This window comes from Alkalihalophilus pseudofirmus, assembly GCF_029094545.1.
Taxonomy (GTDB): Bacteria; Bacillota; Bacilli; order Bacillales; family Bacillaceae_D; genus Alkalihalophilus; species Alkalihalophilus pseudofirmus.
The window spans coordinates 1,037,470-1,152,812 of the sequence record NZ_CP117835.1; the positions used below are offsets into that span (position 1 = coordinate 1,037,470).

125 protein-coding genes, 1 pseudogene and 1 riboswitch (2 of these 127 only partly in view) are annotated in these 115,343 nt (G+C 40.4%); of the genes and pseudogenes, 99 read left to right on the forward strand and 27 right to left on the reverse strand.

What is annotated here, in order from left to right:
* Positions 1-361, reverse strand: the beginning of a protein-coding gene (locus tag PQ478_RS05310) for an alkaline phosphatase (RefSeq protein WP_289236081.1). It extends 971 nt beyond the left edge of the window; only the first 361 of its 1,332 coding nucleotides appear in the window; the start codon lies at positions 359-361; its stop codon lies beyond the left edge, outside the window.
* Between the two features lie 267 nt (positions 362-628).
* Here PQ478_RS05310 and PQ478_RS05315 point away from each other — a divergent pair, with 267 nt between their 5' ends.
* Positions 629-1,072 (forward strand): pyridoxamine 5'-phosphate oxidase family protein, encoded by a 444-nt coding sequence (locus tag PQ478_RS05315; RefSeq protein WP_289236082.1) that lies wholly within the window; start codon positions 629-631, stop codon positions 1,070-1,072.
* Positions 1,073-1,273: 201 nt separating this feature from the next.
* On the opposite strand, the gene PQ478_RS05320 is transcribed toward PQ478_RS05315, so the two are convergent.
* From PQ478_RS05320 to PQ478_RS05390, 15 genes are all read right to left on the reverse strand, one after another.
* Positions 1,274-2,230 (reverse strand): ABC transporter substrate-binding protein, encoded by a 957-nt coding sequence (locus PQ478_RS05320; protein ID WP_289236083.1) that lies wholly within the window; start codon positions 2,228-2,230, stop codon positions 1,274-1,276.
* Between the two features lie 2 nt (positions 2,231-2,232).
* A complete protein-coding gene (locus PQ478_RS05325) occupies positions 2,233-2,973 on the reverse strand; it encodes an ABC transporter permease (RefSeq protein ID WP_289236084.1) in 741 nt (246 codons plus the stop codon).
* Entirely contained in the window at positions 2,970-3,710 is a 741-nt protein-coding gene (locus PQ478_RS05330) for an ABC transporter ATP-binding protein (protein ID WP_289236085.1), read from the reverse strand. Before PQ478_RS05330 ends, PQ478_RS05325 begins: the two co-directional genes overlap by 4 nt.
* Complete coding sequence (gene tenA, locus PQ478_RS05335; protein WP_075683622.1) at positions 3,700-4,377, reverse strand: thiaminase II; 678 nt, start codon at positions 4,375-4,377, stop codon at positions 3,700-3,702. The genes PQ478_RS05330 and tenA overlap by 11 nt, the downstream gene beginning before the upstream one ends.
* Before the next feature lie 37 nt (positions 4,378-4,414).
* Complete coding sequence (locus PQ478_RS05340; RefSeq protein ID WP_289236086.1) at positions 4,415-5,689, reverse strand: acetylornithine deacetylase; 1,275 nt, start codon at positions 5,687-5,689, stop codon at positions 4,415-4,417.
* A 126-nt stretch (positions 5,690-5,815) separates the two neighbouring features.
* Positions 5,816-5,916: riboswitch (TPP riboswitch) on the reverse strand.
* A 154-nt stretch (positions 5,917-6,070) separates the two neighbouring features.
* The gene (locus tag PQ478_RS05345) at positions 6,071-6,343 is read right to left on the reverse strand and encodes an HU family DNA-binding protein (RefSeq protein WP_012958047.1); all 273 of its coding nucleotides are present in this window, start codon (positions 6,341-6,343) and stop codon (positions 6,071-6,073) included.
* A gap of 293 nt (positions 6,344-6,636) precedes the next feature.
* Complete coding sequence (gene pssA / locus PQ478_RS05350; protein ID WP_075683624.1) at positions 6,637-7,176, reverse strand: CDP-diacylglycerol--serine O-phosphatidyltransferase; 540 nt, start codon at positions 7,174-7,176, stop codon at positions 6,637-6,639.
* A gap of 281 nt (positions 7,177-7,457) precedes the next feature.
* The gene (locus PQ478_RS05355; protein WP_289236087.1) at positions 7,458-7,919 is read right to left on the reverse strand and encodes a small multi-drug export protein; all 462 of its coding nucleotides are present in this window, start codon (positions 7,917-7,919) and stop codon (positions 7,458-7,460) included.
* Positions 7,920-8,071: 152 nt separating this feature from the next.
* On the reverse strand, positions 8,072-8,431 hold the full coding sequence (mnhG, locus tag PQ478_RS05360) for a monovalent cation/H(+) antiporter subunit G (protein WP_012958050.1): 360 nt from the start codon (positions 8,429-8,431) through the stop codon (positions 8,072-8,074).
* Positions 8,418-8,693, reverse strand: a complete 276-nt coding sequence (locus PQ478_RS05365) for a Na(+)/H(+) antiporter subunit F1 (protein WP_012958051.1) — start codon at positions 8,691-8,693, stop codon at positions 8,418-8,420. The genes mnhG and PQ478_RS05365 overlap by 14 nt, the downstream gene beginning before the upstream one ends.
* 1 nt (position 8,694) lies before the next feature.
* Entirely contained in the window at positions 8,695-9,171 is a 477-nt protein-coding gene (locus PQ478_RS05370) for a Na+/H+ antiporter subunit E (RefSeq protein ID WP_075683626.1), read from the reverse strand.
* A 6-nt stretch (positions 9,172-9,177) separates the two neighbouring features.
* On the reverse strand, positions 9,178-10,659 hold the full coding sequence (locus PQ478_RS05375) for a Na+/H+ antiporter subunit D (RefSeq protein ID WP_075683627.1): 1,482 nt from the start codon (positions 10,657-10,659) through the stop codon (positions 9,178-9,180).
* On the reverse strand, positions 10,652-10,990 hold the full coding sequence (locus tag PQ478_RS05380) for a Na(+)/H(+) antiporter subunit C (protein WP_075683628.1): 339 nt from the start codon (positions 10,988-10,990) through the stop codon (positions 10,652-10,654). Before PQ478_RS05380 ends, PQ478_RS05375 begins: the two co-directional genes overlap by 8 nt.
* On the reverse strand, positions 10,990-11,424 hold the full coding sequence (locus PQ478_RS05385; RefSeq protein ID WP_022626769.1) for a Na(+)/H(+) antiporter subunit B: 435 nt from the start codon (positions 11,422-11,424) through the stop codon (positions 10,990-10,992). Before PQ478_RS05385 ends, PQ478_RS05380 begins: the two co-directional genes overlap by 1 nt.
* Positions 11,421-13,838: a Na+/H+ antiporter subunit A gene (locus PQ478_RS05390; RefSeq protein ID WP_075683629.1), complete on the reverse strand. Its 2,418-nt coding sequence runs from the start codon at positions 13,836-13,838 to the stop codon at positions 11,421-11,423. The genes PQ478_RS05385 and PQ478_RS05390 overlap by 4 nt, the downstream gene beginning before the upstream one ends.
* Before the next feature lie 336 nt (positions 13,839-14,174).
* Between PQ478_RS05390 and PQ478_RS05395 the strand changes: the two genes are divergently transcribed.
* Positions 14,175-14,411, forward strand: coding sequence for a hypothetical protein (locus PQ478_RS05395; protein ID WP_075683630.1), 237 nt, complete (start codon positions 14,175-14,177; stop codon positions 14,409-14,411).
* A 102-nt stretch (positions 14,412-14,513) separates the two neighbouring features.
* Here the strand turns inward: PQ478_RS05395 and PQ478_RS05400 are convergent, their stop codons facing one another.
* Positions 14,514-14,654, reverse strand: coding sequence for a sporulation histidine kinase inhibitor Sda (locus PQ478_RS05400; RefSeq protein WP_022626772.1), 141 nt, complete (start codon positions 14,652-14,654; stop codon positions 14,514-14,516).
* A 538-nt stretch (positions 14,655-15,192) separates the two neighbouring features.
* Here PQ478_RS05400 and PQ478_RS05405 point away from each other — a divergent pair.
* Genes PQ478_RS05405 through PQ478_RS05445 form a run of 9 tightly spaced genes read left to right on the forward strand, consistent with a single transcriptional unit; the run spans position 15,193 to position 21,110 of the window.
* Positions 15,193-15,708: a YqeG family HAD IIIA-type phosphatase gene (locus PQ478_RS05405; RefSeq protein ID WP_022626773.1), complete on the forward strand. Its 516-nt coding sequence runs from the start codon at positions 15,193-15,195 to the stop codon at positions 15,706-15,708.
* A gap of 2 nt (positions 15,709-15,710) precedes the next feature.
* On the forward strand, positions 15,711-16,823 hold the full coding sequence (gene yqeH, locus PQ478_RS05410; protein WP_289236088.1) for a ribosome biogenesis GTPase YqeH: 1,113 nt from the start codon (positions 15,711-15,713) through the stop codon (positions 16,821-16,823).
* 22 nt (positions 16,824-16,845) lie between these two features.
* Complete coding sequence (aroE, locus tag PQ478_RS05415; protein ID WP_289236089.1) at positions 16,846-17,682, forward strand: shikimate dehydrogenase; 837 nt, start codon at positions 16,846-16,848, stop codon at positions 17,680-17,682.
* A gap of 6 nt (positions 17,683-17,688) precedes the next feature.
* On the forward strand, positions 17,689-17,979 hold the full coding sequence (gene yhbY, locus PQ478_RS05420) for a ribosome assembly RNA-binding protein YhbY (protein WP_022626776.1): 291 nt from the start codon (positions 17,689-17,691) through the stop codon (positions 17,977-17,979).
* 25 nt (positions 17,980-18,004) lie between these two features.
* Positions 18,005-18,592 carry a nicotinate-nucleotide adenylyltransferase gene (locus tag PQ478_RS05425; RefSeq protein WP_290428915.1) on the forward strand — a complete coding sequence of 196 codons (588 nt, stop codon included), beginning with the start codon at positions 18,005-18,007 and terminating at the stop codon, positions 18,590-18,592.
* On the forward strand, positions 18,570-19,145 hold the full coding sequence (yqeK, locus tag PQ478_RS05430) for a bis(5'-nucleosyl)-tetraphosphatase (symmetrical) YqeK (protein WP_075683634.1): 576 nt from the start codon (positions 18,570-18,572) through the stop codon (positions 19,143-19,145). The genes PQ478_RS05425 and yqeK overlap by 23 nt, the downstream gene beginning before the upstream one ends.
* The gene (rsfS, locus tag PQ478_RS05435) at positions 19,142-19,495 is read left to right on the forward strand and encodes a ribosome silencing factor (RefSeq protein WP_022626779.1); all 354 of its coding nucleotides are present in this window, start codon (positions 19,142-19,144) and stop codon (positions 19,493-19,495) included. Before yqeK ends, rsfS begins: the two co-directional genes overlap by 4 nt.
* On the forward strand, positions 19,495-20,361 hold the full coding sequence (locus tag PQ478_RS05440; RefSeq protein WP_075683635.1) for a CvfB family protein: 867 nt from the start codon (positions 19,495-19,497) through the stop codon (positions 20,359-20,361). Before rsfS ends, PQ478_RS05440 begins: the two co-directional genes overlap by 1 nt.
* Positions 20,358-21,110: a class I SAM-dependent DNA methyltransferase gene (locus tag PQ478_RS05445; RefSeq protein WP_289236090.1), complete on the forward strand. Its 753-nt coding sequence runs from the start codon at positions 20,358-20,360 to the stop codon at positions 21,108-21,110. The genes PQ478_RS05440 and PQ478_RS05445 overlap by 4 nt, the downstream gene beginning before the upstream one ends.
* Positions 21,111-21,160: 50 nt before the next feature.
* On the opposite strand, the gene comER is transcribed toward PQ478_RS05445, so the two are convergent.
* Complete coding sequence (comER, locus tag PQ478_RS05450; RefSeq protein WP_289236091.1) at positions 21,161-21,997, reverse strand: late competence protein ComER; 837 nt, start codon at positions 21,995-21,997, stop codon at positions 21,161-21,163.
* Between the two features lie 87 nt (positions 21,998-22,084).
* The gene (locus PQ478_RS05455) at positions 22,085-22,342 is read right to left on the reverse strand and encodes a YpbS family protein (RefSeq protein ID WP_289236092.1); all 258 of its coding nucleotides are present in this window, start codon (positions 22,340-22,342) and stop codon (positions 22,085-22,087) included.
* 42 nt (positions 22,343-22,384) lie between these two features.
* Between PQ478_RS05455 and PQ478_RS05460 the strand changes: the two genes are divergently transcribed.
* The 3 genes from PQ478_RS05460 to PQ478_RS05470 all read left to right on the forward strand — a co-directional run bounded on the left by PQ478_RS05460 (position 22,385) and on the right by PQ478_RS05470 (position 25,978).
* On the forward strand, positions 22,385-23,005 hold the full coding sequence (locus PQ478_RS05460) for a helix-hairpin-helix domain-containing protein (RefSeq protein ID WP_289236093.1): 621 nt from the start codon (positions 22,385-22,387) through the stop codon (positions 23,003-23,005).
* 66 nt (positions 23,006-23,071) lie between these two features.
* Positions 23,072-23,641 carry a ComE operon protein 2 gene (locus tag PQ478_RS05465; RefSeq protein WP_022626784.1) on the forward strand — a complete coding sequence of 190 codons (570 nt, stop codon included), beginning with the start codon at positions 23,072-23,074 and terminating at the stop codon, positions 23,639-23,641.
* 9 nt (positions 23,642-23,650) lie between these two features.
* On the forward strand, positions 23,651-25,978 hold the full coding sequence (locus tag PQ478_RS05470) for a DNA internalization-related competence protein ComEC/Rec2 (protein ID WP_289236094.1): 2,328 nt from the start codon (positions 23,651-23,653) through the stop codon (positions 25,976-25,978).
* Between the two features lie 59 nt (positions 25,979-26,037).
* Here PQ478_RS05470 and PQ478_RS05475 read toward each other — a convergent pair whose 3' ends face one another.
* Complete coding sequence (locus PQ478_RS05475; protein ID WP_012958073.1) at positions 26,038-26,175, reverse strand: YqzM family protein; 138 nt, start codon at positions 26,173-26,175, stop codon at positions 26,038-26,040.
* Between the two features lie 482 nt (positions 26,176-26,657).
* Between PQ478_RS05475 and holA the strand changes: the two genes are divergently transcribed.
* Positions 26,658-27,683: a DNA polymerase III subunit delta gene (gene holA / locus PQ478_RS05480; RefSeq protein ID WP_289236095.1), complete on the forward strand. Its 1,026-nt coding sequence runs from the start codon at positions 26,658-26,660 to the stop codon at positions 27,681-27,683.
* Between the two features lie 46 nt (positions 27,684-27,729).
* On the opposite strand, the gene rpsT is transcribed toward holA, so the two are convergent.
* Positions 27,730-27,996 carry a 30S ribosomal protein S20 gene (gene rpsT / locus PQ478_RS05485; protein WP_012958075.1) on the reverse strand — a complete coding sequence of 89 codons (267 nt, stop codon included), beginning with the start codon at positions 27,994-27,996 and terminating at the stop codon, positions 27,730-27,732.
* A 229-nt stretch (positions 27,997-28,225) separates the two neighbouring features.
* Here rpsT and gpr point away from each other — a divergent pair, with 229 nt between their 5' ends.
* From gpr to PQ478_RS05500, 3 genes are all read left to right on the forward strand, one after another.
* Positions 28,226-29,350, forward strand: coding sequence for a GPR endopeptidase (gene gpr / locus PQ478_RS05490; RefSeq protein ID WP_075683639.1), 1,125 nt, complete (start codon positions 28,226-28,228; stop codon positions 29,348-29,350).
* A gap of 164 nt (positions 29,351-29,514) precedes the next feature.
* Positions 29,515-30,786, forward strand: a complete 1,272-nt coding sequence (locus tag PQ478_RS05495; RefSeq protein WP_289236096.1) for a stage II sporulation protein P — start codon at positions 29,515-29,517, stop codon at positions 30,784-30,786.
* Positions 30,783-31,154 (forward strand): DUF3679 domain-containing protein, encoded by a 372-nt coding sequence (locus PQ478_RS05500; RefSeq protein WP_139314728.1) that lies wholly within the window; start codon positions 30,783-30,785, stop codon positions 31,152-31,154. Before PQ478_RS05495 ends, PQ478_RS05500 begins: the two co-directional genes overlap by 4 nt.
* 6 nt (positions 31,155-31,160) lie before the next feature.
* On the opposite strand, the gene PQ478_RS05505 is transcribed toward PQ478_RS05500, so the two are convergent.
* Complete coding sequence (locus PQ478_RS05505; protein ID WP_012958079.1) at positions 31,161-31,337, reverse strand: hypothetical protein; 177 nt, start codon at positions 31,335-31,337, stop codon at positions 31,161-31,163.
* Between the two features lie 235 nt (positions 31,338-31,572).
* On the opposite strand from PQ478_RS05505, the gene lepA reads away from it, so the two are divergent.
* The 31 genes and pseudogenes from lepA (at position 31,573) to PQ478_RS05660 (ending at position 62,152) form a co-directional block, all read left to right on the forward strand.
* Positions 31,573-33,393 carry a translation elongation factor 4 gene (gene lepA, locus PQ478_RS05510; protein ID WP_289236097.1) on the forward strand — a complete coding sequence of 607 codons (1,821 nt, stop codon included), beginning with the start codon at positions 31,573-31,575 and terminating at the stop codon, positions 33,391-33,393.
* Positions 33,394-33,447: 54 nt separating this feature from the next.
* Complete coding sequence (hemW, locus tag PQ478_RS05515; RefSeq protein ID WP_289236098.1) at positions 33,448-34,593, forward strand: radical SAM family heme chaperone HemW; 1,146 nt, start codon at positions 33,448-33,450, stop codon at positions 34,591-34,593.
* 125 nt (positions 34,594-34,718) lie between these two features.
* Complete coding sequence (gene hrcA / locus PQ478_RS05520) at positions 34,719-35,750, forward strand: heat-inducible transcriptional repressor HrcA (RefSeq protein ID WP_289236099.1); 1,032 nt, start codon at positions 34,719-34,721, stop codon at positions 35,748-35,750.
* 140 nt (positions 35,751-35,890) lie between these two features.
* Complete coding sequence (grpE, locus tag PQ478_RS05525; protein WP_012958084.1) at positions 35,891-36,457, forward strand: nucleotide exchange factor GrpE; 567 nt, start codon at positions 35,891-35,893, stop codon at positions 36,455-36,457.
* Between the two features lie 52 nt (positions 36,458-36,509).
* Positions 36,510-38,342: a molecular chaperone DnaK gene (dnaK, locus tag PQ478_RS05530; RefSeq protein WP_022626795.1), complete on the forward strand. Its 1,833-nt coding sequence runs from the start codon at positions 36,510-36,512 to the stop codon at positions 38,340-38,342.
* A 174-nt stretch (positions 38,343-38,516) separates the two neighbouring features.
* Positions 38,517-39,632, forward strand: a complete 1,116-nt coding sequence (dnaJ, locus tag PQ478_RS05535; RefSeq protein ID WP_289236100.1) for a molecular chaperone DnaJ — start codon at positions 38,517-38,519, stop codon at positions 39,630-39,632.
* Between the two features lie 129 nt (positions 39,633-39,761).
* Complete coding sequence (gene prmA, locus PQ478_RS05540; RefSeq protein ID WP_012958087.1) at positions 39,762-40,694, forward strand: 50S ribosomal protein L11 methyltransferase; 933 nt, start codon at positions 39,762-39,764, stop codon at positions 40,692-40,694.
* A gap of 28 nt (positions 40,695-40,722) precedes the next feature.
* The gene (locus PQ478_RS05545; protein WP_289236101.1) at positions 40,723-41,475 is read left to right on the forward strand and encodes a 16S rRNA (uracil(1498)-N(3))-methyltransferase; all 753 of its coding nucleotides are present in this window, start codon (positions 40,723-40,725) and stop codon (positions 41,473-41,475) included.
* A 5-nt stretch (positions 41,476-41,480) separates the two neighbouring features.
* The gene (gene mtaB, locus PQ478_RS05550; RefSeq protein WP_289236102.1) at positions 41,481-42,830 is read left to right on the forward strand and encodes a tRNA (N(6)-L-threonylcarbamoyladenosine(37)-C(2))-methylthiotransferase MtaB; all 1,350 of its coding nucleotides are present in this window, start codon (positions 41,481-41,483) and stop codon (positions 42,828-42,830) included.
* Positions 42,831-43,310: 480 nt separating this feature from the next.
* Positions 43,311-43,985, forward strand: coding sequence for a deoxyribose-phosphate aldolase (gene deoC / locus PQ478_RS05555; protein ID WP_289236103.1), 675 nt, complete (start codon positions 43,311-43,313; stop codon positions 43,983-43,985).
* 181 nt (positions 43,986-44,166) lie between these two features.
* Entirely contained in the window at positions 44,167-44,895 is a 729-nt protein-coding gene (locus PQ478_RS05560; protein ID WP_289236104.1) for a TspO/MBR family protein, read from the forward strand.
* A gap of 225 nt (positions 44,896-45,120) precedes the next feature.
* Positions 45,121-46,095 carry a DMT family transporter gene (locus tag PQ478_RS05565; protein WP_289236105.1) on the forward strand — a complete coding sequence of 325 codons (975 nt, stop codon included), beginning with the start codon at positions 45,121-45,123 and terminating at the stop codon, positions 46,093-46,095.
* A gap of 77 nt (positions 46,096-46,172) precedes the next feature.
* Positions 46,173-46,850, forward strand: coding sequence for a hypothetical protein (locus PQ478_RS05570; protein WP_289236106.1), 678 nt, complete (start codon positions 46,173-46,175; stop codon positions 46,848-46,850).
* 1 nt (position 46,851) lies between these two features.
* Positions 46,852-47,367, forward strand: a complete 516-nt coding sequence (locus tag PQ478_RS05575; protein WP_075683649.1) for a redoxin domain-containing protein — start codon at positions 46,852-46,854, stop codon at positions 47,365-47,367.
* A 96-nt stretch (positions 47,368-47,463) separates the two neighbouring features.
* Positions 47,464-47,724 carry a metal-sensitive transcriptional regulator gene (locus tag PQ478_RS05580; RefSeq protein ID WP_012958095.1) on the forward strand — a complete coding sequence of 87 codons (261 nt, stop codon included), beginning with the start codon at positions 47,464-47,466 and terminating at the stop codon, positions 47,722-47,724.
* A 216-nt stretch (positions 47,725-47,940) separates the two neighbouring features.
* Positions 47,941-49,423: pseudogene (locus tag PQ478_RS05585) on the forward strand (spore germination protein).
* A 48-nt stretch (positions 49,424-49,471) separates the two neighbouring features.
* Positions 49,472-50,674 carry a Ger(x)C family spore germination protein gene (locus tag PQ478_RS05590; RefSeq protein ID WP_289236107.1) on the forward strand — a complete coding sequence of 401 codons (1,203 nt, stop codon included), beginning with the start codon at positions 49,472-49,474 and terminating at the stop codon, positions 50,672-50,674.
* Between the two features lie 234 nt (positions 50,675-50,908).
* Complete coding sequence (locus tag PQ478_RS05595; RefSeq protein ID WP_289236108.1) at positions 50,909-52,018, forward strand: GerAB/ArcD/ProY family transporter; 1,110 nt, start codon at positions 50,909-50,911, stop codon at positions 52,016-52,018.
* Positions 52,019-52,239: 221 nt separating this feature from the next.
* The gene (locus tag PQ478_RS05600) at positions 52,240-52,941 is read left to right on the forward strand and encodes an MgtC/SapB family protein (RefSeq protein WP_289236109.1); all 702 of its coding nucleotides are present in this window, start codon (positions 52,240-52,242) and stop codon (positions 52,939-52,941) included.
* A 166-nt stretch (positions 52,942-53,107) separates the two neighbouring features.
* Positions 53,108-53,368, forward strand: a complete 261-nt coding sequence (locus tag PQ478_RS05605) for a metal-sensitive transcriptional regulator (RefSeq protein ID WP_012958104.1) — start codon at positions 53,108-53,110, stop codon at positions 53,366-53,368.
* 116 nt (positions 53,369-53,484) lie between these two features.
* Complete coding sequence (locus tag PQ478_RS05610; protein ID WP_289236110.1) at positions 53,485-54,051, forward strand: sulfurtransferase TusA family protein; 567 nt, start codon at positions 53,485-53,487, stop codon at positions 54,049-54,051.
* 65 nt (positions 54,052-54,116) lie between these two features.
* Positions 54,117-55,247: an MBL fold metallo-hydrolase gene (locus PQ478_RS05615; RefSeq protein ID WP_022626807.1), complete on the forward strand. Its 1,131-nt coding sequence runs from the start codon at positions 54,117-54,119 to the stop codon at positions 55,245-55,247.
* 89 nt (positions 55,248-55,336) lie between these two features.
* Positions 55,337-55,564 (forward strand): sulfurtransferase TusA family protein, encoded by a 228-nt coding sequence (locus PQ478_RS05620; protein ID WP_012958107.1) that lies wholly within the window; start codon positions 55,337-55,339, stop codon positions 55,562-55,564.
* Between the two features lie 72 nt (positions 55,565-55,636).
* Complete coding sequence (locus tag PQ478_RS05625) at positions 55,637-57,304, forward strand: SulP family inorganic anion transporter (protein ID WP_289236111.1); 1,668 nt, start codon at positions 55,637-55,639, stop codon at positions 57,302-57,304.
* 17 nt (positions 57,305-57,321) lie between these two features.
* A complete protein-coding gene (locus PQ478_RS05630; protein WP_012958109.1) occupies positions 57,322-57,867 on the forward strand; it encodes a carbonic anhydrase in 546 nt (181 codons plus the stop codon).
* 90 nt (positions 57,868-57,957) lie between these two features.
* Positions 57,958-58,434 carry a DsrE/DsrF/DrsH-like family protein gene (locus tag PQ478_RS05635; RefSeq protein WP_012958110.1) on the forward strand — a complete coding sequence of 159 codons (477 nt, stop codon included), beginning with the start codon at positions 57,958-57,960 and terminating at the stop codon, positions 58,432-58,434.
* A gap of 24 nt (positions 58,435-58,458) precedes the next feature.
* Complete coding sequence (locus PQ478_RS05640; RefSeq protein WP_012958111.1) at positions 58,459-58,839, forward strand: rhodanese-like domain-containing protein; 381 nt, start codon at positions 58,459-58,461, stop codon at positions 58,837-58,839.
* 126 nt (positions 58,840-58,965) lie between these two features.
* A complete protein-coding gene (locus tag PQ478_RS05645; RefSeq protein WP_289236112.1) occupies positions 58,966-59,952 on the forward strand; it encodes an LLM class flavin-dependent oxidoreductase in 987 nt (328 codons plus the stop codon).
* A gap of 146 nt (positions 59,953-60,098) precedes the next feature.
* A complete protein-coding gene (locus PQ478_RS05650; RefSeq protein WP_289236113.1) occupies positions 60,099-60,434 on the forward strand; it encodes a YrdB family protein in 336 nt (111 codons plus the stop codon).
* Positions 60,435-60,604: 170 nt separating this feature from the next.
* The gene (locus PQ478_RS05655) at positions 60,605-60,946 is read left to right on the forward strand and encodes a zinc ribbon domain-containing protein YjdM (protein ID WP_289236114.1); all 342 of its coding nucleotides are present in this window, start codon (positions 60,605-60,607) and stop codon (positions 60,944-60,946) included.
* A 123-nt stretch (positions 60,947-61,069) separates the two neighbouring features.
* Entirely contained in the window at positions 61,070-62,152 is a 1,083-nt protein-coding gene (locus PQ478_RS05660; RefSeq protein ID WP_289236939.1) for an NAD(P)H-dependent flavin oxidoreductase, read from the forward strand.
* Positions 62,153-62,308: 156 nt separating this feature from the next.
* Here PQ478_RS05660 and PQ478_RS05665 read toward each other — a convergent pair whose 3' ends face one another.
* A complete protein-coding gene (locus PQ478_RS05665; RefSeq protein ID WP_327870253.1) occupies positions 62,309-63,259 on the reverse strand; it encodes a Na/Pi symporter in 951 nt (316 codons plus the stop codon).
* A gap of 213 nt (positions 63,260-63,472) precedes the next feature.
* On the opposite strand from PQ478_RS05665, the gene PQ478_RS05670 reads away from it, so the two are divergent.
* From PQ478_RS05670 to PQ478_RS05890, 45 genes are all read left to right on the forward strand, one after another.
* The gene (locus tag PQ478_RS05670) at positions 63,473-64,708 is read left to right on the forward strand and encodes an acyl-CoA dehydrogenase (protein ID WP_289236116.1); all 1,236 of its coding nucleotides are present in this window, start codon (positions 63,473-63,475) and stop codon (positions 64,706-64,708) included.
* 3 nt (positions 64,709-64,711) lie between these two features.
* Complete coding sequence (locus PQ478_RS05675) at positions 64,712-66,355, forward strand: long-chain-fatty-acid--CoA ligase (protein WP_289236117.1); 1,644 nt, start codon at positions 64,712-64,714, stop codon at positions 66,353-66,355.
* A gap of 746 nt (positions 66,356-67,101) precedes the next feature.
* The gene (locus PQ478_RS05680) at positions 67,102-67,875 is read left to right on the forward strand and encodes an SDR family oxidoreductase (protein ID WP_012958122.1); all 774 of its coding nucleotides are present in this window, start codon (positions 67,102-67,104) and stop codon (positions 67,873-67,875) included.
* A 12-nt stretch (positions 67,876-67,887) separates the two neighbouring features.
* The gene (locus tag PQ478_RS05685; RefSeq protein WP_289236118.1) at positions 67,888-68,628 is read left to right on the forward strand and encodes an SDR family NAD(P)-dependent oxidoreductase; all 741 of its coding nucleotides are present in this window, start codon (positions 67,888-67,890) and stop codon (positions 68,626-68,628) included.
* Between the two features lie 139 nt (positions 68,629-68,767).
* On the forward strand, positions 68,768-69,334 hold the full coding sequence (locus PQ478_RS05690) for a TetR/AcrR family transcriptional regulator (RefSeq protein WP_289236119.1): 567 nt from the start codon (positions 68,768-68,770) through the stop codon (positions 69,332-69,334).
* 67 nt (positions 69,335-69,401) lie between these two features.
* On the forward strand, positions 69,402-70,286 hold the full coding sequence (locus tag PQ478_RS05695; RefSeq protein ID WP_289236120.1) for a 3-hydroxyacyl-CoA dehydrogenase family protein: 885 nt from the start codon (positions 69,402-69,404) through the stop codon (positions 70,284-70,286).
* Complete coding sequence (locus PQ478_RS05700; RefSeq protein WP_289236121.1) at positions 70,286-71,065, forward strand: enoyl-CoA hydratase; 780 nt, start codon at positions 70,286-70,288, stop codon at positions 71,063-71,065. Before PQ478_RS05695 ends, PQ478_RS05700 begins: the two co-directional genes overlap by 1 nt.
* A gap of 12 nt (positions 71,066-71,077) precedes the next feature.
* A complete protein-coding gene (locus PQ478_RS05705) occupies positions 71,078-72,136 on the forward strand; it encodes a phosphotransferase family protein (RefSeq protein WP_289236122.1) in 1,059 nt (352 codons plus the stop codon).
* Between the two features lie 29 nt (positions 72,137-72,165).
* The gene (locus PQ478_RS05710) at positions 72,166-72,921 is read left to right on the forward strand and encodes a 2-phosphosulfolactate phosphatase (protein WP_289236123.1); all 756 of its coding nucleotides are present in this window, start codon (positions 72,166-72,168) and stop codon (positions 72,919-72,921) included.
* The gene (locus PQ478_RS05715; protein WP_289236124.1) at positions 72,902-74,665 is read left to right on the forward strand and encodes an acyl-CoA dehydrogenase FadE; all 1,764 of its coding nucleotides are present in this window, start codon (positions 72,902-72,904) and stop codon (positions 74,663-74,665) included. Before PQ478_RS05710 ends, PQ478_RS05715 begins: the two co-directional genes overlap by 20 nt.
* A gap of 25 nt (positions 74,666-74,690) precedes the next feature.
* Entirely contained in the window at positions 74,691-75,455 is a 765-nt protein-coding gene (locus PQ478_RS05720; RefSeq protein WP_075683675.1) for an SDR family NAD(P)-dependent oxidoreductase, read from the forward strand.
* Between the two features lie 16 nt (positions 75,456-75,471).
* Positions 75,472-76,278: an enoyl-CoA hydratase/isomerase family protein gene (locus PQ478_RS05725; RefSeq protein WP_289236125.1), complete on the forward strand. Its 807-nt coding sequence runs from the start codon at positions 75,472-75,474 to the stop codon at positions 76,276-76,278.
* Positions 76,279-76,291: 13 nt separating this feature from the next.
* Entirely contained in the window at positions 76,292-77,275 is a 984-nt protein-coding gene (locus PQ478_RS05730) for a quinone oxidoreductase family protein (RefSeq protein WP_075683677.1), read from the forward strand.
* A gap of 139 nt (positions 77,276-77,414) precedes the next feature.
* Positions 77,415-78,278 (forward strand): branched-chain amino acid ABC transporter permease, encoded by an 864-nt coding sequence (locus PQ478_RS05735; RefSeq protein ID WP_012958133.1) that lies wholly within the window; start codon positions 77,415-77,417, stop codon positions 78,276-78,278.
* Positions 78,279-78,285: 7 nt separating this feature from the next.
* Positions 78,286-79,281 carry a branched-chain amino acid ABC transporter permease gene (locus PQ478_RS05740; RefSeq protein WP_238457437.1) on the forward strand — a complete coding sequence of 332 codons (996 nt, stop codon included), beginning with the start codon at positions 78,286-78,288 and terminating at the stop codon, positions 79,279-79,281.
* The gene (locus PQ478_RS05745; protein WP_289236126.1) at positions 79,265-80,035 is read left to right on the forward strand and encodes an ABC transporter ATP-binding protein; all 771 of its coding nucleotides are present in this window, start codon (positions 79,265-79,267) and stop codon (positions 80,033-80,035) included. Before PQ478_RS05740 ends, PQ478_RS05745 begins: the two co-directional genes overlap by 17 nt.
* Entirely contained in the window at positions 80,022-80,729 is a 708-nt protein-coding gene (locus PQ478_RS05750; protein WP_075683680.1) for an ABC transporter ATP-binding protein, read from the forward strand. Before PQ478_RS05745 ends, PQ478_RS05750 begins: the two co-directional genes overlap by 14 nt.
* A 37-nt stretch (positions 80,730-80,766) precedes the next feature.
* Entirely contained in the window at positions 80,767-81,975 is a 1,209-nt protein-coding gene (locus PQ478_RS05755; RefSeq protein WP_289236127.1) for an ABC transporter substrate-binding protein, read from the forward strand.
* Positions 81,976-82,216: 241 nt separating this feature from the next.
* Complete coding sequence (gene rpsU / locus PQ478_RS05760) at positions 82,217-82,390, forward strand: 30S ribosomal protein S21 (protein WP_003323311.1); 174 nt, start codon at positions 82,217-82,219, stop codon at positions 82,388-82,390.
* 21 nt (positions 82,391-82,411) lie between these two features.
* Complete coding sequence (locus PQ478_RS05765; RefSeq protein ID WP_012958138.1) at positions 82,412-82,855, forward strand: GatB/YqeY domain-containing protein; 444 nt, start codon at positions 82,412-82,414, stop codon at positions 82,853-82,855.
* Positions 82,856-83,035: 180 nt separating this feature from the next.
* Positions 83,036-84,376, forward strand: coding sequence for an NfeD family protein (locus PQ478_RS05770; RefSeq protein WP_289236128.1), 1,341 nt, complete (start codon positions 83,036-83,038; stop codon positions 84,374-84,376).
* An 18-nt stretch (positions 84,377-84,394) separates the two neighbouring features.
* The gene (gene floA / locus PQ478_RS05775; protein WP_012958140.1) at positions 84,395-85,399 is read left to right on the forward strand and encodes a flotillin-like protein FloA; all 1,005 of its coding nucleotides are present in this window, start codon (positions 84,395-84,397) and stop codon (positions 85,397-85,399) included.
* A 37-nt stretch (positions 85,400-85,436) separates the two neighbouring features.
* Positions 85,437-86,003, forward strand: a complete 567-nt coding sequence (locus tag PQ478_RS05780; protein WP_289236129.1) for a YqfB family membrane protein — start codon at positions 85,437-85,439, stop codon at positions 86,001-86,003.
* Positions 86,004-86,126: 123 nt separating this feature from the next.
* A complete protein-coding gene (gene yqfC, locus PQ478_RS05785) occupies positions 86,127-86,411 on the forward strand; it encodes a sporulation protein YqfC (protein ID WP_012958142.1) in 285 nt (94 codons plus the stop codon).
* A gap of 37 nt (positions 86,412-86,448) precedes the next feature.
* Positions 86,449-87,636 (forward strand): sporulation protein YqfD, encoded by a 1,188-nt coding sequence (gene yqfD, locus PQ478_RS05790; RefSeq protein WP_289236130.1) that lies wholly within the window; start codon positions 86,449-86,451, stop codon positions 87,634-87,636.
* A complete protein-coding gene (locus PQ478_RS05795; protein WP_041822273.1) occupies positions 87,636-88,610 on the forward strand; it encodes a PhoH family protein in 975 nt (324 codons plus the stop codon). The genes yqfD and PQ478_RS05795 overlap by 1 nt, the downstream gene beginning before the upstream one ends.
* A 142-nt stretch (positions 88,611-88,752) precedes the next feature.
* Positions 88,753-90,921 (forward strand): HD family phosphohydrolase, encoded by a 2,169-nt coding sequence (locus tag PQ478_RS05800; RefSeq protein WP_289236131.1) that lies wholly within the window; start codon positions 88,753-88,755, stop codon positions 90,919-90,921.
* Positions 90,918-91,388, forward strand: coding sequence for an rRNA maturation RNase YbeY (gene ybeY, locus PQ478_RS05805; RefSeq protein WP_075683686.1), 471 nt, complete (start codon positions 90,918-90,920; stop codon positions 91,386-91,388). Before PQ478_RS05800 ends, ybeY begins: the two co-directional genes overlap by 4 nt.
* Positions 91,372-91,761 (forward strand): diacylglycerol kinase family protein, encoded by a 390-nt coding sequence (locus PQ478_RS05810; protein ID WP_012958147.1) that lies wholly within the window; start codon positions 91,372-91,374, stop codon positions 91,759-91,761. Before ybeY ends, PQ478_RS05810 begins: the two co-directional genes overlap by 17 nt.
* A 62-nt stretch (positions 91,762-91,823) precedes the next feature.
* Positions 91,824-92,558, forward strand: coding sequence for a DUF502 domain-containing protein (locus tag PQ478_RS05815; protein ID WP_289236132.1), 735 nt, complete (start codon positions 91,824-91,826; stop codon positions 92,556-92,558).
* A gap of 14 nt (positions 92,559-92,572) precedes the next feature.
* Complete coding sequence (locus PQ478_RS05820) at positions 92,573-92,971, forward strand: cytidine deaminase (protein WP_012958149.1); 399 nt, start codon at positions 92,573-92,575, stop codon at positions 92,969-92,971.
* Complete coding sequence (gene era / locus PQ478_RS05825) at positions 92,964-93,875, forward strand: GTPase Era (protein WP_012958150.1); 912 nt, start codon at positions 92,964-92,966, stop codon at positions 93,873-93,875. The genes PQ478_RS05820 and era overlap by 8 nt, the downstream gene beginning before the upstream one ends.
* Positions 93,876-94,291: 416 nt before the next feature.
* The gene (locus PQ478_RS05830; RefSeq protein WP_012958151.1) at positions 94,292-94,438 is read left to right on the forward strand and encodes a YqzL family protein; all 147 of its coding nucleotides are present in this window, start codon (positions 94,292-94,294) and stop codon (positions 94,436-94,438) included.
* A gap of 41 nt (positions 94,439-94,479) precedes the next feature.
* Entirely contained in the window at positions 94,480-95,238 is a 759-nt protein-coding gene (gene recO, locus PQ478_RS05835) for a DNA repair protein RecO (protein ID WP_289236133.1), read from the forward strand.
* Positions 95,239-95,576: 338 nt separating this feature from the next.
* On the forward strand, positions 95,577-96,464 hold the full coding sequence (gene glyQ, locus PQ478_RS05840; protein ID WP_012958153.1) for a glycine--tRNA ligase subunit alpha: 888 nt from the start codon (positions 95,577-95,579) through the stop codon (positions 96,462-96,464).
* Positions 96,457-98,538, forward strand: a complete 2,082-nt coding sequence (gene glyS, locus PQ478_RS05845; protein WP_289236134.1) for a glycine--tRNA ligase subunit beta — start codon at positions 96,457-96,459, stop codon at positions 98,536-98,538. Before glyQ ends, glyS begins: the two co-directional genes overlap by 8 nt.
* 105 nt (positions 98,539-98,643) lie before the next feature.
* Positions 98,644-99,288 carry a transcriptional regulator CcpN gene (ccpN, locus tag PQ478_RS05850; protein WP_022626847.1) on the forward strand — a complete coding sequence of 215 codons (645 nt, stop codon included), beginning with the start codon at positions 98,644-98,646 and terminating at the stop codon, positions 99,286-99,288.
* Between the two features lie 26 nt (positions 99,289-99,314).
* Positions 99,315-100,130 carry a pyruvate, water dikinase regulatory protein gene (locus PQ478_RS05855; protein ID WP_012958156.1) on the forward strand — a complete coding sequence of 272 codons (816 nt, stop codon included), beginning with the start codon at positions 99,315-99,317 and terminating at the stop codon, positions 100,128-100,130.
* Between the two features lie 351 nt (positions 100,131-100,481).
* Positions 100,482-100,943, forward strand: coding sequence for a YaiI/YqxD family protein (locus tag PQ478_RS05860; protein WP_289236135.1), 462 nt, complete (start codon positions 100,482-100,484; stop codon positions 100,941-100,943).
* A 57-nt stretch (positions 100,944-101,000) separates the two neighbouring features.
* Positions 101,001-102,794 (forward strand): DNA primase, encoded by a 1,794-nt coding sequence (dnaG, locus tag PQ478_RS05865; protein WP_289236136.1) that lies wholly within the window; start codon positions 101,001-101,003, stop codon positions 102,792-102,794.
* A gap of 57 nt (positions 102,795-102,851) precedes the next feature.
* Complete coding sequence (gene rpoD, locus PQ478_RS05870; RefSeq protein ID WP_012958159.1) at positions 102,852-103,970, forward strand: RNA polymerase sigma factor RpoD; 1,119 nt, start codon at positions 102,852-102,854, stop codon at positions 103,968-103,970.
* A 75-nt stretch (positions 103,971-104,045) separates the two neighbouring features.
* Positions 104,046-104,585 carry a hypothetical protein gene (locus PQ478_RS05875; RefSeq protein ID WP_289236137.1) on the forward strand — a complete coding sequence of 180 codons (540 nt, stop codon included), beginning with the start codon at positions 104,046-104,048 and terminating at the stop codon, positions 104,583-104,585.
* A gap of 132 nt (positions 104,586-104,717) precedes the next feature.
* Positions 104,718-105,089, forward strand: coding sequence for a cytochrome c550 (cccA, locus tag PQ478_RS05880; RefSeq protein ID WP_012958161.1), 372 nt, complete (start codon positions 104,718-104,720; stop codon positions 105,087-105,089).
* Positions 105,090-105,218: 129 nt separating this feature from the next.
* Positions 105,219-105,929: a tRNA (adenine(22)-N(1))-methyltransferase gene (locus tag PQ478_RS05885; protein WP_289236138.1), complete on the forward strand. Its 711-nt coding sequence runs from the start codon at positions 105,219-105,221 to the stop codon at positions 105,927-105,929.
* Entirely contained in the window at positions 105,926-107,047 is a 1,122-nt protein-coding gene (locus PQ478_RS05890) for a Nif3-like dinuclear metal center hexameric protein (RefSeq protein WP_289236139.1), read from the forward strand. The genes PQ478_RS05885 and PQ478_RS05890 overlap by 4 nt, the downstream gene beginning before the upstream one ends.
* Positions 107,048-107,108: 61 nt before the next feature.
* Here the strand turns inward: PQ478_RS05890 and PQ478_RS05895 are convergent, their stop codons facing one another.
* The 3 genes from PQ478_RS05895 to vrrA all read right to left on the reverse strand — a co-directional run bounded on the left by PQ478_RS05895 (position 107,109) and on the right by vrrA (position 109,372).
* Positions 107,109-108,053, reverse strand: a complete 945-nt coding sequence (locus PQ478_RS05895; RefSeq protein ID WP_289236140.1) for a 4-hydroxy-3-methylbut-2-enyl diphosphate reductase — start codon at positions 108,051-108,053, stop codon at positions 107,109-107,111.
* 105 nt (positions 108,054-108,158) lie between these two features.
* Entirely contained in the window at positions 108,159-108,647 is a 489-nt protein-coding gene (locus PQ478_RS05900) for a CarD family transcriptional regulator (protein ID WP_012958165.1), read from the reverse strand.
* A gap of 104 nt (positions 108,648-108,751) precedes the next feature.
* Positions 108,752-109,372, reverse strand: a complete 621-nt coding sequence (vrrA, locus tag PQ478_RS05905) for a VrrA/YqfQ family protein (RefSeq protein WP_289236141.1) — start codon at positions 109,370-109,372, stop codon at positions 108,752-108,754.
* 272 nt (positions 109,373-109,644) lie between these two features.
* Here vrrA and PQ478_RS05910 point away from each other — a divergent pair, with 272 nt between their 5' ends.
* Together PQ478_RS05910 and PQ478_RS05915 are read left to right on the forward strand one after the other, a co-directional pair.
* The gene (locus PQ478_RS05910) at positions 109,645-111,009 is read left to right on the forward strand and encodes a DEAD/DEAH box helicase (protein WP_289236142.1); all 1,365 of its coding nucleotides are present in this window, start codon (positions 109,645-109,647) and stop codon (positions 111,007-111,009) included.
* A gap of 15 nt (positions 111,010-111,024) precedes the next feature.
* Positions 111,025-111,918 (forward strand): deoxyribonuclease IV, encoded by an 894-nt coding sequence (locus PQ478_RS05915; protein WP_289236143.1) that lies wholly within the window; start codon positions 111,025-111,027, stop codon positions 111,916-111,918.
* A 131-nt stretch (positions 111,919-112,049) separates the two neighbouring features.
* Here the strand turns inward: PQ478_RS05915 and PQ478_RS05920 are convergent, their stop codons facing one another.
* Entirely contained in the window at positions 112,050-112,313 is a 264-nt protein-coding gene (locus PQ478_RS05920) for a DUF2624 domain-containing protein (RefSeq protein ID WP_012958169.1), read from the reverse strand.
* Positions 112,314-112,568: 255 nt separating this feature from the next.
* Between PQ478_RS05920 and PQ478_RS05925 the strand changes: the two genes are divergently transcribed.
* From PQ478_RS05925 to PQ478_RS05935, 3 genes are all read left to right on the forward strand, one after another.
* The gene (locus PQ478_RS05925) at positions 112,569-113,705 is read left to right on the forward strand and encodes a two-component system sensor histidine kinase NtrB (protein ID WP_075683699.1); all 1,137 of its coding nucleotides are present in this window, start codon (positions 112,569-112,571) and stop codon (positions 113,703-113,705) included.
* A 219-nt stretch (positions 113,706-113,924) separates the two neighbouring features.
* The gene (locus PQ478_RS05930; protein ID WP_075683700.1) at positions 113,925-114,680 is read left to right on the forward strand and encodes a metal ABC transporter ATP-binding protein; all 756 of its coding nucleotides are present in this window, start codon (positions 113,925-113,927) and stop codon (positions 114,678-114,680) included.
* Positions 114,677-115,343, forward strand: partial view of a metal ABC transporter permease gene (locus PQ478_RS05935; RefSeq protein ID WP_289236144.1) — the 5' portion only. The gene runs 212 nt beyond the window's last position; the window shows 667 of its 879 coding nt (coding positions 1-667); its start codon is at positions 114,677-114,679; its stop codon lies off the right edge, out of view. Before PQ478_RS05930 ends, PQ478_RS05935 begins: the two co-directional genes overlap by 4 nt.

Consider the following 115,343-nt stretch of genomic DNA (forward strand, 5'->3'; position numbering starts at 1 on the left):
CTTCTAAAACTGTCTCAAGAATTTCACCCTCAGGAGAAACACTAACCATACCATTATTTGTCTTAGAGCCCGTTGCCATGGCGGTTCCTGCTGCTGCGGAATCAGTTACCCAGTTATCGGCGGAGTTTGTTTTCATCATTCCTACTAACATCGAATCTAAGACTGTGTCTTCTCCTTTGTAAATTCGATAATTCGTCGCATAACTAGCAGAATAACCATCTGGAATCATGAAGATGACGTTTTCTACTTTGGCATTTGAGTGGGAGGGAGGTCCTGCGTTAACATGTTGCACGTAACTAACCCCTGAAACGACCATTGCTGTGCACAAAGCGGTAGCGGCAAATCTTTTAAACATTTTCATTCTTGTTTCCTCCTATGTATAACTAGTTTTGCTTACAAATAGTAGTTTACATAGATTTTATTTAGGTAGAATAAAGAGGAGTCTAATGATTGGTAAAGATTGCTACAGTTAAATGACAGAAAATAGGGGGTTTTTACCTGGTGTGACTTTGTTCATATCTAATCTGCAACTAAGAGAGCAGGAATATATAGTGAAAGGTAGAAGGGGTAGGGATAAATGTGTTGAAATGAAATTAAGAATCATAGAAGCAGAAAGGTTGATTAAATAGTGAAAATCATACGTGATCGCGGAGAAGTCGATATGGAACAGCTGCTCAAGAAGTCTTTATTTGCCCATTTGGCTACAGTAGAAGAGAACGTCCCGAGAGATTCACCTGTTTGGTTTTTATGGGAAGAAGGGAAGCTGTGGATTATAGGAGATGTAAACACCGATAGTTTCCCGAGGAGAATAGAGGCGGAACCTCAATGTGCGGTAGGCATAGTGGAATATGATCAAAGGACTGGGAAGGTTATACATATTGGCTTTAGAGGAGTAGGGGAGGTTGTGTCTTTTGACCAAGCCAGAGCAAATCGCCTGTTAGCGCGTTACTTAGGAGCAGACCAAGATAAATGGGATCCACGTTTTAGGTCATTTGGCAAAACAGCCATCCTCATCTCTATCACACCCGAGACGGTCGTAGTGAGGGATCAATCATATAAAGTTTTAGAATAGATTTTGTATCTATGAAACGCATTTTGAACTTAGGCGGTAAGTGGTGGTCAATTGTATGTTTTCAAAACATTTATGAGTCTGTTGGCAAGAGAATTGCTCGGTTTCATCACTTCATTTCATCAGTTGAAGGCATTATTGCATCTATCATTTAACTAACTCGGCCAAAAAAAGAGCTGCCCCAATAGGACAGCTCTTTGATAACTATTCTTTAGTTTCTTCTAACCAATTTTCAATCTGCTCCCAATGCTCTTTGCTTTGTGTTCCGAAAGGTTCTTCTTCTGTTTCCATTTTACTTAAAAGGATATCTAAACTTTCTTTTTCGACTGTTTCAATTAAAGGAAAGTTAGCTTCTTCTTGGTTGTCTAAGAGGATATTAAGGCTCGCCTCAGGCTCATCTCTCATTTGTTCATAGCCTTTTACAGCCGCACGCCAAAAAGCATCTACGGTTTCTTGCCGCTCGTTCATCAGCTTTTCATTCGTGATTAATACAAGCTCATAATAAGAAGGAACACCGTAGTCTGTCGGGTTAAAATAGTTTATATCATAACCCTCATGCTTTAACACTGGATATTCGTGATTAATATATGCTCCGATGATCGCATCAGCACGTTCTGTCATAATGGCTGGACCTAATTCAAATCCGATATCGATCATTTTAACTTTAGAGAAGTCTCCTCCGTCATTTTCAACCATCGTTTTTAGCAGCTGTTCATTTAATGGAATACCAGGGTAACCCACTGTTTTCCCTTCTAAGTCACGAGGGCTTGAGAAGTTCTGGTCCGCTAAAAACATTACGTGATTAAGAGGGCTTCGTACAATGGGAGCCACCGCTTCAATAGGCAAGTCTTGATGCTTGGCTGTAATAATATCTGGCTGATAACTTAAGGCAAAGTCAAGTTCTCCTGCTGCCGTTAAGTTAATAGGGTCAGTAGGGTTGGCAGGGAAAATGATGTTTACGTTTAATCCTTCTTCTTCAAAATAGCCATTTTCTATTGCGGTATACAGGAAGGTATGAACAGCATTAGGATACCAATCTAGCATAATGTCTACATCTTCTAAGGAATCAGTAGAATCAGCAGACGTTTCTGTGACCTCTCCGCCACAAGCAGCTAGAACTAAAAGGTAAAGCATGAGCGAAAATAAGTATAATTTTTTCATCGTTAAGTCCTCCAACGTAATAGGTATCGTTCAAGAATAGTGATAAGTAAAAATCCAATGATTCCAATAAGCGCAAGCCATGCGATTGGAGCAAATACGCCAGCCCCGTCAAATTGAGTCATCATTCGTCTGCTGAAATAGCCGAGACCAGCTTCTGCGCCTAACCACTCCCCGATCGCTGCTCCTACGACACTGAGCGGTACAGCGACTTTCATTCCTGATAAGAAAGAAGGCAGGCTATGGGGAACATATAATTTCATAAACGTTGCAAACGGGCTGGCATTCATTGTTTGAAATAATTCTTTTAATTCCTTTGGAGTTGACTTCAAACCATCATACATGTTGACCGTAATCGGAAAAAAGGTAATAAGAACAGTGACGACCACTTTACTCCAAACGGAATAGCCAAACCAAAGCACAAAGATCGGTGCTAGTGCAATGATAGGTATGGTTTGTGAAATAACAAGAAGCGGGTAAAGAGCCCTCTCAATAACCGGGCAGCGATGCATACATATAGCGACTGTTACTCCTAAAATAGTGGAGATAACAAGCCCTGTAATCACCACCTCGAGTGTTGCAGGGAGGTGGGTAAAGAATAAAGTTGAATGAAGCGAGATTAATTTATCTGTGATAGCTAATGGTCCTGGCATCAAGTAAGGTTTATCAATAAATCCAGCTAAGATCTCCCAGCTAATCAATAGCCCGAGCAAGAGCAGGCCGGGAGCTGTATAGTTTTTAATCATATTGAATCAACTCCACTAAACAGCTGCCTCATAATCTGTTGTTTAATTGGAGCCAGTGTTTCAAGATTTGCTCTAGGATGAGGTTCTTCTATTGACAGTTCTAAATAAGTACTCATAGGACTGCTAGAGAAGACTAGGATTCGATCACTTACTCTTAAGGCTTCATCCATATCGTGAGTAATTAATATGACAGTTAAATTCAAGTCACTGCAGACCTTTTGCAGCCAATCCTGCATATGGAGCCTGGTCATGGCATCTAAGGCGCTGAAGGGCTCATCTAATAGTAAGAGCTTAGAACCCCGAATCATCGCTCTTAGAAAGGATGCACGCTGCCTCATTCCGCCTGAAAGTTCTCTAGGATATTGATGCTGGGTACCTTCTAATCCAAACTGAACAAAATAAGGTTCGGCGATTGTTTTTGCTTCTTTTTTATTCACGCCTTTTAACTCGAGCGGGAGGGTAACATTTTCTAGAACCGTACGCCACTCTAAAAGAAGGTCTTTTTGCGGCATATAGCCCATAGCGCTACTGTTGTTATGAAAAAGAGCTTCTCCGTGCTGAGGCTGTTCTAGGCCCATGAGTAAACGGAAGATAGTGCTTTTACCCGCTCCGCTCGGTGCAATGAGAGAGAGAAATTCTCCCTCATAAACTTCTGCATTTAAACGTTCAATCGTTGGCCGCTGAGCCGTTTTATAAGTGAATGTTATATCGCGTAGTTCGAGCAGCTTAGCGGACATGAGAAGGCCAAGACTCCTCTTTATAAGACATATCCCAAAACATATATTCAAAGCGGCTTGTGTTAAGAAAAATCTCTTCAAGACGGGCTAATTCACTCTCAGGGAGTCCAAGAGCTAATTCATCAAGCAGGTTAATCAGCCAATCAGCGATTTCGCCAAATTCTTCAGATTGATACATCGTAATCCACTCACCATAAAATTCATGTTCCATGGCTCCTGGTATTTCTGCGAGCTTCTTTCCAATCTCATAATAGCTCCAAGCACAAGGGAGAATGGCAGTCACTAGATCAATTAAAGAGCCTCGCTCAGAAACACTTAACATATAACTGCTGTAGGCTAATGTCATCGGTGCAGCTTGGGTAGCTTCTAACTCTTCAGCCGAGATCCCAAGTCTCTCTGCATATTGCCTGTGAAGGTCCATCTCAATGTTTAATGTGGCGTCAAGCATTTTGGCAAATAGGGCCATATTTTTAAGTGAAGTTGCTTTCATACTTGCAAGCGCAAATAGTCTGGCGTAATCAATTAGGTAGACATAATCTTGTTTCATAAAAAACTTAAATTTCTCAATATCAAGTGTCCCGTCCCCGATTCCTTTTACAAACGGATGGTTGTGACTAGCCTCCCAAATGGGTAGGGAATTTTGATGTAAACGTGCTGAAAATGACATGTACAAGTCCTCCTTTTTATTGTACGTTTTATAAACGCTATTGACTTTCTTTATAACACCATTCATAGATGAACGTTAAAATCGTTTTCGTATAATCAAGAAGCTGATCAATGGATAGTTCTTCATTTACAGCATGGGCATGGATTAACTCGCCAGGACCATAGATGACGGTTGGAATACCAGCATCTCCAAGCCACCCTCCGTCTGTCACTGTAGAAGACATTCCGACTTTTGTTTTAACACCAAACGTTTTATGATGAGTGGATTCTAAAAGCTTCAACCCATCCCACTCCAAATCTATTGGAAGGGCAGGGAAGATTTCACCCCGGTCTTCAATCATTGAAGTACCGCCCCAACGGAAAATAGGAGGGTGTTCTTTTAACCAAGGGTCACCAGCTGCAACGGCAAGTAAATGTTCTTCAATCTCACGGGTGACCTCTTGATACGTTTCATCAGGATAATAGTGCACTGTAATCCAAAGCGAGCATTCATCAGCTATAAATGCCGCATGACGGCCGCCCTCAATCACAGCTGGGTTGATTGTATTCATACCGCTTGGGAAACCAGGGTATGACTTTGTGATGGCCCAATGACGCTCAAGCTCGCTAAGACCTTGAATTAACTTAGTCATTTTTTCAATTGCACTCGCACCATAGAGTCCGCCGCCAGCATGAATCATATTGCGTCTCAGTCCGTCATGGAACGTTTTTGGGCTTTTCACGGTTACCCAGCCTGTAATGACTCCGCCTTGCCCGTGAATCTCGCAATTACTCGTATCAGCTACAATCGCAAAATCTGCACGGTAGCCCCGGTCGCAGCATTCTTTTGTACCAGCTTCACCGACTTCTTCACCAATGACCGATTCAATCGTCAGATCACCTGGAAGTTCTATACCTGCTTCATGGAGAAGTTTTGCTGCAAACAGGCAGGCAGCCAGACCGCCTTTCATGTCTGCCGTTCCGCGTCCGTACACCTTTCGTCCTTCTTTAGTCAATTTAAAAGGGGGGTAGGTCCAGTTTTCGTCTTTGGAAACGGAAGCTACATCTACATGTCCGTTTAAGAGTAAACTGCGGTGGTGAGCAGAAGCTGTCCCTTTTTTAACAGCTACGACATTTGGGTCATTAGGGTAAACATCCCACATATCAATATCAAAGCCCGCATCGGCAAGGTAGTGAGCGATAAAGTCCTGTGCTTCTTTCGTATTTCTAGCTGGGGGGCTTTCCGTTTGATATTCTACTAGCTGCTGCAACAGGCAGATTAGTTCTTCTTCTCTTTCCTCAACACGTTCAATAAGTTCTGCAATAGATTTCATGTTCTCACTCCTTTAAAGCAAATAAAAAACCACTTCTATAAAAGAAGTGGCTGATAGACGTCATATGTACAGGAAAACCTTGCTGTATGCAATCTCGCTGAACACAGCTGGAGTTACAACTGAGAATAGACGCTCTCACCACTTCCCTCCGCTAGTATTATCTAGATCAGGTAATAGGGTTAAGGCTTGCACCTTTCTCAGCAATAATTGCACCCCTAGTGGTCTGGCTATTTAATTATGTTATTTAAATATGAATCTGAAAATATGATTCTGAAACTACTTTCAAATTATCATACTTTTTTTAAGGTTACAATATTAAATGTGTTATAACTCTTTGAAAAAAGCGAAGAGGAGTACTCTTCGCTTTTACTTTTGACGTTATTAGTTTACAGCGTCTTTTAATTGTTTACCTGGCTTAAATGCTGGGTTCTTTGTTGCTGGGATTTCAATTTCTTGGCCAGTTTGCGGGTTACGGCCTTTACGTGCAGAACGCTCACGTACTTCAAAGCTTCCGAAACCTACTAGCTGAACTTTACCACCTTCAACAAGTGCGTTAGTGATGCTGTCAAATACAGCGTCTACTGCTTTAGAAGCATCTTTCTTAGAAAGGTCTGCCTGCTCTGATACTGAATTAATTAGATCTGTTTTGTTCATGAAAAAAACTCCCTTTCATACCTTGTTTTGAAAAACGATAGATAAACTCTTATAGAATGTGAATCTATCTTCGTTTGTTCGATTGGATTTAATAGCTGTCCCAACAAGCTAAAATAACCTGCAACTCAAATTTACTCATTAAACCCCAGTGGTGTCAAGACTTTGGGGGTAAATTCAAGCATTTAAAGTCAATTTTTCCACTCTTTTTGACATTTCGACAGCAAAAAAGCGTAGATTCCCTAATTTTGATACGAAAAAAGCTCAAGCAGTCGCTTTGAGCTTTATCCTTTATTCTACATCTTACGCACTTTAAATGAGCTGACCATAAGCAAGGCAAGGATCATCGTAATGAACATAAAACTATATGCTTCTAGAAATGGAACTAATAGAGATGAAAATGTTAAGATACATCCTGCAGCTGTGATAGGAAGGCCAACAAAGAAGCCATGACTTTCCGTTACATTAAAGCGAGCTAAACGTATCGCTCCGCAAATAATAAAGATAATCGCGAAAATGGCCCCGACTGAGCCGAATTCATGTAAAACAGCTTGATGAATCAATAAAGCTGGTGCGACTCCAAAAGAGACAATATCACTCAGTGAGTCTAGTTGTTTTCCAAATTCAGACGTAGATTGAAAGCGTCTTGCTGCTGCTCCGTCAAGTCGGTCACATACCGCTGCAATTGTAATAAATAACAATCCCATTCTAAGTTCGTTTTGCAGAACGAAGATGATTGAGAGAGCACCTAATCCAAGGTTCATAAGTGTTAATATATTTGCAATTTGACCTTTCATTTTCTTCACCGTCTGATCGAGATGTTCTAAAAGGAACATTCACTTCACTCCTTAACGTTAGCTAAACAAATGCTCCTAACGTCCTTTATAAATTAATATCATAACACACTCGAGCCGTTTTCACTAGAGAACGAAGTCGATAAAACAGCACTATTTTTGTCATAATATGGGGATTCCTTGATAATAAGACCTTTAAGTCGATTAACTGTCAAGTTAGCAAAACAGAAAATGAAGTCCTAGTAAAGGGGGGAAGGAGCGTACGTAATCATCCTAACAAAAGCCTTCATGAATTGTACATGAAGGCTTCTAATCGAGTATCCCTAACTAGTGAACCAGGCAAATCCATAATAGGTGCCGATAGCAAAAATAAGAATCCAAGCAATTAAGCTTATGGTCATCCACCAAGTAGCAGCTTGTTTTTTTGCCCCAAGTGCGAGCGCCATAAGGATCGTTAAATGAGTGCCTAGAATGAGCGGTCCTCCAACGGAAAGGCCGGGAAGACCATAACGGTTCCAGACTCGCTTAGCGCGCTCCTGACGCTTTGTAGGAGGCTTTTCTTCGATTCCTGTCTCCTCACGTCTGCGTGCTCTCCATGCCTCGAATTTTTCATAGAAAATAACGACAAGTAAAACAGTCAGCATGTTACCGACAAACCCAACAATTGATACGAGCACTGGATTTAATCCTCGAATAATTCCGATCGGTATAACGACGATCGCTTCAAGCCATGGCGTAGCCGCCGCTAGAAATACTAATATATACTCCCATAATGATTGAAACATTAAAACCTCCGAGTGATCCTCTTAATAATAGAGCAAGTGTATCATCTGCTCATAAACAAAGCCACTAAAAAAATACCGCTTGATAAGAGAGGGGGCTGTCCCAAGGCCATTTTATGACCTTAAGGGACAGCCCCCTCATTCCTATTGAAAGCTTAGTTGCTTCCTTTCATTTTCTTCTCATACATCTTCTTTAGGTCATCTTGAGTACTCTTTTCCCATAAAGGCACGCCTACACGATAAGCAGAACGGCCCATCATCATTCCGGCTACAGGAGCAGTTAGGAAAACGAATAAAATCGTTAATAACAGCTTTCCGACAAATTCACCGTGAACGAGGAAGAAGAATAAGAACGTTGCGAGCATAATCGAGATTACACCAAGTGTTGCACTCTTTGTCGCAGCGTGGAGACGGCCGTACACATCAGGGAAACGAATAATCCCGATCGAACCTAACAGGCTAAGAAAGCCGCCAATGAGAACAAAGATACTAATAATAATCTCAACCGCGGTCAAAGACAACACCCCTTTCAATAAATTTAGAAAGCGCAATCGACCCGATAAAGGCAAGAATACTAATGACAAGAACAACTTCTGAGTATGCCAAAGTTTCCTGAAGCATCATAATGACCCCGATGAAGCCTATTAGATTGATGCCAAATGTATCAAGCGCTACGATGCGGTCAGACATCGTAGGGCCGATTAATGTACGGATAAAGCAAACGAACAATGAGATAGACATGACCACTAATACAATCATTAAAATGGATTGGAACATATTATTTGGTCACCTCCAAAATAGCACGTTCAAATGTATCGTGAATATCACGGATCATTTTCTCTTTATTAGGAACATCAATCGCATGGATGTAGATGTATTTATTATCATCTGAGAAATCCATCGATAGTGTACCTGGAGTAAGAGAGATAAGAGATGCTAGAAGACTTAACTCCCAGTCTGTTTTTAATTTAGTAGGCACAGCTACAATTCCAGGTTGGATATTCATTTTAGGACTTAACACAATCTTAATCACGTCTATATTGGCTAATATAAGTTCTTTAAAGAATAAACTAATTAACTTAATAATAGCCCATACGCGGCGCATGTAAAAATCAAAACGCAGAAAACGTCTTAAAACGAATAAGATGAAAATCCCAACAACATATCCAATTAAGAAGTCGACAGCTGTATAGCTATTTTGAAAGTTAACCCAGATAACCGCAATGACAAGGTTTAATAATATTTGAAAAGCCATTAGCATCTACTCCTTAAGTACAGATTCGATATAAATCGTTGGGTCTAGAATTTGGTCAGCCACTTGCAGTGAATATTGGAAAATTGGCTCGGCTGCGAAACCAAGGATAATAGTTAAAGCGACAAGTGGAACAATTGGCAGTAAAAGTTTGCCCACTTTAAAGTTTGCTTGTTGTTCTGTATGCTTCTGCTCACCCCAAAACGCGTAAATGAAAATCTTCATCATTGAGAACAATGTTAGAAGTCCGACTGCAAGAGCGACAGCGGCAATAATATAATTCTCATTTAAGAATGCAGCTAAAATAAGCGCAAACTTACTGAAGAATCCACTTAGCGGCGGGATACCAGCTAAGGAAATTGCAGAGATAAAGAACATCCATGCAAGCCATGGGTGGGTTTTAAGTAAACCTCCCATTTTCTTTAGATCGGTTGTTCCGGTAATTTTTTGAGTTGCCCCTGCAAATAAGAAGAGGGCTGCTTTAACGATAATATGGTGGGCAATATAGTAGATCGCACCGGCAATTGCTAGCTGCGTGTAAATACCAAGCCCCATCACCATGTAACCAACCTGACTGATAATGTGGTATGAGAGGATTCGCTTAAAGTCAAACTGTGAAACGGCCCCAAGTACCCCAAAGAACATCGTCAGACCAGCTAAAATTAGAATTAACATATGGGTAAAGTCTGGATCATGAGTAAAGATCAGCGTGAATGTACGCATGATCGCATAGATCCCAACTTTCGTTAATAAGCCCCCGAATAATGCGGCAATTGCTGCTGGCGGTCCATAGTATGAACGCGGAAGCCAGAAATAAAGAGGGAAGAGACCACCCTTCATAGCAAATACAACCAAGAAAATAACCGCAATAACATTTAATACGCCTGTCTGTTCAAGTTCACCGACTTTAACAGCTAAGTCAGCTAAGTTCAGTGTTCCTGTAATCGAGTAAAGATAGGCCACACCGACAATGAACAAGATCGAAGCAAAAACATTGATCATTACATATTTTAATGATTCACGAAGCTGATACTTCGTCCCGCCTAATACAATTAAAATGTAGGAGGCAATCAGCATCACTTCGAAGAAGACGAATAGGTTAAATAAGTCTCCAGTTAAGAATGCTCCGTTTACCCCTGCAAGTAAGAAGAAGTAGAACGGATAGAAATAATATTTCTCACGTTCTGAGGAGATCGTTTGAAAGGCAAAGAACAAACAAACAACCCCTACAATACTTGCGAGAATGACCATCATGGTAGCAAACATGTCAGCAACTAAGACAATACCAAATGGTGCTTGCCAGTTACCCAGTTCAAGAACAGAGATTCCATTTTGATATACATCAACTGCAAGATAAATAGCTACTAACAGCATGCCGATCACAGTAAAGCCGCTGATCACACGCTGTAGGCTATGATTTTTTGCAAATAAAATGAGAATCGTACCTACAATAAATGGGATTAGAATCGGTAGTATGACTAAGTTATTCATCTGCAGATCCCCTTAATTGGTCTAAATCATCTGTCTTGTGCTCTTTGTATGTGCGATATGCGAGTACAAGCAAGAATGATGTGACCCCAAAACTAATTACAATCGCTGTTAAAATCAATGCTTGAGGCAATGGATCACTATATGTGCTAGCCTCAAGACCAAGTAGTGGTGGTGCGCCTCTTTGTAATCCTGACATCGTGAGAAGCAGGAGATGAGCTCCGTGTGAAAGCAGGATTAATCCTACAATCACTCGAAGCAAGCTTTTCGTAAGAATTAAATAGGTTCCGACCATAAAGAGGACACCAACAGTGATGGACATTAATATTTCCATTACATATCATCCTCCGCAATCGTAAGAATTATCGTGAGTGCAATACCGACAACAACTAGGTAGATACCCAGGTCGAACGGCAGTGCTGTAGTCAGCTCTGTTTCACCTAAAATCGGTATCTGATAGTACTCAAAATATTGAGTAAGATACGGATCGCCGACTAATAAGCCGCCAAAGCCCGTAACAATTGCCAGCAACAAACCGAAAGCAATCATTTTTGTGAAGTCAAATGGTATTGCTTTTTTGATGCTCTTCATATCAAACCCAAGATACATTAAAAGCAGGGCACTTGCTGTCATTAATCCGCCGATAAATCCTCCGCCGGGGTTGTTGTGACCGGCGAAGAATAGGTAGACGGAAAATGCAAGGATGATGAATGTCACAACGCGGGTGACGGAATGAAGAAGGACATCATTAGATTTTAAGTTCTTCACACATCTTCCCTCCCTGTCATTCGTAGCTTAATTAATGCAATGACACCTAATGCAGCAATTCCAAGTACAAGAACCTCAAGCAATGTATCAAGTCCACGGAAGTCAACAAGGATGACGTTTACCATGTTGTACCCACCTGCGAGCTCTTTAGAGTTCTCTACAAAGAATTGTGAGATAGGCTCAATACCTGCTTCATTTCCAAGAGCAAGAGAACTTAAGGCAATCGCAGTTACAAGGAACCCGACTCCAATAGAGATAATCAAGTTCACGATGTTAAAGCGCGGCTTGAATTCTTCTTTGCGTAATTCTGGTAAATGATAGAAAGCAAGCATTAAGAGTAAAACTGTAACGGTCTCAACTAGTAATTGTGTTAAGGCAAGGTCTGGTGCACGGAACACGACAAATAGTAAAGCAAGTAAGAAACCAATAACCCCTACAACAACAACAGCAGTGATCCGTTTATTAATAAATGGAATGGAAAGCGTTGCTGCAATAAAGACGAGTGTAATGACCCAAATATATGGAGCAATACCCGTTACATTGGTTGTATCGATTGTAAAGGCATCGTAGCGGAACATTGTATAGCCAAGCAAAAGAATCATGAAAGCGGTCATATAAGCGAAATAATCACGCAATAGACCAGTCATTTGGATTCTTGTTACAGCTTGAGAACCAGTAATGACACCGCTAAGTGAATTGTCGTAGAACCAGTTAAGCGGGTCGCGTTCTTTCATATAGAAGGCCGTTTTTGCCCAGTTTTTCATCATTAAGAATAAGATGATCCCAGCTGCTACAACACCCATTGTCATAAACAGTTCCGCATTAAAGCCATGCCACATATAAATATTGACATAGAACAGCTCCCCATCGGCAAGTACTGTAGGCAGAACAGCCTGCATTGCAGGTTCAATGATTGTATAAGCTAAGATGTTCGGGAAGAAACCAAAGACGATAACAAGAGAGCCTAGAATAACTGGACTGATCAACATTCCAATTGGAGCCTCATGTACTTTTACGTCATAATTTTCTGGCTGGAATTTCCCTGTAAATGTTTTAAAGAACATGATTAAGCAGTATAAGAATGTAAATACAGACGCAATCCAAGCTAGTACAACAATGATGATGCCGAATGTTTCCATATTGAAGACATTCATTTCTGTTGCTCGAAGAAGCGCTGTAAAGAACATTTCTTTACTTAAGAACCCGTTAAATGGAGGAAGACCTGCCATTGATGCGAGTCCAATTAATGAAACCGTAAATGTGACCGGCATGATGGCCATTAAACCACCAAGCTTACGGATATCACGGGTGCCGGTTTCATGGTCGATAATACCGGCTGTCATAAAGAGACTTCCTTTAAAGGTTGCATGGTTTATTAAGTGGAAAATCGCAGCCATTATTGCAAATGAATAAAAGGCTGGATCGACACTGTCACCAAAATAAATCGCTGCAGAACCTAAGCCTAGTAAAGTCATAATCAGACCGAGCTGACTGACCGTTGAGAAGGCAAGGATTCCCTTTAAGTCTTTTTGTCTGACAGCTGATGTTGAACCCCATAACAAGGTAACCACACCAAATCCGGTTAAGAGCCAGAACCATTCTGCGCTGCCGGCAAACACAGGTGTAAGACGAGCAACAAGATAGATCCCTGCTTTAACCATCGTTGCAGAGTGAAGATACGCACTAACAGGTGTTGGTGCTTCCATCGCATCTGGCAGCCAGATGTGGAATGGGAACTGTGCTGATTTAGTGAAGGCACCAAGCAGCACTAAAATCATAGCTGGTAAAAACAATTCGCTTGATGTCACAAGATCTACATTTTCAATGATTCCGCGAATACTGAATGTGCCAGTCATGACATACAGCAATGAAAAACCACCGAGCATAGCAAATCCACCAAAAACGGTAATCAACATTGATTTTTGAGCACCATAGGTAGATTTTTCACGGTGGAACCAATAACTAATTAATAGCGATGAAGCTAAACTAGTTAATTCCCAGAACACATAAAGGACAATTAAGTTATCAGATAAGACAACCCCAAGCATTGCCCCCATGAACATGAGAAGGTACACATAGAAATTGTTCAAGCTTTCGGTCTTTTTTGATAAGTAAAAGATCGAATAGAGGATGACCAGAGTTCCAATACCGGTAATCAATAGGGCAAACAATAAACTCAAACCGTCTACAAAGACAGTAAAGTTAATCCCAAGGGAGGGTACCCATGGAATGGTGTGCTCAACAACCCCTCCAGTTGAGGTTATCGAGAGGTATTGAATGAAATAGATAAATAGTACAAGCGGGAGTGCTAATACAAACCAGCCTGTGTGAATCCGTCTAGCGTATTTGTACAGAAATGGGATCAAAATAGCTAATAAAAAAGGCGAAATCGTAGCCCAGTGTAATACGGTCAAATCACATACCTCCTTAAATGGTTATTAGTAGAATTGGTTGGGCCCTATGTATTTATCCTCTTATCCGTATTTGAAAACCGAACAATTCTTAGACTATGTAGAATTATAACCTAATTTAAAAATGCGTGCATCCTTACAGCACTTAGCTTCACCCGCTTTTAAAGAATTTATTAAATATGAAGAAAGACGAAAAATTTTAGCAAATTTTTTTTGTGTGATCGTGTTTTTTTATGATGAAGAGAGGTTATTCCCTTCCAAATTCAGTGTGTGATGTATAATTTTTGTGTGAAGTTGCAACCCTATAAGTAATAAAAGGATAGGGATTGGTGGTTAAAAGTGTCTACTAAAAATAAAAGCATCATTAGTTTGGTCATCTTTGCAACTATTTTGGTAGCAGGATTTTTTGCTGACGGTTTTAATGAAGAGATGACTCATAATCGTATTAAAGAAATTCCAGGGCAATTTGGGGTTCAAGAATACCGCGTGGAGGCACAAACATTTGGGCCGAGAGAGTATCTTCGTGTCATTCAAACACGAAATTGGCTAAACGAAGAAGGAGAGCTTCCTGAGTAGGAAGCTCTCCTTTTATGTGGTGTATATATTAAGCATAATCTTGGGCGTTCGTAACTTCTGTTTTGTCTTAAGGTGTGTAGGTTTTAAGCTTAAAATGAAAGCTTAAGATGAAAGCTTAATTTTGTCTGATAATGAACGTCTGCTGATTTCTATACGAATTAATTCAATAAAATCAGGGCTTAGGTCAAGTTCGATTGCTTTGTAATACGTTTCAATTAAAAGTTCATCAGATAAGTTATTCATCCCCTTCTCACCGCTGCTGCAGTGAGTTCACCTCCTTAGACATGTAGTAGTCAATCGATCATTTATCAAGGTTGTCTCATCAAGTTTGTTCTATATAAAAGAAAGTTTGCATAGTATGTAGGTTCTTAGTCTGTAAGCTGTATATACAGTTATGCTTGTCTGTACCTAAATATTACCACGTCTTCTAAAAGAGAACAATCGTTCTGTTTATCCACATTTAGCGGTGGATAAGTTGTGGGTTAATTGTTTATTAGTGGAAATAAACCTTATAATTAGTAGGGTGATAAGTGTATAACGTTATCCACAGTGTAGAGGTGTGGCGTAATTTGTCGAAAAGTTTTTTATGTTTTTATAATCAGTGGAAAGGGTTATTAAATTAAATAAAGGAAATGCGTTGAAAATTTTCAAATGTGACGGTATAGTTATGGTTTGACTACGATTATAAATGGAAAAGTTTGCCCTGATCTATTTAGGTATGCAAAGAGTTATATGGATAGAACATAAAAATAGCGATGTTGCTTGTTAATGAGGTGAAGTCATGCTAAAGAACCTATTACCGAATAAGTACGTAAAAAGTATTTTTGAAATTAACCTTGAAGAATTAAAGGAAGCTGGCATCAAGGGCGTTATTACAGACCTGGATAATACGCTTGTTGAGTGGGATCGTCCTGAAGCAACACCTGAAGTAAGAGAATGGTTTAAGAAGCTTCAAGAATATGGCATGAACGTTACGATTGTCTCAAATAATAACAGAAGAAGAGTTTCGGTATTTGCTGACCCAGAAGAAGTCGTATTTATTCATAATGCGAGAAAGCCAATGCGCCGAGCATTTAGACAAGCTTGTCGTCAAATGGATCTTCAGCCTGAGGAGACCGTTGTTGTTGGTGATCAAATTTTTACGGATGTTCTTGGCGGAAACAGAGCTGGCCTGCAAACGATCTTGGTTGTGCCAGTAGCGAAAACGGATGGTTTGGCCACAAAATTAAATCGCAGGATGGAACGTGTCGTATTAAATTGGATGCGAAAACGTGGAATGATTCAATGGGAGGAGTAAATATGGAAGAACAAACGATCACATGTGCTGGCTGTGGTGTACAGATTCAGACAGAAGATAAAAACAAGACAGGTTATGCACCTAAATCCGCACTAGAGCGAGAGGTCATTATTTGTCAACGCTGCTTTAGGTTAAAGCATTATAATGAAGTGCAAGATGTTTCATTAACAGATGATGATTTTCTGAAGTTGTTAAATACACTAGGGCATACAGATTCTCTAATTGTAAAAGTGGTAGACATCTTTGATTTTAATGGAAGCTGGCTGCCTGGTCTGCACAGGTTTGTAGGGAATAATGATGTCTTGCTAGTTGGAAACAAAGTGGATCTACTGCCTAAATCCTTAAAAAGAAACCGTCTCATTAACTGGATGAAGAAATCTGCAAAGGAAAACGGCCTCAAGCCTGTTGATGTTCTTTTAATGAGTGCAGAAAAGGGTGAAGGGGTACTAGATATTGCTTCTGAGATTGACCGCTTGCGTGATGGACGTGATGTCTATGTCGTTGGCTGTACGAATGTAGGGAAATCTACATTTATTAATCGGATTATTAAAGAGTTCGGCGGAGATACCGAACAGTTAATAACGACATCGCATTTTCCAGGGACCACACTAGATATGATTGATATCCCGCTTGATGATGGATCGGCTCTTTACGATACACCAGGAATCATCAATCATCATCAAATGGCTCACTTTGTTGATAAAAAAGAACTTAAGCAAATTACACCAAAAAAAGAAATCAAGCCAATGGTATTTCAATTAAATGAAGGACAAACGCTTTATTTTGGAGGAATGGCTCGGTTTGATTTTGTAGCTGGTGAGCGGTCATCTTTTACTTGTTTCACTTCTAATGATCTACACATTCATCGTACAAAAAGAGAGAAAGCAGAGGAGCTTTATCAAAATCACCTAGGTGATTTATTAACACCGCCAGGAAAAGAGAGCATGGTTGATTTCCCTCCGCTTGTAAAGCATGAATTTACCATTAAAGATATAAAAAGTGATATTGTTATCTCTGGTCTTGGCTGGATAACAGTCAATGATCGAAATGTAAAAGTAGAAGCTTATGCACCTAAGGGCGTAGGCGTATCCATTCGTGATTCGATTATCTCGTAACAGATAGAGAGGAGCACTAAACATGGGGAAACGTTTTGGGCTGATTGGACATCCTGTAGCACACTCCATGTCACCGCAGATGCATAATGATGCTTTTAAAGATTGGCAGATAGATGCAGATTACGTGGCACTAGATGTGGAAGCAGGAGACCTTGAAGAAGTGACAGAGAAGATTCGTAACGGCGAAATAGATGGTGTTAATGTTACGATCCCACACAAAGTAGCGATCATGAATTTCTTAGACGGAATTGATCGGGAAGCAGAAAGGATTGGGGCTGTTAATACCATAGTTAGACACGACGGGAAGCTTGTAGGATATAATACAGATGGTGCTGGTTATATGCAGTCGATAGAGCCTTATCTGCCGTCAAACGTAAAGGATATGAATATATTATTAATTGGAGCGGGGGGAGCTGCAAGGGCAGTATGTGCTTCCTTTTTAGGTGCAGGTGTGTCGAGTCTCGTTGTCGCTAATCGAACAAAAGAAAAAGCGGATACTCTTTTGAATCTTATTTCTACTAATCAGGATCAAACAAACGCCATGACACTTAGTGAAGCTGAGAATGGGTTGGAGAAGTTCGACCTCATTGTAAATACCACATCAGTCGGAATGAGTCCTTATACTGAACAAATGCCGATCTCTCTTAGGAAATTGAAAGATAAAGCGATAGTGAGTGACTTAATCTATAATCCGCTAGAAACAGCTTTCTTAAAGGAAGCTGCAGAGCGCGGCGCAACAACAGTAAATGGAGTGGGGATGTTTGTAAATCAGGGTGCCCTGTCATTTGAATATTGGACAGGCATCAAGCCAGACCGGAAACGAATGACAAATATCGTACTCAAAACACTTGGAGGGTAAAAAACTATGTTAACAGGTAAGCAAAAACGTTTTTTAAGATCAAAAGCACATCACTTAACACCAATCTTTCAGGTTGGAAAAGGTGGCGTAAATGAAAACATGATTGAACAGATCGATGATGTTCTTGAATCAAGAGAATTAATCAAAGTAAGCGTGCTGCAAAATTGCGAATTTGATAAGGACGATGTAGCAGAGGAATTATCAAAAGGGGCAAAAGCAGAGCTTGTCCAAGTCATAGGAAACACGATTGTTCTTTATAAAGAATCAAAAGAAAACAAAGAAATCATTCTTCCATAACCTAAGAGATGTAAAGGAGACAGGGATGATGAAAATTGGATTGTTTGGAGGGACCTTTGATCCGCCGCATCATGGCCATATGATGTTAGCTGAACATATCAGAGTGGAGTGTGAACTTGATCAGGTTTGGTTCATTCCAGCATCTACTCCGCCTCATAAAAAGCGTTCAGACATGTCTTCAGTAGATGAACGCCTTGAATTAGTGACGGTTGCGACAAGGAGCAATCCACATTTTCATGTATCTACAATAGAGAGAGATCGAGGCGGCCGTTCGTATACGATTGATACAGTGAAGCAATTGAAAGAGGAATACCCGGCTCATGAATTCTTCTTTATTATCGGCGGAGATATGGTGGAGTCTCTACCAAGCTGGGCTGGAATTGAAGAACTTGTAAACCTCATCACGTTTATTGGGGTCAACAGGCCTGGGTATTCTCCATCGCCTGTGTATAAGGATCATCTCATCCACATTGATTTTCCGCAAATCGATCTCTCCTCTACTGATATACGGCAAAGAGTAAAAGAAGGTAAATCGATACGCTACCTCGTACAAGAGGAAGTAGCAGAGATGATAAAGGAGAGCAGGTTGTATGGAGAGGGAAGCGGCACTTAATAAAGTAAAGCCTCATTTAACCGAACACCGCTATCAACATACTCTTGGTGTTGTGGATACGGCGATTTCACTTGCAAAAAGATACGGAGCGGACCAAAACAAGGCAGAGCTTGCGGCGATTTTTCATGACTATGCAAAATTTCGAGACAAACAAGAAATGCGAGACCTCGTACAGTCAACTTTGAAAGAAAAAGATGTGTTAGGGTATGGAGATGAGTTACTTCATGCCCCATGTGGTGCATACTATGTAAAAGAGGAAATCGGTATCAAAGATGAAGAGGTCTTAAATGCCATCCGGTACCACACAACAGGCAAGCCTGATATGACCTTGCTTGAAAAGGTTGTTTTCCTTGCTGATTATATTGAGCCAGGAAGACAGTTTAAGGGAGTATCTGAAGTTCGCGAGCTAAGTGAAAAGGATTTAGATGAAGCGATTATAAAGTCACTTGAAAATACGATTACTTTTCTAATGAAGCGAAGGCAGCCTGTGTATCCTGACACATTAAACACATACAATCAATTAATTAAAACAAAAAGGAGTTTGGATAAATGAGTGAATCAACATTACTAACACTAGCTATTAATGCAATTGACGATAAGCGTGCTGAAAATATCGTTGGATTAAATATGAAGGGGATTTCATTAATTGCTGATTATTTCGTGATCTGCCATGGTAATTCTGAAAAGCAAGTTCAAGCTATTGCTCATGAACTTAAAAAAGTGGCACAAGAAGAAGGAATTGAAATTAAACGTCTTGAAGGATTCGATCAAGCGCGCTGGGTATTAGTGGATCTTGGAGATGTTGTTGTCCATATTTTCCATAAAGATGAGCGTACGTACTATAACTTAGAGAAACTTTGGGGAGATGCGCCAACAATTGAAATCGAAAGGGTCTTAAGTTAATGGAATTAAAACCTGGCTATACCGTGACACTGAAAGTAGCTCGTCAGGCAAAGTTTGGGTATTTCTTGAGTGATGGCAATACAGATATTCTTCTTCATCAAAATGACATCGAAGGAGAAGAAGCGCTTGAAATTGGCTCGGACATTGAAGTTTTCTTATATCATGACCATGATAAGCGTTTATCTGCCACAATGAAACAACCGATTGTCCAAGGCGAAGGATTTGCTTGGTTGAAAGTAGTCTCGATTAAAACTGGACATGGTGTATTCTTATATAATGGAATCTCTCGCGATTTATTTTTATCAATGGATGAATTGCCTAGTGACCGTAATTTATGGCCAAAGCCTGATGATGTACTGCCTGTCTCTTATACATGGGATAAAAAAGGACGTTTAATGGCCCGCCTTGTCAAGGGTCTGCCGATTGAAGAACAATCGAAAAAGGCATCTGATATCCTCATGAATAAAGAAGTAAAAGGCCGTGTCTATCATTATCTCGATGAGGGAGCAGCTATACTTACAGAGGAAGGGTATTTAGCGTATCTCCATGACAATGAAATGACGAGAGAGCCTCGTTACGGGGAAGAAGTAACCGTTCGGGTTATCTATGTGCGAGAAGACGGTCGTCTAAATGTCACGATGCATCCTCTGCGCTCAGAGCGTCAAGAAGATGATGCGACTAAACTTGTTCGTTACATGGAAGAGCGCGGCGGTCAAATGCCTTATTGGGACAAGTCTCAGCCAGAGGATATTAAGCACCGCTTCAACATAAGTAAAGCAGCATTTAAGCGTGCACTTGGTAAGCTTCTAAAAGAAGGAAAAGTTGAGCAGCGCGATGGCTGGACGTATTTAAAGGAGAAAAAATGAATTATCAAGTTTTTGCTGCTCTGTATGATCAGTTGATGGCTGATGCACCGTACGATGAGTGGCTTTCTTTTACAAAAAAAACACTAGGTGTTGATCATTTAGAAGGAATTCAGATCCTAGATGTCGGGTGCGGTACAGGAGAACTTCTTCTTTCGATGCTTGATGAGGGTGCTGATATTACTGGGGTAGATTTATCAAGTGAGATGCTCGTTGTTGCACGAGATAAATGTATGAAAAAAGGAGTTTCCCCGCTCCTGATCCATCAGGATATGCGAAAGCTCGGTGATCTAGGTCAATATGATTTGGCAACGATCTTTTGCGATTCGCTAAATTATTTAGAGACGCCTGATGATGTTAAAGCAGCCCTCCATTCTGTGTCACAAAATGTGGTGGATAACGGCTGGCTTTTATTTGATGTCCACTCGATTTCAAAAATTGAGGATGAATTCATTGGTCAAACGTTTGCAGATGCTGAGGAAGAGATTTCATATATCTGGCATTCTTTTCCTGGTGAGCATCAGAATAGTGTAGAGCATGAACTCACTTTTTTTGTTAAGCAAGAAAACGGCTTATATGAAAGATATGAAGAGCTTCATAAACAACGTACCTATTCAGTAGAAGAGTACACGACATGGCTTCTTGAGGCTGGTTTTAAGGTCGAAGCGGTGACTGCCGACTTTTCATCAGAGATCCCTTCAGAAGAAAGCATGAGAATTTTCTTTGCTGCGCGAAAGAAAAAAAGAGGATAATGTGAATTAATGTCGAAAAAAACAGGGGAAGCAATGCTTTCCCCTGTTTTTTATTTATTTGTCGCTTGGTTTGTGAAGGCTTCAAGTATTTTCTTTTGTTCGTGATAGTATTTTGCATGAGTTTGCTGAAATAAATGGTCGAACATATGACCAACTTCCTGTTCGAGCACTTTAATCCCTTCTCCGGTAATTCCCCCCGGCACACAAACTCGTTCTTGTAAGGTAGGTAAGGTATAGTGTCCTTGCTCTAACAGGCGGCCCATACCTATGATCATATTTGTCGCAAGAGTAGTGGCGTCTTCTTTAGATATCTCTGTTTGTCTCACAGCCCCGTCAATAAACTGTTGTAATAAATAACTGAAAAAAGCCGGCCCGCAGCTTACGATATCTGAAGATACCCGAGTAATGTTTTCCTCAATTTCAAGTGGTTCTGAGAAATGACTCATAAAGGCATGCACTTGTTTTTGGTCTTCGGTGGTGCAGCGCTTGCCGTAGCTGATCAATGTAGAACCTGCTAAGGCACGGTTAAGAATGGTCGGTATAATACGGGCTACTTTACAGTCAACTTTACTCTCAAGCAATTCTACAGAGATTGGACTCGTAATAGAGATGCATAATTGTTTTTGTGTACAGACCGGAGCTATTTCATCAATCACACATGCAAACTGAAGCGGCTTTACACAGACAAAAAAATAATCAGAGCGTTTGACTGCTTCAGCGATTGTATCTGCAATATGAATTGCAGGGTACGCCTCTTTTGCTTTTAAGGCTTTTTCTTTTGTACGATTGATTACAGTTATATCTTTCTCTTTTATTACTCCGGAATCAAGAAATGACTCAAGTAAAATCGTCCCCATACTGCCAAGCCCAATGATTCCAACCCTCATCTGAAAATCCCCTCCTTCTCCAAAACGTCCCAAAACGATATCGTTATCACAAGCGTATGAAGAAGACAGGGTAAGTATGTGTCTTTATTATTTGGATTTATTTATGTATTCTCGTACCATATCGGTCGTTACTTCTTTTCTAGGAGGGAAGTAAAAGTCTTGAGCAATTTGATTCATCTCTTTTGTAATCGCATTTACTTCATTCAGCGAAATATGTAAACCTTTCTTAGCGTCTTCTACTACCCGGTCAATGGCCGCCTCTCTTTTCTCATCTAATGCTAGAAATTCCTTTTGTGCTCTGCGATGGTTTGTTACTTGCTCAGCAATTTTTAAATGTACGCTCATTTTAGTGTCTTCCTTTCTAATAACATGATGGAGGTTATTCTTTTGATTGCTAATTGGCCAAAACATATTGTAGCGGTTATTTTAACTGGCATTGCTCTAATTGTAAGTGTAGTGTTATTTCTGCATTTTAGCAATATAGGGGAGGAGGAAATAGAAGAAATGAATTGGAATTTTGCTGAAGAGCTTGAAGAAGATAAACCAGAAATAGAAGCGGCAGCTGACCCTGGCGTTGTGACCGTTGATATGAAGGGTGCAGTTATGAGACCAGGAGTGTATCAATTACATGAAGGGAGCAGAGTATTTGAAGCGATTGAATCAGCAGGAGGGCTGCTGCCTGACGCGTTTGGTGACGGTATTAATTTAGCCCAGCTTTTAGTTGATGAAATGGTCATTTATGTTCCTTATTTAGGAGGAGAAGAGATTCCTTTAACGATGGGAGCAGAAACACAAAGTTCGAACGCAGCTGGCGCTAAAATCTCCTTAAATAAAGCGAGCCAATCGGAGCTCGAAACATTGCCTGGAATCGGACCGGCAAAAGCAGAAGCTATTCTCAGTTACAGGGAAGAACAAGGAGCTTTTCAGAGTGTAGAAGAGCTGATGAATGTATCGGGTATAGGGCCTAAGTCATTTGAGAAGCTTCAAGAATTAGTGACGGTACAATAAGTCATTGACTTCCTTTGTAACTGTTCTCTACACTAGTAGTGGCTACTATGCAAGGGGAGTGAAGAGATGGAACGTATATCATGGGATCAATATTTTATGGCTCAAAGTCATTTATTAGCATTAAGAAGCACGTGCACCCGCCTAATGGTCGGTGCCACGATTGTAAGAGAAAAACGGATTATTGCAGGGGGGTATAATGGATCGGTTACTGGCAGTGATCATTGCATTGACCAAGGATGTTATGTTGTTGATCATCACTGTATCCGAACGATTCACGCAGAAGTAAATGCACTATTACAATGTGCAAAATTCGGCGTGCCGACAGAGGGAGCTGAGCTTTATGTTACACATTTCCCTTGTGTGCATTGTACAAAATCCATTATCCAGGCTGGAATTAAAAAAGTATTCTATGCAAGTGATTATAAAAACCATCCATATGCCGTTGAACTTTTTAAAGAGGCTGGTGTAGAAGTATCACAAGTGGTGCTTGAAAACCCTGTTCTTGATATTCACCAAAATGAAAAACAGGATTTAACAGAAACATTGTTAACCAAATTAAAAGGTCTTGGCATGAATGAGGCTGAATGGGAAGGTCTACGCGCCGAAGTGGATTCTCTATATCCGCCTAAATCATAAGGGGGGTCTATGGTTTATAGTGTGATTGCTGCCATTTCTAGTGTGCTCGGTCTCGTTTTCACCTTAAAAGGGCCGAGCCTTTCTTTTTATATTGTCTGTATCGCTCTCCTGCTGTTGTTATGTATGCATGTTAAGTCTATACGAATCAATGGGTTGATTGCTGTAGGTTTGTTTAGTCTTTACGCAGGTATAGGCACACTGGCAGAGGCGCGTCATGTATCGGTTTATTCAGGTGATGAGACAGTTATTGACGCTACTATCCACTCACTTGTTGATGTTGATGGTGATTCATTATCTATGAAGGTAAAAAGCATACAAAATGAAATGATTCAAGTTCATGGATTTATTGAAAGTGAGGTACAGCAAGCTTTTCTTCGTAAGTTAGCTCCTGGAGACGTTTGCCGCATTGAAGGAAAATTACACTCTCCGCGTTCCCCCACAAATTTCTATCAATTCAATTATAAAACTTTTTTATACGAACAAAACATCCACTGGATCATGACGCCGAATCTTTCCTCGCTTACGTGCAGGGCAAGCAGCTCCGGATTTTATTACAAAATGCAAGCATTTAGAAGTAAGCAAATCAAACAAATCGTAGAGGGGGCAGGGGAGAGCTCGGCAGGGATCATCGTTGCTTTAGTATTTGGTGAGAGGGTGTTTGTAGAAGAGGATGTTCTTCGAGCTTATCAATCATTAGGTGTTATACATCTATTGGCGGTCTCTGGTCTGCATGTAGGGTTGGTTGTGTCTGTAATGTTCTTTATGCTGCTGAGGGCAGGAATTACCCGTGAGAGGGCGCTCGAGGCACTCTGTATAAGTTTACCCATCTATATGATTATTGCAGGCGGGGCACCCTCGGTCGTTCGTGCGTCGTTTATGACGATCATTGTACTCTTATTTTTACGCTTTAAACAAACTGTGCCGCCTCTTATTCCGATTACGGCTGTATTTCTTCTTTATTTAGCGTTAAAACCGTTTGCGTTATTTCAGTTGGGCTTTCAACTCTCTTTTCTTACCTCGTTTGTTCTTATCCTTTCTGCACCAATCATCATGAATCGCTATTCGCATAATATTGCAAGGTTGGCAGCAGTGACGACACTCGCGCAGCTTGCATCTCTTCCGCTCATTCTCCTTCACTTTTATCAAGCTTCATTGCTTTCTCTTCTTCTTAATCTCATTTATATACCCTTTATATCTTTTATTGTCTTGCCATTAGCCTTTCTAGGCGTGCTTTGTTCATCTATCCTCCCCTCGAATATAAACGTTGCTTTTCTGCTTTTAGAAATCACGATTCCTCCTGTGCATGAATGGCTGGTTCGTCTTGATGGCCTTTCATTATTTATGGTACGTACAGGTAAACCGAATGCAGTAGCTTTGTTTGGCTCCATCCTTTTGTTTACAGCATCCATCCTTTTGTGGGAAGCAGGGAAGAGAGGCTGGTGGAAACTGTTGATCTGCGGTCTTTTGTGGATTGTAATTAGTCAATGGGCAGGTCCTTTTTTAAAAAAGGAGGCCGTGGTGACGATGCTAGATGTTGGCCAAGGAGACAGCTTTATTATTGAGCTTCCGAGACGCCGTGAAGTGTATGTCATTGATGCAGGAGGTACACTGCATTTCGCCAATGAGAAGTGGCGTGAGAGAAATTCTACTTATGATGTAGGCCGAGATGTAGTCGTTGATTATTTAAAGGCTAAGGGAATCCGAAAAGTTGATACGTTGATTTTGACGCATGGTCACATGGACCATATAGGAGGAGCTTTTGCGTTAGTAGATGAGGTGCCGATTAAGAAACTTTTATATAGTGCAGGAACGGTAGAAGGAGAGTTTGAACAAGCGTTACTTCGGGAATTGTACGAGAAAGGTACTGAGATTCACTTTGTTTCGAAAGGCGATGCTTGGAAAGCTCAATCTTCTCGTTTTATCGTATTGTCTCCATCTGGTGATGAACAAGATTTAAATAACCGGTCTATTGTCCTTTTTGCAGAGATAGAAGGAGTAAAGCTGTTGTTTACAGGTGACCTCGAAGAAGAAGGGGAGAGGGTGTTGATTCAGGCTTTTCCTGATCTTCAAGCTGATATCCTGAAGGTTGGTCATCACGGCAGCAAAACATCAACCACAGAGGCATTTATAACGCAGGTTCAACCAAATATTGGGTTAATTTCAGCAGGACGAAACAATCGCTTTAATCATCCACATCCAGAGGTAACCGAACGCCTTTTTGACCACAACATTCAGGTGATTAGAACGGACCTTCAAGGTGCTGTTCAATTGCATCTATACCAAGAAAAAATGAAGATCATATTTTCCCCATATAAAAAAGCAGAGCAGCAAGATTAACTTGCTCCTCTGCTTATGTACCATTCAGATGGTACCTTTCATGCCTGTGTTTTTTCGGCTTAAAATCCTGAGAATACATCAACAATAGATGCAATGATAAAAATCGTTGCAAAGAAGCCAAAAGAAACAACAAAGGCAACACCAGAATCAATCGCATCATTACGCTTACTTTGTACGTCTTTTTCAAAATGATTCATCTGGCACCCCTCCTTTTTTCAACCTTTAGTATAAGCCAAGCCACCAAAAAAAGCTATATCGATTCCTCAAACAATTATCCTTAATCAAGAAATGTTCAATAATTTGTTCATCTTGAGATGGATCTGCCTGCATTGTAAAGAGTTGTCACCTATAGTTTGAATCTGCATAGGATATCATAACTAGTGAAAGGCGGTCATGATTATCGTCATGAACGAGGGTACCCGGGATCTCGGATCATGACGTTTATCATAAATGGGGGTTTGGCACATGGGGGCCGGACCCCTTTCTCTTGTTTTCACTAACTAGCTTTGCAAAGTAAATGTACTCAATACACTTACTCAATATTTAACTTGTAATGGCCAGCATTTTTTTCTAAGCTAAAGAAGGGTATCGAAAGTCAGCAGTCAATTATCGATTGACTACACCCATATATTATCCATAAATCGATAAGAATATTGCAATGAAATTGGGGAATGTGTAAATGAATTACTTGCAAGCAAAAAAAGAGGTAAAAAATGGTAAGATTTCACCCGTTTATTTTATACATGGTACGCAACAATTTTTGATTGAAGATTTTTCGCAGCAAGTATTAGATCAAGTAGTCGGTCAAGATGGATCAGATATGAATGTTATTACATATAGCTTTTCAGAAACGCCAATAGAGCTTGTTGTTCAAGAAGCGGAAACACTGCCATTTTTAGGGGCGAATAAAGTGGTTATTGTGAAAGATTTTCAAGCCGTTACCAGTCAAAAGCAAGACGTGAAAATCGAGCATGATATTGATGTGTTAATCAAATATATAGAAAATCCTTCTCCTGAGTCAACGCTCATCCTTGTTGCTCCTTATGAAAAGCTAGACGAACGGAAAAAAATTACAAAACGATTAAAAAAAGAAGCAACAGTTATTGAAGCTCTTCCATTTGATGACCGAATGATGAAGCAGTGGATAGAAGAGCAGACAGCTAGCCACCATATCCAAATAACAAAAGAAGCTCAGGAACGTTTGGTTGAACGGCTTGGATTTGACTTGCTTCTTGCAGCGTCAGAGTTGAAAAAGCTTGCCCTTTATGTAGGTGAGGGAGGAGAGATTACTCCGCGGGAGGTTGATTTACTTGTTGCTCGCACTCTTGAGCAAGATGTGTTTGCATTAATTGATTTTGCTGTGAAAAAGCGTTTAGACGAGGCACTTGTCATATATCATGATTTGTTGAAGCAGAAAGAAGATCCATTAAAGATATTAGCGCTCCTTGCAAGACAGTTTCGAATTTATTATCAAGTGAAGGGGTTAAGTAAACAAGCTTACTCACAAAAACAAATTGCAGCTCAATTAAAGCTTCACCCATATGCTGTTAAACTTGCCAGCCAAAAGGTCAGTCAATTTGAGGAAAGATCACTTTTAACCCTTCTTGAAGCGGCAGCTGATACCGATTATGCGATTAAATCAGGAAAGATGGAGAAAGTGTTGGCGGTGGAATTATTATTAATGAAGATGACTCAAGATTTATAATCATAAAAAAACGACTCATTTTGTATGAGTCGTTTTTTTTCGTTCATTATGCAGAAAGACCGTTAAGCTTTTTAGCTAGACGAGACTTTTGACGTGAAGCTGCATTTTTATGAATAAGACCTTTGTTTGCTGCTTTGTCAAGCTTTTTCGCTGCATCAACGAATGCTGCTTGAGCATTTTCTTGCTCACCAGCTTCCACTTTAGCTTCAAAGTTCTTGATAGCAGTACGTAGAGCAGATTTAACAGCGATGTTTTGCGCACGACGCTTGTCGTTTGTTTTCACACGTTTAATTGCAGATTTAATATTTGGCATACCTTTCACCTCCTGGTTAAACAACGATTGTCCTCTTTTGTAACCAGTCCATCTCTATGTTATGAACGGTTTCGCATCCTTTATTCAAGGCAGTGACGACACCCGTTGGCATCATCAATACAACAATCTGCATTCTATCAAAAACAACGAACAAATGCAATAGAAAGAATGAAAACAAAAACCAATGGAGAAGCTATTTGCTAAGAGTAGAATGAGGAGGGTGATCCGAATGCCTAAAGAATTAAACCTTGAACAATATCAAATACGCACTGATCTAGCTGTGGAAGCTCATCAGTTAGCAGTTGAAGAGCAAGAGAGAAAGGCTCCAGGAGAACAAGAATCACAAAATGTCAGCGGTGTGCAGATTGAAGAAGAAGTGATTGATGATGTTAAAGTAATTAAAGTAATCATTGATGAAGTAGGAGCAAAGCGTCTTGGGAAAAAGCAAGGCTCATATTTAACATTTGAATCTCAGGGGATTAGAAAAAAAGATACTGACATTCAAGAAAAAATGGAAAGAGTTTTTGCAAGTCAGTTTCATCAGTTTATGACCGACATCGGAATCAAGGAAGAGGATACTTGTTTAGTTGTCGGCTTAGGGAATTGGAATGTAACACCTGATGCACTTGGTCCGATCGCAGCTGAAAATTTACTGATTACTCGTCACCTGTTTGAGCTCGCACCTGAACAGGTTCAAGGAGGATATCGTCCTGTTAGTGCAGTCACCCCTGGAGTTATGGGGCTGACAGGTATTGAAACGAGTGATGTGATTTTTGGTATTATAGAAAAAACAAAACCTGACTTCGTGATTGCGATTGATGCCTTAGCGTCACGTTCCATTGAGCGAGTGAATGCGACGATTCAAGTTTCTGATACAGGCATTCATCCTGGAAGCGGGGTTGGAAACAAACGAAAAGAGCTGAGCAAAGATACGCTTGGGATTCCGGTTATTGCTGTTGGGATTCCAACGGTGGTCGATGCGGTGTCAATTACGAGTGATACGATTGATTATGTGTTAAAGCATTTTGGTCGCGAAATGAAAGAAGGTAATGCTCCGTCTCGTTCCCTTGCCCCAGCAGGGATGACATTTGGCGAGAAGCGGGTGTTAACGGATGAAGATCTGCCAAATGACGAGAAAAAGCAAACAATTCTCGGAATGGTCGGCACGCTTCCAGAAGAAGAGAAACGTCAGCTGATTAGAGAAGTCCTCTCTCCGCTTGGACATAATTTAATGGTCACTCCAAAAGAAGTTGATGTTTTTATTGATGATATGGCCAATGTCATTGCGCAAGGCCTGAACGCAGCTCTTCACAAAAAAGTGAATCAAGATAATGTTGGTTCCTACACACATTAATGCAGAAAGCCTCTTTCCATATGGGAAGAGGCTTTTATATTGAGAAAATATGTCCCATTATAAAATTATACGTTCTACCCTGTCTCATAAAAGCATATATCTCAACTACAAGGTCTAATCATGTAAGTGTGCGTGTGGACAAGCAAACATGAAAGGATGAGAAGATGCGAAGACGGGGATTTCATGGATTTACCGTAAAAGTCAATCGGACGAGCTTAAAACGTCTAGCTGCATTAATCATAGTTGGCGTGATGTCCCTTTTTATATTTACAGGTGTACTCACTTCCTTTGAGCCGGGATATGGAATGGCTTCTTCCTCTATAAATCAATGGGCTAATGGTCTGGAAGGAGAAGACTTTGTTCACCTTCTTGGAATGGAGAATCAGTATTTTAAACAAGAGCTTCCACCTGATGCTGAGGCTATGAGTCTCTCTGGTGTAGCGTTTCAAGTGGCGACAAGTATTAATCCGGATGATCCAAGAAGTCTGTTGGGGCGAGAGCTGCCAGGCTTTTCATTATTTGACGGCCAGATTATTGTAGCGGGTGAAGGAACAGATTATACAAACTTGCCGTTTGAGTCAGCTCCCCCTCTAGAAGTAATAATGGCAGAGCGTGAGGCGACAAAAGAAAGTTTGGCAAAGCTTGAGGAATTAAAGCAGGCAGGAGATAATCTGCAAGGCTCGACAGATGGCAGAAAAGTAGCGCATATTATTCATTCTCATAATACCGAATCTTTTTTACCAGAGCTTAAAACAGACGTAGTAAATGAAGCCTTTCATGGTGAGGTTAATATCACTTTAGTCGGAGAGAAGTTATCTCAAGAACTTGAAAAAAGAGGGATCGGAACAGAAATAGAGGAACGTGATGTGCAAGGTGCTCTAAAAAATAGAGGCTGGCAATACGCACAATCGTATGATGCATCTCGTGAATTTGTAAAAGAAGCCATAGCACAAAATGATGACCTGCAATTTTTCTTTGATCTTCACCGCGATACGCTCTCAAGGGATAAAACGACTGTAACCATAAATGGTGTTGAATATGGACGGACAGTATTTGTAGTAGGCGGGGATCATTCAAATTATGAACATAATCTTAAATTAGCAGAAGAGCTGCATGACATGCTTGAAGAGAAATATCCTGGACTAAGCCGTGGGGTAATTTTAAAAGCAGGCCGAGGTACAAATGGTAAATTTAATCAAGATTTATCGAAACAATCAATGCTGGTTGAATTTGGCGGTGTGCATAACTCACTTGAAGAGGTCTATCGTTCTGCAGAAGCGCTGGCTGATGTGTTTGCTGATTATTATTGGAATGCAGAAGCGGTAGATGGGACAGACGATGTAGAAACAGAAGAAGCGGTGGATGGGACAGACGATGTAGAAACAGAAGAAGCGGTGGATGTAAGCGCAGCAGACGGAGAAGAGGAGGAAAAATGATGATTAAGAAACTGGTTTTTGTGATCATGTTCATACTCGTAACTTTGTTGCTTGGTTCTCTATTTGGCATTCAGCATATGAACGAAGAACTAGGGATCACAAAGCCAGTTCCTCTTGAACTCAAGGAGAGTGAAGCGGCAGGTGTCCCGTCAGAACCTGAGGTAATAAGTGCTAAAAAGGAACAGCCTGTAGATCCTAAAAGTCAATTAGTGGAAAAGCGCCAAAAAGCAGAAGATGTAGGAAGGTTTAACTTTTTTTCTGAGCTTGGCACAGGTGTTGCTGAAGGAGCAAACAGAATAAGCCGGATGGCACTTACCCAAGTGATGACATTTGTTCATGAAGTGTTAAATGGAGAGAGCAGCGAATAATAGCTGCTACTCTCTTTTTTCTTTTATGGGGATATTATCGATACATTCGTCGAAATAGGTGCGGATAAGGTTGTAGCGATCCCGGTTCACACCATCAATGATGTTTGAGAATAATTCTTTAGATCCGATTTCTTGTATGACATCTAATAATCTCATAAGTCGTTCAAATTCTTCTTTTGACAAGGGCTCACCTCTTTAACAAACCTTTTAGTAATAACATATGATAATAAAAAAGACATGCTATAGGGACTTCCCTATTTCTGTAAAATAGATCATTTTAATAGAAAATAAAGATTGTTTTAATAGCAAATAAGTTAAGATTTTAGGCTAACCCTAATCTGTGTATTGAAGACGGTCTAAACGATTGGTATAATGAGAAATAGTGTATATGGCACGATTTAGTAGGAGTGATCAATTTATGAATAACAATGACCGCATAGAGCGCCAGAAGAAAATCCGAAATTTCTCGATCATTGCTCACATTGACCACGGAAAGTCAACGTTAGCTGATCGTATTTTAGAGAAAACAGGCGCCCTGACTGACCGTGAAATGAAAGACCAAACGCTTGATGCAATGGACCTTGAGCGCGAGCGTGGAATTACAATTAAATTAAATGCTGTTCAATTAACCTATACAGCTAAAGACGGCGAAGAATATATTTTCCACTTAATTGATACTCCAGGACATGTAGATTTTACATATGAAGTATCGAGAAGTTTAGCAGCTTGTGAAGGGGCTTTGTTAATTGTTGACTCAGCACAAGGCATTGAAGCGCAAACTCTTGCCAATGTTTATTTGGCCCTTGATAATGATCTTGAGATCTTGCCGGTCATCAATAAAATTGACCTTCCAAGTGCAGAGCCTGAGCGCGTGAAACAAGAGGTAGAGGATGTAATCGGTCTTGATGCATCTGATGCTGTACTTGCATCTGCAAAAAATGGAATTGGAATTGAAGAGATCTTAGAGCAAGTGGTCGAAAAGGTACCTGCACCAACTGGTGACCCGAACGCCCCGCTTAAAGCCTTAATTTTTGATTCTCTATATGATTCATATCGCGGTGTCGTAGCTTATATTCGTATTATTGATGGCACAGTGAAGCCTGGCCAGAAGATTAAAATGATGGCTACAGGAAAAGAATTTGAAGTAACTGAGATTGGGGTATTTACTCCAAAAGCAGAAAAACGTGATGAGCTGACTGTCGGAGATGTAGGATTTTTAACGGCTGCAATTAAAAATGTCGGCGATACGCGTGTCGGTGATACGATTACGAATGCTGTGAACCCGGCATCTGAGCCACTGCCAGGCTACCGTCGCATGAATCCGATGGTATACTGTGGTCTTTACCCAATCGATACAAATGATTACAATGACCTTCGTGAAGCTCTTGAGCGTCTTGAGTTAAATGATGCGTCATTGCAATATGAGCCAGAAACATCTCAGGCGCTAGGTTTTGGTTTCCGCTGCGGATTCTTAGGACTTTTGCACATGGAAATCATTCAAGAGCGTATTGAACGTGAATTTGGTATCTCTCTTATTACTACAGCACCAAGTGTTGTGTACAAGGTTCAGCTGACTAGTGGGGAAGACCTTCAAATTGATAATCCGTCTAATATGCCTGATGCACAAAAGATTGATTATGTGGAAGAGCCTTATGTAAAAGCAAAAGTAATGGTTCCAAATGATTATGTAGGTTCAGTAATGGAGCTTTGCCAAGGTAAACGTGGAATTTTCATTGACATGCAATACTTAGATGAGAACCGTGTACAAATTGTTTATGAAATTCCTTTATCTGAAATTGTCTATGACTTCTTTGATCAATTAAAATCAAATACAAAAGGTTATGCTTCATTTGATTATGAGTTGATCGGCTATAAACAATCTAAGCTGGTTAAAATGGATATCTTGTTAAATAGTGAGAAGGTCGATGCCCTATCGGTTATTGTTCACCGCGATTCAGCTTATGACCGAGGCAAAATCATTGTTGAAAAGTTAAAAGAGTTAATCCCTCGTCAGCAATTTGAAGTGCCTGTTCAAGCTAGTATTGGACAAAAAGTTATTGCAAGATCTACGATTAAAGCGATGCGTAAAAATGTACTTGCTAAATGTTACGGCGGGGATATCTCACGTAAACGTAAGCTTCTTGAGAAGCAAAAAGAAGGTAAGAAGCGAATGAAGTCTGTTGGTAACGTGGAAGTACCGCAAGAAGCCTTCATGGCCGTTCTTCGTATGGATGAATAATACAATGATAACCGCAGGGGTTCCTGCGGTTTTATTGTTAGCAGGAGGAATAATATGAGGACAGCAGCATATATTCACATCCCTTTTTGTGAGCATATTTGTCACTATTGTGATTTTAATAAAGTATTTTTGAAAAACCAGCCGGTCGATGAGTACATTCAAGCACTGCTTCACGAAATGCATATGACGATTAATGAAGCAAAGCCCGATCAGCTTAAAACAATCTATGTCGGCGGTGGAACCCCTACCGCTTTAACGGCTGCTCAGTTACGAACTCTATTTGCCGGAATGCATTCGATCCTTCCTATGGAGCAGATTGAGGAATTTACGGTGGAAGTTAATCCAGATAGCAGTGAAGAAGAAAAGCTTACTGTTATGAAAGAATACGGTGTGAATCGTCTTAGCATCGGAGTGCAGTCCTTTGATCAATCACTATTAGACGCGATCGGCCGAACGCACTCAAGTGATAGTGTGCATGACGCTGTTAAGCGGAGCAGAGAAGCAGGCTTTGATAATCTATCGCTTGACCTAATGTTTGGTCTGCCGCATCAATCGGTCGAACAATTTATTGATACGATTGAAAAAGCAGCTGAATTAGGGGTAGAACATCTATCTGCTTATTCATTGAAAATTGAAGAGAAGACAGTGTTTTTTAATCGTCAGCGCAAGGGGAAATTAAGTTTGCCTCCTGAAGAAGATGAGGTAACAATGTATGAAGAGCTTAGAAAACGTACGAAAGCTCATGGACTCGTACAATATGAAATCTCCAACTTCGCTAAGCCTGGACGTGAGAGTAAGCATAATCTCGTTTATTGGAATAACGATGAATATTATGGTTTCGGTGCTGGGGCTCACGGGTATGTAAATGGCGTTCGCCATCAAAACATTGGTCCTGTGCCAAAGTATATAGAAGCTGTAAATCAAAAAAAGCTACCTTACCTTAATGAACATAAAGTCAGTAAAGTAGAACAAATTGAAGAAGCGATGTTTATGGGCCTGAGAAAGCTTAACGGGGTAGATCTTGACGAGTTATCTAAACGCTACGATAAAGACCTTAACAAGCTCTATCACGATCAAATAAAGGATTTATCTGAGCGAGGGTTGCTAGTTAGTGAGCAAGGTATGCTAAAACTGACAAACGAGGGACTGTTGTTAGCCAATGAAGTATTTGAACAGTTTCTTGCTGTGTTAGAGGATTAGCAAAAAAACCAAACGTTTATTTTAGAAGAAATGTTGTTTTGAAGTTGACAAATCCTGACCTATTTGATAATTTATCATTAGATTTAGCACTCGATCATTGTGAGTGCTAACAGAGGTGATGAGAGATGTTAACAGATAGACAATTGTTAATTCTGCACGCCATAGTTGATGATTATATCCGGTCGGCAGAGCCAGTCGGTTCTCGCAGCATCTCTAAGCGAGAAGATATAACATTTAGTCCAGCGACGATCAGAAATGACATGGCTGACCTAGAGGAACTCGGCTTTTTAGAGAAGCCTCACAGCTCTGCAGGACGTATTCCGTCTCAAAAAGGGTACAGGTATTACGTTGATAACATGCTCATGCCTCATGATCTGACTGAAGATGAGCAAGCTAATATCCGTACGATCTTTTCTGATCGAATGCAGGAGATTGAACAAGTCATTCAACAGTCAGCAAAGCTATTGTCTAATATGACAAGCTATATTTCGATTGTTCTAGGTCCTGAAATGTTTGAAGCTAAGCTTCGCTCGCTTCAGATCATTCCCCTTGCTAAAGGGTCGGCTATCCTTATCTTGGTAACTGACACAGGACATGTAGAAAATCAAACGATCCAGCTGCCAGATACGATTGAGGCTTCTGATATCGAACGAGTGGTAAACATTTTAAATGACCGCTTAATGGGTGTCCCGCTATTTAAGCTTCGTCAAAAATTGAATACAGAAGTGAGCAAAGTGATGCGTGCACATGTCACAAACTATGAACAGATCCTGTCTTCACTTGAACACTCACTTACTAATGAACGTTCAGAAAAAGTCTTCTACAGTGGTAAAACGAATCTTTTATCGCAGCCAGAATTTCGTGACGTTGATAAAGTGAGAATGCTGTTAAACATGCTTGAAGAAGATCAGCTGATGCAGCAGATTCTTCGTGCTCCACATCAAGGAATACAGGTGAAAATAGGGCAGGAAAACAATCTTGAAGCCTTTGATTCATGCAGCATGATTACAGCGACGTATTCGATTGGCGGCAAGCATATGGGAACAATCGGTATCTTAGGACCAACGCGTATGGAATACCGTCGTGTTATCGGAGTGGTAGACTCGGTTTCAAAAGATTTAACAAAGCTTCTAACTAACTTGTATCACGAAAGTTAAAAGTGGTAATATTGTTAGTTGATGGTAAAAATATTGACTGTATATGATTGGTCAAAAAGAAACAGTTGCGAATAACGTAGCGTTTTTTATAAAGAGCCTGCTAAAAGCAGACGACTTGATTTCGGTAGGAGGTGAAACAGATGACTGAAAAAGACACAAACACACTAGAAGATGAACTAAAAGCAGAAGATACTGAGCAAGAAGCAGTTGATACAGATCAAAACGAAGCATCAGCATCTGATGAAACAGAAGTGGTGGAAGCAGAAGAAAATCCCCTTGAAGCACAAGTTGCGGAGTTAAACAATCGTATGCTGCGTGTTCAAGCTGATTATGATAATTTCCGTCGCCGTTCTCGCGAAGAAAAAGAGGCGGCTGCAAAATATCGCTCTCAAGCACTAATTGAAGGTTTACTTCCAGTTGTTGATAATTTTGAGCGTGCCCTTCTCGTTAAGCCTGAATCAGAAGAAGCACAATCTCTTCTAAGCGGTATGGAAATGGTGTACCGTCAATTAAAAGATACACTTAAAAATGAAGGTGTTGAAGTAATTGAAACAACGGGACAATCGTTTGATCCGCACTTGCATCAAGCAGTAATGCAGGTAAGTGAAGACGGGTTTGAATCAAATCAAATCGTGGAAGAATTACAAAAGGGTTATAAATTAAAGGATCGCGTCTTAAGACCTTCTATGGTCAAAGTAAACGCGTAATCCTTACATAGATCTATATAAATTAAACGATTGAAACTAGGAGGCATATAAAATGAGTAAAATTATTGGAATTGACCTTGGTACAACTAACTCATGTGTGGCAGTAATGGAAGGCGGGGAAGCAACAGTTATCCCTAATCCAGAAGGTAACCGTACAACTCCTTCTGTTGTGGCATTCAAAGACGGTGAGCGTCAAGTAGGGGAAGTAGCGAAGCGTCAAGCAATCACTAACCCTAACACAATTATGTCAATTAAGCGTCATATCGGAACAGATTATAAAGAAACAATCGATGGTAAAGAGTATTCTCCACAAGAGATTTCTGCAATCATCCTTCAAAAATTAAAGTCTGATGCAGAAGCATACCTTGGCGAGAAAGTAACAAAAGCTGTTATTACAGTTCCTGCTTACTTCAATGATTCACAACGTCAAGCGACAAAAGATGCTGGTAAAATTGCTGGTCTTGAAGTAGAGCGTATTGTCAACGAGCCAACGGCAGCTGCACTTGCATATGGTCTTGAAAAAGAAGAAGATCAAACAATTCTTGTTTATGACCTTGGCGGCGGTACGTTTGACGTGTCAATCCTTGAGCTTGGAGAAGGTTTCTTCGAAGTTAAAGCAACTTCTGGTGACAACAAGCTTGGTGGAGATGACTTTGATGAGGTGATCATCAATCACCTTGTAGACCAATTTAAAAAAGACAACGGAATTGATCTTTCTCAAGATAAAATGGCTATGCAACGTCTAAAAGACGCAGCTGAAAAAGCTAAAAAAGATCTTTCTGGTGTAACGCAAACACAAATTTCATTACCATTCATTACAGCAGATGCTACAGGTCCTAAGCACTTAGAGTTAAGCCTGAGCCGTGCTAAATTTGAAGAATTATCTTCTGATCTTGTAGAGCGTACATTAGGCCCGACTCGCCGTGCGATGCAAGATGCTGGTCTATCTGCAAGCGAGATTGACAAGATCGTTCTAGTTGGTGGATCTACTCGTATTCCTGCAGTACAAGAAGCAATCAAGAAATTAACTGGTAAAGACCCTCATAAAGGAGTTAATCCAGATGAAGTAGTAGCTCTTGGTGCTGCTGTACAAGCTGGTGTATTAACTGGAGATGTAAAAGACGTTGTATTACTTGACGTTACTCCATTATCACTTGGTATTGAGACAATGGGCGGAGTGTTCACAAAATTAATCGACCGTAACACAACGATTCCTACATCTAAATCACAAGTATTCTCAACAGCTGCTGATAACCAGCCGTCTGTAGACATTCATGTGCTACAAGGTGAGCGTGAAATGGCTGCTTACAACAAAACACTTGGCCGTTTCCAATTAACAGATATCCCTCCAGCACCACGCGGAGTTCCTCAAATCGAAGTAACATTCGATATTGATGCGAATGGTATCGTAAATGTTAAAGCAAAAGACCTTGGAACAAATAAAGAGCAATCGATCACGATTACTTCTTCATCAGGTCTATCTGACGAAGAGATCGAAAAAATGGTGAAAGATGCGGAAGCGAACGCTGAGGAAGATAAGAAGCGTCGTGAAGAAGTAGAGCTGCGCAACGAAGCAGATCAATTAGTGTTCACTACTGAAAAGACATTAAAAGATCTTGGCGATAATGTGGAGCAAGAAGAAAAAGATAAAGCAGAAGCGGCAAAAGATAAATTGAAAGCTGCAATCGAAGCTGACAATCTTGAAGAAATCAAAACGGCTAAAGATGAGCTGCAAGAAATTGTTATGGCTCTATCAACAAAGCTTTATGAGCAAGCAGCTCAAGCTGCACAACAAGCAGAAGGTGCTGAAGGTGCAGATGCAAAGCAAGATGATAACGTAGTCGATGCTGATTACGAAGAAGTAAAAGAAGAAGAGAAAAAGTAAGACAGCAGTACAATCATAATGAAATGTAAGACCTCTTTGAAAAGTCAAAGTCAGCTCGTATGACTTTGACTTTTTCTCTGAGATGACTTGAAAGCTGGGGCACTTAAAGTGCTTGCGCATCTTAAACGGGTAATGATATGATGTACGTTATGGAATAGAATCGGGAGTGTTGACATGAGTAAACGTGATTTTTATGAAGTTCTCGGTGTCGATCAAAATGCATCTGTTGATGAAGTGAAAAAAGCTTATCGTAAGCTTGCTCGCAAGTATCATCCAGATGTCAATAAAGCACCGGATGCAGAAGATAAATTTAAAGAAGTAAAAGAAGCCTATGATACATTAAGCGATCCACAAAAGAAGTCACATTATGATCAATTCGGTCACACTGATCCAAACCAAGGCTTTGGCGGCGGCGGAGCTGGCGGCTTTGATGGATTTGGTGATATCTTTGATATGTTCTTTGGAGGCGGAGGCGGTCGCCGCAATCCAAATGCTCCTCGTCAAGGAGCAGACCTTCAGTATACGATGACACTTGAGTTTAAAGAAGCCGTTTTCGGAAAAGATACTGAAATTGAAATTCCTCGTGAAGAAACCTGTCAAACATGTACAGGATCAGGTGCTAAGCCTGGAACGAAGCCTGAAACTTGTTCACACTGCGGCGGGGCTGGACAACTGAATGTGGAGCAGAATACACCATTTGGCCGAGTTGTGAATCGTCGTGTATGTCATCATTGTGACGGAACAGGTAAATTCATTAAGGATAAATGTTCTACTTGCGGCGGAAAAGGAAAAGTCCGCAAGCGTAAAAAGATCAGCGTAAAAGTTCCTGCTGGTATTGATCACGGACAGCAGCTCCGTGTCTCTGGACAAGGAGAAGCTGGTGTAAACGGTGGACCTCCGGGTGACTTATTTGTCGTCTTTAATGTGAAACCGCACGAATTTTTTGAGCGTGACGGGGATGATATTTACTGCGAAATGCCTCTTACATTTGCTCAAGTAGCATTAGGTGACGAGATTGAAGTTCCTACATTTAACGGCAAAGTGAAACTTAAAGTCCCAGCAGGTACGCAAACGGGTACTAACTTCCGTTTACGTGGAAAAGGTGTACCGAACGTACATGGGCGTGGTCAAGGAGATCAACATGTACAAGTACGTGTAGTGACTCCGAAGAACTTAACAGAAAAAGAGAAAGATATGATTCGTGAATTTGCTAAAATGTCAGGCGGACAGCCTGATGAGCAAAATGATAACTTTTTTGCAAAAGTAAAACGTGCGTTTAAAGGCGATTAATGTTTGGTTTATAACAAAATGAAGCGAAGCAGCAAAGGATACTAGCCCTTTGCTGCTTTCTCCCTGTTATGTGACGTCTGTATTTGGGAAATGACTTAGGAAAAATGATAAGGATGGAGTTGGGCAAGAATGAAATGGTCGGAGTTTAGTATCCATACGACAGAGGAAGCGGTAGAACCAGTGTGTAATATTTTGCATGAAGCAGGAGCGAGCGGAGTTGTGATTGAGGACCCGATTGACCTGATTAAAGACTGGGGTGTGCACTACGGCGAAATTTATCAACTTTCTCCTGATGATTACCCAGAAGACGGCGTCATTGTAAAAGCTTATTTTCCGGTGAACAGCTTTTTACTTGAGACCATTGATGAAGTAAAAGCATCAATAAACGGTTTAACAACTTATGAGATTGATCTTGGCCGCAATAGCGTTCAACTAGCAGAAGTGAACGAAGAAGACTGGGCTACTGCATGGAAGAAATACTATAAGCCTGTTAAAATCTCTAAATCCATTACGATCACACCAACATGGGAAGACTACACTCCTACAGAAGATGAAATGATCATTGAACTTGACCCGGGTATGGCCTTTGGAACAGGAACTCATCCAACAACCGTTCTTTGTATTCAAGCATTGGAAAGTGTCATGCAGGGCGGGGAAGAAGTCATTGATGTAGGGACAGGCTCAGGTGTATTAAGTATCGCTGCGGCAAAGCTGGGCGCAAAACGTGTTATCGGCCTAGATTTGGATCAAGTAGCGGTAGATAGTGCTGCATTAAATGTAGAGTTAAATCAGGTACATGATACCGTAACAGTTCGTCAAGGCAACCTGCTTGAGCAAATTGATGGAAGCTATGATTTAGTAGTTGCCAATATTTTAGCGGAAGTGATTGTTCAATTTGTTCAAGATGCGGCAGCGATTCTTAAACCAGGCGGTGCTTTTATTACATCTGGAATCATTAAGCGTAAAAAACAAGAAGTAAAAGATTCTTTAGTTTCTGCTGGCTTTACCATTGATGAAGTGATTGAAATGGATGACTGGGTAGCCATCATTGCTAGGAAATAACCACTGCTATTAAAGTGAGGACGATACAATGCAACGTTATTTTGTCTCAGAAGATCAATTAAATGGCTCAACTGTGACCATTACTGGTGATGATGTCAAACATATTGCCAGAGTGATGCGAATGCAAGAGGGCGAAGAGATCATTGTTTCAAATAATGCAGGAACAACGGTGCTGGCTAAGCTCAAGAAATTGAGTGAAAGTGACATCCAAGCTGAAGTATTAGAAGAGCTGGATCCAAAGACAGAATTACCCATTAAGGTAACAGTTGCGCAAGGACTGCCTAAAGGTGATAAACTAGAGTTAATTACACAAAAAGGAACGGAGCTCGGTGTCAGCTGCTTTCAGCCCTTTCAAGCCTCCCGCTCGATCGTAAAATGGGATATGAAAAAGGCGAAAAAAAAAGTTGAACGCCTTGAGAAGATTGCAAAAGAAGCGGCTGAGCAGTCATACCGTGAAATCATTCCTACTATCAAGGAAGCAGCTTCTTTTACCCAGCTCTTAGAAACGATTGAAAGCTACACGCATACTATTGTAGCTTATGAAGAGAGCGCAAAGACGGGTGAGGCAAGTAATCTGCACAACGTTTTGAACCAGGTAAAGTCAGGGGACTCCGTGTTAATCGTCATTGGTCCAGAAGGCGGATTAACAGAAGAAGAGGTAAGTGAACTTGAAGGGAAAGGTGCCGTATTATGCGGGCTAGGTCCTAGAATTATTCGAACAGAAACAGCCCCGCTTTATGTGATGGCGGCTATTTCTTATCATTTAGAATTAATGAGGTGAAGATAATGCCTACTGTGGCTTTTCATACATTAGGTTGTAAAGTAAATCATTATGAAACAGAAGCAATTTGGCAGCTGTTTAAACAAGAAGGTTACGAGAAAGTAGAGTATGAGCAAACATCAGACGTCTACGTTATTAACACTTGTACTGTAACCAATACAGGCGATAAAAAAAGCCGTCAAGTGATTCGTCGAGCGATTCGTAAAAATCCAGACGCGGTGATTTGTGTAACAGGTTGTTATGCTCAAACCTCTCCGGCTGAAATTATGGCCATTCCTGGGGTTGATATTGTAGTCGGGACTCAAGACCGTACGAAAATGATCGGCTATATTGAACAGTTCAAAAAAGAGCGTGAGCCGATCAATGGGGTAGGAAACATTATGAAGTCTCGTGTATATGAGGAACTTGATGTCCCGGCATTTACCGATCGTACTCGTGCTTCTTTAAAAATCCAAGAGGGCTGTAACAATTTCTGTACCTTCTGTATCATCCCTTGGGCGCGCGGCCTTATGCGTTCACGTGACCCGAAAGATGTGATTAAACAAGCAACTCAGCTTGTAGAAGCAGGATACAAAGAAATTGTTCTCACTGGAATTCATACAGGCGGCTATGGCGAGGATCTAAAGGATTACAGCCTTGCTCGTCTCCTAGAAGATTTAGAGCAGGTAGATGGCTTAAAACGTATTCGTATCTCATCCATTGAGGCTAGTCAATTAACAGATGAAGTGATTGAGGTGATTGATCGCTCTGAAAAAGTCGTACGTCACTTACACATTCCGCTTCAATCAGGTTCAAATACAGTTCTTAAGCGTATGCGCCGTAAATACACAATGGAATTCTTTGCCGAACGTCTTGATCGTTTGAAAGAAGTGCTTCCAGGTCTTGCCGTTACATCAGATGTAATTGTTGGTTTCCCTGGTGAGACAGAAGAAGAGTTCCAAGAAACATTTGATTTTATTGCAAAGCATAAGTTCAGTGAGCTTCATGTCTTCCCGTATTCAAAACGTACAGGGACACCTGCAGCGCGCATGGATGACCAAATTGATGAAGAAGTAAAGAATGAACGTGTACACCGTTTAATTGAACTTTCCAATCAATTAGCAAAAGAATATGCTTCTCAATTTGAAGGAGAGGTTCTTGAAGTGATTCCTGAAGAACGTGATAAGGAGAATCCTGAGAGCGGTTTGTATATTGGTTATACCGATAATTACCTAAAAGTAAAAGTGAAAGCAACGGATGAGATGATCGGTAAGATCGTTAAAGTAAAAATTGCAAAAGCCGGATACCCTTATAACGAAGGTGAATTTGTCCGCGTCGTAGATGATGCCGAGATAAAGCAAGCGGTAAACGGATAACGTAAGGAAGGATAAGACCATGAGTGATCATGGTCTTTTTCTTATGTGTGGAAGGAAAGGGTCCCTAGATTCCAACTGGCGCAATAATCATCACGGTCTATACAATAGAGACTGACTATGACACATATTACTCCTGAATCGGCGCAATTACTGAGCTTTGACGCAATTACGTGTACAAAGAATACAATAACGCCTTGGACCGACGCAATCATGAATGAAAGCAACACAATAAGACTTTAAATCGGCACAATCATAAAATTGGCAGCAATTTTAAATGCTCTCTACCCAGCGTCCAATGAGGTAATCGCTTCCAATAGAATGTCATATAAGGCTCTTATCTATGGTTATTTAGAAGATTTCATCCATTTCAGGATACATATTTAGCATTTGTGTAAAAATAAGCTCGTCTAATTAGAACTTTTATGCTACGATAATAAAGAGGTACGTACAACTATTGCTAAAGAAAAGAGGCGCTGTAAAATGAGTCAATCAATTGCTAATTTAATCGATCACACAGCTTTAAAAGCGGATACAACAAAAGAACAAATTTTAACTCTTTGTGCTGAGGCAAAAGAATATAAGTTTGCATCAGTATGTGTAAACCCAACTTGGGTAGCGCTTGCAGCAGAGCAGTTAAAAGATGCAGAAGGTGTAGAAGTTTGTACGGTTATTGGCTTCCCGCTAGGTGCAAGTACTCCAGAAGTTAAAGCATTTGAAACGAAAAATGCGATTGAAAATGGTGCAACTGAAGTCGATATGGTGATTAACATCGCAGCACTTAAAGACAAAGAGAATGAGCTTGTAGAGCGTGACATTCGTGCGGTTGTAGAAGCTGCGAAAGGGAAAGCTTTAACGAAAGTAATTATTGAGTCTTGTCTATTAACGGAAGAAGAAAAAATCCGTGCTTGTGAACTTTCTGTTAAAGCAGGCGCTGACTTTGTTAAAACATCTACTGGTTTTTCAACAGGCGGTGCTACAGTTGAAGATATCGCTCTAATGCGTAAGGTTGTTGGTCCAGAGCTAGGCGTGAAAGCTTCAGGCGGCGTTCGTGACCTTGAAGGAGCACGTGCAATGGTTGATGCTGGTGCAACTAGAATTGGAGCAAGTGCCGGCGTTTCTATTGTGAACGGTGAAAAGTCTAACTCAGACTATTAATTCTGTATGAAAAAATGTAAGCAGACAACTGGGATACTCGGTTGCCTGCTTTTTATTTTGTTAAAGGATAGGTCTAATTGAGGAATGTAGCCCGTTTGTTTAATTCTTAACATATTCTCCCAATAAGTAGGGTATATGTATGACAAGACAATGTTTCTACAACTTGGGAGGAGTGTTCAACATGAATCGATCTTTAGCATTTTTCAACGCAGCTGCATTGATTGCCGTATTAATCGTAAACTATTTATCTAATGCCCTGCCAATCAACGGTCAAACAGCAGGTGAGATATCAGACCGCCTGAACGTAATGTTTACACCGGCTGGATATGTATTCTCCATTTGGGGACTTATTTATTTATTGCTTGTCATTTGGGTAGGGGCGCAGTTCTTCCCTAAAACGAAAAACAATCCAGTCTATGAAAAAGTGGGATTATGGTTTGTCATCAGCTGTGTATTTAATATAGCTTGGCTGCTGCTGTTCCATTATGAGTTCTTCAACCTGACGATGGTGGCAATGGCTGCACTTCTTATAAGCTTGATTGTGATCTATATTCGAATGGATGGAGTGAAGGGTCCTTCAAAATTTAGAATTCCTTTTTCTGTCTATCTAGGTTGGGTGTCTGTAGCTACGATTGTTAATGTGGGGATTGTCCTTACGGTTAATAATGTAAGCACATTTGGTATTGCACCCGAAGTGTGGACAGCTATTTTATTAGTGGTAGGTACGGCTCTTGCGATCTGGTTTATGACCTATAATAATGATGTGATCTATCCAATGGTATTTATCTGGGCGTTTATCGGTATTGCTGTTGAGCGATCTGAATATCCAATCATCGTTTATACAGCATGGGCATTGGTTGGTCTTATTGCAGTACTAATTATTGTTCAATTCTTTAGAAGAAGAACTTAATTACTTAACACAATTATATCTTTTGAAACTGCACTCTAGTTGTTAGACATCACTAATAATTGGGAGTGTAGTTTTTATATATAAGGAAGGTGATTCAACCATACATGATTGAATTGCCTTTTTTTTCTATCTATTTCATTTACACTTGAGCTTTAATGCGTTAAACTGAATTAAATTTCGTCAAACTAAATGTACCTTTATAAGAGCTAAGAAGAGGTGTTAACATTGAAAGCTATTTTAATTGGACTGCTTGCATCGGTATTCTTTTCACTTACCTTTATTTTAAACCGATCAATGGAGCTTGAGGGGGGAAGCTGGTATTGGAGCGCATCACTGCGTTTCTTTTTTATGGTGCCTTTTCTGCTCTTGATTGTGTGGCTGAGAGGAGGCCTAGCTGATTTATTTAAAGAAATGAAAAAGCATCCGCGTGAATGGTTTATTTGGAGCTTTTTTGGGTTTGTGGTGTTTTATGCTCCGATTACGTATGCTGCCGGCTTCGGACCAGGATGGTTAATTGCAGGAACATGGCAAACAACGATTGTAGCGGGACTCCTTTTAGCTCCGCTATTCTATGAAACGATCCGGACGACAGACGGGGTTGTACGCAAACCTCAAAAGATATTACTTCATTCTTTATGGCCTTCTGTCATTATATTAGCAGGGGTATTTTTTGTTCAGCTTGAACAGAGTTCAGGGGTGTCTGCTCTTATCTTACTAGGAAGCGTTATCCCTGTTGTGATTGCAGCTTTTGCTTATCCTCTTGGTAATAGAAAGATGCTTGAGCTCGTTGATGGTTCCATTGATACATTTCAGCGCGTGCTTGGAATGACATTAATGAGTCTTCCTTGGTGGGTGTTACTCGCCGGCTATGGCTTTATAGCAGAAGGCCTTCCGAGCCAGAGTCAGGTAACGCAGTCATTTATCGTAGCTTTGTCCTCAGGGATTATAGCGACTGTCCTATTTTTCTTTGCAACCAATCTAGTTAGACATGAGCCGCAAAAATTGGCAGCTGTAGAAGCGACACAGTCCGGTTCAGTTGTTTTTGCTTTTTTAGGCGAGTTATTGTTACTCGGAGGAGCATTCCCGTCAATAGTTGGGTTATTCGGGTTGCTAACCATTGTCACCGGCATGATTATTCATAGCTTTCATTCAAGAGGAAAACCTAAACATGCCAAAACTGCAGCTGCAAAGTCCGTCTAATTAGATCCTGTCTTCTTTACAACATAACCAGAGTTAGTTATAATACCCCTATAGGTAGTTTGAAGGGTGGTAATAATATGAATGAGGTATGGTCGGTCGGCCCTTTTATTGTTAGACAATCATGGGTCGCCCTCATCGTCATTGTTTTACTCGGCTATTATTTAGCTAATCAATTTTTTTATGAGATGATGAATGGTACGAAGAAGGATTCTGAGGTCTTTTGGAATGGTTTCTTTGCCTTTTTTATTACGTTTCAATTTTCTAAGTTAATTTTAAATCCTGCTGTGGCAATTGGTGACCCTATCGCCGTATTAGCGACCCCAAGCGGGGCAAATGAATGGATGCTCGCTTGGGTTGTGATGTGTGCCTATTTATGGTGGAGTACGAAAGAGGATGCTGCACTAAATACAACCGTCTTTATAAAAATAGCAGGTACCTATTTAATCATTGAGACGATGTATTATGCAGTCTTTCCATTCAATACGATGGAGGGAATAGTTGGTACAAATGTGATCTTGATGGGAATTAATACGTTAGCTCTTTTGTATATCTATATACAATCCAAACGGCAAGAGACGCATACTCGTATGCTAGGCCAGTTCCTCATTTTATTTGGATTGATAAAGGGCCTGCTTTCTTTTTTTATCCCTTTAAGAATGCTTGATTATTCTGTTCCGAGCTGGTTTTACTTTATGTATTTTATTGCTGGATTAATCATTTTATCAAACGAAACAAAGCGCAAGGAGGTATCCTAAGATGCGTGCCAAACTAGTTTTACTTATCATGACAGGATTCCTTGCATTTGGAGTGTTTGATTCTATAACGAGTGAATCTTCATTAAGCAAAGAGAAAACAGGGGACGGGGATTCAGGCTATGCACCAGATTTTACATTAGAAACTTTAACTGGTGACAAGCTTTCTTTATCAGATTTTAGAGGAGAGCCGGTCATGATTAATTTCTGGGCAACATGGTGCCCTCCATGCCGAGCTGAGATGCCCGATATGGAGAGGTTTTATCAAGAAACTGATATCGTTATCTTAGCAGTCAACCAAACAGGTTCTGAAGCATCGGTTGCGGGTGTTCAATCATTTACGGACGAATTAAACTTAACCTTCCCGATTCTTTTAGATGAAAAAGGAGAAGCTGCCTCTCTTTATAGTGTCCAGCCCCTGCCAACGTCTGTGTTCATTAACCGTGACGGAGAAGTCCATCATGTTCAAGTGGGCGCGATGAATAAAGAAATGATGGAGCGGGTGTTAGCTGAGCTTTAGTAAAAATGGGTGTTCGTGTACAATTTTTCTAGAATCGGTTAGAATAGAATATAGAAAGAATACAGCAAAACCTTTAGTTGAAGGGGGTTGGAATAGATGGAATACACTCAAGAAATGAAAAATCGCTTAAAAAGAATTGAAGGTCAGGTACGAGGTGTATTACGCCTCATGGAAGAAGGCCAAGATTGTAAATCAGTGATTACACAAATGTCTGCAACAAAATCAGCAATGGACCGTGCCATGGCATTTGTCATTGCTAAAAACATGCAGCAATGTATCCTTGATCAAGTCGAAAAAGGTGAAGATGCCGATCAAGTTGTAGAAGAAGCCATTCAACTGTTAGTTAAAAGCAGATAAATAAATAAATGAATGAAGAGCCCCCTTCGGCGCGTAAGAAGGGGGTTTTTAGCTGTTTTGAAGTTTAATACAAAAAGTACAACTCTTAGTGAGTGCCGATAAGATAATTTTATGAAAGAAAGCTTTTTAGAGTGTTTAATAATGGCAGCTTGCATTCATAATTATAGTTAACTTTGAGCATGTTATAAAGTAACACACAAAAGGCGAGGACAAGACATGGATCAACATATTCAAGCAAGCTCTTTAAAGAGGTCTTTAAGTGATAATTTGCAATCTATTTCCGGAAATTTCGGGAAGAGTTCAGATTTAGTAATAAGAGAAATAGAATTTGGAAAAATAAAAGGAAAAGCTGCTGTCATATATATTGATGGTCTAGTAAATGAACAGGTAATCCACGAAGAGATCATAAAAAGCATATCTTACTCAGAAGTCTCAGGCCGCTTTATAGATGAAAATGAAATGCTCGAAACATTTAAAAATAAAGCAATAACCATCTCTGATTTAAAGGAAGTAAACAATTTTGAGGCGTTAAATTTCGCTCTTCTTTCAGGAGATACAATTATTTTAATTGATAGTTATTTAGTAGGTTTAATTGCGAGTACAAAAGGCTGGGAAGAAAGAGGAGTAGATGAGCCTTCCGTACAGACCGTAGTTCGAGGGCCTAGAGAAGGCTTTACAGAAAACATCAGAACTAATACCGCATTAATAAGGAGGAAAATAAAAGATTCTAATTTATGGGTTGAGTCTAAAAAGATCGGTAAGGTAACAAAAACAGTTGTTTGCATTATGTATCTAAAGGGCATTGTGGAAGATCATATTGTGGAAGAAGTAAACTCTCGATTAGCTAATATTGATGTTGATTCTATTTTAGAGAGTGGTTATATAGAAGAATTCATTCAAGATGCTCCTTTTTCACCTTTCCCAACAATTTTTAACTCAGAACGTCCAGACGTAGTTGCTGCAGAGATACTTGAAGGAAGAGTAGCTATACTCGTAGATGGAACACCATTTGTGTTAATAGTACCTAGTTTTTTTTTCTCAACACATCCACGCTGCTGAAGATTACTATCATCGCTCTGACTTTGGTTTATTACGTATATTAAGATATATTTGTTTATTTACTGCACTTTTTGCTCCTTCTATATATATTGCTCTTACAACCTTTCATCAAGAAACTATTCCGACAATTCTTTTAATCAGTTTAGCTGCGCAAAGAGAAGGGGTTCCTTTTCCGGCCTTTGTAGAAGCACTTTTGATGGAAGTAGCTTTCGAAATTTTAAGAGAAGCTGGAGTTAGAATGCCGAGGTCTGTTGGTCAAGCAGTTTCAATTGTAGGAGCACTAGTTATTGGGCAAGCTGCAGTAGAGGCTGGTTTTATTTCAAATGCCATGGTTATTGTAGTTGCCATTACTGCTATTTCATCATTTGCTCTTCCTTCTGTTAGTATAGCTTTACCCATAAGAATACTAAGGTTCATTATCATGGGACTCGCTGCTATTTTTGGCTTGTTAGGGATTATTGTTGGATTTATAGCAATAATTTTACATTTGTGTAGTTTGAAGTCATTTGGGGTACCCTATATGACACCTTTTGCACCATTTATTACGTCCGACCAAAAAGATAATGTGATTAGGCTCCCACGATGGGCTATGAAAACGAGACCTAAAACATTAGCTAAAAATCATATAAGACAAGAGTAGTTAGTAAACTTGAGTAAAATGTAAATTGAACGTTAGGCAGGTAATGCAATGTTTAAATCTAAATTATTCTGTGTTATTTTTACGAGCTTTTTACTCGTTATCTTATCAAGCTGCTGGAATCGAAGTGAATTAAACGAATTTGCATTAGCCTTAGCAATGGGCATTGATAAATCAGACGACCAATACAAACTGACTGTTCAAGTAGTTCAACCACAAGAAGTAAAAGAACCAAGTTATTATGTTCCGGTTACAACTTATACTGCGCAGGCAGGCAGCATTTTTGAAGCACTACGAAAAATAACTTTAGAATCACCTAGAAAAATTTCAGTACCTCACTTGCGAATTCTTGTTCTTAGTGAAGACTTAGCAGAAGAAGGAATTGCAGAGGTGCTAGAAATGATTACTCGAGATCATGCTTATCGTCCTGACTTCTATACGGTTGTATCTAGAGGGAATAGTGCTGAAGAAGTTTTAAGCGTTATGACTCGTCTAGAAAGAATTCCAGCCAATAAGTTGTTTTCCTCATTAGTTACCTCAGAAACACAATGGGCTCCTACAGTAGGAATACAAATTGATAAATTAATTAGAGAACTGTCAAGTGAAAGTAAACAGGCAGTACTGACTGGAATCAAAATAGAAGGAGATCCAGAATCAGGTTCCACAAAACAAACTGTCGAACAAATAGAACCACTTACCAGTTTAATTTATACAGATGTCGCTGTGTTTAAAAAAGATAAACTGGTTGGTTGGCTGAATGAAAATGAGAGTAAAGGCTATAATTATATATTAGGCAATGTGCAAAGTACGGTTGGCGGAGCGATGTGCCCAGAAGATAAAGAGGGAGAAGCAATAATAGAAGTAATAAGAACCTCATCAGAGATTAAGGGTAAAATCGAAAATGATCAACCGAACATTGATATAAACTTAAAATTGGAGGGCAATATTGGAGAATTAAAGTGTGATATTGATATTTCAAATGAACACGTATTAAAAGAGCTTGAAGAACTTTCAGAAAATAGACTAAAGGATATGCTTTTAACAACTATTCATACCGTCCAAGCAGATTATAATAGTGATATTTTCGGTTTTGGTGACGTATTACATCGCTCAAACCCTGATAAATGGAAGGAAATAGAAGGGGCTTGGGAAGACGAAGGGTTTCAAGAAGTGAATGTAAATGTGAGTGTCGAATGTAATTATAATCATACAGGGACAATAAACAGATCGTTTAACAGCAAATTTAAGGAGTAGCTATATGTGGGAATTCACAGGAATTATGTTAGTAATCATAATGATGATAATAATAGATATCCCATGGTGTATCAAGCATAACTTAAAAAAGGAAATAGTTGTTTTTACTATTTTGTTGTCTTTGGGAGCTTTACTTAGTGCAATTCATTTCAATGGTATCCATATTCTCAATCCATTGGACGTCGTAAAATTAGTGTTTGAGCCTATTAGTAGATTTATTTACGGAATTAGTTTATGAAAGGAACATTAAATGTGAGTTTCCCTAAAATAAGTATTCGACAATTTACTATATTGGTGATTCTTTTTACAATTGGAAATACAATCATCAATGCTCCTTCTATAATTGCAAAGCAATCAGGAAAAGACGCTTGGATATCTTCAATTATTGCTCTCATATTAGGTCTTTTATTGGTTCTTTTTTATAGTTATTTAGGCAACAAGTTGGGTGAAACATCTATTTTTGATTATATTAAGTTAGTTTTCGGGAAAGTAATTGGCGTTATTATATCTTTGTTATTATGTATATATTTTTTTATCCTTTCATCTATATTATTAAGACAATTAGGAGATTTCCTAATAACTCATATCATTCCTGAAACACCATTAACAGCCATATTTAGTTTGTTTTTATTTATTATTGTTATGGCGGTACGTCTTGGGTTAGAAACCATTTCACGGGCAAGTGAGGTTTTTCTGCCTATAGTACTCCTTTTCATTATATTATTTATGATAGCTCTCACCCCTGAAATTGAATTAACTCAAATACAGCCAATATTAGATGAGGGAATAAGACCGGTTTTATTAGCTTCAATGACTTTTTTAAGTATTCCATATCTACAACTGGTTGCATTCTTGACTATTATTCCTAATGTTGATAGAAAGAAGAAAATATCTACGGGATTTATACTTGGTACGTTAATAGGTGGAATCGTTTTAATTATAGGTACTACCTTATGCCTTTTGGTAATTGGTGCAAATCAAACAGATTATTACAGATACCCGTATTTTTATTTAGCTCAGAAAATTAGTATTGGGGATATCATTGAACGCTTGGAAGTATTTATATCCTTGTTATGGTTTGTAACTATTTTTTTTAAGCTATCTATATTATTTTATGCAACAACAATTGGTATTTCTCAAACTTTTAATCTGAAAGAATACCGTCCTATAGTGTTGCCCTTAGCTTTAATTCTTCTGATCATTGCTCTAAATATTAGTCCAAACATTAATTACTTTACTCATTTCCATGAAAGGTACCTACTTCCATATGCTTTGAGCTTCGGTTTACTTCTACCCCTGCTTCTGTTGTTTGTTGATAAAATAAAAAGGGTAATTAAATCCTAGCGTTAACTAAGTGAAAAGTTAAGATTAGTCTTGAGTTGTAAATGTGAATGGCGGATCTACTGCTTGGGTAGGGGGCAGGTCTTCGTGTCAAAAGATGAGTGATGATTGTAATACCTACTAAGTACCTTCATGAGACATGAGGGTACTTTTCCCTTTCTTTTAAGCCTCGGCCCCCATTTGATGTATAATAGAAAACATTAATAAAGAGAGGAGTCGGTTAAATGGGAGACATTATTGAAATGGTTGTTTATAATCCTGCATTACATAAGTTATCCTTAGCTGCAGCTGCCGGTCTTATTATCGGTCTTGAGCGTGAATTAAAAGGTAAGCCTTTAGGGCTGAAAACATGCTTAATCGTTGCAGTAACAGCGTGTCTTCTAACGATTGTTTCCTATGAATCAGCCTTTTTGTTTTCAGAAGCTTATTCACGTCCGATGGACCCGGGGCGTATTCCATCTTATGTGATTAGCGGAATTGGGTTTTTAGGAGCCGGTGTTATTTTGAGAAGAAATAATGATGCGATTTCTGGATTAACGACCGCATCTCTTGTATTGGCATCTGCTGGCTTAGGCATTACCATAGGGGTGGGCTTTTATGTAGAAGCATTATTAGGAGTCCTCTTTATGATTCTTGGCGTACGAATTATTCCTGATCTCATGTCTTGGATAGGGCCGAAGAAATTAAAAAATATTGAAGTGCGAGCAAAAATATATATTAAAAAAGATACAGACTTAACTAGCTTTCTAAAAGAAGTAAAAAGTAAAAACTTTGGAATCAGGCGCGTAAAAGTAAAAGAAGAAGCAGAAGATATTATTATTTCATGTATTGTGGTTACGAGCAGAGATGTCTATACGACAGATGTTTATTACGCATTAAAATCCTCTGAAAATGTATTACAAGTGGAGGTTGAGAATATCACCTAAGAGAAAGTCACTTTTCAAAGTGGCTTTTCATATAAAGTTATATACCCCCTTGTGTATATTTTGTGTGTGTGCTATTATAGGTCATAGGGTATCGGATTATTGATACTATCTTGCAATTAGAATAGATGAATAATATAAATGACTACAAGCAGAAAGGGGATTTACTATGGAGTATTCACAAGATATGAAAAACCGCTTAAAGCGTATTGAAGGTCAAGTTCGTGGGATTCTTCGTCTTATGGAAGAAGAAAAAGACTGTAAGAATGTTATTACCCAAATGTCTGCAGTAAAGTCTGCAACAGACCGTGCCATGGCCTATATTATCGCTAAAAATATGCAGCAATGTATTATCGATGAAGTAGAAAAAGGCGAGCAAGCGGATCAAGTCGTAGAAGAAGCCATTCAATTGTTAGTGAAATCCAGATAATTTTTTTGGTTTTAAATATACCTAAACCGGTATAAGTAAAAAATAGTTGACGAATTAAAAATCATATGTATAATATAGATATACGGGTAAAGGTATTATAAAAGGAGGCAAACAAAATGACAATTAAAGCAGATCATGTATTAGATGCAAAAGGATTATCTTGTCCAATGCCAATTGTTAAAACGAAAAAAACGTTAGATGGAATTGAACCAGGCCAAGTACTTGAGGTTCAAGCAACAGATAAAGGCTCACTTGCTGATCTTAAAGCATGGGCTGGCTCAACAGGCCATCAATATTTAGGCACCATTGAAGAAGGCGACACGCTTGTTCATTACATTCGTAAGGCGAGTGCAAATGAGGAAAAAGAAGAGGTTGACTTCGCAAATGTGATCTCTAATGAAGAGCTTGAAGCAAAAATCGGCAGTGAGAATGTAACAATCCTTGATGTGCGTGAACCAGCTGAATATGCATTCTCGCATATCCCAACAGCAGCTTCTATTCCTTTAGGTGAGCTTAAGTCACGCTTAGGTGAATTGAACCAAGATCATGAAGTGTATGTTGTCTGCCGTACAGGTTCTAGAAGTGCGATGGCGGCCCAATTGCTTCAAGACAATGGTTTTACAAATGTGACAAATGTAAAGCCTGGAATGACAGCATGGAATGGTAAAACTGAAAGTAAATAATTCTTTTCTGAAAAGAATGGACTAATAAATGCAACAGATGAACAAATACTTTGGAGGTGTGATTCATGGCTGTAAAAGCAATGAAAGCAGGAGTTTTAGCGAAGACGGTTATCAATAAAGAAGAGTTATTTATTCTTGATGTCAGAAATACGGACCAATATGATGATTGGAAAGTTGAAGGCGATGGGATTGTAACGATGAATAAGCCATACTTTGACCTTATCGAAGGGGTTGATGATATTCTTGATCAAATCCCAGCAGATAAAGAGGTATTAGTCGTCTGTGCGAAGGAAGGCTCATCTATCTTTGTTGCTGAGCAATTAGCAGAGGCAACAGGGCGTGACATTCATTACCTTGAAGGTGGAATGAAAGCGTGGAGTGAGCATCTTGAGCCGGTTAAAGTGGGAGATCTTGACGGCGGCGGCAGTTTGTATCAATTTGTCCGTCTAGGCAAGGGCTGTCTTTCTTACATGATTGTATCTGGAAATGAAGGGGCCATGATTGACCCGCTTCGTCTTGTAGATCAATATGAAGCTTTTGCCAATAAATTAGGGATCAAAGTTCTTCATATGTTTGATACTCATCTGCATGCAGATCATATTTCAGGCGGACGCCGCTTAGCGGAAGCAACAGGTGGTACGTATTACCTGCCGCCAAAGGATGCTGGGGAGGTAACGTTTAAATTTGAGCCTCTTGAAGACGGAATGGAAGTGACTTTTGGCGAGGCAAATGTACGAGTGAAAGCCGTTTATTCACCTGGTCATACGATTGGAAGCACGTCTTTAATCGTTAATGATACGTATTTATTCACAGGTGACATTCTATTCCTTGATTCAATCGGCCGTCCGGATCTTGCTGGACTTGCAGAAGATTGGGTAGGAGATTTACGCGAATCATTGTATGTCCGCTATAAAAACTTAGATCAAGATTTATTAGTCTTGCCAGCTCATTTTGCTAAATTGAAAGAGTTGGATGATCAAGGAAGAGTATTTGCTCGTTTAGGTGACCTATATAAAGAAAATCATGGGTTAATGATTGATGATGAAGAGGAGTTTCGTCGTGTAGTATCTGAAAACCTGCCGCCGCAGCCGAACTCTTATCAAGAAATCAGAAAAACGAACATGGGTATCTTAACACCTAATAAAGAGGAAGAAACAGAGATGGAGATCGGTCCAAACCGTTGTGCCGTATCTTAATCAATAAATGGTATTTAGTATTTAACTAAATCTATTTAGCCAAATCTTTTTAACCAATTAATTTAACCAATCTAAGGAGATGATTTTTAATGAACAGTAACAAAGTATTAAACGCAGAAGGTCTAGCTTGTCCAATGCCGGTAGTAAAAACAAAGAAAGAAATGGATACACTTGAATCAGGTCAAATTCTTGAAATCCATGCAACTGATAAAGGTGCTGAGGCTGATATGGCAGCTTGGGCTAAAACATCTGGACACGAATTAATTCATCAAGAACAAGACGGAAATGTATTTAAATTCTGGATTAAAAAAGGTTAATATTAGCTGTAATAGTGAGTGGGTCTAAAAGAGACCTGCTCACTCATTTTAATGAAAGGGGGACTTTAAAAGATGTTAAAGAAATTGTTCCCAGGTCTTGAATGGATGTTAACATATCAAAAGCACGACCTTAGAGGGGATCTTTCCGCTGGTCTGATTGTAGCGATTATGCTGATACCTCAAGGGATGGCATATGCAATGCTTGCGGGATTGCCGCCTGTAATGGGCTTATATGCTTCAACTATTCCACTGCTTGTTTACGCATTATTTGGCTCATCTAGACAGCTTGCTGTCGGGCCGGTTGCAATGGTGTCATTGTTAGTTTTAACAGGTGTTCAAGGGTTGGCTGAACCGGGGTCATCCGAATATATTTCACTTGTATTGCTGTTAGCTTTAATGGTCGGTGTGATCCAGTTAAGTCTAGGACTCCTGCGGTTAGGTTTTATTACTGATTTTATTTCTCACGCCGTTATTAGCGGTTTTACATCCGCTGCAGCGATCGTTATTGGTTTTAGTCAATTAAAACATCTATTAGGCATTCAATTGCCGTCTTCTGAGAATGTTTTCGAACTACTATTTGAAGCAGGAAGACAACTTAGTTCTATTAATTCTTATACATTATTTATCGGTCTTACAAGCATTTTAATTTTAGTTCTTATGAAAAAGTATGTGCCTAAGCTGCCGGCTCCATTGGTTGTTGTTGTATATAGCACTGCAGTTGTTTACCTTTTTGATTTACATGAAAAAGGAGTAAGTATTATAGGGGAAGTTCCGGATGGACTGCCGTCTTTATCACTGCCTTCATGGAGTTTTGAAGCAGTTAGTGCTTTAATGCCAGTAGCGATTACGATTGCCATTATTGGTTTTGTGGAAAGTTTCGCTATGGCAAAAGTGATTGCGACAAAAGAAAAATACAAAGTAGATGCCAACCGTGAATTAGTCGGACTTGGTCTTGCTAATGTGTCCGCTTCAACTTTCTTAGGATACCCTGTTACAGGAGGATTTTCTCGTTCGGCAGTAAACTACGGAGCAGGTGCTAAAACAGGATTAGCGGCTATCATTACAGCTATTTTAATTGTATTAACTTTATTATTCTTTACATCTTGGTTCTACTACATGCCAAATGCAGTACTTGCAGCCATTATTATGGTGGCGGTGTACGGGCTGATTGATGTAGGTGAGGCTAAACATTTATTTAAAGTGAAGAAGATCGATGGATTCACCTTACTGATTACATTTGCTGCAACATTAACCCTAGGTATAGAGATGGGAATTTTCATTGGGATTGTTTTTTCTTTGATTGTCTTTATATGGAGAAGTGCGAATCCGCATATGGCAGAACTAGGTTATGTTGAGGAAATGGACGCCTATCGCAACACAGCTCGCTTTAACAATGCCACAACACTAGATCATCTATCAATTTTACGAATTGATTCTCCGTTGTATTTTGCTAATATCCAACGAGTGGAGTCTCGAATTCAACAATCATTTTTGAAGTCTGAAGAAATAGATACGTTAATCTTAGATTTTCAAGGGGTAAATGATATCGATGCAGTAGCTATTGATCATCTTGAAGAACTAATGAATACGTATCAGGAACTGAATAAGAACATTTATTTATGTGATGTCAAAGGTCCGGTTCGAGACACATTAAAGCAAGCAGGATGGTATGAAACGTTTAAGGGAAAAATTGAATTTAAAGATCTAGAGCATGTGATTGCTTATTTAAAATCGGTGTAGATAAGTAGGTGAAGGGTATGGAAAAAAAACAACTTCAACATCAGAATGAGACATTTCTCAAAGAAATGAGGGAGCAAGATCCTCATTTTTTTGAGAAGCTTAAAGAGGGGCAGCAGCCAGAAATGTTTGTCCTAGCATGCAGTGATTCTCGTGTCAGTCCTTCTGTCATTACAAACATGCCGCTTGGAAAAATGTTTATTCACCGTAATATTGCCAATCAAGTAAATGTGGCTGATGAAAGCTTTACTGCAAGTCTTTACTATGCTCTGAAACACCTTAAAGTAGCTGATATCCTGATTCTTGGTCATACGAGCTGCGGGGGCGTGCGTGCAGCTGCAGAAGGAAATACAGAGGATGCGCTGGCGCCTTGGTTAGCATCTGTACGAGAATCTCTTGGGGGTGCAGCATGCGAGGGTTTAGGAGAAGCTGCTTCTATTAAGAATGTAAAAACTCAGATGGAGCGCTTAGAAAAGCACCCCGTTTACCAACAATACGGGCAAGGAGTATCTATTGTTGGAGCAGTTTTCCATGTCGAATCTGGAGAGATTGAATGGATGAACTAAAAAATTTTAGTTGACATTATACCTAACTGGGTATAGTATATAAACTATAAGAAATACCTACACAAGTATATTACTAGGAGGAGATTATAAATGGAACAAAAGAAAGCAACAATGATCGTATTTGATGGGGATCTAGATAAAGCAATGGCAAGTTTTATTATTGCAACAGGGGCAGCGGCAATGGGGAAACCTGTGACAATGTTTTTCACATTCTGGGGTTTAAATGTGCTGCGTAAAGAGCAATATGTAAAAGTGGAGAAAAACTTCTTAGAGAAAATGTTTGCGAAAATGATGCCGCGTGGTCCTGAAAAACTAGGATTATCAAAAATGAACTATGGTGGTATCGGAGCAAAATTAATGAAGAAAATGATGAAAAAGCACAATGTTGTATCATTAAAAGAATTAATCGAAATGGCACAAGACCTAGATATTAAAATGGTTGCATGTACAATGTCGATGGATGTTATGGGTATTCATAAAGAAGAGCTGATTGATGGCATTGAATATGCAGGTGTAGCAACATACCTTGCAGAAGCAGAAGATGGTAATGTAAACTTATTTATCTAAGGACTTATGATGAGGGTGTCGCATATGAAGTTTCTCTCACTAACAGTTTTAGCGATTCTAATCGGAATAGGAGTGTTCTCTTTGTTTAATCAATCATCAAATAACGTAGAAGAAATCACAACAACAGAGTTAAAAGAGCAAATGAAGACTGATCAAACAGCAGTATACATTGATGTTCGTGAGGTTGATGAATTTGAAGACGGACACGTAGAAGGTATGAAAAACATGCCGCTATCAAGCTTTACTGAAACGTATTCAGAACTTCCAAAGGATAAAGAAATTGTTGTCATGTGCCGCAGCGGAAATCGCAGTATGCAAGCTGCAGAGTATCTAGTACAACAAGGGTACAAAAATGTAATAAATGTATCAGGCGGTATGCTTGCTTGGGACGGTCCAGTTAAATAAAGTAATGTAAGCCCTAATTACCTATATCAGGTGGTTAGGGTTTTTGTTTAAGCATAATCATTTTCTATTAGGTTTTGTTGATTTATAGTGATAGATAAAGATGCTGTAAAAAAGGAGAGACCCTGTATGAAATTAAGCATTCTAGACCAATCTCCCATTTCGGTTGGATATACACCAATAGAAGCGTTAGAAGCATCCGTACATTTAGCAAAAAAGGCTGAGGAGCTAGGTTATGAAAGGTACTGGATTGCTGAGCATCATGACTTTCCTGCTCTGGCTTGTCCGGCGCCAGAAGTCATGCTTTCCTACATAGGAGCACAAACGAAAACGATTCGTATAGGAGCAGGTGCGGTCCTATTACCGCATTACAAACCATATAAAGTAGCTGAAACCTTTCATTTACTTGCTACATTATTTCCGGGGCGTATTGATCTTGGTATCGGCCGTGCACCTGGCGGATCAGCGGAAGCGTCAATGGCTCTATCAGATAATTATTTAAAAGGGGTGAGGGAGCTGCCTGAAGCACTTGAAGAATTATTGCATTTTATACGGAATGATTTCTCGTCGGATCATCTTTTCCAAAAGGTGACGGCTTCTCCATTCCCGCCAGTTGCACCAGCTCCTTGGCTGCTCGGAACAAGTGAACGGAGTGCCGCCCTCGCAGCTAAAATGGGAATGGCCTATGCATTCGGTTATTTTATGAGTGATAAAGATGTTAAGAAAAGCATCGCAGCATATCAAGAATTATTCCAGGCATCTCCTGAATTTAAACAACCGAAGACTATTTTAGCTGTTTCAGTCATATGTGCGGAGACAACCGAGCGCGCAGAAGAGGTCGCTTCAAGCTATCTGCTGTGGAAGCGTCAAGTAGAAGCTGGTGAAGGCAGGCAAGGAATTCCTTCTATTGAGGAAGCAAAAAAGTATTCATTCAATGCTGAAGAGAAGAAAAGACTAAGTCAAAAAATGATCATTGGTAATCCAGATGAAGTATCACAACGTCTGTTAGAATTCAAAGACATGTACAAGGTTGATGAGGTCATGATCGTAACGATTACACACAGCTATCGGGACCGTATAAAGTCTTATGAATTAGTTGCAGATGCATTCAAATAGCTTACTGATCTATTTCTCAAGTAGAAAATATTAAAACTAGGGCATTGATGGAGAAGAGGGATACTTATGCGATTATCGAGTTCATCTTTAATTTACAATCAGGTTATTGGCTTTATCATATATCCAGATAGATTACAGAGCAAGCTATGATTATTATAGCTATCGTCCGTTTTATCCTAGAAGTAACGGCCTTACTAGCTTTAGGGTATTGGGGTTTTGAAGCAGGGACGGAAGTGTGGCATAAGGTCTTGTTTGGGTTCACTGCTCCGATACTAATGGCAGCCTTATGGGGTACATTTATTTCTCCTAAAGCACCTAAACGTCTGCATGAAGTACCTCGGCTCATTCTAGAAATTGTCTTGTTTACTCTAGCTGCCACAGCTATGTATGTATCAGGGCTCGAATTACTTTCGGTCATCTTTATGTTAACAGCAATAGTGATTAGTATATTAATTCGAGGGTTAAAGATGACAGAATTATAGGGATCAATTGAACCCCAATCCTTATTTAGAAGGGAATGGGGTTATTAGGAAAAAAATAGTTAATGTCACCTAAGATTATAACCACGCTACAATCGCTTTAACCAAATTCCCGAATTTTTTTTATGATAAGATAAACGAACCTATAGAATTTTAATGGAGGAATGAATGCATTGTCTACTTTACCGAACTGCCCGAATTGTAACTCTGAATACACGTATCAAGATGGTAACCTCTTAGTCTGCCCTGAATGTGCACATGAATGGTCACCTCAAGATGAAAATGAAGCTCTAGAAGATGCGAAGGTTATTCGCGACTCAAATGGCAATACCTTAAAAGATGGGGATACCGTATCTGTAATAAAAGATTTGAAAGTAAAGGGAACGTCGTCGGTTGTAAAGATCGGGACAAAAGTGAAAAATATTCGTTTGGTTGACGGCGACCATGACATTGATTGCAAAATTGATGGCTTTGGGGCAATGAAGCTGAAATCAGAATTTGTAAAAAAGATCTAACTATGCTGGAGCTTAGAATTTTCTAAGCTCTTTTTTGTGGAGATATATACCAAATTACAGCTGGTTATGGTAGGTTGATAGTAAGTATGTTTGCATTAAATAATACATATATGAGGTGTTATGATGGTAGAGAATAAATGGATCAATGCACTCAATGTAAGATATCCGATTATTCAAGCGCCGATGGCAGGTGGAATTACCACTACTGAACTGATATGCGAAGCTGCAAATAATGGCTGCTTAGGGATGATAGCTGCTGGCTATTTAACACCTGAGGCCCTAGCTGCTCAAATAGATGAAGTGAAAGAAGGAACAACACATCCATTTGGGGTAAACGTGTTTGTTCCTTCTGCATTTAGAACATCTCAAAAAGAAATTGATCACACCTTGCAGCAGCTAGAGCCGATCTATCAGCAATTAAAAGTCGAGAATAGAGAAGTTACTATACCCGATTATCAGCAGCTTTTTGCTGTTTATAACGAGCATATTGAGACCATTATTCAGAAGGACGTGAAAATCTGCTCGTTTACATTTGGGTTACCGGCAAGCGATATCATTCAACGTTTAAAAGAGGAAAATATCATTCTTATTGCAACGGCTACAACGGTGAAAGAAGCAATCGCAGCTGAGAAAGCAGGAATGGATGCTGTCGTTGTTCAGGGGAGTGAAGCAGGCGGTCATCGAGGTCATTTTATGGACGGAGTAGAAGAAAGTTCGATCGGTTTAATGTCGCTTCTCCCGCAAGTCGTTGATCAAGTGAGCATCCCTGTAATAGCGGCCGGCGGAATTATGGATGGCCGCGGCTTAGCAGCAGCTCTATGTCTTGGGGCAGAGGCGGTGCAGATGGGAACGGCTTTTTTAACATGTGTGGAAAGCGGGGCACCTGCTATTCACAAAGAGGCGATTATGAGTGCAGGTGAAGATGAGGTTATTTTGACTAAGAGCTTTTCTGGCAAATGGGCAAGGGGAATTAGCAATACGTTTACACAAGAAATGAAAAAGTATCAAGACAACCTTCCTTCTTTCCCTGTACAAAATGCTCTTACACAACCGATGAGAAAAGCTGCAAGCCAAATGAATAATAAAGAATACATGTCTTTATGGTCAGGACAAAGTCCGAGATTAACGAAGAATACGACGGTAAAAACATTAATTGAGCTTACAATACAGGAAGCTGGAGAGGTAGTTTCGAACATAAATGATTAGTGAAGAGAGAGGCGGGCTTACTGAAGCTTGCTTCTCTTTTCATTTCTTTGTAATTGGAAGCCAGCTTATAGTAATTTTGTTTCATTATTTATACATAAAAAGAACCCATAAAAAACGTTTTGTTTTTTATGGGCTTAACAATTTAAGTGTTAACATTTATTGATAGATTTGACTTTTGGAATGAATCCACTCGACAAAACGAGCAAATGCTTGAGCAAATGGAAGCAGAATGACAGAGCAGATTGTATTGAAAATGACACTAGAATGAGCCAGCTGCTGCATTGTGTCATCAGTCATAGACGTCACGACCTGTACCAACAAATCCATCATTGGTAAAAAGATGATAACCCCTAATAGGTTGAGCCATATGTTTGCAAATGCCACAAGCTTTGCATGTTTACTAGCCCCGATTGTAGCAAGAAATGCAGTAATACATGTACCGATATTTGCCCCGAGCATAATCGCTATACCAGATTTTAAGGTTAGGAGATGATCACTCATAAATCCCATCGCAATAGCAGTAGTTGCTGTGCTTGATTGGACAAGACCGGTTAATGCAGCCCCTATTAAAATTCCTGTAAATGAATGATCATTTGTAAAGTGAAATAACGTGTGGACAGAGGGAAGGTTGCTTAATGGATACGCAAGCGACTCCAACCCATCCATTGCTATAAATATACATGCCAAGCCAAAGGTAAGACAACCGATGCTAAATGCTTTTTTCTTTGGAATAAATAAAGCTACAAGACCCGTTAGAAGCAAGGGAATAATAAAGTGAGAGAGATCAAGGACCAATATTTCTGTTGTAATGGTCGTCCCAATATTCGCTCCAAGAATAATTCCGATCGATTGCCTGAAGGTTAAAAGATTCGCTGCAACGAGTCCTACAGTCATCACAAGAACAGCTGAGCTGCTTTGGAGCATGGCGGTAGCCACTGTTCCAATGAGTAAGCCTTTCCATGCTTTATCTGTAAACCGGTGTACATTTCGTTGAAAAAGTTCTCCTCCAAGTGGAAGCAGCCCTGCTCGCATGATGATCATTCCAAATAGAAACAGAGCAATAAATACGGCAAAAAGAGAAAATAATTCCTTGAACAAGTGAATCACCTCTTTACCACTCTATGGACAAACATCAGGAGGCATGACTGAAAAAAAGTTTATTTAATGATTGAATGTTCAGATATTTTTAGGTATAGTAATAAATGAGATTAACTCTTGTGGATTATAGAGGGGTGGTTCTATACATAGGAGTATATTTTTTTATCTTCAACATACCGACTGGTTAGTAAGTTTGTCGAATAGCAGGGAGAGGTGTTGAATATGGACTTTTTTTTCAGTGAAAAAGTAAAGCGCTTACAACAAGAATTGACATCATTTATGGACGAACATATCTATCCGAATGAATTGTTGTTTGAAGAACAACTAAATCAATTGCCAGATAGATTTTCTGGAAATCCACAGGTTATGGAAGAGTTAAAAGCAAAAGCGAAAGAAGCTGGATTGTGGAACTTGTTTTTGCCAGACGCAAAAGAAGGAGCAGGGCTGACAAACTTAGAATATGCTCCGCTTTGTGAGATTATGGGCCGTTCATTTATCGCACCTGAGGTGTTTAATTGTAACGCCCCTGATACAGGGAATATGGAAGTTCTGGTGAGGTATGGCACAGAACAGCAGAAAGCTCTCTGGCTGAGGCCTTTGCTTGATGGTGATATCCGTTCTGCATTTGCAATGACAGAGCCTGATGTCGCTTCATCTGATGCAACCAATATTTCGATTGATATTCAATCTGATGGAGATGAATACGTTATAAACGGTCGTAAATGGTGGTCATCTGGAGCGGGAGATCCGCGCTGCAAAGTCCTTATTCTAATGGGTAAAACCAATCCCCATGCCGACAGACATAAGCAGCAGTCAATGATCATTGTTCCGATGGACACTAAAGGGGTAAAGATTAAGAGGATGCTGCCGGTCTTTGGGTATGACCATGCCCCGCATGGACACGCTGAAATTGAGTTTACAAATGTAAGAGTGCCAAAGTCTAATCTTCTTTTAGGTGAGGGGCGAGGGTTTGAAATTGCTCAAGGAAGACTAGGGCCTGGGAGGATTCACCATTGTATGAGGACAATTGGTGCAGCTGAACGAGCACTAGAATTAATGTGTGAAAGAGCTGTCAAAAGAACTCCTTTTGGCAAGCCTCTAGCAAAGCAAGGTGTCGTGGGAGAATGGATCGCAACCTCTAGGATTGAGATTGAACAGGCGAGGCTTCTGACATTAAAAGCAGCCTCGATGATGGATACAGTTGGAAATAAAGTAGCGAAAAAAGAAATTGCAATGATTAAAGTGATTGCCCCTCAAATGGCGCTCAGAGTGATTGACCGCGCCATACAAGCTTTCGGTGCAGCTGGTGTGAGCGAGGATGTTCCGCTCGCCGCGATGTATGCCAATATTCGTACGCTAAGAATTGCAGATGGGCCGGATGAAGTCCATCTAGCAGCAATTGCTAAGCAAGAGTTAAAATCGTACTTACAATCACCTATTACTGTTGGGGAGGAATAAGAGATGGATAAACGTTGGCTTGCTTTATATGAGAATAATTTAGAGGCGAAATCTACCATTGAGAAAAGAACCTTAACTGACTTATTAAACGATACAGCTAACAAACATGGAACGAATACGGCTATTACCTTTTACGGGAAAACGTGGTCGTATCAGGAGCTCCAAAAATATAGTGAAGTATTAGCAGGTGCGCTGCATCAAGATCAGTTTGATAAAGGGGATCGTCTAGCGATCATGCTGCCAAACTGTCCACATTATCTATTCTCATTATTTGGTACATTTCGCGCAGGCGGCGTGGTTGTCCAAGTAAACCCAATGTATGTTGCCAGGGAGCTTGAGTATATTTTAAATGACTCTGAAGCAACCCATATTGTGATTCTCTCAGATTTATATCCTCTGTTTAAATCAGTCCGCGATAAAGTACCAACTAAAAAAGCAGTTGTTGTTGCTCTTAAGCCGGATGCAGAGGTGGAGATTGAGGGTGATGACATCTTGTTTGATTCCTATTTGAAAGGAGCATCTGCACCGGCGCCACAACACTCTCTTGATCCTGAAGTGGACCTTGCTGTATTGCAATATACAGGGGGAACGACTGGCGTATCAAAAGGGGTTATGCTCACTCATATGAACCTCATCTCTAATACAGAGCAAACATATGACTTCATGTTTAGCGGGGATGTTAGCCCTCCTCATAATGCAAAGGTGGTTAATGTTCTGCCATTATTTCATATCTTCAGCTTGACCTGCTGTAACTTTGTCACGATCCGTCATGGAGGAAATCAGATACTCATTCCACGTTTTGACATGCCTGAAGTACTAGAGACGATTAAACGTGAAAAGCCGTTTCAATTTGGGGGCGTGCCAACGATGTATGTCGGCTTTAACCAAGTTGGGAAGTATAAAGAATTTGGTTTAGATCTAGTTGAAAGCTATGTCAGCGGGGGATCATCCTTACCAGTAGAAGCACTTGAAGCTTTTGAAGCAGGAACAGGAAGAAAGCTTTGTGAAGGGTACGGGCTCAGTGAAGCAGCACCGGTTACTCACTTTAATCCTTCGTTCCAAGAAAGAAAAGCAGGTAGTGTCGGTATACCTCTTCCAAACACAGATGCGAAAGTGGTTGCTGAAACGGATGCAGGATGGGAAGAAGTTGGCGTTGGTGAAGTGGGAGAAATGATTATCAAAGGGCCGCAAGTGATGAAGGGGTACTGGAGAAAGCCTGAAGAAACGAAGAAAACGCTGAGAGATGGCTGGCTCTTCACTGGTGATTTAGCGAAAATGGATGAAGAAGGATATTTCAGCATAGTCGACCGTAAGAAAGATATGATTCTAGCAAGCGGCTATAATGTCTACCCGCGTGAAATTGAAGAAGTCCTCTATGGGCATTCCGGGGTTCAAGAAGTCATAGTACTAGGTCTGCCGGACCCTTACAGAGGAGAAACAGTGAAAGCCTATATCACTCCTAAGCCTGATAGTACTCTAACAAGCCAGGAGATCATTGAGTTCTGCAGAAAACAAATGGCAGCATATAAAGTACCGACAGCAGTTGAATTCCGTGATGAACTGCCAAAATCAGCTGTAGGAAAGCTGTTAAAGCGAAAGCTTCGTGATGAAGAGGTAGCAAAAGTAAAAGCGGAACAGTCGTCTTAAAACGAAGGTTGAGGCTGGGGCAAAAGTATGTTTACTAATAGGACTACGAACGTTACAGATGCGGCCTATGTATCCCGCTCCTGAAATATGCTTCGCTTTTCGTGTGGAGCTGGTGAGCTTTCTCGGGCTTGGCCTTATAGGATCTCATACTTGCTCTAGTCAACGAACTGAAAAGCTTTGATACATTGGTTATAGCTTACTCGCCGCTCCTGAAATATGCTTCGCTTTCCGTGTGGAGCTGGTGAGCTTCCTCGGGCTTTTGCCCTGTGGGATCTCACCCCTGCTCTAGTACACACAGGAGTCTACGCATATTTCATCCGCTAGGTTAGTGCTTTTCCAGAAATGTAGTGGAATGATGTAGGAAGTGAGCTCAGTTCTAATGATAATTGTGTCAACTGCCGCACGGTATTTAAGGTTTAGAAGCTGCTTATAAAAATGGTAGTACTATACAACATCCTCATCAGTTGATTGGAGCGGAAGACACCGACTCCAGCGGGATGTGCGTGATTAGGGAGACCCCACAGGGCGAAAGCCCGAGGAGGCTTCTGGGCCGCCCGCAGTAAGCGAGTGTCTGCAGCGGAAATCAACAACTACTGGTGGGGGGACTATTTCAGGGGGGCTCCTTATACCTGCTATAAGATCTACGTATATTTGCTCTTCTAAATTAGTGGTTTGTTCCAATCCTAAGTTAAACACTTTATTTGTGACCTAGTCTCAGTCAAATTTAACATGAAGGTGTGAAGTGTATGAATGCATTATCTCTATTTGATTTGAAAGGAAAAACAGCAATTGTAACAGGCGGCGGTCGCGGCCTGGGTAAACAAATGGCTCATGCATTTGCTGATGCAGGAGCAAACCTAGTTTTATGCTCAAGAAAAGTAGAGGCATGCAATGAAGTGGCAGAAGAATTAAAAGCTAAAGGTGTAAACGCCATTGCCGCTGCATGTGATGTAACAAGTAAAGAAGACGTCGACCGAGTGATTAAGCAGGCAGTTGATACATTCGGCTCGATCGATATTCTTGTGAATAACAGCGGGGCAACCTGGGGAGCCCCAGCAGATGAAATGCCTCTTGAAGCGTGGAATAAAGTAATGAATGTGAATGTAACAGGCTCATTTTTAATGGCTCAAGCTGCAGGCAAAGTGATGATTAAACAACAATCAGGCAAAATCATAAATATTGCCTCGGTAGCGGGTCTAGGCGGAGCTGATCCTCGTTTTATGGATACAATCGGCTATAACACGAGTAAAGGAGCCGTTATCACTTTTACGAAGGATCTTGCAACAAAGTGGGGTCAATACGGCATTAATGTAAATGCTATAGCACCTGGTTTTTTCCCTACAAAAATGTCTAAAGGGCTCTTAGCTAAAGGGGAATCCTTTGTTATTGACCGGACTCCGCTAAAACGTCTAGGCGGTGAGCAGGATCTGCAAGGGGCTGCGTTATTTTTAGCTTCAGCAGCTTCAAACTTTGTCACTGGTGAAGTGATCGTAGTTGATGGCGGGATGCACGCGATGTAAGGGGTGAAGAGGATGAACAAAGTAGCTTTAGTAACCGGTGGGACAGGAGGAATTGGGCAAGCAACAGCTCATTGTTTTCTTAACCAAGGAATATCTGTGGTGATCGTTGATATCGATGAGGAAAAAGGAAAGGCAGCTTGTGAGGAACTAAGTGGCAGCGGGGGAGATGTTACATTTGTTCGTTGTGACGTTTCAAATGAAGAGGAAGTAAAGAATGCATGTCAAAAAGCAGCCGAAACATATGGTCAAATAGATATTTTAGTAAACAATGCCGGCATTGGCAATAACGAAACAACCTTAACGGAGATGTCACTTTTTGAATGGCAGAAAGTGATTGATGTGAACTTGACAGGTGTGTTTCTCGGGATGAAGCACTCGATTCCATTTATGAGGAAAAACGGCGGGGCAATTGTAAATGTTTCTAGTCTGTTAGGTTTTAAAGGGAAGAAATTTGTCGCGCCATATAATGCGTCTAAAGCTGGTGTCATTACGTTGACGAAGAATGCTGCTCTTGAATATGGAAGAGACCGTATTCGTGTAAATGCTGTTGCTCCTGGTGTGATTGACACATCTATTGTGGATGGATGGAGAACTCATGAAGAAAAATGGAAAATCATTAGCACAGCAAATGCATTAAAACGCGTAGGGGAAGCACAAGAGGTTGCACATGCAATTGAGTTTTTAGCTTCTGATAAAGCCTCATATATTACGGGTACAACGTTAATGGTGGATGGCGGAGGGCTGACGTATTAATCTAATCTGCTTAAGCCTTCGAAATACTGCCTAAACATAACCGGCGGCCGCTAAATTCAAAGCCAAATGATGCAAAGATTTGGTCTGGATTGTGGTATACTAAACGGATCAGTTTAGATAGATAGTGAGGCGTTTATGAATGAAAGAAAAAATTATTGAAGTTAGTATTGATTTGTTTGGCAAAAATGGTTTTACAGAAACCTCAATCCAGGATATTGTAGATGTTCTTGGTGTAACGAAAGGAACATTCTATTATTATTTTAAGAGCAAAGAAGAACTGCTGATGGAAATTCATTTGCGTTATATAGAAGATCTATTAATGAGCCAGCGTGAGATTATTGAAAAAACAAAAACCGCTGAGGCAAGATTATTCGATATGGTCTATATGTTAATGAAACACATCGAGGGACAGGGACAAAGTGCGCGAGTATTCTTCAGGGAGATGCAGCACTTAAATGAAGAACATTTAAAAGACATCTTCAAAAAACGTGATGCATTCAGATTGAATATGAATCAAGTTATTGCAGATGGAGTAGAGTCAGGAGAATTCCGGGAAGACCTTGATGTCAATATTGTCACACTGGCTATCTTAGGTGCGGTTAACTGGAGTTATCATTGGTTTGACCCTAAAGGAGCTCTTGATGAGAAAGCTGTTTCTACCATCTATATTGACTTCATGTTAAATGGCTTGAAAAAGGCGTTATAGTCCTGTATTAGGACTTTTTACGAATGTAACATACTAACTGGTTAGTATTAATGGAGGGGAGTATTACATGAACAAGTATCAAATTGAACGAATAGCAGTGATTGGAGCAGGTTCGATGGGACATCAAATTGCCATGTTATCCGCTTTAGGAGGATATGAGACCCATTTGCAGGATATCGAGCAGTCTTCGTTAGACAAAGCAAAGGAAAGTCTAGAGTTTCAAATGAGTAAATGGGTAACAAAAGATAAGATTGACGAAGCATCGCTTCAAACGGCTTTTAATCGGCTTCATTTCACAACAGACTTAAATGCAGCTGTTCGTGAGGCTGATTTTGTGATAGAGGCTGTCGTGGAAAAACTTGATGTGAAAAAAGAGCTCTTTTCAAAGCTAGACGAACTAACACCGCAGCATACCATTTTAGCAACGAACTCTTCAACCATTGTTAATTCGAAAATTGCTGAAGCTACCTCACGTCCAGAAAAAGTATGCAATATGCACTTTTTCTTCCCGCCTTTAGTGATGGACTGTGTTGAGGTAGTGAAAAGTGATCTAACGTCCGATGAGACAGCTCAGGCTGCGATGGCAGTAAGTGAAAAAATGAACCGCACGGCTGTACTCCTTCATAAAGAAATCTCAGGTTTTATAGCAAATCGGATTCTCGGTGCCTTAACAAAGGAAGCTGTGGCGTTATATGAAGAAGGATATGCAAGCTTTGAGGATATTGACCTTATTTGCAAGAAAGCATTGAATCATCCAATAGGGCCTTTTGCTCTAATGGACTTATCAGGAATTGATGTAGCGTATTTTGTGAACCAGCAACGTTATGCCGAAACGAACAACCCTGAAGATTTACCGGCAAAATGTATTGAAGAAAAAGTAAAAGCAGGAGAATTAGGAAGAAAGACAGGTAAAGGCTGGTATGACTACTCTAAAAAAGAGGTGAAGAGTTAATGGGAGCTAAAGTGAGCGTAGAAAAAGAAAAAGGATTGGCTATCGTTACAATTAATAATCCGCCTCTTAATGTGATGGATAAAGATGTGATTGCTAGTTTAAGAGATACGTTTCAACAGCTGTCGCAAGATCCTGAAACAGTCGTTGTTATTTTAACTGGGGCAGGTGATAAAGCCTTTATGGCAGGGGCAGACATTAAAGAATTTCCTCAGTTAATGGATCACCCGAACATGAAAGAACCGGTAATGGGAACACATGCTGTGCTAAATCAAATTGACTTTTTTGAAAAGCCGACCATTGCGGTTTTAAATGGTCTCACGTTTGGCGGCGGTTGTGAGCTTGCATTAACCTTTGATATTCGTATTGCAGAAGAGCATACACAAATCGGGCTGCCGGAAATTAAGTTAGGATTATTCCCGGGTGGAGGCGGAACACAGCGTTTGCCGCGCTTAATTGGAGAAGCGAAGGCGAAGGAGTTAATGTATACAGGAGAACCAATTGATGCAAAGACGGCGCAGCAGATCGGGCTGGTGAACCATGTCACAAAAAGCGGGGCAGGCTTAGAAAAAGCAGTCCAGATTGCTAAGCAAATTAGACGTCACTCTCTTCCGGCACTCTCATGTATTAAACGTGCGGTAGACGAAGGGATGGATATGAGCTTCCCGCAAGCGATCGAACATGAGGCCGACCTTTTTACGGAAGTTTTTCAAACGGAAGATATTAGAGAAGGAGTTAGTGCCTTTATTGAAAAGAGAAAACCTGAATTCAAGCATCGTTAAGGGGGGAGTGTGATGGAACAAACGAAAGTGCCTAGGACTGGGGAGGAGCTGAATTCAAGCTCCCTCTTGGCTTATCTTAAAAAGGAAGTGAAAGATCTGCCTGAAGGGGATCTCGTCATTACTCAATTTCAAGCAGGTCATTCAAACCTCACATACTTACTTCAAATAGGTGATTATGAAGCAGTACTTAGAAGACCGCCGATGGGGCCAGTTGCCAAGCGTGCTCATGATATGGCACGTGAATCAACGGTTATGGCAGCACTTGCTCCACATTTATCAATCATACCAAGACCGCTCCACTTTTGTTCAGACCCATCGATTATAGGTGCCCCGTTCTTTCTGATGGAACGAAAACAGGGCATTGTTCTTGATACAGAATTTCCTAGTGATCTAGAACCTACAAAAGAATTAGGCCATACCATCTCTACTCAAATGGTCGATCGGCTTGTAGACCTGCATGCTATAGATTACAAGAAAACCAAGCTTGTAGATTTTACTAGACCTGAGGGTTTTTTAGAAAGACAGGTTCATGGCTGGATTAAACGCTATCACCAAGCTAAAACCGATGATCATAAAGGGTTAGAAGAATTAACAGCTTATCTAGCGGACAGCATTCCAGCTTCAAAAGATACGACTGTGATCCATTACGATTATAAGCTTAACAACGCAATGTTCTCAAAAGATGGTCAACAAATGGTAGGATTATTTGATTGGGAAATGACGACCGTCGGGGATCCGCTTTGTGATGTGGGTGTTGCTTTAAGTTACTGGATTGAGTCTAATGATCCTGACCTTTTAAAGCGAGGCTTCGGTAAACCTCCTGTTACAGTTAATGATGGATTTTTAACGAGGAGGGACTGGGTTAGCGAGTATGCAAAAAAGAGCGGAAGAGAAGTAGAGAATATTGAATATTACTTAACATTTGCTTACTTTAAATTGGCTGTAATTGCCCAGCAGATTTACTATCGTTATCACAAAGGGCAAACGAATGATAAGCGCTTCCAACACTTTAATCATACGGTGCAAGCTCTTATTCTTCATGGAAGGCATACGGCTAGTACTAAATTGTAATCGGGTTGAATCAGAAGGAGTGTTGATGGGTGACACATATACATGTGCTTCTAAAAAAAGAAGAGATTGAACCAGATAAATTAAAAGGAGAGGCAGTCATCGTTTTAGATGTTCTGCTGGCTACTTCTACAATTGCTTTAGCTTTATCTTACGGGGCCAAAGCTGTCATTCCGGTTTTAAGTGATATAGACGCTCATAGACTCTCAGCTCAGTATCACCCAGATGAATTTGTGCTGGTCGGTGAGAAAGAAGGAAGGGTGATTGACGGTTTTCTACCGCCCAATCCATCTCTATTAAAAAGTTATGTAAAAGATAAAATAGTCATCTTAGCGACGACCAATGGAACGGTTGCATTGAACAGGTCGATTGGAGCAGAAATTATTTACCCGGCTTGCTTACGGAACGGCGAAGCAGTTACGAGAGACGTTGTTTCACATCTTAAGCCCGGGCAAAAAATTATCATTGTTTGCTCTGGTTCTTCTAATCAATTTTGTCTTGAAGATTTTTACGGTGCGGGTTACCTCATTTCTTGTTTAAGAGATCAGCTTCGGGGTCCATTCACTATAAATGATGCTGGTCTGGCAGCAGAAGTTTTATTCCATAGTAATGCTGGAGCATACGACCTTCTCATCCAATCAGCAGTCGGTGAATTTATTTTAAGTCACGGATTTGAAGAAGATGTGATAGAGGTTGTGGAACTAGGAGTAGATCATGTTGTACCTATTTATCAGAATAAACAGATTACTAAGAAGGGAGCTGTTCGCAGTGGAACAAACAAAGCGTAAGTTAAAAGGCGGGCGCTTTTTAGTAGAGAGTATGAAAGTGGAGGATCTTTTTACACCTGAAGATCTAAATGAAGAACAAAAAATGATTGCTGAGACGGCTAGACAATTTATTGAAAGAGAAGTAGCACCTTACCGTGAGGAGATTGAAAATCAAGACTTTGAAAAGATTGTCCAGCTTTTGAAAAAAGCAGGATCGCTTGGGCTTCTAGCACATAGCATTCCTGAAGCGTACGGAGGGCTTGGTTTAGATAAAGTCAGTAAAGGAATCGTTGGCGAAGAGATCGGCGGGTCAAGCGGCTACGGTGTTGCCCATTCGAATCATACATGCATTGCTACCCTGCCAATTACCTACTTTGGAAATGAAAGGCAGAAGAATAAGTACTTGCCTAAGCTTGCCTCAGGTGACTATTTAGGGGCTTATTGTTTAACGGAGCCTTCATCAGGCTCAGACGCTCTCGCAGCCAAAACAACAGCAGTTCTTAATCAGGAAAAAACTCATTATATCTTAAACGGAACGAAGCTTTATATAACGAATGCGGTGTTCTCGGATACGTTTATTGTGTATGCAAAAGTAAACGGGGATCAATTTACCGCCTTTATTTTAGAAAAAGATTTCAAAGGGCTCACCTTAGGTCCAGAAGAGCAAAAGATGGGGATTAAAGGGTCTTCTACTCGAAGCGTCATTTTAGAAGATTGCGAGGTTCCGGTTGAAAATGTGCTCGGTGAAGTTGGGAAGGGGCACGTGATTGCCTTTAATGTCTTGAACTTAGGGCGGTTTAATTTAGGGTCTGCCTGCATGGGTGCTGCTAAAGGTGCCCTAAAGCTTGCTATAGAGCATACAAACGAACGCAAGCAATTTAAAAAGCGCATCAGCGAATTTGGAATTACGAAAGAGAAAGTAGCTTTAATGGCTGCACGAATCTTTGCCGCAGAATCGCTTCAATACCGAACGGCTGACCTGCTAGAAGGCGCATTAGGTGAAATAGATGATACGCATTCTGTCGGTGAAGTTGGAAAAAGGATGATGGAATACGCGCTCGAATGTGCAATTTGTAAAGTTTATGGCTCAGAAACACTTGATTATGTTGTAGACGAATCTCTTCAGCTGCATGGCGGGGCAGGCTTTATAAAAGAATACCCGATTGAGCAGATGTATCGCGACTCTCGTATTAACCGCATCTTTGAAGGGACCAATGAGATTAACCGACTGCTTGTTCCCGGGCTTTTCTTGAAAAAAGGAACGAAAGGAGAACTGCCTGTTCAACAAGCAATAAATCAGGCGATCGATCGTTTGAAGAAGGGGAAGCAAGAATCCTATTCAGGAATTTTAAGCAATGAGCGAGGAGTTGTTGATTCCTTGCGTACGGTTTACTTAGCTTTAGCTGGCCTTTCGTATCAGCAATTTGGTAAAGAGCTTGAGTCTGAGCAGGAAATTTTAATCAAGCTTGCAGACATTGGAATTGAGCTCTATGCCTCTGAATCAGCTGTACTAAGGGCAATTAAAAGTGAAAATGACCTTCAAGTTCAGCTTGCTACAACAGTACTAGAGTCTTCTGTCAGCCGGGTTAGAACGGCTTGTGATGAATTAGTAAATGGGATGACGGCATCAAAAGAAGTAGAAGGAATAAGGAAATTAATGAATCAGCTATTTAATGAGATTACATTCCTTGATCGAGTAGCTAGAAATCGTTCTATTGCAAGTTCTGTTAATGAAAGTGGACGTTATATTCGTTTAGGATCTTAACCCATTACAAAAGGATGTGTGCCGATTGCAGCGTTTTCTAAATCAGATTGTACTCATATCCGGTGCAGGAAGCGGGATCGGGAAGGCTTCTGCTATTCAACTGGCAAGTGAAGGGGCAGTGGTCATCCTAGTCGGGCGCCGGAGAGAAAAATTAGAAGAGACAGCAGGTGAGATGAACAATCAACTACGTGAAGGCTGTGCGTATGTATACACTTGTGACGTCACGGTAGAAGAAGAAGTGGAATTATTAGCTGATTATGTGGAATCTAATTTTGAGAAACTTGATGTGTTAATCAATAATGCCGGAACCTCTCAAGGCGGGGCGATTCTTTCTCTCGAAGAAGAGGATTGGAATCATGTCCAAACAACAAATGTAACAAGTGTGTTCTTGATGTCGAAGCATTTAGGTAAATTAATGATTAAATCAGAATCCGAGAATAAAGCGATCGTTAATATTGCTTCACTTTCAGGTCATAAAGCAGGGGCAAAGATTCCAAGCTACAGTACTGCCAAGGCTGCCGTTATTCATTTAACAAAATCACTTGCAGGAGAACTTGCGCCGCATAATGTGCGTGTCAACTCTGTTTCTCCAGGCTTTGTTGAAACCCCAATGACAGAAGATGGTTTAAAAAATCCGGCGTTTACTCAAGCGATTGAGAGACACACGTTGCTTGGTCGTGTCGGCAGGCCCGAGGAAGTCGCCAAAACGATTGCATTTGCAGCGTCAAGTGATGCAAGCTATATCACCGGTACGGATTTATTAATAGATGGCGGCTGGTTAACCGTTTAATAAAGGAGATGAGGGCATGAGTGTAGAAAGCAAAAAGAGTGTAAAAGAATACAAGGACCTTCTCGTAAAACAAGAAAGCGGGGTATTGGAGATTACATTAGACCGGCCGAATGCCTTGAATGCATTTAGCCCGGAAATGATTCTAGGCATCGAAGAAGCTCTCCTAAATGCAGAGAGGGACCAAGAGGTAAAAGTAATCGTGCTGCGCGGAAGTGGCCGTGCTTTTAGTGCTGGCGGTGATGTGAAGACGATGGGAGAGGCAGCACCGGTTGACGTGTATAACCATATCGGCCATTTAAATGAGCTGATTAAGCAGATGAGATCACTTGAGAAGCCGATTATCGCCGCAGTACATGGTTTTGCTGCCGGAGCTGGATTTAATTTGGCTCTTGCCTGCGATTTGATTGTTGCAGCAGAAGATACTTCATTCATCTTAAGCTTTGCACAAGTCGGTCTCGTTTCAGATGGCGGGGGGCATTACTTCCTTCCAAAATCTTTATCACCGTATCAAGCGAAAGAGCTCTTGTTTAGGGCCGAACCGCTCAATGCAAAAACAGCCCAGCAATGGGGCTTGGTTAATCATGTCTATCCTTTGGCTGAAATGGAGGAGAAGGTTCGTGAATATGCACTATCTTTCACGCAGCGTCCTACAAAAGCGATTGGTTTAATGAAAAAGCTAACCAACCTGGCTGATACGACCTCCTTAACGGATGTACTTGAGGCAGAACGAACAACACAAGCGATGATGGTCACCACACATGACCACCAAGAAGGTGTTGCAGCTTTTATAGAAAAACGCAGACCCAAATTTAAAGGGAAATAAGGGAGGAAAAATGATGAAAGCTATTCAATTTACAACCTACGGCGGACCAGAAGTATTAAAGATGGTTGAACTAGATAAGCCTAACCCAGAAGCAAACGAAGTAATCATAAAAATAGAAGCAATTGGTGTGAATTATGCAGACACAGCAAGACGTGAAGGGCAATATGTGGTACCTACTCCACTCCCGTTCGTTCCCGGTGCAGAGGTCGCTGGTATTGTTGATGAAGTTGGCAGTGATGTCAGTACGGTTAAAGCAGGAGATCGAGTCGTAACCCTATTGGGATCAAAAAAAGCGACAGGTTATGCTGAATATTCGATTGCGGATGAACGTGGATTAATGCCGATTCCTGAGGGAGTCAGCTTTGAACAAGCAGTGGCTCTTCCGCTGCAGGGGTTAAGTGCCTACCATATTTTAAAAACTATGGGGCAGCTTGAAGAAGGTGATACGGTGCTCGTTCATGCAGCAGCCGGCGGTGTAGGAACGATCGCTGTTCAACTTGCAAAGTTAATGGGTGCAGGAAAAGTCATCGCTACAGCCAGCTCGAAAGAAAAACTTGAACTTGCTCGTGAGCTTGGAGCAGATGTACTTGTAAATTACACCGAGGATAATTGGTATGAACAAGTCCTTGAGGCTACGAACGGAAGGGGAGTTAATGTAGCCCTTGAGATGGCAGGCGGCCGGGTATTTATTGATACCCTTAAATGCTTAGCGACCTTTGGAAGATTAGTTGTCTACGGAGTTGCAAGCGGAGAGCAAAGTCCTTTTAACCCATCTTCCTTAATGGCCCGTAACCAATCTGTCATTGGCTTTTTCTTACCACAAATTATGAGAAAGCCAAGACTCTTGCAATCAAGCATGAAAGAGCTATTAGACTATGTAGGAAGCGGACAGTTAAAGCTTCAAATTGGTGGTACGTATGCGCTTGATGAAGCGGCAAAGGTTCACCAGTTAATGCAAGGAAGAAAGACGACAGGGAAATTAATCTTAAAGCCATAACATCTTGAGAGAGCCAGACGAATGAGAATGAGTCTGGCTTTTTTTTGGAATAGTTCTTTGGACACAGGCATACATCACTAATATAAATACTATCTAGTCAGTATGTTGCGGGCATAGATTATGTTGAGGGGGAGTAGTGGTGGATCTTTTTTTTCAGCAGATTTTAAACGGACTCACTATTGGAAGCGTTTACAGTCTGGTTGCATTAGGATTGACGCTAGTTTTTGGAATATTGCATGTACCTAATTTTGCCCACGGCGCACTTTATATGGTAGGAGCCTACATTGCTTTGACCGTCATGACAGCACTTGGGGTGCATTACTGGATTGGTTTAATTATTGCCGTCATTGTGATCGCTTTGTTATCTGTTTTAATGGAGCGTCTTGTATTTAGTCGTCTGGATTCGAAAGACCCTTTACCAATTATGATTGCTTCCATCGGTATTCTGTTTTTCCTTGAATCTTTCGCTCAATATATGTGGGGAAGCCAGTACCAGCGAATGGTTACACCGTATGGGGATACGATTCAGATCTTCGGCCTAACTGTTACGATGCAGCGTTTATTGGTCATCATAGCTGCTGTGGCCCTAATGTATGCTCTCCATCTGTTCTTAACAAAAACGATGACTGGAGCAGCGATTATCGCTATGTCACAAAGTAAAAATGGTGCTTTTCTTGTTGGAATTAATGCCACACGGGTATCGATGTTAACCTTTGCGATTGCAGGCGGTTTAGCTGCTGCCGCAGCAACTCTTGCAGCTCCAATTAATCTAGTCTTTCCAAGTATGGGGAACTTGGTGATCATGAAGGCGTTCGTCATTATTATTATTGGCGGAATGGGCAGCATACCAGGCGCAATTATTGGAGGTTATATTCTAGGTATGGCCGAGAGTCTCGGGGCAACGTATATATCTGGAGATTACAAAGATTTAATTGCTTTCGTTCTTCTTGTGTTGATCTTAACGATGAAGCCAAACGGGTTATTTGCAAAGGGGGTTAAGTGATTTGAAGATGACTAAAAAAACGTATCTCTTGCTTGCCTTGCTCGTGGCTGCTCTGCTGTTTCCTATTCTAGTACCCAATCAATATTATCTTCAAATTTTAATTCTCGTCTTTATCTGGACGATTGCCGTCTACGGGTTAAATACAATTACCGGACTCACGGGCCAGCTCTCTTTAGCACATGCAGGTTTTTTCGCAATTGGTGCCTACAGTCTTGGGTTATTAACGATTAATGCTGGTATTCCCTTTTGGGCAGCCTTCGTTTTAGCGATTGTCATTACTACAATCATCAGCTTTTTTATCGGGATAGTGGCGCTTAGAACAAAATCACACTTTTTTGCGATTTATACCATGTCAGTTGGCTTTCTAATTTACTTAATTATTTACAAATCGGAGCTGACTGGCGGGGTTCGCGGGCTGATCGGCATACCGAATCCAGCACCTATTGGACCACTTACCTTTGAATCCATCCAGTCTTACTACTATTTGATGCTATTCTTCCTTCTATTGACCATTTTCTTTATGTATCGTTTATTCCATTCATTGTTAGGTAAAACGTTTATTGCAATCCGTAACAGCGAAGAGCTTGCTGAAACATTAGGGATTTCTGTAATGAAAAATAAGCTTCTTGCTTTTGTCATATCAGCAGGGCTTGCTAGTTTATCAGGAGCTCTTTATGCCTCTTATGTCAGGTTTTTAGGTCCGCAAATGGCTGATATTCACGTGGCATTTGAGATATTGCTTTATCTCCTGGTAGGCGGGATAGGGACTCTCGCCGGGCCGCTGATTGGAACTTTTATCGTCGTAGTGCTTACTCAAATGCTTCAATTTTTAGAGGAGTTTCGAATGCTCGTATTTGGTCCGATTGTCGTACTCCTAATTTTATTTTATCCACGTGGAATTGTTGGGGGCTATTTAATGTGGCGTGCTAAACGAGCTAAGAAACAAAAGGTGGCAGAGGCGAGTTCAACGAAAGGAGAGAATGGGAATGCTGTTAACCATTAATCAGCTTACGAAGCAATTTGGGGGGCTTTCTGCAGTCAATGACGTTAGTGCTGTAATTGAAGAAAGTAAAATAACAGCCATTATTGGTCCAAATGGAGCTGGGAAATCCACATTCTTCAATTTAATTAGCGGGTTTCACCAACCGACTTCAGGTAGGGTAGAGCTTTCAGGTCAGGATATTACCAACATGCGAGCTGAACATGTGGCGAGGCTAGGGGTAGGACGGACGTTTCAAACGACCCATCTATTTGAACAAGCAACCGTATTAGATAATGTAATGATTGGCCATCGGCTCAGAACAAAAGCTGGATTGTTTGATGCAATCTTCAGGACAAAGCGCGAGAGGGATGAGAAGAAAAAATGTCTCGATAAGGCGCTTGAAGCACTAGAATTTGTTGGCTTAACATCGCTTGCGTACGAACAGGCTCACTCCATTACTCAGGAGCAGCAAAAGAGAGTTGCCTTTGCACTCGCTCTTGCAACCGATCCAAAACTCGTATTACTAGACGAGCCGGCAGCTGGAGTCAATCCAGACGAGACAGAGGGTCTTAGTGAAGTGATGAAGAAAATGGTGAAGCATGGAAAGACAGTTTGCTTAATTGAGCATAAAATGCCGATGGTCATGTCCCTTGCTGACCATATCTTAGTTCTCAATCACGGAGAATTAATCGCAGATGGCACACCAAAAGACATTCAAAAAAATGAGCGTGTGATTGAAGCCTATCTAGGAGGGAATTCGAATGCTAGTGCTTAAAGACCTTAGCGTTTCACATGGTCAAGAAGACGTTCTTCGTTCAGTGAACCTGACGGTAGAAGAAGGAGAACTCGTCGTTCTGCTTGGGGCGAACGGCGCTGGAAAAAGCACCCTTTTTCATACGCTCAGCGGATTAGTGAGGCCAACTAGCGGTGAGTTGTCTTTTAAGGGAAATTCATTGAAAGGCCGTTCCCCTAGTCAAATTGTAAGGGATGGCATTGTCCAGTGTGCCGAAGGACGAATGCTTTTTGCTCAGATGAGTGTCCATGATAATTTGAAAATGGGTGCCTTTACGTATAAACGAAATAAAAAAGAGCTAATGAGACAGCTTGATTATGTGTATACTCTTTTCCCTGACTTGGCTGGGAAACGTCATTCTCCTGCGGGCAGTTTATCAGGAGGGCAGCAGCAAATGGTCGCTATCGGTCGCGCGCTGATGGCTAAACCAAAGCTTCTACTACTAGATGAGCCATCACTAGGTCTTGCTCCTTTAATCGTTGAACAAATGTTTTCTATTATAAAAGAGATTAACAAAGAAGGTGTCACAGTCCTTCTTGCCGAGCAAAACGCCTATGCTGCACTTTCTGTATCAACAAGGGGGTACGTGCTAGAAGGCGGCCGCTTAAATGTGGAGGGAACAAAAGAGGAGCTACTTCAAAATGAAGAAATTCGCAAGGCATACATCGGTGCCTAGGATTTCGATAGATATCAAAAAAATGGGGGAATGAAAAATGAAGAAACAGTGGCTGATCTCAGGTGCAGTGGTGTTGTCTATGCTCTTAGGTGCATGTGCTAGCGGAACGACAGGAGGAGAAAGCGGGGAGGGCTCAAGTGAAGGGGAAGAACAGGTTCCTGAAGTAAGCGCAGGAGAAGAGATTATTAACATTGGCTACACTGGTCCTTTAAGCGGGCCTGCTGCCTTTTACGGGGAAAATACGGTAAGCGGAGTAAGGATGGCAGCTGATGAGATCAACGAGGCTGGGGGCTTTGAAGTAGGCGGGACCACATACAAATTAAATATCGTGACTTATGATGATCAGTACTTACCTAACGAAGCGGCCACAAATGCGAGGCGCCTCGTACAAGAGCATAATACTCCGGTTGTTTTCATTCCACATAGCGGCGGAGTTTTTGCAACACAAGTGTTTAATGAACAGGAAGACTTTATGATTGCCGCTTACACAAGCGAGCCTGAAATTCTTAATCAAGGGAATGAATTAACGTTGCGTATCCCCCCGGCGTATGATCAGTACCCAGAACCTTTTGTAAAATATCAACAAGAACGTTTTGGAACAAGGCTTGCACTTCTCCCTACTGCCACACAGTACGGCAAAGATTGGACAGAGGAGCTGGTGCCGGTTTGGGAAGAATTTGGCGGTGAAGTTGTATATGACGGTGAAGTTGATTTCGGGAAGGATACAGACTTCTTCCCAATAGTTACAAATGCTCTTAATCAAAATCCAGACGTCATTTTTGTCGGCGGGCCATCTGAACCAACTGCACTTCTTATGAAGGCAGCACGGGATCTTGGGTTTGAAGGCGGGTTTATGGTGATGGATCAGGCTAAATTTGAAGAAATGGACGGTGTGCTTGGTAACTTCGATGACATTGAAGGAGCGATTGGTATGCTTCCAATTATAAGCAGCGATGCCCCTGGAGCTGAAAGTTTTATTACTTCTTTTGAAAATGAGTTAGGACGTGTACCTACTGCTGAATCAGCATTTAACTACCAGGCTATGTATGTGCTTGTTGAAGCAATGAAATTAGCTGAGACAGTCGAAGATCCGCAAGCGATCATGGCTCAAATGGATGCAGGAGTTAAAGCTTTGTCTGATGATAAATTTGTGTGGCATTTGACGGGTGTAGAAAATAACGGGTTTGATTGGATGGCTTCGATTGCGGCTATTGAAGATGGAGAGATTGTGCTGATAGAAGAATAAACCTAATAAAAGAATTAATCTAATAGAAGAATAAATCCGATAGAAATCAATCTGATAAATAGAACCGACTCCATTTGTGAGGTCGGTTCTATTCATGAAAAAGGAGATAAAAGCGGATTTAACGCGGAATTAAGTAATTTTTGGGTTGACCAATCTAAATTGCTATATTATAATTTGTAAAGACGTGCACTTCGGATGGATGTGCCGTTTGAGTTGGTTGTTTCGGAGGGAGGGAAATAAAATGGCAGAAACTCGTGTTCGCAAAAACGAATCGATTGATGCTGCACTTCGTCGCTTCAAGAGATCACTCTCTAAAGAAGGAACGTTGGCTGAGGTTAAAAAGCGTAAGCACTACGAAAAACCTAGTGTTAAGCGTAAGAAGAAATCTGAAGCAGCAAGAAAACGTAAGTTCTAAAGAAGTGAGAGGGTGTATTCATTGAATCTTCTTGAACGGTTGAACGTAGATATGAAGAATGCGATGAAGAATAAAGACAAGCAAAAACTCTCTGTCATCCGTATGGTAAAGTCGTCGTTGCAAAACGAGCAAATTAAGCTCGGACGTGAGTTGACGGACGATGATAGCCTTACGGTGCTGAATCGCGAACTGAAACAACGCAAGGATTCCCTCCATGAGTTTGAACAAGCAAACCGTGAAGATTTAGCTTCCAAGCTGCGTGATGAAATCGCTGTGCTTGAGGACTATATGCCAGAACAGCTTTCTGAAGATGAAGTTTCTGAGATCGTTAAAGAGACGATTGCAGAAGTGGGTGCTTCCACTAAAGCAGACATGGGTAAGGTCATGGGAGCAATCATGCCTAAGGTTAAAGGAAAAGCTGATGGTGGTCTTGTGAATCGTCTTGTGCAACAACACTTATCATAAATGACACAAATGCCTCGTTTCTATTGTTATAGAAGCGAGGCATTTTTTAATTGAGCTTGTCCTAAGTGGAACTCCGTTTATCATTCATGATAAGATAATGATGCATTCTAAAAAAAGTTGAAACTTTTATTAATCTACACCGTAAATCTAAATATGACAAATGAGAAAGGAGGTTAGATAGTGAATAGACTTAGGCTCAACATTTCTCTTCTATTTATTCTTTGTGCACTGCTGCTCATTCCGCTTCAATCCTTTGTTTATAGTGAGACGAATACCTCAGATGATACCGTAGTTTATTACATACCAGTTGAACAAACCGTCGAGAGAGGATTGGCGGCTTTTATGCAGCGCTCGTTTCAATCGGCAGCTGATGAAGGGGCAGACTATATTATTTTAGAAATCCATACCCCGGGAGGAGCGGTCGATGCAGCTGGAGAAATTGCTCGGCTGATGCAAAATACTGATATACCGATTATCGCTTTTGTAACAAAAGAAGCGATATCAGCAGGTGCGTATATTGCCTTAAATGCTGATGAAATTGTCATGGCCCCAGGAACGACGATGGGAGCTGCAGGAGTGATAGATGGAGCAGGGAATGCTGCAGAAGAAAAAGCCCAGTCATATTGGCTGGCTGAAATGCGGGCAGCTGCCGAATTAAATGATCGAGATCCTCTTTATGCATTAGCCATGGCCGATCGCTCCATTGAAATCCCTGATCTTGGTGTGAGTGATGAAGAGTTTCTAACTCTTACCCCAAGCGAAGCGTTTGAGGTAGGTTATGCAGAAGCGATTGCTTCTAACCGTGCTGAGTTGATCGAATATCTTGGGCTTGAACAAGTATCAGAGCGTGACATGCAAGTCAGTTTTGCTGAACAGATTGCGAGATTTGTGACCCACCCTGTTGTCATTCCGATTTTATTATCAATTGGAAGTCTTGGACTTGTGTTAGAGTTGTATTCTCCAGGCTTTGGGGTGCCAGGCTTTATGGGACTATTAGCTCTTGGACTGTTCTTTTTTGGTCATTTGTTCGCAGGGTTTGCCGGATGGGAATCGATTTTATTATTCGGCATAGGATTTCTGCTTATCATGATTGAAATATTTATACCGGGATTTGGAATCTTCGGGGTCCTTGGGATAGGGGCGGTTATAGGAGGAATGCTTTTAGCATCTTTCTCAATGTCATCGATGGTTATTTCGATTTTTATTGCTGTAATCTTAACAGCCATTGGAACCGTCTTTATCTTTAGATACTTTGGTAATCGGGGCCCGTGGAAAAAATTGATCCTCACAGATTCAACGAGCAGTGAAAAAGGATATATCTCAAATCATACACGAGCGGAGCTTCTCGAGATGGAAGGCGAAACATTAACGCCTTTAAGACCTTCAGGTTCTGCGGTTTTTAGTGGTGAACGCCTTGACGTTGTTTCTGAGGGAGGATATATTGAACAGGGTAGGAAAATCCAGGTTGTCTATACGTCTGGTTCGCGAATTGTCGTTCGTGAAGTAAAAAAGAACTCATAATTTAAAGGAGGAAACAAAATGGTATTAGATCCAGGTAGTATTGGTTTATTAATTGGGCTGGGGATTTTAATTATTTTCCTAGCAGTGCTTTTCACATTTGTACCAGTTATGCTGTGGATTTCTGCATTAGCTGCAGGAGTTAAAATCGGCATTTTTGAATTAGTAGGGATGAGGTTACGTCGAGTTATCCCTGCACGTGTTGTAAACCCGTTAATTAAAGCGGTTAAAGCAGGTCTTGACCTTAGCACTTCTAAATTAGAGGGACACTACTTAGCAGGTGGTAATGTTGACCGTGTGGTAAATGCGCTAATTGCTGCTCAACGTGCAAACATTGATCTTAGTTTCGAACGTGCAGCAGCAATTGATCTTGCAGGTCGTGATGTATTAGAAGCTGTTCAAATGAGCGTTAACCCTAAAGTAATTGAAACGCCATTCATTGCCGGTGTGGCGATGGACGGGATTGAAGTTAAAGCTAAAGCGCGTATTACTGTTCGTGCAAATATCGACCGACTTGTCGGTGGTGCTGGTGAAGATACCGTTATCGCACGTGTAGGTGAAGGGATTGTATCTACGATCGGTTCAGCTACTAACCACAAGAAGGTGCTTGAAAACCCAGATATGATCTCACAAACCGTTTTATCAAAAGGTTTGGATGCTGGAACAGCATTTGAAATCTTATCTATTGATATCGCGGACATTGATATCGGCAAAAATATTGGTGCTGAATTACAAACCGATCAAGCGGAAGCAGATAAGAAAATTGCACAAGCGAAAGCCGAAGAGCGTCGTGCAATGGCTGTAGCTCAAGAACAAGAAATGAAAGCACGAGTAGAAGAAATGCGTGCGAAGGTTGTTGAAGCGGAAGCGGAAGTTCCTATGGCATTATCCGATGCCCTGCGTAAAGGAAATATGGGAGTTATGGATTACATGAACTACCAAAATGTGATGGCTGATACAGACATGCGTGGGTCAATCAGTAAAGCAACAGGAGAAGATGACTCAAACGAGAAGCGTGGGCAATAATGCATCTCTCTTCTTGTAACGGAAGGAGGAGAACGTAGTGGAGTCTCTGTTTGATTTTATTTTCTCAAACCTCTTTTTTGTCGTTTTAGTCATCGGTGGGATTATGAGCTTCTTTAACCGGATGTCTAGTGGCGGTGAAGAAGGTGAACAACAGAATCGACCAGGAAGGCAGCAACAACCGCCGCCTGGTCAAAGGCAGCAACGTCAAGAAGAACAGGTTGATTGGAGAGAAATCTTTAAGCAGGAACAACCGCAAGCTAGGACGGAGCAGGGTCGTCCTGAGCCTCGTTTTGAAGAAAGGCCGGTATCTTTTGAGCCTGTCTCACAACAAAAAGAAGTAGCTGAAGGGGTCGATCGTCAGCAAGAATTGTACGACCGTTATGAACGCTTAAAAGATAAGAAGCGTGAAGCGGTCAATCAATTTGAACGAACAGTACCACAGAAGCCTGCTGAGGGAAGTGAGAAGCGTTCGAAGTTGGATCTAGAGCTTAACCGGCTTTCAAATAAAGAAGCAATGAAAGCAGTTGTTTGGGCTGAGGTGTTAGGGAAGCCTAGAGGGAAGAATCCTCATCAAACCTTTTCGCAAATAAGACGTCAGAGATAAGAGAAACCCGTACAGAATTCATCTGTACGGGTTTTTTTGTGTGAAAAAATAAATGGAAAAGAGAAATAAAGTGATAACCGGCACAGCTCCTACATAAAAATGAGAGAAGGGGAGGGTCGTGCCATGAAAAAGATTAGACAGCAGATGAGAGTGTGGATGACGAAAAACATGCAGCTGCCAGCAGATGTCATGATGGATCTGCCTCGAATTACAATGATTGGCCAGCTACATATTTATATAGAAAATCATCGAGGGGTCCTCCGATTTTCAAACCAAGAATTAAGGCTCTTGTTAAAACAAGGGCAGCTTCTGATAAAAGGAGATCAATTTGTTATTAAAACTATTTTGCCAGAAGAGCTTCTGCTTGAAGGGCGGATTGACCAAGTCATTTATTTAAATGAGCAATAGTTAGAAGAACTAACATATGTAAAAGGGGGGACCGGGCATGCGGAATAATTGGGTGCAGGCATGGAAGGGCTATGTTCGAGTGAGGGTGGATGGTGCATATCCGGAAAGGTTTTTAAACCGCTGTATTGAAGAAAGGCTCTCCATTTGGAAGATAAAAAGAGTCGGCGATGAGCGTATTGTCTTTTATATGGATATTGAAGATGCTAAGAAAATCAGGCCATTGCTTAGAAAAACCGATTGTAAAGTAACGTTTGCTGAAAGAAAAGGGACTCCTGCTGTTCTTCGTAAAGTAAGTTTGCGAGCAGGGTTTGTAGCTGGACTGGCTGCTTGCTTGGCAGTAATCATTGTTCTCTCAAATATGGTATGGAAGGTCGAAGTGGAAGGGGCTTCTCCCCATGTTGAACACGAGTTAAGGCAAGTAGTCGCGGAAATGGGAATTAAACCTTGGACCTTTCAATTTTCGTTGCCAAGTGTAGAACAAATTCAGCGGGATGTGACAGAACAGGTAAGCGGGGCTACGTGGGTTGGTGTGCGTCAAAAAGGGACTACCTATCAATTTGAAGTAGTTGAACAAAAGTTGCCTGAAGAAGCTGAAAGGGTCAGTCCGAGACACCTGGTGGCCAAAAAGAAAGCGATCATCCATGATATTTTTGTAGAGCACGGACAAGCGCAAGTGAAACCAAATGATTTTGTGGAAAAAGGAGATATGTTAGTAAGCGGCGAGATTGGTAAAGAAGGAAAAACGGAGATTGTCGCTGCAGTAGCTGATATTCGTGGTGAAATTTGGTATAAATCGACTGCTTCAATCCCTATAGAAAGGCTTTTTACAACACTGACAGGAGAATTAAAAAATCGCCATTATCTTTCTATGTTTAATATTAACATTCCTTTTTGGGGTTTTAGATCCCATGAATTTGAGCAGGTTCAAGAATTTTCCGAACAGAAGGAATTTCACTTTTTTAAATGGACTCTTCCTTTGAAGTATACGCGTAAGGAATTTCGTGAAACCTCATCATATAACCGCACGTATACAAAAGAAGAAGCAATTGAAGAGGCTAAGCGTATGGCGCGAGTTGAACTTGTCAGCCGTCTGCCTCAAGATGCGGAAATCATTGGTGAAAAAGTTTTGCACGAAGCCTTAGAGAATGGTAAAGTTAAATTAAAGATTCACTACCAAGTACTAGAAGATATCACATCGGCACAACCGATCATTCAAGGGGATTGATGTTATTGTCAGAGACGAAGTCGATTCAACTAGAAGTTAAAAACACAAATGAGACACAAGCGCTTCTCGGTCCAAATGATCGACATTTAAAGCGTTTAGAAGACCTTCTTGACGTTTCTATTGTAACAAGAGGTGAAGAAGTGTCTGTTAGTGGAGATTCCACTATGATAGAAGTAGTAGAAAAGGTATTGGCGAGCTTTGTTAAGCTTATTCGTAAAGGGATTTCTTTGTCTGAGCGAGATGTCGTATATGCCGTTGAACTTGCAAAGCGCGATCAATTAGATGAGCTGCATGAATTATACGAGGAAAAAGTAGCAACAAATGCAAAAGGGAAAGTGATCATTGCTAAAACGCTAGGTCAGAGGCATTATGTATCTGCGATCCGTAAGCGCGATATGGTGTTTGGTATTGGTCCTGCAGGTACTGGTAAGACCTATTTAGCAGTGGTTTTAGCAGTAGCTGCTCTAAAAGATGGACATGTTAAACGAATTGTTCTCACTCGGCCTGCAGTTGAGGCGGGAGAAAGTTTAGGCTTTCTGCCAGGTGATTTAAAGGAAAAAGTTGATCCGTATTTACGGCCGATCTATGACGCCCTTCACGATGTGTTAGGCGTTGAGACTACGACTAGACTTATGGAGCGCGGAACAATTGAAGTGGCACCGCTTGCATACATGCGTGGGCGAACGTTAGATGATGCATTTGTCATTTTAGACGAAGCACAAAATACGACCCAAGAACAGATGAAAATGTTTATTACACGTCTTGGTTTCGGCTCAAAAATGGTTATTAATGGCGATTTAACGCAGATTGACTTGCCAAAAGGGAAGAAATCTGGTTTGAAAGTAGCCATAGAATATTTGAAATCAGTAAATGATATTGGTTTTATTTACTTGCAAGCATCAGATGTTGTCAGACATACGCTCGTACAGAAAATCTTAGATGCGTATGAAAAAGAAACGGGGAAAGTTGAATAGCAAGCAGTAGTGGTCACACCTAAGTGAACGCTTCAATAAGACCCTCGCTTGACGAGGGTCTTCTCTGTTCATTCACCTTGTTTATCAGCCTGCAAAAATGCAATACATACTGCCGATTATTTATGAGAAGGGGGGAGAGCCCTTGAGAAAACGATTTTCAATTGATCAGATCCCTTGGTGGAAACGAGTACGCGATCATAGATACATACGTACCATTTTATTTATCATTTTGGCTGTTTTCTTATATACATCAATGATTGGAAATATTATTCCGGAGACCTTAGATATCCGACTTTCACAAATCGCCGATCGTGATATTCGATCGCCAATTACGACGGAAAACAAAATCGAAACAGAAGAGAGACGGAGTGAAGCCACGGAGGCTGTCAGTCCTGTATATGAGTTAAAGCGGGAATATGCTGAAAATCAAGTGGTGAAAGTAAATGATATATTTGAACTAGTCAGGCGTGTTGCCCTTGAAGAAGAGGAACCGGTTGAAGGGGTAGAGGAAGCTGCCACAGAAGAGGAAAAAAGAGAGGAGCAGCTAGCCTATATTCAAGAAGTTCTCTCGTCTGGGACAAGCAATGATTTATCAGAAGAAACGCTCCTGACTTTAATGGAGGCAACAGAATCACAGCTCCGTATAGCCCAAGAGGCAACGGCAAATGCTGTATATGAAGCGATGGGTGAGCAGATCTCCATTCGCAACCTCCAAGATGTTAAACAATCAGTAGATGAACAATTTGCGATTTCAACAGTAAGCAATAGACTACTTGAAGCCATGATTGAAATTGCACAATTTGCTATTATCCCTAACTATATTTATGATTTAGAAGCAACAGACAGACAGCGTCAAGAAGCGAGTGACTCCGTAGAACCAGTGATGATCCGCGAAGGTCAGCTCTTAGTTAAAGAGGGAGAGATTATTGACTACGAGATCTATGAACAGCTGAGGGTTGTTGGATTATTAGATGATTCTTTTAATCCTTATCCATATATCGGGCTGGCGCTTTTAGTTCTTTTAATCGTAGGAATGCTCGCCTATTATTTAAAGGAAGCGAAAACAACGGTTCAGCATAATAACAGTCACCTTGTTTTGTTTATGTTGATTTTTATTGTGACTCTACTATTTATTAAGATGTCCAGCTTGTTAGAAGGCATAGGACTTATCGGTATTGGATTTATTGTTCCTGTAGCACTTGGTGCCATGCTGTTAACTACATTAATTCATCCACGCATTTCATTGTTTTCTAGTGTACTTTTTGCCGTGATTGGAAGTATTTATTTTAATAATGAATCTGTTGGCACGTTTAACTTTACTTACGGGGCGTATATGCTGTTAAGTTCATTTGCGGCAACCTATTATTTAAGCCAGTCGGCAAGAGTTTCAAGAATCTTACGTGCGGGATTTTTTGTCTCTTTCATCAATATCTTAGCTATTATTTCACTGCTGTTTATGAGAACAGTTCAAAGCGGTTGGGTTGAGATAGGCCTGCATATTGGTTTTGCTTTTCTATCAGGGTTTCTTGCTGCAGTCCTTGCTATTGGACTGATGCCGTTTTTTGAAGCGGGATTTGGCATTTTATCCCCGTCGAGGTTAATTGAACTTTCAAGTCCTAACCAGCCCCTGCTTAGAAAAATATTGACAGAAACACCTGGGACGTATCATCACAGTGTCGTAGTCGGCAATTTAGCTGAAGCGGCATGTGAAGCAGTTGGAGAAAACGGCCTGCTTGCCAGAGTCGGAGCCTATTATCATGATTTAGGGAAAACGAAAAGGCCGCAGTATTTTATTGAAAATCAACAAAAGATGGCTAATCCTCACGATCAGCTTTCACCGCTTGAGAGTGCAAAAATTATTATAGATCACCCATATGATGGAGTGCGTCTTTTACGAGAACATAAAATGCCTAAAGAAATCATTGATATAGCTGAACAACATCACGGGACAAGCTTGCTGAAGTTTTTCTACCATAAAGCAAAGCAAGATTCAGAAGAAGAAATAAAAGAATCACAATTTAGATACCCTGGGCCGAAACCGCAATCGAAAGTGGCCGCTATCGTTATGATTGCAGACAGTGTTGAAGCTGCGGTTAGGTCAATGCAAAATCCTACACCAGAAGGCATTGAATCATTAGTGAAAAAGATCATAACAGACAAGCTTGAAGATGGGCAGTTCGATGAATCAGATATAACCCTTAGGCAGCTTAGCCAAATTGCGCAGACGATGTGTGAGACATTAAACGGTACATTCCATCAACGAATTGAGTACCCAGACGAGTCTGCTAAAAAAGGAGAGAAAAAAGAATGAATTTGACGATTGATCTACATGATGAAACGGGTACACTTAATAGTGAACAAGAAAATATAGTGACGAAATTGATTACAAGTGCCGCAGAATATGAAAGATTAGATGGAGAAGTAGAACTTTCTATTACGTTTGTTGATGAAAAGAGAATTCAAGAGATTAATGCAGAGTACCGAGGAAAGGATATTCCGACTGATGTGATTTCATTCGCATTAAATGATGAAGTGGAAGATGAAGCAGATATGATTATGGAAGGAATGCCTAATGCACTCGGCGATATTATTATTTCTGTTGCTCATATTTCAAGACAGGCAGAGGAGTATGGACATTCCTTTGAAAGAGAGCTGGGTTTTCTAGTGGTCCATGGTTTCTTGCACCTTCTTGGATACGATCACATGACAGAGCAAGATGAAAAAGCGATGTTCTCACGTCAAGAGGAGATCTTAAGCGCATATGGGCTTACAAGATAGGAATAAACGCGGATTTACTCGCCTGTTAAGATCTTTTGGCTATGCTTATCAAGGCTTAAGGCATGTGTTTGTAAATGAACAAAATATGCAAGTGCACGTGTCTTTGGCGGCTTTCGTTATCTTGCTGGCTTTCTGGCTGGATTTAACGCGCTTAGAATGGCTGTTTTTATTAGTAATTATAAGCGGTATATTCGCACTTGAAATAATGAATACAGCGATCGAAAGAACAGTTGATCTAGTGACTGAAGAGTATCATCCGATAGCAAAAAGAGCAAAAGATGTTGCTGCATCTGCTGTGTTTGTGTATAGTATTTTTGCTGTCATCATGGGAATCATTCTCTTTGGCCCGCATCTGCTCGAGAAATTTCTTTGATGAATCAAATTAAAGCTTTTTAGCATATTCTGCGCGCAATCAGGAGAGGAGATCCTCTTTAAATGTGGAAGAGATTTCAAAAAAATATTATTGCAGGGATCATTTTTTTACTGCCCGCCATAGCGACCATCTATGTCATCCAATTTCTTTTTACATTAGTAGATTCTTTTTTAGGTTCATTTATTACTGGTATTTTAAAAGCACTAAATATTATTACTACCGTTGACAGCCGAATTTACTTCTTAGGAGTCTATACACCTTTTTCAGAGCGGCTGCTTGGAATAGGGTTTGTGCTGACCATTATCCTGCTTACATGGGTAGGTGCGCTTCGACTAAGAGGACGTGGAGTGAAGGTACTTGATTCGATTGATCAGACGTTTAGAAAAATACCGATTGCTAACTCTATTTATACATCGGTAGAACAAATTATTCATGCGTTTGCTCAAGAGCGTACATCGTTTCAAAACGTTGTACTTGTAGAATATCCGAGAAAAGGTTTATACACGGTAGGCTTTCAGACTGGTGAGTCGAAGGGAGAAGTCCAGCGGGTGACTTCTAAAGAGTGTATTAATGTATTTTTACCCACTACCCCTAACCCTACGTCTGGATGGCTGCTGCTTGTACCTAAGGAAGATGTTATTAAGCTTGATATGACCGTTGAACAAGGTCTAAAATTTATTATTTCTGGTGGGGTAGTTGTGCCTCCAGACAGAGAAGTTCAGGATGAACAGACAGAAGCGATTGTGGATAAAGAGAAAATGTTGGTACAATTACGCTCAAAACAAGAGGACCATTAGAAGGGACGAGAACAATGGATAAACAACAATTAATCGAACTAGCTAAAGAGGCACGTGAGAATGCTTATGTACCCTACTCGAAATTTCAGGTAGGAGCAGCGCTCTTAATGGAAGATGGTACCGTGTTTAAGGGAGCGAATATTGAAAACGCTTCTTACGGTTTAACAAATTGTGCGGAAAGAACAGCATTATATAAGGCGTACTCGGAGGGCAATAGGAAGGTTGCTGCCATTGCGGTAGTAGCTGATACAGACCGTCCAGTGCCGCCATGCGGGGCTTGTCGTCAAGTAATGGTGGAATTAATTCCGCCCAATGCGCCCGTTTACTTAACAAATTTAAAAGGAGACATTAATGAAATGTCTGTTTCAGAATTATTGCCAGGAGCATTTACAGCGGAGGATATGAATGAATAACACACCAAAAGGATTTAAATCAGGATTTGTTTCAATTATTGGAAGACCGAATGTGGGAAAATCTACACTCTTAAATTATGTTATAGGCCAGAAGATTGCCATCATGTCAGATAAACCCCAAACAACACGAAATAAAATTCAAGGCGTGTATACAAGCAATGAATCACAGGTTGTTTTTATTGATACACCTGGGATTCATAAGCCGAAGCACAAACTAGGCGATTTCATGATGAAAGTGGCTCAAAACACTCTGCGTGAAGTTGATTTAATTCTTTATGTAGTTGATGCGGGTGAAGCGTTTGGTTCTGGTGAGGAGTTTATTATTGAGCGATTAAAAGAGACAAAAACACCGGTCTTTTTAGTGATCAATAAAATTGATAAAGTGCAGCCGGATGATTTATTAGGTATTATTGAAACCTATCGTACGAAGTTTGATTTTACAGAAGTGATTCCAGTATCTGCCCTTCAAGGCAGCAATGTTCCTACGCTGATGGAGCAAATTGTTGACCACCTTGAAGAAGGTCCTCAGTACTATCCGAGTGACCAAGTTACCGATCACCCTGAGCGTTTTATCGTTGCTGAATTAATCCGTGAAAAAGTATTACATCTTACACGGGAAGAGATCCCTCACTCAGTAGCTGTAGTGATCGAACAAATGAAGCGCAGGGATAATGATATGATTTATATCGGAGCAACGATCATAGTGGAGCGTACGTCTCAAAAAGGGATTATCATTGGAAAGCAAGGAAGCATGCTTCGTGAAGTTGGAAAGCGAGCACGAGGAGATATCGAAGCGCTGTTAGGCTCTAAAGTCTTCTTGGAGCTTTGGGTTAAAGTTCAAAAAGACTGGAGAAACAAATCAACCCACCTCAGAGACTACGGCTTCAAAGAAGATGAATATTAAAAAGAAAAGTGGAAGCGACTGGTCTGGCATGCGGTAAAATGAGGGGAAGCGATTTGAAGGCGTTTTTTGACTTCAATTGATGCACCGTTTTTACCCGCAGGACAAGGAGCTGCAGTTGGACAAGAAAAGCGAAAGCGACTAGTCTGGCATGCGACTTTTGCTTGATTTCAAATAAGCACTCTTCTGCTACAAAGTTGTAACATAAAATCTAAACAACTTTCACAATGGCTGGGCGTCTAGCCATTGTGTTTTTGTTTCGAAACGATTATGATGAAGACAAATAGAATTTCAAAAAAATAACAACTCTGTTTGTCAAGGTGTATAAATTAACAATTTTTCTCTAACATGAATTTTGCAAACAAGGTCAACCTAGAGATACAGAGCGTTTAAGTCTTGAGAGAAAGGTGGAAATTGAGATGCTCGATTTTTCCTGGAAGGTTTTTTCAATGACTGGCAATTTGGATACGTATTTACTGATTAAAGAACTTGAGCGCGGCCATGAAGATGAAGTGAGCCAAGAAGACGTTGATAATATTGACACGTTAGACGCGCAAACTCATTGACCTTGTTTGCACCTCACAATGTGAATGTGTGGTGATAAGCAATGATGCAAAAAGTAGAAGCTATTGTTATTCGAACGAATGATTACGGCGAATCGAATAAAATTGTTACGTTATTTACAAGAGAAAGCGGCAAAGTAGGAGTGATGGCCAGGGGTGCTAAGAAACCTAAAAGCAGGCTGGCTGCCATATCTCAATTGTTTATTCATGGACTGTATTTGTTTCAAAAAAGCAACGGTCTCGGGACGTTAAATCAGGCAGAGATGATTCATTCTTATAAAGAAGTAAGGAATGACTTATTTTTAGCTTCCTATGCAACGTATGTCGTTGAATTAATTGATAAGCTTACGGAGGAGAAACAGCCTAATGAACCGTTGTTTCATTTATTGCAGCAAACGTTGCTTTATTTAGATGAAGGTATTGATCCTGAAGTGTTGCTGCGTATATTTGAAATGAAAATGATGCAAGTGGCTGGAATTACACCTGAGCTTGATCAATGTGCGAATTGCGGAAGTACTGAAGTACCATCAGGCTTCTCTATAAAAGAAGCTGGCTTTCTTTGCAAAAAATGCATCCATAAAGATGAGCATGCCTTTAAGATCACTCCTCATACAGCTAGACTGCTGAGGTTGTTTTATTACATTGATTTGAGTCGTTTAGGGGAAATATCCTTAAAAGATGAGACTAAAAAAGAGTTGAAATTAATTATTTCGGCTTATTATGATGAATATTCTGGTGTAACACTGCGTTCAAAACGATTTCTCGATCAGCTTGAACGCATGGGTGATTTTAAACCTTATTGACACAACAACTGAAATTCAGTATGATGCTAGTATTATATGGTGCATTGACGGAAAGAAGTACAATTAAGTCCTGTTGAAAGCGAACCTAGGGTGGTGAGAGCTAGGGCAGCAGTTTAATTGGAAGGCGTTCCTGAGCATAACGGTGAAAGTGATTCACTTCGTTTTTCTGAGTGAATAAATAGGGTGGAACCGCGGGAGAAACTCTCGTCCCTATGTCGATAAGTCGACATAAGGACGAGAGTTTTTTTCTTTCATCCTACCTCGTTTCTTTCACCTTGAAATGAACCTTGAAATGAACCTTAAAATTAGGTTTTACGAACTATTAAGGAGGAATTAGTATGAATGTCCAAACAATGATTTTGACATTACAAGAATTTTGGTCAAAGCAAAACTGTATGATCATGCAAGCGTATGACACTGAAAAAGGGGCTGGTACGATGAGTCCGTTTACGCTTCTTCGTACAATTGGTCCTGAGCCTTGGAATGTAGCTTATGTGGAACCATCACGTCGTCCTGCAGATGGTCGTTACGGAGAGAATCCTAACCGTCTTTATCAACACCATCAATTTCAAGTTATTATGAAGCCATCTCCAACTAATATTCAAGAGCTGTACCTTGACAGCTTAAAGGCACTAGGGATCGACCCGCTAAAACATGATATTCGTTTTGTTGAAGATAATTGGGAAAATCCGACTTTAGGATGTGCGGGCCTTGGATGGGAAGTTTGGTTAGACGGCATGGAAATTACACAGTTTACGTATTTCCAACAAGTAGGGGGTATTGAAGCAAACCCAGTTTCTGCTGAAATTACATATGGTTTAGAACGTTTAGCCTCCTATATTCAAGATAAAGAAAATGTGTTTGACCTTGAGTGGGTAGAAGGATTCACGTATGGTGACATTTTTAAACAGCCTGAATATGAGCATTCAAAATATACATTTGAAGTATCTGACAGCCAGATGCTCTTCTCCTTGTTTGGAACATATGAACAAGAGGCAAAACGCGCACTAGATGAGAACCTAGTATTCCCAGCCTATGATTATATTTTAAAATGTTCTCACACGTTCAACTTATTAGATGCTAGAGGTGCGATTTCTGTAACAGAGCGAACAGGATATATCGGTCGAGTCAGAAATTTAGCCCGTACTGCAGCGAAGCTTTATTATGATGAGCGTGAGCGTCTAGGGTTTCCAATGTTAAAAAAGGGGGATGCAGAGAATGAGTAAACGTGATTTTTTATTTGAACTTGGCCTTGAAGAACTGCCAGCCCGCTTTGTCACAGATTCAATGAATCAATTAAAGAATAAAGTGAGTGATTGGTTAAAAGAAGAGCGTCTTGATTTTGATGCAATTGAAGCTTTCTCAACACCGCGTCGTTTAGCCATTTATATAACAGGATTAGCAGAGAAGCAGCCAGATGTAGAAGCAGAAGCAAAGGGTCCTGCTAAGAAAATTGCTCAAGATGAGGAAGGGAACTGGTCAAAAGCTGCTCTAGGTTTTGCAAGAGGTCAAGGTGTAACAGCAGATGATCTGTTTTTTAAAGAGCTCAAGGGTGTAGAGTATGTGTATGCTAAGACGTTTACAGCAGGCAAGAAAACGGTTGAGTTATTACCAGCCTTAAAATCAATTGTCACTTCTATGCATTTTCCTAAAAACATGCGCTGGAATCAATATGACCTGCGTTTTGCGCGTCCAATTCAATGGATGGTTGCCCTATATGGGGAAGAAATTATCCCATTTGAAATAACAGATGTCAAAACAAGCAATACAACAAGAGGTCACCGTTTCCTAGGGGAGGAAGTGAAGTTAGATACTCCTGCTGACTATGAAACAGCTTTATTAGGCCAGTATGTTATCGCTAGACCAGAAGAGCGCAAACGCGCGATTCGCAACCAGATTGAATCAATGACAGAAGGAAACGGCTGGGTTATTCCGATTGATGAAGACTTATTAGAAGAAGTAACGAATCTTGTTGAATATCCTACTGCTTTATCAGGTACGTATGACGATGCATTCTTAGAGATTCCTAAAGAAGTGCTTATAACCTCAATGCGTGAGCATCAACGTTACTTCCCAGTGGAAGATACAGAAGGGAAACTTTTGCCTCACTTCGTAACGGTGCGTAATGGTGATCATCAGCATCTTGAAAATGTCGCAAAAGGGAATGAAAAAGTTCTGCGTGCACGTCTTTCTGATGCGGCTTTCTTCTATGCAGAAGATCAAAAGCTCAAGATTGAAGATGCGTTAGGACGTCTTGAAAACATTGTATACCACGAGGATCTGGGATCGATTGCTGATAAGGTTCGCCGTGTTCGTAAAGGCGTCACTTCTATCAGTAAGCTTGTTGCTCTTGATTCTAACGAGCAAGAAGTGGCAGATCGTATTGCTGAAATTGCAAAATTTGACCTTGTCACTCAAATGGTCTATGAATTTCCTGAGCTTCAAGGACGTATGGGTGAAGTATACGCTGGGCTGATCGGTGAGCCCGTTGAGGTTACAGTAGGCATTAAAGAGCATTATATGCCTAAATTTGCTGGAGATAAGAGCCCTTCGACAAAAGCATGTACTGTTGTAAGTTTGGCTGATAAGCTAGATACCATCGTCACATGCTTTGCGATTGGTCTTATTCCGACAGGTTCACAAGATCCTTATGCTCTGAGAAGACAAGCAGCAGGAATTGTACAAATGATTTCTGATTATGATTTTGATGTAAAAATCGATAATTTAGTATCGGCAAGTCTTGATGTTGCTGAGGAGCGCGGTTTATTGAAGCGGGACCGAGAAGATATTACAAAAGAGGTTATGGACTTCTTCTCACTTCGTATAAAAAATGCATTGCAAGAAAAAGGAATCCGTTATGATGTTACCGATGCTGTTTTAACGAGTGAAGCGATTCATGTACCAACAACCGTAAAAAAAGCAGAACTATTAATGGGACAAGTATCCCAACCAGCATTTAAGAAAACCGTAGAAGCGCTAAGCCGTGTAACGAATATCGCTAAAAAAGCAGAAACGGCTGTAGAAATTAAGCCTGAACTATTTGAAAAAGAAGAAGAGAAAGAACTATATAGACAGTATGAGTCAGCTCAAAAAGAAGTGCAGATTGCTCTGGCAAAAGGGGATGCATCTCGTGCATTTAAGAGCCTGCAATCGATTGAGCCAAGTATTCATGCTTACTTTGATCATATTATGGTTATGGCAGAAGATGAAAAAGTGAAACGTAATCGTTTAGCGCAAATGCTTGAATTATCGGCTGTAATCCGTGCCTTTGCTAACTTCCAATCTATTGTGTTTAGCTAACCAATGTAAAACCAGCTAAGTACTTGAGCGTTTTTTGTGTAAAAAGCTGACTATATAGTATATAATATTGGGGATAAAGCATAACACATTTGTGTGTTGAAGGCGGTGGAAACAATCGAACTCACAAATCGGCAAGAACATATTGTAGACATTGTGAAGCAAAATGGGCCTATTACAGGTGAACAAATCGCAGAGCGTCTTTCCTTAACGAGAGCAACTTTGCGTCCGGATTTAGCAATTTTAACGATGGCTGGTTATTTAGATGCCAGACCGCGAGTAGGATATTTTTATACCGGTAAAACAGGTACAGAGTTACTTGGAGAAAAAGTTAAAAATATCACCGTAAGGCATTATCAATCACGCCCAATTGTGGTGCAGGAGTCATCCTCTGTATATGATGCTATTTGTACAATGTTCCTAGAGGATGTTGGGACATTGTTTGTCACAGATAAACAAACAACGCTCGTTGGTGTGCTGTCTAGAAAAGATTTATTGCGTGCAAGTCTAGGAAAACAAGCATTAGAATCAATTCCAGTTAGTATTATTATGACAAGAATGCCAAATATAACAGTTTGTAAAGAAGACGATCTCATTATTGAAGTAGCAAAGAAGTTAATTAATAAACAAATTGATGGACTGCCTATCGTTCAAGACGTCGATTATGGTTCTGGCTACGAGGTCATTGGCCGAATCACTAAAACAAATATAACTTCGCTGCTCGTAGATTTAGCAAACGAAGAAACGATCTAGGGAAGCACGGATGTAAGGAGGTCATGATGGTAGAAATGAAGCAACGTCCTGTTGTATATGTCGTCTCTGATTCTGTAGGCGAAACTGCAGAACTAGTGGTTAAAGCTGCTGCGAGCCAATTTAATGGTGCGGGTGTAGAAGTTCGCCGGATTCCATATGTAGAAGATACGGGAACCATTGATGAAATTATTTATTTAGCCTCACAGGCAAATGCTTTAATTGCATTTACGCTCGTTGTACCTGAAATCAAGAATTATTTGATTGAACGTGCTGCAGCTAAAAATGTAGAGACAGTAGACATCATAGGACCTATGTTGAATAAAATTGAAACGTTAACAGGCAAAGAACCAAGATATGAGCCTGGTCTTGTATACCGTCTTGATGAAGATTACTTTAGAAAAGTAGAAGCAATTGAATTTGCTGTAAAGTATGATGACGGGCGTGACCCAAGGGGAATTATGAGAGCAGATGTGGTGTTAATCGGGGTGTCGCGCACATCTAAAACGCCGCTTTCGCAATACCTCGCTCATAAGCGTTTGAAAGTAGCTAATGTTCCTCTAGTCCCTGAGGTGGAACCGCCGCAAGAACTCTTTAAGATCTCTGCTAAGAAATGTATCGGATTAAAAATTTCACCTGAGAAATTAAACGATATCCGTGCAGAACGCTTAAAAGCGCTAGGGTTAAAAGCTCAAGCTAATTATGCGAATATCGAGAGAATCAAAGAGGAACTTGTCTATGCTGAAGATGTAATGAATCGAATTGGATGTCCGGTCATTGATGTCTCGAATAAAGCAGTAGAAGAAACTGCAAATCTTATTTCAAGTATGTTTCAACGTAAGTAAGTACCAAGAAAGGCACCTTTAGGTAAAAGGTGCCTTTCCTTTGTACGCTCTTATGTAAAATGATCTTATTTGTAATGTTTATTAAATACCACTAGTCAAATGATTCAAAGTTCCGTATAATAAAGAATTGTGTTCTTATTTGTATAAGAAAGAATGGATTATAGAAAAAAAGAACGATTATTTTTAAAAAGTCAAGACTTTTTCTTGTTTTTTTGGTAATGATAGTAAAGAAGAATGTGTATAAATAGCTTATTGATAAAAAAAACATGACAATTCATATCATTCGACAAGAAACAGCGAAATTCTTTAAAATGTTTGCAGGAATCTAAAAGAGGATGTTGAATTGAAGTTATGAGCGAACTTATTGTTAAGGTATTTGTAGATGCAGATTCATGTCCTGTAAAAAAGGAAATTGTGTCGATCTGTCAGAAGTTTAACCAATCAGCTGTTTTTGTTTCCTCGATTGCACATGAAATGAATGTGCCTGATGGGTTTACGCATGTATCGGTTGATTCAGATAAAGAGGCTGCAGACATGTATATACTTAATCAATCGAAGCGTGGAGATTGCTGTGTTACGCAAGATCATGCATTAGCTTCTATTCTTTTGTCAAAAGGGGTCGATGTATTATCACCCAGAGGGTATGTATATCGTGAAGAAACCATTATGCAGATGCTTGATGCCCGTTATCTTTCACAAAAAGAAAGGCGTAAAGGCGGTAAAACAAAAGGGCCTCGTGCTTTTACAGAAGAAGATCGCTCACTTTTTTGTCATCAATTTACAAGGATTTTATCAAAAAAAGCAGGAAAATAGCAAAAAAGCTCGAACATATATTACACTCATCAGGAAAGAAATATGGTGATGCTTAATATGAGTGGTCGAATACCCGAAGAGTTAATTGAACAGATTCGCAAATCTACTGATATTGTAGAGGTTATCAGTGACTATGTTCAACTCAAGAAGCAAGGCCGTCAATATATAGGCTTATGTCCTTTTCATGGTGAGAAGTCACCATCATTCTCTGTGTCTCAAGATAAACAACTCTACCATTGTTTTGGCTGCGGGGCAGGCGGAAACGTTTTTTCCTTTTTGATGGAACATGAGGGGTATACTTTTGTAGATGCTGCAAAAGACCTGGCAGGAAGAGCAAATATTGATCTTCCCGTTCAAAGTCAAGGGGAAACAAACCGTCATTCGCCTACAAAAATGATGATCGATGGTCACGAGCTTGCATCTAAACTGTACCACCATGTTCTTACATTAACAGAAGAAGGTGCAGGCGGCAGAGAATATGCTAAAACAAGAAAATTCACAAAAGAACAGCTTGAACACTTTCAAATAGGCTTTGCCCCAAACAGGTGGGATTCTCTTAAAATCATCTTAGATAAGAGAGGCTTTTCACTTGAGATGATGGCTAAAGCTGGATTGCTTGGAATTAGGGAATCTGATAACGGTTATTATGATAGATTTAGAAATCGGCTCATGTTTCCGATATGGGATAACCAAGGAAAAGTCATTGCGTTTGGCGGCAGGAGTATTGGTTCGGATAAGCCCAAATACTTAAATAGTGCGGAAACCCCTATTTTCCACAAAAGCAATACGTTGTATGCCCTTCATTTAGCGAGACCTTACATTCGTAAGGAAAATGCTGCCATCCTTTTTGAAGGGTATGTGGATGTAGTAGCAGCGTGGGGGGCAGGTATAACTAATGGAGTAGCGACACTTGGAACCTCTTTAACTCAAGAGCAGGCCAAAGTATTACGCCGTAATGCAGAAAATATAACCATTTGTTATGACTCTGACCGAGCCGGGGTTGATGCTGCATTCAGGTCAGCTACAATTCTTGAAGAAGCAGGCTGTCACGTGAAAATTGCACTGATGCCTGAAGGACTTGATCCCGATGACTTCATCCGAGAATTTGGAGCAGAGCGCTTTAAAACGGATGTAATAGGGGCAAGCTTATCATTAATGGCATTTAAGATGCGGTTTTTAAGAAAAGGAAGAAATCTGCAGGATGAAGGAGAACGTCTGCGCTATATCGAAGAGGTTCTTCGGGAGATTTCGTCTTTGAAGAGGGCTGTAGAACGAGATCACTATTTAAGGCAGCTTGCAGATGAATTTTCTCTTTCTTTAGAAGCATTAAAACAAGAGCAGTTTCAACTTTATCGTGCAAAAAAACAGCAGCAGGCAGGAAAAAGTGAACAGCCGATTAAACGGCATGCGACAAAAGCTCTTAATCAAAAAAAACTTCTCCCTGCATACAAAAATGCAGAAAGGCTGCTTCTTGCTCATATGATGCGGGATATAGAAATTGCAGAACAAGTGCAGGAGCGGATTGGCGGAGCGTTTAACGTTGATGAGCATCATGCCATTGCAGCTTATCTTTTTGCCTATTACGGTGAAGGTAATGAAGCTGACCCGAGTCAATTTGTGAATCGTCTAGAAGATCCAGATCTTATGAGGGTTGCCTCAGAGCTTGCTATGTTGTCGGTTAATGAAGAATGTTCGGAACAAGAGTTAATCGATTATATGAAACAGATTGAAAATTACCCAAAGTGGGTAGATATACAACAGAAAGAAATACTTATGAAGCAGGAACATGATCCCGTTGCAGCTGCAAAGTTAAAAATGGAGATTATTCAAATGAAAAAACAACTTCATTAACTCGTTGTAATGAGGATTATGCCTAATGGGTTGTGAACAATGGAAGGAGGGGATCGAATGGCAGAGAAACCATTACGCCCGCTAGCGGAAGGTGAATTGTCCATCGATCAAGTAAAAGAACAATTAGTTGAGGTAGGGAAAAAGAGAGGGGTCTTAACCTATACAGAAATTACAGAGAAATTAGCTGTATTTGACCAAGATTCTGATCAAATGGATGAATTCTTCGAATACCTTGGAGAGCAAGGTGTAGAGATCCTGAATGAGTCTGATGATGTTCCTAATCTTCAGCAAGCGGCAAAAGAAGAAGAAGAGTTTGATTTAAATGATTTGAGTGTACCCCCGGGTATTAAAATAAATGACCCTGTACGTATGTACTTAAAAGAAATTGGTCGTGTTCCCCTTCTTTCTGCTCAAGAAGAAATTGAGCTGGCAAAACGTATTGAGCAAGGAGACGAAGAGGCGAAGCGTCGTCTAGCAGAAGCTAACTTACGTCTTGTTGTATCGATTGCTAAACGTTACGTAGGGCGTGGAATGCTGTTCCTTGACTTAATTCAAGAAGGAAATATGGGATTAATTAAGGCTGTTGAGAAGTTCGATTATGAGAAAGGATACAAGTTCAGTACGTATGCTACTTGGTGGATTCGTCAAGCTATCACACGTGCGATTGCTGACCAAGCAAGAACCATTCGTATCCCAGTACACATGGTTGAAACGATTAATAAGTTAATCCGTGTTCAACGTCAATTACTGCAAGATTTTGGCCGCGAACCAACACCTGAAGAAGTAGCTGAAGAGATGGAGCTTACGCCTGAGAAAGTACGTGAGATCCTGAAAATCGCTCAAGAGCCTGTGTCGCTTGAAACACCTATTGGTGAAGAAGATGATTCTCACTTAGGAGATTTCATTGAAGACCAAGAAGCACTTGCACCATCTGATGCTGCTGCTTACGAATTATTAAAAGAACAGCTTGAAGATGTGTTAGATACATTGACTGATCGTGAAGAGAATGTATTACGTCTACGCTTTGGTCTTGACGATGGTCGTACGAGAACATTAGAAGAGGTAGGAAAAGTCTTCGGTGTTACTCGTGAACGTATTCGTCAAATTGAAGCAAAAGCACTTCGTAAACTTCGTCATCCAAGCCGAAGCAAGCGTCTAAAAGACTTCTTAGAATAGAACGGTTACGATGGTTTGCTCGCCTTATGCGGGCGAACCATTTTTTCCATCACGCTGCATATAAGGAGAAACACGATGGATGAAAAAAGAAAAGCGATTATTATAAATGAAATTAAGTACTGGCGCGAATCAAAGCTGCTTCCCTCCCAGTATTGTGATTTCTTATTAACGCTTTATTCAGAAGGAGAGGACCTAGAGACAGCCGACTCAGGAAAGCGCTTCCGAAACATTCGGACAATCTATTCGTTTATTATTGTTCAGCTTTCATTTGTCTTTACTGCTCTTGTCATTTATTTTACTGATTTTTCAAATGGATTGCAAATGCTTATTGGTTTGACTTTTTCGATTATTGTGTTAATTATAGCAAAACGGACTAGGCCAGATGCCTTTTTTCTTAAACAATTTTACTATTTTATAGGGGCTCTGATCCTCTTTTTACTAACGATTGAATGGGTAGTTCACTACAACAGTACTAATAACCTTTTATTATCAGCAACAATCATTTTACATTGCGTTTTTTGGCTCTTTGCAGGGCTGAAATGGAAAATGCGATTTTTTACGATATCTGCTATACTAGGACTAGTAGTGTTAGGAATTTTTTGGCTGGGGCGTTAAAAGAGTGACAAAAAACGCAATTATGCCGACACTACTTTTCACCAGAGACATTTTCGAGTAAAATGGAGAAGGTAATCTTTATCGTCTACATAATTGACGTGAAAGTATTTACATGCAAAGGAGGGTATTAGCATGAAAGGAAGACCACTTTTACCATTTGCGATCATAGCAATTGTCGGGATTGTTGTTATGATTTCGCTTTCATTTATTGGGTTAAACCAGCGTGAAGCGATGCAGGCAGATGAAGAAGGAGAAGAAGAAGTAACTGAAATTGAAGATCCGGTAGCAGCTGGAGAAGAATTAGTGCAAACTTCTTGTATCGGTTGTCACGGTGGCGATTTAAGCGGTGGTGCAGGTCCTGCCCTAACGTCTCTTGAAGGTCAATACACTCAAGAAGAAATTACAGATATTGTTGTTAATGGGATTGGATCAATGCCGTCAGTTAACGATAACGAAGTAGAAGCAGACGCAATTGCACAGTATTTACTATCTATTTCAGAATAACAGGAGAAGCGGGAGTTATGACAACTCTCGCTTTTTTATGCAGTAAAAGCCTTGTCTAGTTGCGAAATGAGGCTAATATCGTTAAGATGAGAGACAGAAAAGATATTGAAATGACAGGTGTGTTTAAAAATGAATGATAGACAATTGTCCAAACGATTACAACGAGTGGCGGCTTACGTCCCTAAGGGCTCAAAAACAGCTGATATTGGCTCTGATCATGCCTATCTTCCATGCTATTTATGTCTAGAAGACCAAACGGCAAAAGCAATTGCTGGAGAGGTCAATGAAGGGCCGTATTTGTCGGCTGTTTCACAGGTGAGACAATCTGGGTTAACAGACAGAATTTCCGTGCGTATGGGAAATGGTTTAGAAGTCATTGAACATGCGGACCAAGTGGATGTGATTACGATTGCAGGAATGGGTGGAGCTTTAATCACTTCGATCTTAGAGGAAGGTAAAGGCAAATTAAGAGAGGTAGACAGGCTTATCCTGCAGCCTAATGTTTCTGCCGTTACAATTAGAGAGTGGCTTGATAGGGAAGGATGGAGTCTTACTTCTGAAGAAATTATTGAAGAAGACCACAAGATCTATGAGATTTTAGTAGCTGACCGCGGTGAAAATGTAATGTTGTATGAAGAAGATCGCAAAAAAAAGATGCTGCTTGGACCTTATTTAATAAATGAAATGAATGAAGCATTTCAAAAGAAATGGACCTATGAAATGAAAAATTGGGAGAGAATTTTAACCCAATTTGAGAGAGCAACAGAAACGCCAGAATTGAGCGCGAAGAAAGATGAGTTGAAACACAAGATTGAGATGGTACAGGAGGTATTGAGATGACTAAACTTGTAAATGGTCAAGCACTTATTCAACATTTTGAGAGCTGGTCACCTAAATCCTATGCTGTAGAAGGCGACCGTAATGGTGTCATGATTGGCACGTTAAATAAGCCGATAAAAAAAGTAATGGTAGCTCTTGATGTGTTAGAAGAGGTCATTGATGAAGCAGTTAGAGAAAATGTAGACCTAATTGTGGCGCACCACCCGCTGCTGTTCCGTCCTTTAAAGAAAATTGATACAAACACCGCGCACGGACGAATAGTAGAAAAGGCGATTAAACATGACATTACTATTTATGCCGCCCATACCAATCTTGATATTGCTAAAGGCGGAGTGAATGATATGATGGCTGATGCGCTGGGCCTTAGTCACACAGAAGTGCTCTCTCCAACACAGACAACAGCATTAAAAAAGGTTGTTGTATTTGTACCGGAAACTCATGCAGCTGCTGTGCGTGAGGCATTGGGGCAGGCTGGAGCAGGCCATATCGGCAATTATAGTCACTGTACATTCAATTCAAATGGTATAGGTACATTTTTACCTGGTGAGGGAACAAATCCTCATATTGGAGAAGCTCATACACTTGAGAGGGTGGAAGAGATAAAGGTAGAGACTATTATCCCTGCCCATCTTCAAAATCGTGTAATACAAGCACTTATGAAAGCTCACCCTTATGAAGAGCCTGCCTACGATATTTACCCGTTAGAGAATAAAGGGGAAACACTAGGTCTTGGACGAATCGGACAGCTTCCTGAAGAAATGACGTTGCGTGATTTTGCTGAGCATGTAAAACAGGCTTTTGATGTAGAAGGAGCAAGAGTTGTTGGTGATCTATCGGCAAAAGTGAAAAAAGTAGCTGTGCTTGGCGGCGACGGAAATAAGTATATGATGCAAGCGAAATTTAAAGGTGCTGATGTGATGGTTACAGGAGATGTTTATTATCATGTTGCGCATGATGTGATGATGGAAGGGCTGCATATCGTAGACCCGGGTCATAACGTTGAAAAGATAATGAAAGAGGGCGTGAAGCGCTTCTTTGAAGAGTTTATGCAAAATAAAGGCTATACCACAGAAGTTATTGCCTCAAAGCCAAATACAGATCCATTCCAATTTGTTTAATCATATCGATCTTAATCAATAGGACATAAAAAATCCGTCACAACACTGTGACGGATTTTTACTATTTCTTCGCTTTAACCTTAGGAAGAATTTTCTGCAAGGCTACTTTACGTTCTAATGTCCATGTAGATTCATCTTCAGGGTCGTAGTTTTCAAGAAATGTAATGACCTCTTTAGTAATAGGTGTCGGAGTTGAAGCTCCTGAGGTTACACCTACGAGATTTACACCTTTAAGCCATTCAAGCTGAAGCTCAGAGATGTCACCGATGCGATATGCTTTAGTTCCGGCAATCTGTTCAGATACTTGAGCCAAACGATTAGAGTTATTACTCTTAGGGTCACCGACTACAATGACAAGGTCACATTCCTTTGCTTGTTCAGCTACAGCTTCTTGTCTCACTTGCGTAGCTAAGCAAATTTCATTATGAACTTCAGCAGAAGGATAAATCTCCATCGCTTTTTTCATAATGTCAGATACATCCCATTGGCTCATTGTTGTTTGATTCGTAATAATGAGTTTATCTGTTCCTGCTTTAAGGTTAGAAACATCTTCTACAGATTCAACGAGATGCACAGCTTCCGGAGCTACCCCAATTGCTCCTTCAGGTTCAGGATGCCCCTTTTTGCCGACGTAGATGAACTCATATCCTTCAGCAGCTTTTTCGCGGATAAGGTCATGTGTACGCGTCACATCCGGGCATGTAGCATCGACTACAGTTAACCCTTTTTCCTTTGCGAGCTTGCGAACTTCAGGGGATACACCGTGAGCCGTAAAAATAACGGTCCCTTTTTCTACTTGCTTTAAGATCTCAACACGGTTTGGACCATCTAAAGAAAAAATCCCATCTTCTTCAAATGCTTCTGTTACATGCTGATTGTGGACAATCATACCAAGAATATAGATCGGTCTTGGCAAGTCCAAGTTTTGTGCTGCTTGTCTAGCTAATACCATCGCATCTACTACACCGTAACAGTATCCGCGAGGTGAAATTTTCATCACATTCATGACAGGCCTCCTAAAATGAGAGCTCCTGTCCTCACATATGGAGAACAGGATTGTCGATTCGTCATATATTATAAAGGAGAAAAATAGATGTGACAATCATTTCGCTTAGTTAAGCTCAAGTAGGGCACTATCTATAAATTCATACGCTTGTTCTTCGGTCATATCATTCATTAGTACAAGCTCACTAGCTATCATCTGGCGAGCTTTTTGCAGATGGTTACGATCTTGAATATGCAGTCCATTTGCTCGTTCTGATTGTTTTTTTGAAAGGGATGAAATCAGGTGAGCCGCGTCAATAATATTGCCGCTTTTAAGCAGGTTTTCAGTTTCACGTGAGAAATGACTAGTAGATGGTGGTGTTTCAGGTCCGTTTTGAAGGGCTTCCACTAAAACTTCTAGTTCTTGCTGATCAATAACTTTTCGAAGTCCCGATTGATCAATACGGTTTTCAGGCAGCATCAGTTTGACATCAACGAGCGGGAAGTGAAGGATATAATAGGAATGAGTTTCACCTAAAACGTCTTTCTCTTCAATATCTTGAATCGTACCAGCACCGTGATATGGGTATACGACGTGATCACCAACTTTAAACATGAGCATTCCTCCATTCGAGTAATACTAATAGTATAACACAAAATGAGGTAAATTTAAAATTTTACTATCACCAGCAGAATGTTGTCAACAAAAAAATGCTGTCATTAGATATAAAGTTTGGGAGCAGGCAAGCCTTGAGCAGTGTGATTGATTGGTCTTGGCCTTCTGACCCTTTTAATTGAAGCTGTGGTTACATTTGGACCAGAAGAATTTACTGGCAGGGTTCCTGCTGTTTGTGCTGTAGAGGGAATCGTTTGAGGGGCGATGTTTGTTGGTACGCCTGCTGCTTGCGGGGCAGCTGTACTAGGCGTATCATTGCTCCTCATGATTCTCCATATGGCTGGCATATTTCTTATTAAAGGTCCGTATTGCTGAACCATAGGCACGACCTGTTGTGTTAATCCGAGGACGCGTTGAGTATTTTGCAGAATCGTTGTAAAGTTCATCGTTCCGCTTGCCCCTGCAGCTGCCCGGCCGATCCCTCCTGCTCCTCCGAGCGCTTGTGTAGCACTTCCGCCAAATAATCTAGCTAATAATCCACCTCCGCGCCCTGCAGCAGATAAGCCTCCTATTCCTCTGGCAATACCGCCTGCCTGAGGTGCATAAGGAGCAAATGAGCTGGCTGCTCCACTGAGCATGGGGGCTTGCTGCATAAAGTTCGCTGCTGAATACATCGCTGGCTGCAAGGGAACCGGACCAAGGGGTGGCCCCATAAAACGTTGCATAATAATGCCTCCTTTCACGTACATTCAATCTCCTTATAAATAGGTATATGCCGCCAGAGGAAAAAAGGTGAAATAAAGGATATGATAAAAGTAAAGTAGCAACAATACTATAAACTGTGATAAAATGAACTATTGCATTGAACGTTTACAGAAATGAAATCATTATGATTTAGTACAATGAATGAAGGACAATGACATTAAATAGACTAACAAATGAGCATACGATTAAATCGGACGAGCATTACTAGTCTCGGATAAGGGTGAGAATGATTATGGAAGCAAGCAATTTTAAAAGATTCGAATTAAAACCATTTCTAATAGAGGCGTTATCAGGACAACGTTTTTCATTACCAACGGAAATTCAAGAGCGACTAATCCCTGCGATTAAAAATGGCAAAGATGTCATCGGTCAATCACAAACAGGGACAGGGAAAACACTATCCTTCTTACTGCCGATCTTGGATAAAATAGATCCAGCGAAAGAAGAGGTACAAGCAATTATCACAGCACCGACTAGGGAGCTGGCATCTCAATTATTTGATGAATTAAAGAAATTATTAGAACATTGCCCAGAAGAAGAAATGATTCATGCGAAGTTATTAGTTGGCGGAACCGACCGAAACCGTGCGATTGAAGGATTAAAGACTCAGCCGCATATTGTAGTAGGAACGGCTGGACGTATCGGGGACTTAATGGATGACAAAGCATTGCTTGTTTATACAGCGGCTATGCTTGTTGTTGATGAGGCTGATCAAATGCTTGATATGGGTTTTATTGCCGATGTGGATAAAGTAGCATCACGTATGGCAGAAGACCTTCAAATGATGATATTCTCAGCAACGATCCCAGAGAAGCTTCAGCCATTTTTGAAGAAGTACATGAATGATCCGCGTCATGTTCAAGTTGAGCCAAAGCATGTTACGGCTTCAAAAATTGAGCATCGAATTGTGCCTCTTCGCAACCGTGATAAATTAACATTCACAGTAGAACTTGCAAAGTCTATTAATCCGTACTTTGCTATTGTATTTACAAATACAAAAGAGCAGGCAGATGAAGTAACTGCTGCAATGCAAGAAGCAGGATTGAATGTGGAGTGTTTACACGGAGGTCTACAGCCGCGCCAACGTAAACAGATTATGAAGCAAGTGAAAGAAGTGAAAATGCAATATCTTGTCGCAACAGACCTTGCTGCACGTGGAATTGATGTAAAAGGTGTTACTCATATTATCAATTTTGGTCTGCCTAAAGACTTAGACTTTTATGTACATCGTGTAGGTCGTACAGCACGCGCAGGAGCGGACGGAGTTGCTTATACGATCTTTGAGCAAAATGATCAGCTTGCGGTAGAAAAGCTGTTAAAGCGCGGGATTACATTTACGTATTATGATTTCAAGCGAGGAGAGTGGCAGAAGCTAGACAAACCACCTCTAGGGGTACCAGGTAAGCGCCCTAAATCAGCATCAGCTAAGCAAGAAACAGTGAAATCTGGTTCATCTAAAGAAGTTGTGAATACCGGCAGTGGAAAAGCAAAAGCAAAGCCTAAAAAAGTAAAGCCTGGCTATAAGAAAAAAGCTCGTTTTAAACAAGCGAAAGAAGCACAAAGAGAGCGTCGCATTTCATCACGCAAAAAGAAATAACGGGGGATTTGGAGAATGACCTTAAAACTTGGTTCACATGTATCAATGAATGGAAAGAAGATGCTTTTAGGAGCTAGTGAAGAAGCAGCATCCTATGATGCAAATACATTTATGATCTATACAGGCGCCCCTCAAAACACGCGTCGTAAACCAATTGAGGACTTAAATATTGAAGCTGGACTCGCTCATATGAAAGAGCATAATATGGTTGATATTGTTGTGCATGCACCTTACATCATCAATATTGCAAATACAACAAAACCAGAGACATTTGAGCTTGGAGTTAATTTCCTGCGATCAGAGATTGAACGCACAGAAGCATTAGGGTCAAAGCAGATTGTTCTGCATCCTGGTGCTCATGTAGGGGCAGGAGCGGAAGCTGGGATAGCTAAGATTATTGAAGGTCTAAATGAAGTGTTAGAAACAAAAAATGATGTTCAAATTGCCTTAGAAACAATGGCAGGTAAAGGAACTGAATGCGGCCGTTCATTTGAAGAATTGGCTGAAATTATAAACGGCGTCACACATAATGAGCGTTTATCAGTATGCTTTGACACGTGTCACACGCATGATGCTGGCTATGATATTGTTGAAGACTTTGATGGTGTACTTGATGAATTTGACCGCATCATTGGGGTAGAACGCTTAAAAGTACTTCATATTAATGACAGCAAAAATATCCGCGGGGCTAGAAAAGACCGTCATGAAAATATTGGTTTCGGTCATATTGGTTACAGTGCGCTGCATAAGATTGTACATCATCCGCAGCTTAAAGACGTTCCTAAGATCTTAGAAACACCATTTGTAGGTGAAGATAAGAAGAATAAAAAGCCGCCTTATAAACATGAAATAGACATGCTTAAAGCCGGAGAATTTGACGAACATATCCTAGGTAAAATCATGGAATAAATGATGTAAGATAGAGTAGAGCCGTCCTTATTAGTTTGATTGAAGCTAATAAGAACGGCTCTTTCTTTTTGGAAAAAAGACTCAACCTTAGCGAAAAGACATAAAGTAAGTATGGTTTTTTTTAATTAAAATTATAAAAAATGGCCAAATTGTTGTAGTAATTGCGTTACAATAGAGGAAACATGTGGATCGACTTCTGTTTGTAATTTTTGAATGATTTTATTGACTTGGTCTGCATTACCAACATCAATTTGTTCTTCTCGCAGGACATTTATGACACCTTCTGCTTGTTCTTTTGTAAGTGGAATTTGATATTGCGAACTTAATTGCATTAATTCTCCTGCGGTGAGTGAATTTACCTTTTGATTAACAAGCTGCTGCATAATTGAATTCATCAAAGCACCCCTTTATCATGTGATTAATGCGAATCGAACAAAAGCGAATGAAACAATCTGATTAAATATATGTTCCTAAACCGAAAAATGTGCAGAAAAAAAAGGGGATTTTATCCTTCTTATCGAATATTTAGAAACGTGACCTAAAATGTTGTTAATTTATTCCAACATTAAACCTCTGAATTTCAGAAAATACGTTCTCGTCTATTTGGAAACTAGAACGGTTTTATGCATGCAAAGAAGGAGAGGGGCAAAATGAAAAAGCATCCATTCTACAAACTGGCCCCTAAAGGGAGAAATCATATGTACACTCAACCTAAAACCTCAACGCTACATTCAAATGATCGTAATGAACCTATACTCAATCCAAGTCAACAATCAGAATCAAGGAATTATATCAATGAACTTGGAATTCCTTATATAAAGGTGAACCCCTATACAGATATTATTGATTGGAATTATTTATTTATAGAGCTTACTGATATGCGCTCAACGTATTTGAACGGTTCTTCTCTCGAGGAATTATCTACTCACGATGATTTAATGTCCTTATCCTTTCAGCTTGTAGTGAAGGTACTTGAAAATAAGGAGGGGGCTGAAGCCGATTTTGAAGAAGGAGAGATGCTTGTTCGAGTGCGAGCATTATCACCTTGTGAAAATGGTGATGTCTATCTGACCTTTGAAGATAGATCACTTCAAAAGCAGTTTGAGCACCTTTTAACTTTCCACCACCAAATGGAAGCCGTATCTCATATTGCGGCAGGAGTTGCGCATGAACTCCGGAATCCGTTATCAGTTATAAAAGGGTTCATGCAATTAGCAAAATTGACGGGTGATCACGAGAAGTATTACGATACCGTTATTTCTGAATTAAATAGAATGAATAGTATTATAGAAGACTTTTTGTCTGTTTCTAGAAAGAAAATTGATCGAAAAAAACAATCGCCGGCTCATATTATGGAATCTTTAATTGAGATTATGAAAGCGGAATGTTTGCTTCACGATGTTGAATTAACCCTGAACATTGAAGAAGCTGACAGGCATGTCTATGCAAATGAATCAATGGTAAAGCAGGTCATGTTGAACTTATTGCGCAATTCGATTGAAGCCTACGGCGGGTCAAATACCGCAAGAAAGTTTAGTATTCATGCCGCAGCATGTGACTCGGTCTATCGAGTCATTATTAGTGATAACGGAAAAGGCATGCCAGATGAAGTGTTAGAACAGCTAGGAAAGCCGTTTTTCACAACAAAAGAAAGCGGAACAGGCATAGGTATTCCCTTATGTAAAAAGATTATTGAAGATCACGGCGGTGAATTTATTATAGAAAGTAAATTAAGTGTAGGTACGACGGTCTCCCTCACCTTACCGTTTATTCCACCTAGCAACTAAGCGCTCCCATTCACTATAGGAGTGCTTTTTTGTGTGTTGAAAAGCAACCTTTACAACTGACGAAATTGTCACTATAATTGTATTCAGGAACAAAAGTTTCCTTAGGTAAACTTTTGTTCCTTAAACTAATCTGCACATTTAGTGATAAGTGACCATATACTTAAGAAAGAATAGAATAACGGGTTATGTAGGTATGTTGCTATAGGAGGGGGAGCGGAGATGAAAGAAGTTATAGAAGTAAGTAATCTTTCGGTATATTACGAGAACAATGAAGCGATAAAAAATATAAGTTTTAAAGCAGGTCAGGGCCAGTTAATTGGAATTGTAGGACCGAATGGTGCGGGTAAATCCACTCTCATGAAAGCTGTACTTGGGCTAGAGAAGTATAGAGGGAATGTATCTATTCTAGGTAAGAGAGTACAAGAGGTCAGAAAACAAATTTCTTATGTGCCGCAGCGTAATCAAATTGACTGGGACTTCCCTGTGCTTGTCGAAGATGTGGTCATGATGGGACGTGCAGCACATATTGCATGGTATAAGCGGCCGGGAAAAAGGGATAAAGAAATCGTTCAAGAGTGTCTAGATAAAGTCGGTATGACTAAATTCTCGAAGCGGCAAATAGGAGAACTATCAGGTGGACAGCAGCAAAGAGTATTTATTGCTCGTTCACTTGCTCAACAAGCTGATATTTTCTTTTTAGATGAACCTTTTGTTGGAATTGATGTGACGAGTGAGGAAATTATTATTGATCTTTTAAGAGAGTTAAAACGACAACAGAAGACGGTATTTGTGGTACACCATGACTTAAGCAAGGTGCAGGATTATTTTGATCAGCTGCTGCTTATTAACAAGGAATTAATTCAATTTGGTGCAGTAGAGAAAGTCTACACTCCAGAGATTCTTCAACAGACCTATAAGGGCAGTCTTGCCTTATTTGGTACAGATGATCATAAGATGGTGGTGACTCCTCAATGACTAATATCTCTTTTTTCATTGACCAAGTGATGCGCTATCCATATTTGCAGCAAGCATTGTTAGCAGCTGTTCTTGTAGGAATTATTTGCGGTGTGATTGGCTGTTTTATTATCTTAAGGGGCATGGCTCTTATGGGAGATGCCATTTCTCATGCAGTACTTCCAGGTGTGGTGGTTTCCTATATGATAGGCATTAATTTTTTCTTCGGTGCTGTATTGACCGGTGTGTTAACAGCTCTTGCAATCGGCTATGTTTCACAGAACAGCCGGATCAAAGATGATTCTGCGATAGGGATTCTTTTTACGGCCGCTTTTGCCCTTGGTATTGTCATGATCACAGGCTTAAGAGGAACTGGTATTGATTTATGGCACATCTTATTTGGTAATGTTCTGGCAGTATCCCGAACAGATTTATGGGTAACCGCCGGAATTGGATTTTTTGTTATTTTATTAATCGTTATTTTTTACCGTCCATTATTAATCAGTACATTTGATCCTGTCATGGCAAAGGCCACAGGAATTCCAGTACGGTTTATCCATTATTTACTGATGCTGCTGTTGTCTCTAGTAACGGTCGCATCCTTAAAATCAGTAGGGATCGTTTTAGTGGTTGCGATGCTGATTACACCGGGTGCAACGGCTTACTTGCTCACAGACCGGCTGC

Coding starts and splice junctions, on each gene's coding strand:
- PQ478_RS05320 (WP_289236083.1), bottom strand. CDS start 2,230: ATGAAAAAATTATACTTATTTTCGCTCATGCTTTACCTTTTAGTTCTA.
- PQ478_RS05325 (WP_289236084.1), bottom strand. CDS start 2,973: ATGATTAAAAACTATACAGCTCCCGGCCTGCTCTTGCTCGGGCTATTG.
- PQ478_RS05330 (WP_289236085.1), bottom strand. CDS start 3,710: ATGTCCGCTAAGCTGCTCGAACTACGCGATATAACATTCACTTATAAA.
- tenA (WP_075683622.1), bottom strand. CDS start 4,377: ATGTCATTTTCAGCACGTTTACATCAAAATTCCCTACCCATTTGGGAG.
- PQ478_RS05340 (WP_289236086.1), bottom strand. CDS start 5,689: ATGAAATCTATTGCAGAACTTATTGAACGTGTTGAGGAAAGAGAAGAA.
- PQ478_RS05345 (WP_012958047.1), bottom strand. CDS start 6,343: ATGAACAAAACAGATCTAATTAATTCAGTATCAGAGCAGGCAGACCTT.
- pssA (WP_075683624.1), bottom strand. CDS start 7,176: ATGTTCCTTTTAGAACATCTCGATCAGACGGTGAAGAAAATGAAAGGT.
- PQ478_RS05355 (WP_289236087.1), bottom strand. CDS start 7,919: ATGTTTCAATCATTATGGGAGTATATATTAGTATTTCTAGCGGCGGCT.
- PQ478_RS05365 (WP_012958051.1), bottom strand. CDS start 8,693: ATGTTCCAATCCATTTTAATGATTGTATTAGTGGTCATGTCTATCTCA.
- PQ478_RS05370 (WP_075683626.1), bottom strand. CDS start 9,171: ATGGCTTTTCAAATATTATTAAACCTTGTCATTGCGGTTATCTGGGTT.
- PQ478_RS05375 (WP_075683627.1), bottom strand. CDS start 10,659: ATGAATAACTTAGTCATACTACCGATTCTAATCCCATTTATTGTAGGT.
- PQ478_RS05380 (WP_075683628.1), bottom strand. CDS start 10,990: ATGGAAATATTAATGTCCATCACTGTTGGTGTCCTCTTTATGGTCGGA.
- PQ478_RS05400 (WP_022626772.1), bottom strand. CDS start 14,654: ATGAATAACTTATCTGATGAACTTTTAATTGAAACGTATTACAAAGCA.
- PQ478_RS05405 (WP_022626773.1), top strand. CDS start 15,193: ATGCTAAAGAACCTATTACCGAATAAGTACGTAAAAAGTATTTTTGAA.
- yqeH (WP_289236088.1), top strand. CDS start 15,711: ATGGAAGAACAAACGATCACATGTGCTGGCTGTGGTGTACAGATTCAG.
- aroE (WP_289236089.1), top strand. CDS start 16,846: ATGGGGAAACGTTTTGGGCTGATTGGACATCCTGTAGCACACTCCATG.
- yhbY (WP_022626776.1), top strand. CDS start 17,689: ATGTTAACAGGTAAGCAAAAACGTTTTTTAAGATCAAAAGCACATCAC.
- PQ478_RS05425 (WP_290428915.1), top strand. CDS start 18,005: ATGATGAAAATTGGATTGTTTGGAGGGACCTTTGATCCGCCGCATCAT.
- yqeK (WP_075683634.1), top strand. CDS start 18,570: ATGGAGAGGGAAGCGGCACTTAATAAAGTAAAGCCTCATTTAACCGAA.
- rsfS (WP_022626779.1), top strand. CDS start 19,142: ATGAGTGAATCAACATTACTAACACTAGCTATTAATGCAATTGACGAT.
- PQ478_RS05440 (WP_075683635.1), top strand. CDS start 19,495: ATGGAATTAAAACCTGGCTATACCGTGACACTGAAAGTAGCTCGTCAG.
- PQ478_RS05445 (WP_289236090.1), top strand. CDS start 20,358: ATGAATTATCAAGTTTTTGCTGCTCTGTATGATCAGTTGATGGCTGAT.
- comER (WP_289236091.1), bottom strand. CDS start 21,997: ATGAGGGTTGGAATCATTGGGCTTGGCAGTATGGGGACGATTTTACTT.
- PQ478_RS05455 (WP_289236092.1), bottom strand. CDS start 22,342: ATGAGCGTACATTTAAAAATTGCTGAGCAAGTAACAAACCATCGCAGA.
- PQ478_RS05465 (WP_022626784.1), top strand. CDS start 23,072: ATGGAACGTATATCATGGGATCAATATTTTATGGCTCAAAGTCATTTA.
- PQ478_RS05470 (WP_289236094.1), top strand. CDS start 23,651: ATGGTTTATAGTGTGATTGCTGCCATTTCTAGTGTGCTCGGTCTCGTT.
- PQ478_RS05475 (WP_012958073.1), bottom strand. CDS start 26,175: ATGAATCATTTTGAAAAAGACGTACAAAGTAAGCGTAATGATGCGATT.
- holA (WP_289236095.1), top strand. CDS start 26,658: ATGAATTACTTGCAAGCAAAAAAAGAGGTAAAAAATGGTAAGATTTCA.
- rpsT (WP_012958075.1), bottom strand. CDS start 27,996: ATGCCAAATATTAAATCTGCAATTAAACGTGTGAAAACAAACGACAAG.
- gpr (WP_075683639.1), top strand. CDS start 28,226: ATGCCTAAAGAATTAAACCTTGAACAATATCAAATACGCACTGATCTA.
- PQ478_RS05495 (WP_289236096.1), top strand. CDS start 29,515: ATGCGAAGACGGGGATTTCATGGATTTACCGTAAAAGTCAATCGGACG.
- PQ478_RS05500 (WP_139314728.1), top strand. CDS start 30,783: ATGATGATTAAGAAACTGGTTTTTGTGATCATGTTCATACTCGTAACT.
- lepA (WP_289236097.1), top strand. CDS start 31,573: ATGAATAACAATGACCGCATAGAGCGCCAGAAGAAAATCCGAAATTTC.
- hemW (WP_289236098.1), top strand. CDS start 33,448: ATGAGGACAGCAGCATATATTCACATCCCTTTTTGTGAGCATATTTGT.
- hrcA (WP_289236099.1), top strand. CDS start 34,719: ATGTTAACAGATAGACAATTGTTAATTCTGCACGCCATAGTTGATGAT.
- grpE (WP_012958084.1), top strand. CDS start 35,891: ATGACTGAAAAAGACACAAACACACTAGAAGATGAACTAAAAGCAGAA.
- dnaK (WP_022626795.1), top strand. CDS start 36,510: ATGAGTAAAATTATTGGAATTGACCTTGGTACAACTAACTCATGTGTG.
- dnaJ (WP_289236100.1), top strand. CDS start 38,517: ATGAGTAAACGTGATTTTTATGAAGTTCTCGGTGTCGATCAAAATGCA.
- prmA (WP_012958087.1), top strand. CDS start 39,762: ATGAAATGGTCGGAGTTTAGTATCCATACGACAGAGGAAGCGGTAGAA.
- PQ478_RS05545 (WP_289236101.1), top strand. CDS start 40,723: ATGCAACGTTATTTTGTCTCAGAAGATCAATTAAATGGCTCAACTGTG.
- mtaB (WP_289236102.1), top strand. CDS start 41,481: ATGCCTACTGTGGCTTTTCATACATTAGGTTGTAAAGTAAATCATTAT.
- deoC (WP_289236103.1), top strand. CDS start 43,311: ATGAGTCAATCAATTGCTAATTTAATCGATCACACAGCTTTAAAAGCG.
- PQ478_RS05560 (WP_289236104.1), top strand. CDS start 44,167: ATGAATCGATCTTTAGCATTTTTCAACGCAGCTGCATTGATTGCCGTA.
- PQ478_RS05570 (WP_289236106.1), top strand. CDS start 46,173: ATGAATGAGGTATGGTCGGTCGGCCCTTTTATTGTTAGACAATCATGG.
- PQ478_RS05575 (WP_075683649.1), top strand. CDS start 46,852: ATGCGTGCCAAACTAGTTTTACTTATCATGACAGGATTCCTTGCATTT.
- PQ478_RS05580 (WP_012958095.1), top strand. CDS start 47,464: ATGGAATACACTCAAGAAATGAAAAATCGCTTAAAAAGAATTGAAGGT.
- PQ478_RS05590 (WP_289236107.1), top strand. CDS start 49,472: ATGTTTAAATCTAAATTATTCTGTGTTATTTTTACGAGCTTTTTACTC.
- PQ478_RS05595 (WP_289236108.1), top strand. CDS start 50,909: ATGAAAGGAACATTAAATGTGAGTTTCCCTAAAATAAGTATTCGACAA.
- PQ478_RS05600 (WP_289236109.1), top strand. CDS start 52,240: ATGGGAGACATTATTGAAATGGTTGTTTATAATCCTGCATTACATAAG.
- PQ478_RS05605 (WP_012958104.1), top strand. CDS start 53,108: ATGGAGTATTCACAAGATATGAAAAACCGCTTAAAGCGTATTGAAGGT.
- PQ478_RS05610 (WP_289236110.1), top strand. CDS start 53,485: ATGACAATTAAAGCAGATCATGTATTAGATGCAAAAGGATTATCTTGT.
- PQ478_RS05615 (WP_022626807.1), top strand. CDS start 54,117: ATGGCTGTAAAAGCAATGAAAGCAGGAGTTTTAGCGAAGACGGTTATC.
- PQ478_RS05620 (WP_012958107.1), top strand. CDS start 55,337: ATGAACAGTAACAAAGTATTAAACGCAGAAGGTCTAGCTTGTCCAATG.
- PQ478_RS05625 (WP_289236111.1), top strand. CDS start 55,637: ATGTTAAAGAAATTGTTCCCAGGTCTTGAATGGATGTTAACATATCAA.
- PQ478_RS05630 (WP_012958109.1), top strand. CDS start 57,322: ATGGAAAAAAAACAACTTCAACATCAGAATGAGACATTTCTCAAAGAA.
- PQ478_RS05635 (WP_012958110.1), top strand. CDS start 57,958: ATGGAACAAAAGAAAGCAACAATGATCGTATTTGATGGGGATCTAGAT.
- PQ478_RS05640 (WP_012958111.1), top strand. CDS start 58,459: ATGAAGTTTCTCTCACTAACAGTTTTAGCGATTCTAATCGGAATAGGA.
- PQ478_RS05645 (WP_289236112.1), top strand. CDS start 58,966: ATGAAATTAAGCATTCTAGACCAATCTCCCATTTCGGTTGGATATACA.
- PQ478_RS05650 (WP_289236113.1), top strand. CDS start 60,099: ATGATTATTATAGCTATCGTCCGTTTTATCCTAGAAGTAACGGCCTTA.
- PQ478_RS05660 (WP_289236939.1), top strand. CDS start 61,070: ATGGTAGAGAATAAATGGATCAATGCACTCAATGTAAGATATCCGATT.
- PQ478_RS05670 (WP_289236116.1), top strand. CDS start 63,473: ATGGACTTTTTTTTCAGTGAAAAAGTAAAGCGCTTACAACAAGAATTG.
- PQ478_RS05675 (WP_289236117.1), top strand. CDS start 64,712: ATGGATAAACGTTGGCTTGCTTTATATGAGAATAATTTAGAGGCGAAA.
- PQ478_RS05680 (WP_012958122.1), top strand. CDS start 67,102: ATGAATGCATTATCTCTATTTGATTTGAAAGGAAAAACAGCAATTGTA.
- PQ478_RS05685 (WP_289236118.1), top strand. CDS start 67,888: ATGAACAAAGTAGCTTTAGTAACCGGTGGGACAGGAGGAATTGGGCAA.
- PQ478_RS05690 (WP_289236119.1), top strand. CDS start 68,768: ATGAAAGAAAAAATTATTGAAGTTAGTATTGATTTGTTTGGCAAAAAT.
- PQ478_RS05695 (WP_289236120.1), top strand. CDS start 69,402: ATGAACAAGTATCAAATTGAACGAATAGCAGTGATTGGAGCAGGTTCG.
- PQ478_RS05700 (WP_289236121.1), top strand. CDS start 70,286: ATGGGAGCTAAAGTGAGCGTAGAAAAAGAAAAAGGATTGGCTATCGTT.
- PQ478_RS05705 (WP_289236122.1), top strand. CDS start 71,078: ATGGAACAAACGAAAGTGCCTAGGACTGGGGAGGAGCTGAATTCAAGC.
- PQ478_RS05725 (WP_289236125.1), top strand. CDS start 75,472: ATGAGTGTAGAAAGCAAAAAGAGTGTAAAAGAATACAAGGACCTTCTC.
- PQ478_RS05730 (WP_075683677.1), top strand. CDS start 76,292: ATGAAAGCTATTCAATTTACAACCTACGGCGGACCAGAAGTATTAAAG.
- PQ478_RS05740 (WP_238457437.1), top strand. CDS start 78,286: ATGACTAAAAAAACGTATCTCTTGCTTGCCTTGCTCGTGGCTGCTCTG.
- PQ478_RS05745 (WP_289236126.1), top strand. CDS start 79,265: ATGCTGTTAACCATTAATCAGCTTACGAAGCAATTTGGGGGGCTTTCT.
- PQ478_RS05750 (WP_075683680.1), top strand. CDS start 80,022: ATGCTAGTGCTTAAAGACCTTAGCGTTTCACATGGTCAAGAAGACGTT.
- PQ478_RS05755 (WP_289236127.1), top strand. CDS start 80,767: ATGAAGAAACAGTGGCTGATCTCAGGTGCAGTGGTGTTGTCTATGCTC.
- rpsU (WP_003323311.1), top strand. CDS start 82,217: ATGGCAGAAACTCGTGTTCGCAAAAACGAATCGATTGATGCTGCACTT.
- floA (WP_012958140.1), top strand. CDS start 84,395: ATGGTATTAGATCCAGGTAGTATTGGTTTATTAATTGGGCTGGGGATT.
- yqfC (WP_012958142.1), top strand. CDS start 86,127: ATGAAAAAGATTAGACAGCAGATGAGAGTGTGGATGACGAAAAACATG.
- yqfD (WP_289236130.1), top strand. CDS start 86,449: ATGCGGAATAATTGGGTGCAGGCATGGAAGGGCTATGTTCGAGTGAGG.
- PQ478_RS05795 (WP_041822273.1), top strand. CDS start 87,636: ATGTTATTGTCAGAGACGAAGTCGATTCAACTAGAAGTTAAAAACACA.
- ybeY (WP_075683686.1), top strand. CDS start 90,918: ATGAATTTGACGATTGATCTACATGATGAAACGGGTACACTTAATAGT.
- PQ478_RS05810 (WP_012958147.1), top strand. CDS start 91,372: ATGGGCTTACAAGATAGGAATAAACGCGGATTTACTCGCCTGTTAAGA.
- PQ478_RS05815 (WP_289236132.1), top strand. CDS start 91,824: ATGTGGAAGAGATTTCAAAAAAATATTATTGCAGGGATCATTTTTTTA.
- PQ478_RS05820 (WP_012958149.1), top strand. CDS start 92,573: ATGGATAAACAACAATTAATCGAACTAGCTAAAGAGGCACGTGAGAAT.
- era (WP_012958150.1), top strand. CDS start 92,964: ATGAATAACACACCAAAAGGATTTAAATCAGGATTTGTTTCAATTATT.
- PQ478_RS05830 (WP_012958151.1), top strand. CDS start 94,292: ATGCTCGATTTTTCCTGGAAGGTTTTTTCAATGACTGGCAATTTGGAT.
- recO (WP_289236133.1), top strand. CDS start 94,480: ATGATGCAAAAAGTAGAAGCTATTGTTATTCGAACGAATGATTACGGC.
- glyQ (WP_012958153.1), top strand. CDS start 95,577: ATGAATGTCCAAACAATGATTTTGACATTACAAGAATTTTGGTCAAAG.
- glyS (WP_289236134.1), top strand. CDS start 96,457: ATGAGTAAACGTGATTTTTTATTTGAACTTGGCCTTGAAGAACTGCCA.
- PQ478_RS05855 (WP_012958156.1), top strand. CDS start 99,315: ATGGTAGAAATGAAGCAACGTCCTGTTGTATATGTCGTCTCTGATTCT.
- PQ478_RS05860 (WP_289236135.1), top strand. CDS start 100,482: ATGAGCGAACTTATTGTTAAGGTATTTGTAGATGCAGATTCATGTCCT.
- dnaG (WP_289236136.1), top strand. CDS start 101,001: ATGAGTGGTCGAATACCCGAAGAGTTAATTGAACAGATTCGCAAATCT.
- rpoD (WP_012958159.1), top strand. CDS start 102,852: ATGGCAGAGAAACCATTACGCCCGCTAGCGGAAGGTGAATTGTCCATC.
- PQ478_RS05875 (WP_289236137.1), top strand. CDS start 104,046: ATGGATGAAAAAAGAAAAGCGATTATTATAAATGAAATTAAGTACTGG.
- cccA (WP_012958161.1), top strand. CDS start 104,718: ATGAAAGGAAGACCACTTTTACCATTTGCGATCATAGCAATTGTCGGG.
- PQ478_RS05885 (WP_289236138.1), top strand. CDS start 105,219: ATGAATGATAGACAATTGTCCAAACGATTACAACGAGTGGCGGCTTAC.
- PQ478_RS05890 (WP_289236139.1), top strand. CDS start 105,926: ATGACTAAACTTGTAAATGGTCAAGCACTTATTCAACATTTTGAGAGC.
- PQ478_RS05895 (WP_289236140.1), bottom strand. CDS start 108,053: ATGAATGTGATGAAAATTTCACCTCGCGGATACTGTTACGGTGTAGTA.
- PQ478_RS05900 (WP_012958165.1), bottom strand. CDS start 108,647: ATGTTTAAAGTTGGTGATCACGTCGTATACCCATATCACGGTGCTGGT.
- vrrA (WP_289236141.1), bottom strand. CDS start 109,372: ATGCAACGTTTTATGGGGCCACCCCTTGGTCCGGTTCCCTTGCAGCCA.
- PQ478_RS05910 (WP_289236142.1), top strand. CDS start 109,645: ATGGAAGCAAGCAATTTTAAAAGATTCGAATTAAAACCATTTCTAATA.
- PQ478_RS05915 (WP_289236143.1), top strand. CDS start 111,025: ATGACCTTAAAACTTGGTTCACATGTATCAATGAATGGAAAGAAGATG.
- PQ478_RS05920 (WP_012958169.1), bottom strand. CDS start 112,313: ATGAATTCAATTATGCAGCAGCTTGTTAATCAAAAGGTAAATTCACTC.
- PQ478_RS05925 (WP_075683699.1), top strand. CDS start 112,569: ATGAAAAAGCATCCATTCTACAAACTGGCCCCTAAAGGGAGAAATCAT.
- PQ478_RS05930 (WP_075683700.1), top strand. CDS start 113,925: ATGAAAGAAGTTATAGAAGTAAGTAATCTTTCGGTATATTACGAGAAC.